The following is a 115,343-nucleotide window of genomic DNA, read 5'->3' as shown; positions in this document are numbered from 1 at the left end:
CCGGACGACAGGAACGGACGCATCTACCATGCGATGCAGGAGGCGTGCGAGGAGTTGGGCGTATATGCGAAGAGCATGAACGCTTATTTCGCCATTGAGACCGGACCAGAGCCGGCAGCGCATTTAAAAAGCTTCCTGGATACGCTCAGCACCAACGGCGTCTCCGTCAACTTTGACCCGGCGAACATGGTCATGGTGACGGGCGATGATCCTGTGGAAGGCGTGAAGCTGCTCAAGGACTACCTCGTGCATACCCACGTTAAAGACGGACGCAGGCTCCGTCCCGTCGATCCGAAAGAGGTGTACGGCTATCTGGGCTACGACGAAATGACACACGAGAAAATCGCCGAGATGGCCTCCTCTGGAGCAGCCTTTGAGGAATTGCCTCTGGGCGCAGGAGCTGTCGATTTCCCGGCTTATTTCGCCGCATTGCAGGAAATCGGCTACAAGGGCTATTTGACGATCGAGCGTGAAGTCGGCGACAACCCGGCGGAAGACATCCGCAAGGCCGTAGAATTCATCCGCGCTTATCGGGACTAATGAGCATACTCAAGGTATCTTAACTCACCTAACCTAGCGAAAAGGAGTCCTCCTTATGAAATTGGGAATCAGCTCTTACAGCTTGTATCAAGCGATGCGCGACGGCAGCATGACCATTGGGGAGGTGATCGAATGGGTCGCCGGCATCGGCGCCAGCCATATCGAAATCGTGCCGGGACTCGGCTTTGATTTTGAGGCCAATCCGGAATTGGAGGAGCAAATCAGGGAGAAAGCGGCGGCTGTGGGCATCGGCATATCCAACTATGCGATTGGCGCCAACTTCCTCACGGAGACCGAGGAACAGTACGAAGCGGAAATCGCCCGCGTCATGAGCGAGGTGGACCGGGTTCATCGGCTCGGCGCGAAGCTGATGCGCCATGACGTGGCATCCCGACCAGATACCTCCATCGCCCGCTTTCAGGAAGACTTGGACAGAATAGCCGCAGCCTGCCAGCGCATTGCCGACCATGCCAAGCAGTATGATATAACAACGAGCGTGGAGAACCACGGCTACTATGTCCAGGCCAGCGATCGGGTGCAGGCGCTCATCCATGCCGTGGACCGCCCGAACTTCAAGACAACGCTGGATGTCGGCAACTTCGTCTGCGTGGACGAAAATCCGGTTGCCGCTGTAAAAAACAACCTGCCCTACGCCTCCATGATTCATATCAAGGACTTCTACATCCGTCCATCCTACCGCAACCCGGGCGAAGGCTGGTTCACCAGCGCCAGCGGCGATTACCTGCGCGGAGCCATTGCCGGACACGGAGACCTCGACCTATACGAGATTCTGCGCCTGATCAAAGCGTCTGGATACGATGGCTACATGTCTATCGAATATGAAGGCATGGAGGATTGCCGGCAAGGTACCAGAATCGCCTTCGACAACGTAACACGCATCTGGAACGAGGTTCACATTTAATGTAATTAACCTCCACATCGCGCCACTTAAACAGCAGCGAGACAACATATCTGTAACCGCATTTAAACTGATTACAGACATGTATCCGCTGCTGTTATAGTGGCTTTTATTCGTAGCCAGATGGGAAATTCCTCCATTGGACTTGGCCGGTGTTTTTTGCTTCAGAGCATAAATGATTAATGACTAAAAGTATGGCAAACCCGGCTGAAGCTCTCGGCAATAATTTCGCAGCCCCGCTTCAGGTTCTCTATGCTGATCGTTAGCGGAGGCATGATCTTGATCACCGTATCATTCCGGCCAGCCCGCTCTAGAATCAGGCCATTTTTAAAGCAATTCGCCGTAATTTCTCTGGCGACCTCCTCGCCCAGATGAGAGACATCGATGCCCCAAATCATGCCGATGCCCCGGAACTTCAGATCCGCATCTAAAGGCGCGATCTTTTTTTGCAAATAATGCTTGATAAAAGCTTCCTTTTCCCGCACCTGCTCGCCCAGCCTCTCCGCCGTCCTGAATTCCAATGCCGCCTTGGCGGTAACGAAGGCAAGCTGATTCCCCCGGAACGTTCCGTTATGCTCCCCTGGACTCCAGATGTCCAGTTCGGGTCTGATTAAGAGCAAGGACATCGGCAGGCCGTATCCGCTGATCGATTTGGATAAAATGACGATGTCCGGCACAATCCCCGCGCGTTCGAATGAGAAGAACGGCCCCGTTCTGCCGCAGCCTACCTGGATATCATCGATGATCAGCAGAATATCGTGCTCATCGCACAGCTGACGCAGGCTTTGCAGCCACTCGATCTCGGCTACATGAATTCCGCCCTCCGCTTGCACGGTCTCCAATATAATCGCGGCCGGCTTGCCGACCCCGGAGTGCGTATCGGACAGAATATGCTCCATATAACGGATCGTATCCAGCCCCTCGAACGACTGCCCATAAGGAATGAAAGTCACGTTATTCAGCGGCATTCCCGCGCTTTCGCGCATCGAATTGCTGCTCGTAATCGACAGGCTTCCCAGGGACATTCCATGAAATCCGCCCATAAAAGCAAAGACGCCTGTTCTGCCCTTGACCTTCCGGGCCAGCTTCAATGCGGCCTCCACCGCATTCGTTCCCGTCGGTCCGCAAAATTGCAGCTTATAGTCCAGAGACTGGGGCTTCAGAATATGCTCGGAGAACGAAACGATGAAGTCTTCCTTCGCCTTCGTATACATATCAAGCCCGTGCATAATCCGGTCCTGGGACACATATTCCATAATTTTCGACTTCATAAACTCATTGTTATGCCCGTAGTTGAGCGCCCCGGCGCCAGCAAAAAAGTCGATGTAGGCTTCTCCGGTGTCGGCATATAACTGGTCGCCCTTCGCTTTATCGAATACAACCGGGAAACTTCTGCAATACGACCTAACATTGGATTCCAGCATTTCGAACGTCTTCATCTTTCATTCATCCTCCTCATCGATTATCGTTTTCTCATCATCCATGTCAGGCTTCATGCACTTCCACCGCTCTCACCGGCTCCGGCTCGGCACCCTGGGTGAAGAACTCTCTTAGCTCGCGGTTGCGATGGGCTATAAAACCAACAACGAATAGACCTGCACCAGAAATTACAGCGATATAAGACCAATCCATCCCCTCCAGAGCTGCACCGTATACCCACATGCCAACAGGCACGGCAATCGTAGTCACCGTATTGACCACCCCAAGAATACTGGCTCTGATCCGCTCGGGAATATAAATTTGCACATAGGAGAGCATAGGAATATTGCCCATCGTATTGAGCGCACCCGTCAGCGCCAAGACAATCATATAGCCGGCCATCAGCGTAATCTTTGCGCTCATATCGAAGATCGGCCATTTCGGAAACATCCACATGGCGATGACGAAGCCTTGCAGCTGAATCAGAATGAAAATTTTGTTGGTAATAAAACGATTCATCTTGGGCACCGAAACAACGATGGCTCCGATAATCACGCCTACCGCTAATGCGGCTTCAATGAACGACAGCTGCTGGGGCGTCATATCCAGCGCTTGATAGACAATAAAGGGCAGGATTAGCGAAACCGCCGGCGCGATGACAAAGTTAACCACGACGAATATCGATAACAAGTACTTGATCGCAGCACGCTGCCTGATGTACTGGTACACCTCCTTCAAGCTTTCCACATAAGGCTTGATCTCCCCCAAATGCTCCTTGCGGGATGAGAACTTCAGCGCCATATTAAGAAATCCGGAAAGGATGAACGCAACCCCTTCAATCAAGAAAATTTTCTCCAGGCCGAACTTACTATAGGCGACAGCCCCGAGCACGGGCCCCAAAATACTGATCAGGGCCCCTATGCTCTGGTTGCTGGAATTCACCGTAGCTACCCGTTCGGGAGCAACGATGTTGGGCACTGACGAATTGATCGTCAGTGTAAAGAACGCCTGGAGCGTGCTCATTACCATCGCATACACGATAAAGAGCAGAATGCTGTCGTGGTAAAATTGAAACAGCAGCATTAACAGTAAAATCGATGTGCCGCTTAGGAAGTCGGTCGTGACCATAATCCGCTTTTTATTGCTGCGGTCCACGAACACCCCGGCGAAAATATTGACGAAAATGCCCGGAATATAAGTAAAACTCAATACAAGGGCGAACATGCTCGCTGAACCGGTGAGATCGAGAATATACAGACTGAGCGCAAAGCGGAAAATGGACGTTCCCAGCTCCGTAATTAAGCGGCTTAAACTGAAGATCGCAATATTTCTTGTGTCTCTCATAGATTTACACCTTTCAGTTGTGCAGAGGCATCCCCCTTGATCTGCTCCCGGGCGGCCTCATCCAGCATGCTCCGGATGGATTCGCAGCTCTCTTTCACTGGAAGCGCCAGCGTAATATGAATATGGTTGCCCTGATGCCAGGTCATATAGAGAATCCGGTTTGGATCGTCGCAATTCACGCCTTCTGCATCCAAGTATTCTAAATCTGCTTCTCCGCTCAGCTCACCCAGATAATTGAAATTGACAGGCATCTTCTCAAAGGCGGCGAGCAAAGCATTTCTCGCTTCCGCAAAATCTGGATCTATCGATTCGTTGTATAGCAGATTCGCAAAATGAATGTTGTAGTCCGAGGCGGCTTGCAGCTTCTTGCTGACCAGTTTGCTCTGCATATCCATATCCTGCTTCCGGTCCAGCAGCAGGGGAATGTAATCGATACATTCGCCAACGATGTCAAAATATGCGGCCTCCCCGTACTGTCTTCCGAAATGGGTCATCCACATCGGAATCTGCTCCACGCCCAGATATGCGCTAAAAAATGCAGCAAAGATGCCCGTCGCCAGCTTCCACTTGCTCTCTGCATCCTTATGCCCTTCCGCTAGCAGCTCTAGATTGATGCTGTGATTGATAACAGTCATCTGCGCGGGCCCGTCCCCGCTTCGCGTTTGCATGACCGCGGCGATCTGCCTTGCTACCGTCTCGAAATTCCGAAGGTCATAGAGCTCGTAAAGTTCCTTGGCCGATATTCCTTCCGGGCCTCGGCTAATTTGCGCTATGAAGTCCGTAAATGTCGCGCCCTGTTTCGGCTTGACTGCCTTCCCTTGGCGGAGAAGCTCATAGGCTTCAATCACTTGGCTGCGGAGGACTTCATTGCTCATATAATCGAAAATGGTGTGGGAGAACGGGAGCAGCAGCAAATATTCCTTCACACTCTGCTTAACCAGCAGCACACGGTACATGAGCGGATCCTTGTCCGAGTATGGCTTAATAAAAAATCTGTTCATGAGCGACTTCAAAATATCCGTCTGCGTACCCTGTTCGAATGGGGAAATATCGATCATGGGCAATTCAAGCTGTTGCGGGCGCTCATGCAGCCGCCAGTATCCTTCCTCATCTCCATCTCTTTGAACCAGCACACTGCGCATCACCTCTTCAGCGGATACAATTTGCTGAAGCGCCTGGCGCAGCAGGTCCGGCTGAATCGCCTGATTCCATTTCACCATCGTTCCCGACACGTCTTTGTGCTTGAAATGGTACATTTGTGAAGGTGAAATTCCGTATTCCTTCACGACCTGTCCGCCCGTAACTCCCTGCGCATAGAGCTCCTGCATGTGGCCGATCTGCTCAAGCATGCCATCGACCCAGACCGCAGCTTCTGTCTGCTGCAATTGCAGCCGTGCATTCAGCTCCTCCCGGCTCATGCTTGGATGCCTTGTATCCTCTTTCAGTTCCCCGGCATCGAGCAAATAATGCGGGTGTAGACGCTCATCCAAATGCTCGGCGATCAACGTTTCCGCTTCCTGCTTCAGCGCTTCATCCAGGCCAAATATATGAACGATGGAATATTCCTCGTCCTCAACGAAGTAGGTCTTCCACTCGCAGGATCGCTGGAGACGGCCGCTAAGCCACTGCTCCGCCTGTCGGACATCCGTAATCCGCTGCTTCTCGTCAGGAGCCAGCCGCTGCGCATAAGCCGACAATTCGGCAGGAGTCTGATGGGCAAAAACCTGGTTAATGCTGATGTTCCAACCGCGCTCGGCCAGCTTCGATACCATTTGCATCGCCTTTAACGAATGGCCCCCAAGTGCAAAGAAATTATCATGGACACTGATCCGCTCCATGCCCAGTATTTCCGACCAGACCTGAACAGCCAGCTCCTCGTGCTCATTTCTTGGAGCGGTGTACTCCACATCGCCTCCCTGGTATTCCGGTTCGGGGAGCGCTTTGCGGTCGACCTTGCCGTTGACGTTCAGCGGCAGCACCTCCATGAATACGAATGCGGACGGAATCATGTAGTCGGGCAGCTGCTGGGCCATATATTCCTTAACGGCTGGAACGGTCAACTCTCCGCCAGCTACTACGTAAGCACAGAGGAACTTGTTCGTTTCTTCATATTCCTTAACGAGAATGACGACTTCCTTGACCGCCGGGTGGTTAAGCAGAACACTTTCGATCTCGCCAATTTCGACTCGAAACCCTCTGATCTTAACCTGATTGTCCATTCTGCCAATAAACTCGATGGAGCCGTCAGGAAGCCATCTTGCCGCATCCCCCGTCCGATATACCCGATCCCCTGGAACAAAAGGATTGGGAATGAATTTCTGCCTGGTCAGCTCTTCATTGTTCATGTATCCGCGGGCAACACCGTCCCCGCCGACCCAGAGCTCGCCAGGCACGCCGACCGGATTCAGGTTTCCGTATTTATCGACGATATATGCCGTTGAATTGCTGATCGGCGGCCCAATCGGCACGCTTTTCTCATATGCCTCTTCGATGATGAAGCAGCAGGAGAACGAGGTGTTCTCCGTAGGACCGTACCCATTCACCACGGTCAACTGCCCGCAATGCTCCCTCACAAGCTGGATATGCTTCGGGGAGAGAATATCTCCGCCGACGATCAAGTAGCTAACCGTACGGAACATATCCGGCTTCTGCTGGGCGAACTGGGTAAATAGCGGCGATGTCAGCCATAGCATCGTGATGCGATGCTGCTGAAGCACGGATTCAACCCGGATCGGATCCAGCAGTGTAAATTTATCGACCAGGTACAGGCGCGCGCCATTCAGCAGTGCTCCCCAAATATCAAACACGCTGACGTCGAATACCGGAGCCGCTGTCTGCAGCACGCGATCCTCTTTTGTGAAGCGCACATAATTCGTATTCCTGACCAGCCGGGCGACGCCGAGATGCTCGACCATAACCCCTTTAGGCAGTCCCGTAGATCCCGAAGTATACATCACATAAGCGAGATGACCGGGGTTCGTCTCATGGGGGAGATTAGGCGCATCAAGATTGTCCAGCTGCTCGTGATCCAATACGACGGCTTCTACGCCATCTATCGCTCTGTCTGCGTAACAACTGCGGGCAAGCAGCACTTTGGCCTCGCTATTCTTAAGGAAGTATTCGACCCGGTCCATCGGATAATCCGGATCAATCGGAAGATAAGCGCCCCCTGCCTTCAGAATCGCCAGCATGCCGATGATCATTTCCAGCGTGCGATCCCCGATAATCGCCACAATCCGGTCAGGGCCAACTCCCTTGTCCCGCAATATTGCGGCAAGCTGGTTCGCCTTGGCATTAAGCTCGCGGTAAGTCAGCTCCGTATCGCCATGGACAACTGCGATGCGGTCTGCCTGCTGTTCCGCCTGCTCCTCGAACAGCTCATGGATCGTTTGGCGCGGATAGTAAGTTGCCGTATCATTGAAATCTGCGATAATTTGCCGCCGCTCCTCCTCCAGCAGCAGACCGATGTCGCACAATTTAATATCCATGTCTGCCGTAACGGCCCGCAAGATTTGAACATAGTGCGCAATCAAGCGCTCAATCGTATCTTTGCGGAATAGCTTGACGGCATATTCGATATCCAAACGGATTTCCGCTCCATCTTCTGCCGCCGTAACCATCAAATCGAATTTGGATGTGCCGTTATCGAACGGGTATGGCTCCATACGCAGGCCATCCAGCTGAATCTCCTCGACCCCGACATTATCCACGGCAAACATCGTGTCAAATAGCGGATTGCGGCTTACGTCCCGCGCGACCTCCAGCTTCTCCAGCAGATCCTCGTACTGGATCAGTTGATTCTCGAACGCCTGCAGTGAATGCTCCTTCACTTCCTCCAGGAAATCCCCGAAGTGTTTATGCCCTTCAGGCTGAGTACGGATTGCAAGGGTGTTAACAAACATCCCTATGATGCCCTCCAGTTCTTTCTGCGCCCTGCCTGCGGTCGGCGTACCGACGATAATATCCTCCTGGTTCGCATATTTGGATAAGAGGATGTTATACGCGGCAAGCAGGAACATATACAAGGTAGTTCCCGTCCGCGCAGCCGCTTCAAGTATGCGAGAGCTTAAATCGCTATCCAGCTTAACCGTCAAGCTATCCCCCTCGAAGCTCTGCATTTGCGGACGCGCATAATCGGTAGGTAGCGTGAGCACCGGCAATTCTCCCGCGAAGCGCTCCAGCCAGTATTGCTCCTGCTGTCGATAGGCTTCCGATTGAAGCATTTTATTTTGCCATACCGCATAATCCTTATATTCCACCCGCGTTGCAGTACTGCTCTGCTCCTGGCCGCTGTACAGCTGGCTTAGCTCCTCAACCAGCAGGCGCACAGACTCTCCGTCCGAGATGATATGATGCATGTCGATCATCAGAATATGCTTGTCCGCACTAAGGCTTGCCAGCCCCACGCGAATTAACGGCGCCTGCTGCAGATGGAAAGGCTGAACAAATTGCCGGATGGCCTCCTTGATTCGAGCAGGCTCATCCATAATAGCCATTTCCCGGATCTGAAATGCGACCTCTGGATGGATGATTTGCACCAGCTCGCCCTCTCTAAGCGCAAATGAGGTTCGGAAGGCTGCATGCCTGCGAATCAAGGCATCGAATGACTGCTGCAGCCTGGAGCGATCCAGACTTCCAGACAGTTGCAAGACAAAAGGCATATTATACGCCGTTCCTGCTCCTTCCAGCTCGTTCAAAATCAGCAGACGCTTTTGCGCTGAGGATACCGGGTAATCCTCCTGATCCGGAATGCGTTCAATTTCCGTGTACCCCTGCCGCTCCAGCGCATCAATCCCCGCGGCCATCTGCTCCAGAATAGGATGGCGGAAGACGCCGCTTAGCGGCAGGTCAACTTGAAAAGCTTCCTTAATGCCGGCGGTCAGCGCCGCCGCCTTCAAAGAATGCCCGCCAAGCTCGAAGAAATGGCTATGCGCCCCAACCTGCTCAACCCCGAGCACCTCAGACCAAATCTCAGCCAGTCTCTGTTCCGTTTTACTGCGGGGCGGAACATGGTTATTCTCTGCAGCGGAATGGAAGTCGGGCTGCGGCAGCGCACGGCGGTTCACTTTGCCGTTCGCGGTTAATGGCAATTCATCCAGGAACATATAATGGACTGGAAGCATGTATTCCGGCAATTCCCGGGCCAGGTGCTCTCTCAGCTCCCGTACCGGCCATTCCCGGGAAGCGGCAATATATGCGCATAACTCCGTTTCATGCCGCAGGTTCTCTATCGCCAGGACAACAGCCTCCTTGATCCCCGCCTGCTTCAGGAGAACATTCTCTACCTCGCCCAGCTCGATGCGGTAACCGCGGATTTTAACCTGTTCGTCCATCCGGCCTAAATACTCGAGGTCGCCTTCTGGCAGCCATCTGGCCAAATCTCCGGTTCGGTACATTCTTTCGCCGGGATAGAAAGGGTCACTCGTAAACTTCTCCGCCGTCAAATCAGGCCGGTTCATATAACCCCGGGCCAAGCTATCCCCGGCAACGCAGAGTTCGCCAGGCACCCCAACCGGGAGCAGCTTGTCATTGGCATCCAGTATATAGACCCGCACATTGTCGATCGGCTTGCCGATCGGAATATTGTCGTACTCTCCCTTGACCTTGAATGCCGACGTCACGATGGTGTTCTCCGTCGGCCCATAGTTATTGACCAGCTCATAAGGCGTCGGACGATATACTCTGAGTTTGTCTCCCCCCGTAATCAGCATGCGCAGCGAGTCGTTGTCGAGCTGGATGAACTGTTCGCAAACCGCCGTCGGCAAGAAGCTGATGGATATACGGCTGTTGTTGTAATATTCCGCTAATAACCGTACATCATATCGAATTTCTTCCGGAATGATGTGCAGCTCGCTGCCTGACAGGAGGGCCGGGAAAATCTCCCACACCGAAGCATCGAAGCCGAATCCGGCATATTTCGTACATTTGTCCGCGGCCGTCAGCTGGTAGTACGTCTGGTACCAGCCGGTCATATTCAGCAAGGAACGATGCTCGATCATAACGCCCTTCGGTTTCCCCGTCGAACCGGAGGTGTAGATGACATAGGCCAGGTCGGATGGCGAGGCCTCCGCAGATGCCAGCGGTGGCGTTGATGTAGATGGCGATGAGGACGTCGTTGGTGTTGCCGACGATGTTGACGAAGGCAGCGGCCCTGCTTCCCTGGACAGAGCAAGCGTATCCTCCAGATCAATCGCTTGAATATGCCTTCCGGTCATATGAACCTTCATATCTGGAGCAAGCATATCTTTCGCTTGCAGCAGCCGGCTCTTAGTCAAGAGCAGGCCAGCATTGCTATCCTCCAAAATATAAGCGATGCGGTCGGCCGGATATTCATGGTCGATCGGCAGATAAGCTCCTCCTGCCTTTAGCACGGCCAGCACGGCAACGATCATTTCGATCGAATGCTCGGCCATAATGGCCGTAACTTCGCCCGGCTTGACGCCAAGCTCCCGCAGCATTTGAGCAAACCTGCCCGCCATCTCGTCCAATTGCCGATAAGTTAACCGCTCCTCCTTAAATACGAGGGCGATCTGCTCCGGCGTCCGCCCGGCCTGTTCCGCAAACAGTTCATATACCGTCCGGTTGTGCGGGTATTCGGTGCGGGAACCATTGAAATCAACCATCATTTGCTGCCGCTCCTCTGGCGACAACAATTCGATATCTGCGAGCTTCATCTCTTTATCTGCGGCAATGACTCGCAGCACCTGGACAAAATGCTTCAGCAGCCGTTCAATCGTAGCAGCCTTAAACAATTTGACAGCATACTCTGCGTCGATGAACATTCCTTGCTCCCGCTCGACCACCGTCAAGGTCAAATCGAACTTGGACATTCGGCCATCCCAAGAGCAGGATTGTACGGCCAGTCCGGTTAAATCAGCCTCCTGAATATCGATGTTCTGCAAAGTGAATACCGTATCGAACAGCGGATTGCGGCTCATATCCCGCCGTAAGCCGAGCTGCTCGATGAGATCTTCGTATTGGTAGTCCTGATGCTCGAAAGCCTGCAAGGCCGTTTGCTTCACCTCATTCAGGAAATCCCCGAATGTCTTCTGCGCTCCCGGCTTCAGGCGCAAAGCCAGCGTATTGACGAACATGCCGACCGTATGAAGCACGTCTGCATGGGTTCTGCCCGCCGTCGGAGAGCCGATCACGATATCCTCCTGAGCCGAATACTTAGACAGCAACACACTGTAAGCAGCAAGCAAAACCATATACAAGGTGGCTCCCGTTTCATTAGCAAGCTGCTTCAGCCGGGACGACAGTTCCTGGTCGATTTCCACGGAGGCAACCGCTCCCTCGAAGCTTTGAATTTGCGGACGCGGGTAATCGGTCAGCATATTCAGTACCGGGGGCTCCTCGGCGAACTGTTCCAGCCAGTAGCGCTCATGCTGCTGCAAGCCCCCGGAGCCGAGCTGCTTATTTTGCCAGACGGCAAAATCTTTATATTGAATGCGCTGAACACCTAAACGCTCCAAGCCTTGACCGTTGTACAGCTCGCTGAATTCCTTCACGATGACGCTGATGGAAGAGCCGTCAGCGACAATATGATGGATATCAATGACGAGCACATATTGCTCCTCCTGGCGTTTGGCGAGAGCGGCCCGCAGCAATGGAGCCTGGCCAAGATCGAACGGCGTGACCAGCTTATCGACGATATCCTCCATATTCTGATCAGGATGAACGTCCAGCTGCTCCATCGTAAAATCAACGCGCTCATGAATTCGCTGAACAGGCTCGCCCTGAAGGAGGGTGAAGGAAGTCCGCAAGGGCTCATGACGCGCAATCAACGCTTGAAACGCCTCTTCCAGCCGCTTCACATCAAGCCTGCCCTCGATTTGCAACACAAACGGCATGTTGTATGCGGTATCCATGCCGGTCATTCCATGCAGAATAAACAGCCGTTTTTGCGCCGAGGACACGGGATAGTATTCAGCCGCCGGGGCAGGCTCGATGGCTAGTGCGGTATCAGAACCCGCTTCCTGATTCCCGCCAATACGGGCCGCCATGTCTGCAAGTACAGGGGTCTGGAACACATCCGCCAGCGGCAGCTGAACCTGAAATTGCTTCTTCACTTCCGAAACCAGCTTCAGGGCCGTCAAGGAGTGGCCGCCCAGCTCAAAGAAATGATCATTCACGCCGACAGCGGGCACGCCTAGCACATCGCTCCATATGTCAGCGAGCTTCTGCTCCGCCTCATTGCGCGGGGCAACATAGATCCCTTCATATGCTGCGCTCTCCTCCGGCAAGGGCAGAGCTTGGCGGTGAACCTTGCCGTTCGCTGTCAGCGGCAGCTGATCCATGAACACCCAATGGGAAGGAATCATGTAATCAGGAAGATAGCCCGCCAAATATTGCCTGATTTCCGCTGCACCCAGTTCGCCCTCACAGACGAGATAAGCACATAGGGCCTTGCTGCCTTCGCCTTTGTCCCATACCGTGACGATCGCTTCCTTCACGGCCTTGTGGAGCTGGATCCGGCTTTCAATCTCCCCGATTTCAATGCGGAATCCCCTGATTTTCACCTGATGATCCAGCCGGCCGATGAACTCGATCGTACCGTCCGGGAGCCAGCTTGCTGCATCTCCCGTGCGGTAAACACGCTCTCCTTCCGCAAACGGACTGGCCATGAATTTCTCCGAGGTCAGCGCCTCGTTATTGATGTAGCCCCGAGCCACACCGTCGCCCCCGACCCATAGCTCGCCCGGCACACCGACGGGGCATAAGTGCCCGTATAAGTCGACGATATAAGCCGTAGAATGAGCTATCGGCCCGCCAATCGGGATGCTCTTCTCCTCCTGCGTAGTAATCGTATAGCAGCAGGAGAAGGTCGTATTCTCGGTCGGTCCATACCCATTGATCAGCGTCGTTCCCTTGCACTGCTCCGCCACCTGTTGAATATGCTTGGGCGAGAGGGCATCTCCGCCGACAATCAGATAGCGAAGCGGCTGGAACAACTCCGGCTGCTGCTGGGCCAGCTGATTAAACAGCGGGGAGGTGAGCCACATCGTCGTTATGCTGTATTCGCGAAGCGCTTGGCCCAGCTTCTCTGGATCTAGTATCGATGTTTTATCGATAATATACAGCTCCAGCCCGTTTAGCAGCGCGCCCCATATTTCAAACGTGCAGGCATCAAACACAGGAGCCCCCGTTTGCAGGATGCGATCCCCCGGCCGAAACGGAATGTAGTTCGTATTCTGGACAAGACGGACCACATTTTGATGCTCGATCATAACCCCTTTGGGCCGCCCCGTTGAACCTGACGTGTACATGACGTAGGCCAAATTTGCAGGCTTCACAGGGCTCTGCCTCACCTGGAGCGGCGGCTCATCAAGCTGCTGGGCCGGAATGGAGGTAAGCTCCCTTTCCGGCTCGTTCTCGTCAAGAATGATCACCTCAGCTTCACTCGCCAGGCGTTCCGCGTAGCACCGCGGAGTAACAACCCATTTCGCCTGGCTGTCGAGAAGCATATATTCAATGCGGTCGGTCGGGTATTCCGGATCGATGGGCAAATAAGCGCCCCCTGCCTTCAAAATCCCCAGCATGCCGATCACCGTGTCCGCGGAACGCTCCCCGACTAGGCCGACGATCTGATCGGGGCCGACTCCTCTGTTTATGAGCCTGGCTGCAAGCTGATTGGCTCTATCGTTCAATGCTTTATACGTCAGATTTTCACCGTGATGAACGATGGCAAGATTTCCGGGAACTCGCTCGACCTGACGCTCGAACAATTGCACGATGGTTTGGTCCCGCGGATACTCGCCTGCCGTGTCGTTAAACCTGTGTAAGATTAACTCTCGTTCCTCGCTCGTAATTACTGAAATATCCCGCAGAAGCACATTCGCATTCTGGCTGACCGTATTCAGCACTTGCTCATAATGCTGGAACAAGCGATCCATCGCCGCCTGTTCATAGCGGGCCGCATTATATTTGAATTTGACCTCAAGGCCTTCATTCGGCATCAAAATAAGATTGAAATCATAATGCGTCTGTTCAAAATCCTCCAGCTCGCTAATAGCGAAAGGCTCTTTCGCCTCTGATTCGTCCAGCGGATCCGCACTCACCGGATAGTTCTGAAAGGCGTAAATATGATCGATTAGATGCTGTTTCTTGGTTGATAGGGACTGAATTTCTGCAAGTGGATAAAAATCGTAGTTTTGCGTTTCTAAGGAGGTGAGTTGCACTTGTTGAATGAGAGAAGAGAAGGCTTGGTCGCCATGGAAGGTAATCCTGATGGGAACGGTGTTGATGAACAGCCCGATCATTTGCTCGACCCCCTCCACCTCCGCCGGCCGGCCGGAGGTGACGGAACCGAAGACTACATCCTCGGTTCCGTTGTAACGGCCTAAAAGCAGCGCCCAAGCGGACTGGAGCACCGTATTCAGCGTCACTTGATGGGCTTTGGCCACCTGCTCCAGCCGCCGAGCCGTCTCTTCACTGATTTTATAGCTGCGATCGATTTGATCGTTCACCTTTTGGCGCATCATGCCTTGGTCGTGATGCCCTTTGCCGTCCTGGCGTCGAATCCCGAAAGAAGGCAGCTTAATCGCCGAATCATAGCCTTGCACATAATCGGCCCAATAGCGGCGGGCCTCCTCGCGATCCTGGCGATCCAGCCACTGGATGTAGCTAGCGAAGGGAGGCGCCTCATCCAACTCCATTTCTGCGCCCTGGCTCAGCGCTTTATATACATCGAACAGTTCCTGTACGATCGTTTTCAAGCACCAGCCATCCATAATGATATGATGATAGCTCCAAATCAGTTTATAACGATGCCCTGCTTGCTGATCTATTTGCTGATCCGTTTGCAGCACAGCCGCCCGCAGCAGCATATCCTTCGCCAGGTCGAAGCCCTTCTTCTGATCGGCCTGGATGAAGCGTTGTATATATTGCTCCTGCTCTGCTTTGTCCATTTGGGATATATCTTCGTAAAGAACGGACATGCTGCGCTTCTTGAATATAATCTGCTTCGGATTTTTCATATTTTCGTGAAGGAAGTTCAGCCTTAGCACATCGTACTTGTCGATCAGAGCGTTAAAACTTCTCTCCAGCAGCCCGACGTCCAGCTGCCCTGTGACGGTGCAGGCAAACTGTTCGAAATAAGCCGTGGACTCCGGATTCAAATAGGAATGAAAGAGCATTCCCTCTTGCATCGGCGTCAGGTTGCATACCCCGGCGATTGACAGCTTTTCGTTCATGACCATCCCTCCTCTAAATCTATTGTTTAACTATTGTAAAAATCCATAATAGCTTCCAGCTCTTCGATCGATAAATCGTCCCCAGCCACATCGGAAGGCGTCAGCTCCTGCGTCTCTTTGTCCACGCAGTGCTTAATAATCTCGGTCAGCTGCGATTTGAAATGATTTCCGAAGACCCGGATATCTGCCTCCGCATATTCCTGCAGGTTATACTCGATAGATATCGTCAGCTGCCCGTCCTCTACAAGTCCGCCAATATTCAGGGCAATTTCCCTCTCGGCCTCCGGACTGACGGTTTGACCGTAAGGAAGATCGGAAACCTGGAACACGCCCGTGTTCACATCATTATCAAATTGTCCTAAGTAGTTGAACTTGATTTCGGGCTCCAGTCGGAATCGGATGCTGTCATTCCCTTGTTCAGCAGCAAGATATTTGAGCAGCCCGTGGCCGATTCCTTTATTCGGAATGCGCCGGATGCTCTCCTTGACTGACTTGATCTGATAGGACAGCTCCGCCGTGCCGGGTACGTCCAGCACCACCGGATATACCGATGTAAACCAGCCGACGGTTCGGCTGACGTTCACATTTTTTAGAATTTCTTCGCGGCCGTGTCCTTCAAGGCAAATCAGCACCTTCTCCTCGCCTGTCCACTCCCTGACGGCCCGTCCCAAAGCGGTGAGAAGTATATCGTTAATTTCCGTGTTGTACGCTCCGTGAACCTTGCCGAGCAATTGCTCTGTCTCAGGCTTGGTCAACTGGAAGGAATGCGTCATATTATCGAGCACCTTCAACGGCCCTACCCGGCGGCCTGATTTAGGCAAGGCCTTGACCTCCGCAGATTCGATTTGCTGCCAGTAGTCCAGCTCCTTCCGCATGGCTTTGCTTGCAGCATGCTCCTTCAGTTGTTTCGCCCATGTCTGGAAGGAATCCGTTTTGGCGGGAAGCTGGATCGGCTTGCCGCTCGCAGCCTGCTCATAAGCCAGTGTTAGATCTTCAAATAAAATGCGCCAGGAAATGCCGTCAATCACCAGATGGTGAATAATGATCGCCAGATGATCACCGTTGCTCGTCTTGAACAGGCCCGCCTTAACTAAAGGCCCCCGTTCCAGGTCGATACTCCCGTGCAGCAGGTCGATCTCGCGGGATATCTCCAGCCTGCCCTCATCCCCATCAGGTACGGTCATAGCAGCTAGATCGAACCAGGCGCGTTCTGCCTGCCCGTCCAGCCCCTCGTTATACTGTATCCATGCTCCATCCTCCCGCTTGAATATCATCCTTAACGCGTCATGATGGCGGGTCAGCTCCGTGAGGACTTGGGATAACAGGTCAATCTGGAACCCGTCCTGTTTATACAGAACGACCGCCTGGTTCCAATGATTGGCCGGTGAGAATCCGCATTCGAAGAACCACTTCTGAATCGGCGTAAGCTCAACCTCTCCCTCTACAGGGCCCTGGTCAATTTCACGCTGGTCCTTCTGGACGTACTTGGACAGCTTGCGGATCTCCGGGTTCTGGAACAAATCCTTCATCTTCAACGTGTATCCGTAGCTGCTTAGTTTGGAGGAAATTTGGATGGCCCGGATGGAGTCCCCGCCAAGCTCAAAGAAATTATGGTCAATCCCGATCCGCTGGACGCCAAGCACCTCTTCCCAAATCGCTGCCAGCACTTGTTCCAGATCATTGCGCGGCGCAGCATAATCTCCCGCCATCGCTGCGCTCCGATCCGGGGCAGGCAGTGCCGCCCGGTCAATTTTCCCGCTGACCAGCAGCGGCATCTGCTCCAGCGTGACGAAATAAGCGGGGATCATATAGTTCGGCAGCGCCTTTTCCAGACGATCCTTAAGCTCGCGGAGGCAGGCCTCTTGCTGATGCGGCGCAAGTACGTCCAGCACCAGATAGGCGCATAAGTATTTACTTCCGCTCTCATCCTCTCTAGCCAGCACAACCGCCTGCTTGATATGCGGGGCCTGCAAAATACGAACCTCGATCTCCTCCAGCTCAATGCGGAAGCCTCTGATTTTCACCTGAAAGTCCTTGCGCCCGAGGAATTCCAGGTTTCCGTCAGGAAGCCAGCGCCCTAAATCCCCGGTTCGATATAGTCGCAGGCTGGCGTCTGGCTTCTGCATGAAGGGATCCTGCATGAAAGCCTGGCCCGTTCGTTCCGGATCATGAATATATCCCCGGCCTACCCCGATGCCGGACACGCAAATCTCTCCATACACACCAACTGGACATAATTCCAGCTGTTCGTCCACTACATAAAGGTTAAAATTCGCCAGCGGTTTGCCGATCGGGACCATCTCCATCCCTTCCGGCAGCTGCCCGGTTACGTATTGGCTAATATCATCAGCAGCCTCCGCGGGCCCATAGGCGTTGACGATTTGAATTCCAGGGTACAGCTCCAGCCACCTTCGGGCCAAATCCGGCTTAATCGTTTCGCCCGTGATTAACAAATGACGGAGCGAAGGCAGCTGTGCCCTAGTCTGTTCCAGGACATCCAGCATCACCGCCAAGTACGATGGAACAACCTCTAGGAGCGTTACCCCGTCCTCGATGACCTTCTCAAGGAACCGCTCCACCTCCAGTACAAGCTCCTGCGAATAAATCGCCGTCGTCCCTCCCAGGGCCAGCGCGCCAAAACATTGCCAAACCGAGATATCAAAACAGATATTAGCGTTCTGAGCGAATACGAGACGTTGATCCAAGCCCAGTTCATCGGCCTCCGCTAGAATGTGATTCAGTAGACCTTTGTGCTCGATCATCACGCCTTTGGGCTTGCCCGTTGATCCGGAGGTAAACAAAATATAAGCCAAACTGTCGGCTGCCGGCGCAATGCCGATATTCTCCGGACTTTCTTCCATGACATCCGCCGCGATTCGGTCAAGACATACAATTACGCCTGCATATCTATCCTCCAGACCGTCCTGCAAATATTCGGAGCGGGTAATGAGCACCCGGGCGGCGGAATCCTCCAATATCCCCGCTTTGCGCTCAACACCGTATTCTATGTCGATCGGGACGTAAGCCCCGCCGGCCTTCCAAATGGCAAGCACACTTTGAATAAAATCGGTCGATCGCTCCAGCATCACCGCCGCTACCGTGTCTGCCGGAATCTCGTCTAATCGTCTTTGCAAGTAACGCCCCAGCCGGTTTGCCCGAGCATTCAGCTCCGCATAGGTTAGCACCTCTCCGGCGCAACGCACTGCCGGCTCCTCCGGCTGCTCCAAGGCGAACTGTTCAAATCGCGATGGCACGGTACGGTCAAAATCGTAATCGGCGGCCTTGCCTTGACCCATCGCCAGAATCTGCTTACGCTCCTCCGCCGCAAGCATACCCAGCTTCATTAGAGGCACATCCGGATCAGCGGTGATATTATGCAGCAGCTCCATATAATGCTGACCAAGCTGCTCTGCGGTAAAGGCCGTAAATAAATCCGTATTGTATTGCAAGTCGAAATGAATCTCCGAAGCATCCGTGTACACGTCCAGCATAAGATCGAATTTGGAAATATCATTCTGCAGCGCGTAAGGAGTCAACAGCATTTCGCCGATATGAATTTCCTGCCGCTCCCGATCCGTCAAGTTGAACATCGTGTCAAAGAGAGGGTTGCGGCTCGTATCCCGCTCTACATTCAGAAGCTCCACTAATCGTTCGAACGGTAAATCCTGATGGTCAATTGCCGATAAGGTATGATCCTTCACCTCATGAACAAACTGGCGGAATGTCTTATGCCGCTTCGGATAGCTGCGAAGCGCGACCGTATTGATGAACATGCCCAGCATTTGCTGCACATCCTGATGCGTCCGTCCGGCTACTGGCGAACCGACGACAATGTCCTCCTGTCCCGAATATTTCGACAGCAGAATATTATAGGCGGCCAGCAGCACCGCATATAATGTGGAGCCCGTGTCATGGGCCAGCGCCCGCAGCGCCTCGGACAGCTCATGCGGAAGCACAAATTGCAGCGTACAGCCGTTAAAGGTCTGCAACGGCGGTCTTCTATAATCCAGAGGCATGTTCAGTACAGGCAGCTCGCCGCGATAATGCTCCAGCCAGTAAGCTTCATGCTCCTTCATTTCTTCGCCGGCCAGCCGTTCGTTCAGCCAGATCGCATAATCCTTATACTGAATCTCTAGCGGCGGCAGCGTGTCACCGCGATACAGCTGCTCCAGCTCACGCAGCATGATGCCGCCAGACAAGCCGTCCGAAATAATATGATGCATATCAATCAGCAGGACATGCTCGTCCTGAGCAAGCTGAAGCAGTTCCATCCGCATTAGCGGTGCCGCTTCTAAATCGAAAGGCTGGATAAACGATGAGATCCGCTGATTTACTTCCTCCGTGTCTGCTCCCCTTAGCTCCACCATTTCCAGCCTGCATTCCGCTTCGGGATGCACGACCTGCACAAGCTCCCCATCCACCACGTGGAAGGACGTTCTAAAACACTCGTGGCGTTCGGTCAGCCGGATTACCACCTGCCGGAATTGAGCGGTGTCCAGTCGTCCTTGAATACGATAAGCAAACGGCATGTTATACGCCGTCGAGCCCGATTCCTCCAGCGTATGCAGCACATACATCCTTCTTTGCGCCGGACTCACCGGGTAGTAGTCTTGCACCGGGGCTGGCGTGATGGCGGACGCGGCGCACGGTCTGGCGCCGAGCTCCTGAATATGCTCGGCCAGCTGCGCTACGGTTGGATATTGGAAAATATCCTTCACCTTCACATCCGCGCCTAGCTCCCCATGGATTCTGGAGACGATGACCGTTGCTTTCAGAGAATGGCCGCCCAAGGCGAAGAAGTCATCCTGAACGCTTACCCGCCTTACGTCCAGAACCTCCGCCCAAATCGACACCAGCGCCTCTTCCACAGCGTTCCGGGCAGGTACAAACGGGGCGTCCAGACGATGATGAACGGGGTCCGGAAGCTGGCTGCGGTTAATCTTCCCGTTGGCATTATGCGGCATTTCCTCGAGCTGCATAAAAACGGAGGGAATCATATATTCCGGCACACAACGGCTTAAATACTCCTTTATTTCGGATATGCCGAGATCGATGTTCGCGGTGAAATAAGCGCATAAATACTTCTCCGCTTCTCCGCTTCCCTTCACGAGCACCGCGGCCTCCCGAACCTGTTCATGCTCGGCCAGCCGATGCTCGATTTCCCCGAGCTCAATGCGGAATCCTCTTATTTTGACCTGATGATCCTTACGGCCGACGAATTCGATGTTGCCGTCCGGAAGCCATCTGCCCAAATCGCCCGTTTTATACAATCTGACGCCCGGCTGCGACGCAAACGGATCCTCCGTGAAGGCCTCCCCGGTCCGCAGAGGATCGTTGAGATATCCTCTCCCGACCGCAATGCCGGCCACGCATATTTCACCGATAATCCCTACGGGACATAAATGCATTTGCCGGTTCACGATATATATCCGGATGTTGGACAGCGGCTTGCCCACCGGAATATACTCCCTGTTCTCCGGTGTCTGCTCCATCACATATTGACATATGTCGTCGGAGGCTTCCGCCGGTCCGTATGCATTCACCATCTTGATCCCGGGACATAGCGCAAACCAGCGTGCAACCAATGCCGGAGTGGCTGCTTCCCCGGTAATCAGCAAATGCTGCAAGTGTTCAAAGCGAAGCGAACGCTCCTCCACCAAATCCAGTAAAACCGCCAAATATGAAGGCACAACCTCGAGCAGTGTCACTTGATCGCGAATCACCTGATTGATGAACTGCCCGGGCGCAAGAATCAGCTCATCTGGGTATATTGCCGTCGTTCCCCCAAGCACCAGAGCGCCGAAGAACTGCCATACCGAAATATCGAAGCAATGATTCGCCGTTTGGGCAAATACGATGTCCTCGGACAAGCCAAGATCGTCGGCTTCAGCCCAAATATGGTTCAGCATCCCCAGATGCTCGATCATGACTCCCTTGGGCTTTCCCGTCGATCCCGAGGTAAACAGCGTATAAGCTAGGTCGGTAATCTCCACCGGGAGATTAAGATCATGGCTGTCCGCTTCCTCCGCCGGAACGACGACTTTGTCCATCTCCACAAATCGGCCCGAGTAATCGACACGCAGCCCGTCTTCCACGTACTCCGATAACGTGACGACAATTCGAGCGTCCGAGTCGGCGATGATCCCAGCCTTTCTATCCTCGGGATAATGGGCATCTACCGGTATGTAAGCTGCTCCCAATTTCCATATAGCCAGTACGCTTTCAACCATGAACGGCGAGCGATCCAGCATCACCGCCGCGAAATCGCCATGTCCAAGTCCCCGTTCCCGGAATACCCGGGCGAGCCGGTTCGCATTGCGGTTTAACTGCTCGTAGGTGATTTGCTCCCCTTGATAGAGAAGCGCAATTTTAGAGGGGTGAAGACGCGCCCGTTCTTCAAACAGCTGATGCGCAGGCTTGTCGAACTGATAATCCTTATCCGTCCGGTTAAACTCGAATAATAGCTTTTGCTTTTCCCCTGCCGTAATCATTTCGATATCCCGGACAAGGATTCGCTCATTGTCTAATACCGCCGCTGTAATTTGCTTCAAATGACCTTCCAGCCTTCGCAAAAACTCCTCGTCGTATATGTTTCCGTTATAGGTAAGCAGTACTTCCAGCTCGTCCTCGGGAAACACCGTAACGTCCAGATCATAATTCGTATGCTCCATCATTTCACTGTCGGTAATAGCAAGCTGCTGTTCCCCATCGCCGTCGGCTGCCGTCTCCAGCGGATAGTTCTCGAATACAACGATATGGTTGATAAGATGCTGTTTCAGCACCGTTCCCGACTGAATATCTGCAAGCGAAACATAGTTATACCGGTTGGCCTCCAGGATCGAATCATGCACCTTGCGCAGCAGCTCCTGGAAGGAGGTATGTTCATCGCTTTTGACCCGCAAAGGAACCGTATTAATGAACAGGCCCACCATGCTCTCGATCCCGGGCAGCTCCGGAGGCCTTCCCGATACGACGGAACCGAATACGACATCCTCGCTATGGTTGTATTGCTGCAGCAAAATTCCCCATAACGCATGGAACACCGTACTGAGCGTAACCTGATTGTCGACTGCCAGCTTGTGCAATCTGCGTGTCGTCTCGGCATCCCATTTAAATGGGTATTTGCGGTGGTCGAACCCCCCCTTCTCTCCAGCCCCCCTGGAGGAAGGGATCGCGGCCTGCAATTCATAACCGTCCAAATAGTCTCTCCAGTACTGTAGAGCCTCGTCCTGATCCTGCTCGCCCAGCCACTGGATATAATCACTATAAGGATACGGTGGGGACAGTTGAATCGGAGCATTGGCAGCGAGAGCCTCATAAATATGGAATAAATCCCGGGCAAGAATGCCGAGGCACCAGCCATCCATAATAATATGATGAAATCTCCAAATGATTTGATGGGTGCGTTCATCGATTCTGAAAATTGCCATCCGAATCAATGGCCCCGTCTCCAGGTCGAATTTCTGCTGCTGATCCCGGGCTTTATACTCTTCGATCCATCGCTGCCGTTCATCGGTGGAATAAGCAGATAAATCCGTATAATCCATGCGCGGCTCGCGTTGGCTGAGTACGATTTGCAGCGGCTGTTCAGTCTCTGTATAGATAAATACCGTCCTTAAAACGTCGTAGCGTTCGACCAATTTTGCAAAGCTCTGTTCCATCGTTCGGTAACACAGCTTCCCTCTGATCGTGAAGGACACATGTTCAAAATACGCTTCAGAATCAGGATCAACCAGCGAATGGAACAAAATTCCCTCTTGCGTTGGCGTCAGCGGGTATATGTTTTCGATTTCATGGCTGCTCAAATTTGATTCACTCCCCCTCTACTTTGGCGACCGAACCTTGCTGCCGATTCGGTCGCTTCCACTGTCGGCCGTACTATAGCTTCTTCTTCAGCCGCTGGGATATCGCATCCAATTGTTTTTGCGACAGCTTGTTGTATTGGTAGTCTGTAGGCGTGATTTCCTTGACTTGCTTGGTGCAGCAATGCCGGATGATCTGGGTCAGGTGCTCTTGATAACGATTGGCCAGCCCTTGTATCGTTTCCGGACGGTACTGGTATTTGTTGTAGTGAATATCCATGGTGAATTGATCTCCGACCACCATTCCATTCAGTTCGAGCTTATGATCTCTCACGATATGCGCCCCCACTTCGGGCCCTGCAGGGATATCGCTTAGCTCAAACAGCTCGGTCTGAGCGCCAGCAGCGCCAAATTGCCCCAAATAGTTGAACACAATTTCCGGCTTAAGCTGGAAATGCAGCGGGAGCTCCATGTCCGGATTGCTGGCCGTTAAATATTTAAGAATTTCGTAGCCGAGCCCTTTGCCTGGAACCCGCCGTAAAGCATCCTTGGTTTGTTTAATGACCTCGTCCAGATCACTCGTTCCTTCCGCGCCAAGCACGAATGGGAAAATCGATGTAAACCACCCCACGGTTCTGGATATATCCAGTCCTTTCACAATGGCTTCCCGCCCATGCCCCTCCAGCTGAATCAGCACAGAGGCAGCGCCTGCCCATTCCTGGAGCGTACAGCTTAAGGCCGCTAGCAGAATATCATTGATTTCCGTGCTGTAAGCATGGTGGACATCCGTTAACAGGCTTCGGGTTAGTTCGGCATCTAGCGCCAGCTTCACCGTGGCATGATCCCCAGCTTGATTGAAGTTGATCTTTTGATCGACAGGCAGTTCAACCGTTGAAGCCTGTTCGACGGTTTCCCAATATTTCGCTTCCTTCAACAGTCCTTTGCTGAAGGCATATTGCGCCAGCCCCTGTGACCACTCCTGGAAGGAATGAGTCTTCTCTGGGAGCATAACCGCTGACTGATTCAGTAATTGTCCATATACGGTTGCGAAATCCTCCAGAAGAAAACGCCAGGATACTCCGTCAACGACCAGATGATGAATAATGATCAGCAAATAATCGCCCAGTGCGGTATGATAGACGGCCAATTGAATCAGCGGCCCCTTCTCAATATCCAGCGCTGCCTGCAGCTTGGCCGATTGCCGCTCGATCTCCGCACGAGGATCGCTGCATGCCGTCACATCGAAGACATTTAATCGATGGAAGGCTTGCCCTTCAATGCCTTGATTGAACTGGACGACTCCGCGATCTCCCAAGCTGAAGCTCATGCGGAGCGCATCGTGATGCTCTGTCATGCGATCAAAGGCCTCTGCCACCAGCTCCGCCTCAAATCCTTCCCGCCTGTACAGCATGACTGAATGATTGTAATGGTGGACGTGCTCCCATTTCTGTTCGAACAGACGACTCTGAATCGGGGTAAGCCCCACTTCCCCTGTCACCGGCTTTTGGCTGATTTTGCGGGCGGAAGTTTGTACATACCTGCTTAGCTCGCGAATCGTCGGATATTTGAACAGATCCCTCATTTCCATCTTCAGGCCCTGCGTCATGAGCCGGGATGATACCTGCAGCGCCTTAATCGAATCTCCGCCGCATTCAAAGAAATGATGATCCGTCCCAATGCCTTTGACACCTAGGATTTCCTCCCACACCTGTACCATCGCTTCCTCGATCTCATTCGCCGGAGCCGAATACGCTTCTGCAGGCTCAATATCGATAAGCGGCTCAGGCAGCGCTTTATAGTCCAGCTTGCCGTTCTCATTCAAAGGCATTTGATCAAGGAATACATAGGCTGCAGGGAGCATATAAGAAGGCAGCCGATGAGCCAAATGACCTCGCATATCGGATGCGGTCAACCCTTGCTGCGTCACAATATACGCGCACAAATATTTCGTATCCTCAGCGCTCTCCTTCACGGTAAGCGCCACTTCCTGCACATCGGAATGCTCCATGAGCTGTGCTTCAATCTCAGCCAACTCCACCCGATAGCCTCTGATCTTGAGCTGATGATCCATTCTGCCGATGAACTCAATATCACCGTTTGGCAATCTTCTGGCCCGGTCTCCTGTCTTATACAGCCTCTGTTCATCATCAAGCGGATGAGGAACGAACTTCTGCGCTGTCAGCTCCGGGTCATTCAAATAGCCGCGCCCCAGGCCGCTGCCTGCAACAGCAAGCTCTCCCGGAACCCCGTCTGGCAGCAAATTGCCATACGCATCGATAATATAAGCCTCGGCGTTAAAGATCGGCCTGCCGATGACCGGCTGCTTGCAGAATGCCTGGAAGTCAGCAAGCTTCATAGGGTGGGCGATACAACCGATGGTCGCTTCCGTAGGACCATAATGATTCACGAACCTGACATCCGGATACCGCTCGTAATATCGCTCGATGTCCTGGACCTTCATTTTTTCTCCGCCAAGCACGATCAGCTTCAATGAACTGAGCAGCGCTCTCGTCTTGAATCGTTCATGGTTGACCATGATATGGAATAAGGACGGCGTTGCCTTGATGAAGGTGATGCCGTTCGCCGCAATATAGTCCAGCACATATTCAGGATCGACATAATCATGGCGGTCGAGCAAATGCAGCTCGCAGCCGCTGACCAGCGCTGGATATAGCGCGGTATAGCACAGGTCAAAGCTGGCCGAGGAGAGCAGCATCGTCCTGTCGCTTCCCTCAATCCGCTGAGATGTCGTAAACCAGTGCACATAGTTCGCAAGATTGCGATGTTCAAGCATGACGCCTTTGGGCCTTCCGGTCGTGCCAGAGGTATAAATAACGTAAGCCAGGTCGTGCCCGCTGACTTGGATATTTAAGTTATGCCCCTGTCCTTCGTACGTTTTAAGATGATCCAGCAAAAATACCTCGGTCACGCTCTCCGTTCCATGCAAGTGGCCGGCATAAGTTAGCAAATACTGAGCGCCGCTGTTGGTTAACATATAATCCACCCGGCCAGCCGGGAATTCGGGATCGATCGGCAGATAAGCTCCTCCTGCCTTTAGCACGGCCATCAGGGCTGCAATGGTCTCCGGCCGGTTCTCCATGACAATTCCAGCAATGCCGCCGCCAGCCGTAAAGCCGCTCTCCAGCATCATCCTCGCCAACCGGTTAGCTCTGGCATTCAGTTCGGAGTAGCTCCATCTTTCACTTCCGAAGACGAGAGCGGTTTGATCCGGCGTGCGCTCCGCCTGAGCTTCGAACCATTCAACAATGGTGCGGAATTCAGGCTGCTCCTCGGCATTTGCAGCACGTTGCGTTTGAACGTGAAGACTATCGCCTTGGATAGGGCTATGACCATTGCCTAGATTTGAACTTCCTCGGCTAATCAACTGCTCCAGCTTCTCCTCAGCGGTTAGAAGAGATAGCTTTGCCAGTTCCAGCTCCGGCTGCTCCACGCCCGTTCGCAGAATATGAACAAGGTGCCGGGCAAAACGCTGCATCGTGTTATCCGTAAACAGCGCTGTGCAGTAAACGAACTCCAGAATGATGTCATCGTTTGTCGCTGCCGCAAGCAGCGAGATATCAAATTTGGTCGAATGCTGCTCGAGCAGATACGGCCTGACCGTCAAGCCCTCCATTTGAAAATCATCCTCGCTGGCATTCTGCATCGTCAGCATGACGTCAAACAGCGGGCTGCGGCTTAAATCCCGCGGAATCGCCAACGCCTCCACCAGGCTCTCAAATGGATACTGCTGGTGCTCGTACGCGTTCAGGCAGATGTCCTTTACTTCCTCCAGGTAGGATCGGAAGCTCTTCTGCCCCTCCGGCTTGCTCCGCATAGCCAGCGTATTGACGAAGATTCCCATCACCTGCTGTACATCAGCATGATCCCGGCCTGCTATCGCAGAGCCAACAATGACATCCTCCTGTCCCGCATATTTCGACAGCAGGATACTGTAGCCCGCCAGCAGAATCATGTACAGCGTCGTTCCTGTCTCCATGGCCAATTGCTGTAATTGGACCGTCAGCTCCCGGCCGATGGCATGCTCCAGCTTTGCTCCCTCATAGCTGTGCTGCTGCGGCCGCGGAAAATCGGTTGGCAGGTCTAGCACCGGCAGCTCTCCCGCAAACTGTTCGAGCCAATATTGCTTATGGCTGTCGTACACCCCCTTCGCCAGCTGACCGTTATGCCAAGCGGCATAATCCTTATACTGAATGCGCAGCTTCGGCAGTTCTGCTCCGCTGTATAACGCATTAAATTCTTCCATGAATACGCCGACAGACGTGCCGTCGGAAATAATGTGATGCATGTCGATCAGCAGTACATGACCGCCCTCATCCCTTTGAGCGAGGCCTGCCCGGAACAAAGGAGCCCTGCTTAAATCAAAGGGGGCGACAAATTGCGCGGCCAACAGCTCCAATTCGGCATTGCTTACCTTCCCGTACTTTTCAAGCTTGAACTCGGCTTCCGGATGGATGACCTGTACCGGCTCCCCCGCTGCCATTTCAAAGGAAGTACGGAAAGCCTCGTGCCGCTGTATCATAGCTTGGAAGGCAGCCTCCAGTTTCTCCATGTCCAGTTCCCCTTGAATTTCAAAGGCAGCTGTCATGTTATACGACGTATTTGGCCCGTTCATCTGATCCAGGATAAACAGACGTCTCTGTGCTGCCGACACGGCATAGCAGCTCTCCGGTTCTATGACGGGAATCTCAGTGAATGACTTATGAGCCGATTCCTGAATAAGCCCCGCTAAGCCCTGAATCGTAGGGTATTGAAACATGCCCCGTACAGGGATGTCCACGCCGAACTCTTTATTTATCCTCGAGATTAAAATCGTCGCCTTTAAGGAATGGCCTCCCCGTTCAAAAAAGTTGTCATAGACGCCAATTTGCTCCAGGCCGAGCTCCTCTTCCCATATATGAACCAGTCGTTCTTCTGCCTCGCTGCTCGGCGGTACATAGGAAGCCATTGTGGAATGACTGGTTTCCGGATTGGGCAAGGCTTTCTTATCAATTTTGCCATTGGGCGTTAGCGGCATTTGCTCTAGCGCAATAAAATAGGATGGCACCATATATTCGGGCAGCGTGTTAAGCAGCTTCTCCCGAATAGCTCCAAGCGCTGGCCCGCTATCCTGCGGCACGAAATAAGCGCATAAATAATAGCTTCCGCCTTCATCCTCCTTGGCTACGACAACAGCTTCCGCCACCGGCAATTGTGAAATCATCGTCTTCTCGATTTCCTCGAGTTCAATCCGATATCCGCGAATTTTGACCTGGAAATCGGTTCTGCCGATATATTCAAGACAGCCGTCCTCTCTCCATTTCGCCAAATCGCCCGTGCGGTACATTTTGTGGCCTGGGACATGCGGATTGTCGACGAATTTCTGTTCCGTCAAATCCTCCCGCTGCCAATAGCCCGCCGCCAAGCCGTCCCCCGCAATGCACAGCTCCCCAGGCACTCCGACCGGGACAAGCATGTCATCCGCATCCACGATATAAACCTGTGTGTTGGCAATGGGCCGGCCGATGTCCACGTTATGGCGGCGCGTCAGATCGCTTACACAGGACCAGACCGTCGTCTCCGTCGGGCCATACATATTGTAGATCCGTAAATGGGCAAAGCCTTGCAGCTGATGCAATAGATGAATCGGCAAGGGCTCCCCGCCGAGCATGATGTCGGTCACTTTTTCCAGAAAGGTCATTTTCGGATCGCCGGACATCAGCATTTTCAAACGGGACGGAGTAATTTGCAGCATTTGTACGTTGTGATCCGTAATAAGCTGGTTCAGAGCTTTAGGGTCAAGCTGTTCGTTTTCGTTCGCAATGACGATCGTTAGTCCCTTCGTTAAAGGCACCCATGTTTCCAGAACAAAAATATCAAAGGAAATCGTCGTCAGGCCCAGTATGCTTTTTCCAGGGGTAAAATCTATGGTTTGAGCCATCGCTTCAATGAAGTTGTGGACGGCTTGATGCGTAATCATGACGCCCTTGGGATTACCGGTAGAGCCGGATGTGTAAATGACATAGGCATGATGAGCGGCTGTATGGCTGCGAAATTCCCGCTCGTCGTTCTCCTCCAGGTAGAGATTCTCATCATGGACGAAAATTGTCGCCGCATCGCAATTGACGTGGTTCGCCAAATTCGCCTCGGTCAGCAAAATTTGCGCACCGCTATCTGTCAGCATATATTCAATGCGCTTCGCCGGATAATCGGGATCAATCGGCAGGTAGGCCGCCCCCGCCTTCAATACCCCTAACAAAGCGATGATCATATCGATCGAACGCGTGACCATCACGCCGGCAATCGTTCCTGGCAATACCCCCTTCTTGCGGAGAGCGGCAGCGAGCCGACTGGATTTCACATCGAGTTCTTTATAGGTATAGGATCTGTTATCCCATATCGCAGCAATGTCCTCCGGGGTGCGCTCGGCCTGACGCTGGAACAGCTCGTCAATCGTCAGCTGCTTGTCATAGCGCAAATCTGTTGCATTGAATTCAACGATCAGCCGCTGCCGCTCCTCTGCGGTTAACAGATCAATCTGGGACAAACGAACATCTGCGTTCTCTGTGATAATATTCAAAATATTTATATAGTGGTCCAGCATCCGCTCGGCTTTGTCCCGCTTAAACAGCTTCGTGCTGTAATCGAGATTGACCGCAATGGATTCCTCGCTCCAGTCTTCTGCACTCAAAGTCAAATCATACGGCGACACTCCGGGATTACGCTCCTCCGGGCTGAAAGTAACGCCAGCTCCGGATGCCGTCTCCATATCCATGTTCTGCAAAATAAACATCGTATCGAACAACGGATTGCGGCTGAGGTCCCGCTGAATATTCAGCCGGTCGACGAGCATCTCAAACGGGTAATCCTGATGGTCGAATGCTGCGATGCTGCTGCGCCGTACTTCCTCCAAATACTCACGGTACGCCTTATCCTTGGCAGGATAACTGCGAATAGCGACTGTATTGATAAACACGCCAATCAGCGGCTCAATATCGGGATGATTGCGTCCCGATACCGGCGTACCGACCACCAGATCGTCCTGCCCGGTATATTTATGAAGCAAAATTTTGTAAGCGGACAGCATAACCATGAATAAGGTCGCATTGGTCTCGCTTGCCAACCGGCGGAGCCGCTTGGTCAACTGCCTGTCCAGGCGGGCAGTCAGCCGTTGTCCTTCCATGCTTAGCTGACCGGGTCGCGGATAATCGGCCGGTAAATTCAGAACAGGCAAATCTCCTTCAAATTGGTGAAGCCAGTATGCTTCCTGCTCGCTTATTGTCAGATCATTCACCATCTGATTCTGCCAGACGGAAAAATCGGTATACTGTATTTTCAACTCGGGCAGCGCATGCCCCTCGTACAACTCCACAAGCTCCCTCATAAACACGGCCATGGAATATCCGTCGGAAATCAGATGATGCATATCGATAAACAGAATGTGCTCAGCTGCGGACAGCTTCACAAGCTCAGCCCGGAATAACGGCGCTTGGGTCAGATCGAACGGCTGCACAAAATGCTGGAACCTCTGTTCCGCTTCCTCTGGACTAGACAGCTCAATGTACGGTACGTTCAATACGGCCGTATCGCCTATGCGCTGCACGATTTCATGCCCATCGATTTCAAATGTCGTTCTGAACACCTGATGTCTGCTGACAATATGTCTAAGAGCCGCGACCAGCCGCTCAGCGTCAAGCATGCCCCGAAGCGTAATTTGTCCAGGGATATTATGGACTAGCGTACCTGAGTCCAGCTGCTCCAGAATATAAATGCGCTTCTGCGCCGCTGAGATTTCGTAAGTATCCCGCGACTCTTGCACCGGAATCGGCTGGAATGATTCTGCCGACCCGCCATCAATAAGTCCGGCTAGCTTGCGGATCGTCGGGTATTGGAACCACTGCCCGATTGGAATTTGGATGCCGAATTCCTTGTAGATTCGCGACAGCATCACCGTCGCTTTCAGCGAATTGCCTCCTAGCGAGGTGAAGTGGTCATGCACGCCGATATTCGCTTCTCCCAGCAGCTCGCGCCAAAGACGAACAAGCCCAGCCTCCGTCTCATTTAAAGGCTCCTGCCCCTGCCGCGTCATGTCCGGTGCCGGGAGCGAGCTCTCGTCGATCGACCCGTCCTCCAGCAGCGTAAACGACTCCAGTACAATAACATGAGTTGGCATCGCATAATCCGGCAGGCGTTCTGCCATCTCAGCTCGAACCAGCGGCTCATCGATCGTCTTGGCTGGCGCAGCAATATAAGCTGCGAGCTCCGGGGCATGATGTCCGGCAACCATCCGGACAACGGCTTGGGCATGCCTTAGGCTCGGCAGCCCCAGCAGCGCTTCCTCCAGCTGCACTAAATTAATGCGGTACCCCCGATTTTCAGCAATGCGAGCTGCCTCCCCGCAAATTTTCAATTCCCCGGAAGGCATGAACATCGCCAGCTGTCCCGTAGGGGTCATGCCGCCTGTCTCGAAGTCCAGTATGTGCAGTTCACCTGTTACGCCAAGAGGGGCTGGCTCCCCGTAACTATCCAGAATACATTTCCCTCCGTGGCTATTTTCGAGCTTTGCCAAGAAACGAGCCTGCTCATCCGTAAGGAGCGAAAGCTGGGATACCTTCATGGAGGAGTCCTGAACGATGGAGAGCAATAAGCGGCGATATCCTTCCGCCCAGAGCTGCATAACCTCCGGGTCAATCAAATCCGTGCTGTAATCAAAATCAAGCCACAGCTCCTGATGGACCTCCGTGATGTTCAGGAATAAATCATAATGCAGATGCTGAACAGGGAACGGAACAAGCTCCGTGTCCAACCCGCTGAAATTCAACTTCCGAACAGGCCGATCCATATTGAACAGAATGTTCATAGTCGGCACAACCGCTCCGGGCATCTGCTCGGCCAGGCTCGCTAGGGAATAGCTCTGGTATCGGTCTAATTGCTGCATCGCCGTTTTCACGGCAGAAAGATAGCCCTCCACCGAGGCGCTGCCATGAATTTCTGTATATACCGGAAGCATGTTCACGCAATTTCCGATGAGATGGGTCTCGCCCATATGGGACTGCCCGGCCGTAGGGATGCCAACGACAATTTGCCGCTGTCCGGCAAGCCGATGCAGGAACAGGCCATACGCAGCGAGCATTGTGATGAACAGGCTGTTCTTGTTCCTTATGCTTAAGGCTCGCAATTCCTTCGTGAGCGCACGATCCAGCTTCAATGTCTGCCTGCCCCCGCTGAACGTCTTTCTCGCCATATGCCCATCCGGCGAAGGCAGCTGCAGGGTCGCGATAGGCTCGGAAAAGCGCTCCGACCAGAATGCCGCCGCCTCATCAGCCTCTGGCTCATGCTGCAGCCGCTCCTGCCATTGCAAATACTGACGAAATGGAACCGGCTGGGGCAGCTCGGGGGCGCGCCTCCCGCAAATCGCCGAGTACACCTCCTCCAGCTCACCTACAAATACTGCGATCGACCAGCCGTCCACGACGATATGATGGAAGGCAAGCGCCAGAATATACGCATCATCGGCCATGTGGAGCACCGTTATTCGAAACAATGGCTGCTCTTCACGCAGATCGAATGCTCTGGAAGCATCCATGGCCAGCCAGGCATCTAGCTTAGCCTTGCTCTCGCCCGGCGTGTGAGAGCGAAGATCCTCCACGGCGACCGGAGCGGGAAGCTCCGGCAAAATCGTTTGAAACTCGCCGCTGGGATCAATAACTGTCCGCAAAGCCTCATGCCGCCGCATCAATAGGCTTACCGCTTGCCGCAATGCCTGTACGTCCAGCGCCCCTTCCATTTTGAGCAGAACGGATTCGTTTAATGATGCGGAAGCCGGGCCGCCAGAGACGGAGGAAATCCACAGCTGCTTCTGCTCATTGGACAAGCTTGCCGTCCTCTTCCCGCCGTTATCGTCCGGCGGCTGCGGCGTGCCCGGCAGGAACCCGCCGCGCTGCAAATCGCCGACGCTCTCTTTGACAATACGAATGATCGTGTCTATGTCCTCCAGGGTATGTGCCGTAGACAGGAAACAATTGCGGCCTTCCCAGACATACAGCCCTTTGTGGTTCAAATGATAGAAGAACAATTCGATGTCGCCAAAGGAGACGAAGCGGAACAGCGAGCCGTAATTGACCATATAAATCGGAATGCTTCTTTCCTTGAAGAAAGAGTTCAGCTCCTGTACCAAATAATCCGTATTGCGATTCAGCTCCTCGTATAGGGCTGGACCTTGCGATTCCAGATAATCAATCGTCTTCAGAGCTACCCGCATCGTCAGCGGATGCGTGCAGAAGGTGCCGCCAACAAACGTCTTTTGCGCGGCCTTCGTCGGATAGGAAGCATCGCCGAAATTCCACTTCCCGCCGTCAATCGGATCCATAAACTGCTCTTTGCCCGCAACGATGCCGATCGGCAGGCCGCCTCCCACCACCTTACCGTAAACGACCAGATCCGCCTGCACGCCGAACCAAGCCTGAGCTCCGCCTAGACCGATGCGAAAACCAGTGATTACTTCATCAAAAATAAGCGCGGTGCCTGATTGAGAGGTAATTTCCCTGAGCTGCTGCAAAAACTTGCGCGGCTGCAAATCCGGCCTGCGGCTCTGCACAGGCTCTACGATCACAGCGGCTAGCTCATGGGCATGCTTGCGGATAATCTCCAAGGATTCTGGCTTATTGTAATTCAGCATTAAGGCGTCGCGAACGTAATTCTCCTGAATGCCAGGCGCCATTGGAAGCGCGGATGCCTCACCAGACTCTGGGTTAGCTACTCCTAATACTCCATCAAAAGTGCCGTGATATGAACCGGAGAAAATCACGACCTTCGAACGCCCCGTAGCCGCCCTCGCTGTACGCAAGGCTACCATAACGGCCTCCGTACCCGAATTATAGAAGGCTACCCTTTCGACCCCCGTGATCCGGCTAATGCGTTCCGCCACTTCACCGGCCAGATCGGACATCGGGCCTAAAGGCGGCAGCGATGATGACGACTGGGCTTTCATTTCCTCTACGATGAAATCGGGATTATGACCCAATAGATTAACGCCGAATCCCATCGTCAAGTCAATATATTCATTGCCGTCCACATCCCACATCTTCGACCCCGAGGATCGCTCTGCCACGATCGGATAAATCGCTTCCTTCCAGTAAGAGCGGAATCCCGAAACGTTGCGATTATTGGCATGTACATAACGAGTTTGCTGGGTATAAGCTTTGGAGCCCTGGGTACGGCTCATGTACTCGGTAAAGAAACGGTCTAAATATGCCTGCTGCTGCGCGGTAAAATGACCGTCTTCTCCGATGATCATCGGCTGATAAGGAATGAACGGCTTCGGCTCGTCCTGGGAAGTCTTATTGACTTTAACCGCTTGGGCCGCCTGGGCGGATTGCACTCCTGGAGCGGGCTGCACGGCAGCTTGCACGCTTGCCGCTGCTTGAACGCCTGCTCCTGCCATAGCATGAACACCCTCGCCAGCATCCTGCGTACCAAACGCCGCTGACATTCCGGCCGCATGGCTTCCATGAGTCTGCCCGTTTCTGAACCCCTGCTCCGGGTATGGCTCCTGCAAACCTTGAACCAGGCTGTTCTGCGCGGCTCGGCCGCTTAGCAAGTCAAGCTGCCGGCCAAGAATATTGGATACGCTTTGCTGCTGAAGGCTCATCAGCTCGATCTGGCGGGCCATAATCCGTTCCATCGCCGAGCTGCCAGCGGGCGGAGATATGAATTCCCCCACCTCAGGGGATCCCATCTCCTCCACCTCTACAGCTGCCGTTGCCGCCGCTTGCTGGTGCTGCTCCTCCGCCCCTTGCAGCGCCGAATGCTGCGGTGGCGCCTCCTCGCGGCTCTTGGCCTCAGCTGCTGCCGTTACAGCCGCCGGCTGGCGAACATCGGCATTTGCAAGAATATATTGAGTCAAGCTATGCACATTCGTAATCGAGTCAAAAAAGCGCTCTATCACAATATCGAGGCCATAGATTTCTTCGATCTCCTTACGGATTCGCACAAGCATGATTGAATCCAGCCCCATCTCTAGGAAGTGGGCATGCTCGTCAATTTCAGCTGCGTCCAAACCCGAAGCCTCGCTTACCATTTTCGTAACCGTATGTTGTACCTCGGCCGACAGATCAGAGGCTTCAACAGCCCTCACCAGCATTTCGCCTGGATTAGACATCGAATTCCCCTCCAGTTCTTGATTATGGATACGTTCAATTTCTATCCAGCAGCGTTTCCGTTCAAAAGGATATAGCGGCAAAGGTACTCTGCGGAGGGATTGCTGCTGGTACAGCTCGTCCCAATTCACATGGGCGCCCTGAACATACAGCTTGCATATGTGCTCCAAACCTTCCTGGTCTGCGAGTCCGGCGGCAGCAGCAGCCTGCACCTTCTCAGCCGCTTCTTCGCTGATCGCGTTCAGTTCGTCCTCCGTGATCTCACCCAGCACGCGCTGCTGACCCGCCTCTGGAACAATTCGGTATACGCCCCTGAATATTCCGCTCTGCATGCCGTCTGCGGCGATATTCTCCAGCTTGCGGGACAATTCTTCCCGCGTTGCGCATACAAAGGCAATGCGATGCTCCAAATGAGCCCGCCCTGCTGCGGCCGTATAGCAAATATCCGCGATGTTCTGATGCGGTGCCATGGCTAAGTGGCTAACATACCTGTGAACCAGCTCCTGAAGCGAGGCTTCATTCTTGGCTGACACCGCAAAAATGTAAGATTGATCATGGTTCCGAGCCGCTGTCTGCGGTAGCGGATCCACATACTCTTCCATGACAACGTGACAATTCGTGCCACTAAAGCCAAAGGAGCTAACGCCGCAGCGTAGCGGCCGCTGAGTATCATCAAAAGCTGCCAGCTCCGTATTGATATAAAATGGGGATTGCTCCAATTTGATGTTGCTGTTCGGCTGACGGAAGTGAACCAGTGGCGGGTTTTGCCGATGCTTCAGCATCAAGGCCGATTTAATCAGGCTGGCAATACCGGACGCTTCAAAGGTATGTCCGATGTTCGCCTTTACCGATCCGAGCGCACAATATTGCTTCTTATCCGTATAGCTGGCGAATGCTTTCTCCAAAGCGGAAAATTCGACAGGATCGCCAAGCTTCGTCCCCGTTCCATGCGCTTCAATAAAAGCAAGCGTATTAGGATCGAGTCCGGCATCCTTCCAGGCAGCTTGGATGACCTCCGTCTGCGAGGCAGGGTTTGGAGCGGTAATACCTACCGTCGTGCCATCCTGATTCATCGCACTACCCTTGATAACTGCGTAGACATGATCTCCGTCCTGAATCGCCTGATTCAGCGGCTTTAACAGCACCGAAGCTACACCTTCGCTGACTCCTGTTCCATCGGAAGCCGCATCAAAGGCGCGGGTATATCCATCCGCGGATTCCATATCGAGCCCAAGTGACAACGGCAGCAGCGATGTTCTAACACCGCCGGCGAGCGCCATTTCGCATTCACCGCTTCGTATCGCTTGGCATGCCATATGGACGGCGACCAAGGAGGAGGAGCAGGCTGTATCGATCGTGACTGCCGGCCCTTTCAAATCGAGAAAGTACGCGATCCGGCTCGCTAGAACGGACGGCAAATTCCCAACGACATAATTCGAAATTCGCTCCGGTTCATGCTTGGAAATCAAACGCTCATAATCATAGCCTACCTTGGAAAACCCGGCATACACCCCTACACTGCGGCCGCGCAGCTTATTCCCCGCGTACCCCGCATCCTCCAGCGTATGCCACGCCTGCTGTGTAAATAGCCGCTGGTTTGGATCCATGAGCTTAGCTTCATTCGGAGTCAGCTTAAAAAAGGCATAGTCAAACTTATCGATCTCCTCCAAATAGCCGCCGACCCGAAAATCAGATTCGCTCTTATTCCAACCGATCACCGACAAATAATCCTTGGCATCCTCCTGTCTATTCGCCTGGTATTCCCCGATATGATCTCGTCCCGCAGCCAAATTGCTCCAATAGTCCTGAAGGGTCGCTGCGCCCGGCAGATACACAGACATTCCGATAATGGCGATGTCTTTCCCGCTAACGGCAATATCTTCCCCGCATTGCGCTGCTTCGCCTTCTTCCTCATCTCTGCTGCGCTGCACATTCACTTCCGCTTTAATAAACCTGGCGAGTTCAACAATCGAGGGATACGCGAATAAGTCGGCAACCTCCAGCTGAATTGAAAACTGCTTCTCGATCCGGTCGGCAATTTGCACTAAATGAAGAGAACTGGCCCCCATATCGAAATAACTGTCCCGAATACTGATTCCGTCCTTCTCCATCACTTCCCGGCAAATCTGCTGAATGTTTCGCTCGATCTCGCTTTGCGTAAACGGCATATTGCCAGGCACAGCTTGAGACGCCGGCTGCGGCTGACCCTGCTTGTTCAGATTCTCCGGATTCCCCGGGTTCTCCGTTCTCTGTTTCTCCTCCAGCTTTTCCGTCTTTTCCGCCATCTCCAGCTTTGCCGCTTCAATGGTGCGGGCTACTTCCCTTAATTCCTGCCTTACCTCGGCGTACTCGCCGTCTCTATATTGCTGGGCCAGCTTGTAACGCTGCACCTTGCCGCTGGTTGTTTTGGGCATCCGCTTAATAGGGACGATGTCGGCGATTTCCCAACCGCCCCGCTGATTTAACAACCGCTTTAGCTCCAGCATGGTCGGGTAGAACTTCTCAATTTTTTTCTTGGATACGACAAATAGAACGATCTCTTCTTTCTTCAGCTCCGCATTGTAGACCCCGCATGCAGCTACCCTGCCGAGCTCTACCCCCTCCACTTCCTCAGCGATCCGCTCCACGTCATGGGGGTATACATTCTGCCCGTTCACGAAAATAATGTCCTTCGCCCGCCCTGTGATGACCAATTGGCCATTTCTCAGAAACCCTAGGTCTCCTGTCCGCACCCAGCCATCATCCGTCAATATATTCCGCGTCGCCTCAGGGTTGTTGTAATACCCCTGGGTTACGTTGTGCCCGTGAATATGTATATGGCCAACGATACCATCGCCTAGTTCCTGATCCGCCTCATCGCAAATCCGGAACTGGCAGTAATCAAGGGGATAGCCAACCACGACGAAGGACAGCCCTCCAGCAAAGTCCTTGTCCACTTCAACGACCTTACTGCCGATCCTTAGCTGCTCGCGATCCACGTAAAGGGTGACAAATTCATCCTCCACCTGAGGAATAGCCACCCCCACAGAAGCTTCAGCCAGCCCATAAACGGTGCACATCGCAGTTCGCTTCAATCCATAAGGCGCGAGCGTATCCAAGAAGGCGTCGCATAACTCGGTCGAAATCGGCTCTGCCCCGTTATAAATGATGCGAATTCGCGATAAATCCCAGCCGCTGGCCTTCTCCGTTTTGAAAAACTGCAGGAAATATTTATAGCCAAAGTTCGGCGACGAAATGACGCTGACGCGATGCTCGCTAGCCTTTTTGATCCACAGGACAGGCTGGCGAATAAATAGGGACGTAGGCATAATATACTGCTCCAGCCCAGCCACCAGCGGAGCCATATGGTTGCAGATCAGCCCCATATCATGGGTCAAAGGCATCCATTGCAAATAGGAGTCCTCTGCGGTGATTTTCGAACCATTGATAATGCCGCTAGTGTTATAAATCAGGTTTCTATGCGTCAGCATGACTCCTTTCGGATCGCCCGTGGAGCCCGAGGAGAACTGAATAAACGCAATATCCTCAGCCTTGGCACTATGTATTTGCGGATGATGCTGCCGCATGAATACCTCGCTATTGTCAGCGAGTGTAACGTTGTTGCGAATCAAGTCATACAAATGGGCTTGCCCGCTCTTTGCTGTATATTTCTCTAAATCTAGCAATATTTTTGATTCCGTTATGAGATAAGGGCGATGCAGCACCTCCCAGATTCGGAACACCTTAATCTTGTGCTCATCATTGTTCCCCGTACTGACGGGTACCGGGATCATCCCCCCAAGGATACAGGCCCAGAAAGCAATGACAAAACGCCGGTTGTCCTCCATTTGAAACACAACTTCCTGCCCCTGACCTACGCCCTGCGCTTGGAGATAACCTAAAAATCCGCAAGCTTCCTCATACATCTCCTTATAGGTCAATCGAACCTCCTGCTCATCTCCCTCAATAAAGGTAATACCTCTGCTTTCGGATTTGCCCCGCTCCTGAATTACGTCGATAAGTGTTGTAAATTGCTTCGTAAACACATTCTTCCCCCCAGAAAAAAAGTATTAGCGATTAATTTACGGCCCCAGACGGTATTTTTCTAATTATTCTCGACTGCTCATCCGGTGATAGCTGCTTGGTAGTTAAGATAAATTGCAGCTGCTCCTTGATCTGGTGTACCGCCTGAGCCATATTCAAGCCGCGGTCGCGTTCAATCTGTTCTATGAGTTGTCTTATTTGCTGGATTGGCAAGATAACGCCTGTCATATGCTGGTCATTATTCTCATTGCGGCTTCGGGCAATTACAGCTGCTGTAAAAGCTTCCCGAATATTGACGATAGTTGCTGCGCGGTTATTATCTGCGTTAAATGCGGAACGTAAGTGCTCTAATTCTAGTGGATTGTCAAAATGGTAGGTTTCTATGTCGGGATAGGTGTCATTCATAAGCTGAGTCAGAACCTGCCGCGGCCCGACTTCCACCGTCCGGTCGACTCCATTGCGGTACATGTACTCCATCGTCTCCAGCCAGCGAACCGGATGGGTCATCTGGCGGTAAAGAAGCTCATTCAGCTCCTGCCGCTGGTAGGGCCGGGCAGTGACGTTAGAAATAATGGGCCATTGCCCATCCAGGGTTTCATACTGATTCAGTTCAGCGATGAGCTGATCGGCTGCGGTTTGCATTAGCGGGCTGTGGAACGGAGCGCTGACATTCAAATACTTCACAACCGCGCCCGGCACGGCTTCCAGCCTCTCAACGACGGTATGGACTGCCTCCTGGTGCCCAGCAATCACATGCTGGCTCCGTGAATTGCAGCATGCAACAACTACCTGTTTCGTGGCCGTAGAAGCCTGACGGCACCACATCTCCAAGGGTTCCCTGGGTACATGAATCACGGCTGCCATGGCTCCTAGGCTGGAGGCAACTGCCGCTTGCATCAGCATTCCCCGCTTCCTGACGATGCGAAGCCCGTCTGAAAACGACAAGAGGCCGCTGCACACTAGGGCCGAATATTCTCCCAGACTATGTCCGGCCAGCAAATAGGGCTCCCAGCCCAGTTCTTCCTTACCGATTTCAAAGGCAGCAACGCTTACGGCCAAAATAGCCGGCTGCGTGTTCATCGTCTGCATGAGTTCCGAAGAACTCCCTTCGAAACACAGCTTGGCAAGATCGAAGCCCAATGTATCATTTGCTTCCTCGAACAGATGTCTTGCCCTGGCGAATTGATCCCGCAATTTTTTCCCCATTCCGACATATTGGGAACCTTGCCCCGGAAACAAAAAGGCCGTTTTTGTCATAAGCAGACCTCAATTCCCTATTGTTTTTTTGACGTTTTTCCAAATTTTGTTAGTAAATTGAATTGTGAGTTAGAGAGTTACTTGCATTTCGAGTAGGATGTTATAGCGATTAATGTGGAGTCGTGGATGTTTCAAAGTGGGTTTAGAAAAAATAGCTCTAAAGATGAGGTTTTTAATGTCATTTAATCTTGTAAATTACATAAATACATAATAGAGTTTGCTTCCCATAAAATAACATTACATATATTCTTTTTCAAAGTCAATCCAAATAATGTAAGAGTTGTGTAAGTTTCATGTTAAAAATGTTGTATTATGTATTTTTTTCAGAAACAGCAAAAAGGCCGCTGGACAGGCCAGCAAGCCGTTTTTTGCAAACATTTATTTTCAAGAATTTTGGACTAGTAAAAAAATTTATTTATTCAACCGTCAGGATTCGCGGCGATGTCGTTTGAACAGATCTGGAGGCGAACCAAGATCCCAGACATGCAGCCACGATACTCAGGGGAATCATCGCGGCAATCCCTCCTCCATTCAAAATTAATGGCACCTCAACTATTCCATAATCGGCCAGAATGAAATTCAGCAGAGGAGGAAGACCTATTAATCCGAGGGGAACTCCCACTAAAGCCCCAATCGCCGACACTACTAGAATTCCAGCAGTTACCGCCATGCGAATTTGCCTGGAGGTCATGCCAATTGATTTGTAAATGCCATAGGTTCGGCTCTCCTTCTTCATGTTGATCCGGCAGATGCTGTAGATAATAACGAACGTAATGACGATGAACAACAGAGCCATAACCGACATGGGCAAAATCAATATAGTAACCGCTTGAGAGAACACCTCATCCACTAGCGTCGCTTGGCTTGCCGTCCAGATCGCACTGCCGTATTTATGATGCAATTCACTTACGAATTGATCAATAGAGACGCCGTCCTGCAGATTGATAAAGGTCGTGTTCATCACAGCGCCATAGTCGGGATTAACCTTTCTAACAACGTCAGCTGTTATGCGTCCCGTGTAGGACATGTTCGCGATTGCCTGATAGATCCCCGTCACAGTAAGCGTATGCTTCTCTCCTTCGATGTAAATGTCGAGCGGATCACCTACATCGACGTTCAAGCTTTTAGCAATATTGACGCCGATTGAAATTTCTTGGCCGTTCATCGGATTGCGCCCTTTGACGTTCTCATAACCAATCTCATCATAGTTTCCCTCAGCCACCGTCAGCAAAATTCCCATCGTATCCTGCTCCATTTCGGCTGCCAATTCTTTGTTGATCGGCAATACGGCATTGGCGTCTCCATAACGGCTAAAGTTCTTGACCCTTTGATCCGATAGCACTTCTTCGTGAAGCTGCTCATAGGTCAATTTGGCCGGATTATCAATCCTTACCGATAGGTCGGCCGAATCATATCCCCATTTCGCAATAGTTCCATGAATGGAGGAAATGCTGTACACGAACAAAAATCCAAAAACGAGCACTGAAGTAGACAACGCCGTGATCAAAATGATCAATGCAGAACCCCGTATATTTTTCGTTACGCCCCTTAGTCCGATGATCATCTCCGTTGGAAGGGAACCCAGCTTCAGCAGCTTCTTCTTCCAAGTGCTTCTTCGGCCCGATTGTTTGGAGCTGTCCTTCTCCGACATGCCATAACGAATCGCCTGTGCAGGCTCAATACCACGAGCTTTGTAGGAGAACAGCAGGGCAGACAGGAATATGACCGCGACCACCGCTACCCCCAACCAGATTGCAATAGCCGAAAATTGAACATTCATATCCGCTGTGCCTGTATTGAGATAGGCCATCGAGCTGCTAACGATATTGTTCGAGAACACATAACTTAACAAAATTCCCGGAATGACCGAGACAAACGCCAGCAGCGTATATTGCGTCACATAAGCCGCAACCACTTTTCGAGAAGATAGGCCAACGGATTTGATAATGCCAATCGTCTTGTAGCTCGACAGAATCGCATCGGAAATTGTAAATCCAAGCGTATATAGAGCAACGGATATCATGACGACTGCCAGGAAGACCATAATAAAGCTGATGACTTGATTGGCAATCATATAGTAGGAGGAAATGCTTTCGAAATCTTTCACTGACTCCAAGTAAGGTGTGCCCAAGAACTTCTCGAAGCTCTCCCAGTAAGCACGGTTTTGGCTATAATCATCAAAACGGAGCCCTGTCATATACATGTCGCCGCCTTGCAGCGAGGCCATATGGGTATTGTAATCCTGGCCATTCATCCATATTCTCCCGCTGGTCGCAAACGGCGAGCAGTAGGAGATGTCCACGACCACCGCAGCGACCTGCAGACGGAAGGTTTCCTTGTCCGTCTTGAATTCGATTGGATCGCCTACCTGTATATCATTGGAATAAGCGAGAGATGTCGGAATCCAGGCTGTCCCAGGCTTGGGAGCCTGTGTCTCCCCCCCTTGTACAAACAAGAGCTTATCGACGGGAAAAGGTCCTCTCGGCGTATCCATCATGAACAAGTCGACATTAGGAATTTCTTCACCGGCATGCGACATACTGGACAGATAGCGGTACCGCATCATCTCCGAGGCCGTAACCCCCTGCTGTCCGGACCACCACTGATGAACCTGATTAGGATCATGAATACCGTTCTCCAGCCGCAGAATTTGATGGGCGCCCTGAACCTTGGCATGCATATTCTCATATACCCGGTTCGTGTTGTTGATGACCAATATCGCCGTGGAGAGAAGCAGGGCAGATAACATGATGATGATCGCCATGAAGCTGTTTTGTACTTTTTTACTTTTTAGATTCGACCAGCATAGCTTCCATATCGCATACATCCGTTACCGCCCCTTTCCCGACATAAACATAAAGATTTGGTTTTCTCTGTCCTTTAATTGATCCGGGGAATACTTGCCGAGTTCCAATATCCCGTCTATGTTTCCATCCTTCACTAGAATCAGGCGATCCGCTCTGCAGGCTGCCTTAATATCATGTGTAACCATAACTATGGATTGAGACTTTTGGTTCATTTCCGTCAAAATATCCAAAATGATTGTGCCTTGCTCCTGACTAAGCGCCCCCGTCGGCTCATCGGCAAAAATAACCTCAGGAGAGTTGATCATCGCCCGGGCAATGGCTGCCCGCTGCTGCTGTCCGCCGGATACCTGGGACGGCAGACGGTCTGCCTGCTCAGCAATGCCCATCATTTGCAGCAGGGTCATGGCCTGTATATTAATTGCATTCTTACTGCGACCAGCCACATATCCGGGAAAAGCGACATTTTCCAATAAGGTGAAATCCGGGATTAAGTTGATCGATTGATAAACGTAACCGATTTTATTGGATCGAAAATCTGTGATCTCCTTCTCCGAATATTGGTCGATTCGCTGACCCTTAAAATATACCTCTCCGGAAGTTATCGTATCCAGACCGCTCAGCATATACAGCAGTGTGGATTTGCCCGAGCCCGAGCTGCCCATAATGACCGTGAAATCCCCCTCATACAACTGAAGATTTACACCTTTGGCCGCATGGAACTGTTCAGTTCCCATAGAATAAGATTTGCACAAATTAACCGCCTCGATGATAACAACCTTCTTGGCATTGGCCGTAATCATAAATATTCCTCCTTGGAAATAACATTTTATATTTTAAATTTCATTTTTTTACATTCGTAGCGCGCAATTGGCCATCGGGTTCATCTGTTGCTGCAAATTAGTTGTTATGATCATGGTGAGTGGTTATTCTGCATATCTAGTAGGTAGACATATACGAGAGGGCTGCTTATTTATGTTCAATAATGAGGTTGCCAGTGTCGGAGACAAGATGCAATAGCGGTCCTCCATCGCCGATATGATCATCTTCGTAGTGGGGTAATGTGACATGGATTTGTCCAGAATCTGTTTCAAGTTTGGTGCGAAGCGCTTCAGGCGCCTTGGCGGTCTGTATCGTAATGTCGCCCGTATCTGTCACAGCCTTGATGTCGTAGTTAATTCGTTCAAGGGCTATCTCGATTGCTCCAGTGTCCGACTTTACGTTCAGGAGACCCTCGGCTGCGTTCACTTCTATATTTCCTGTATCGCTAGCCAGCTCATATTCATTCGCGTGGACCGATTCTATATAAATACTTGCCGTATCCGTGACGACCTGCAGTTGATCCAGCTCAGCCGCAGGTATGCCTACCGTTAACTGAAGCTTGGTATAGAGGTCAAAAAAGCGCATCCTGCTGTCCTGTACGATTTCAATCTGGACTCGTCCCCTTTCCTTATCCATGACTAAATGGTAGTCCTTCAGCCATTTCTTGGTCGTCCTTCCCTCCAATATCGCTTCGATCTCATTTCCTTCAATCGGAATGATCTTCACGGTCCCAGTCTCGGCTCGAATATACAGTTCTTTAACTTGCTCTGTACTAGCGGATCTTTGAATATCAAAATTCTCTACGTTGAATGGGGAATTCCCCATTACATACATCACTACATTACCTATTACCGCAACAGCAATCAGAACAATCGCCAGTCTTAATATATTTCGCATGTTTTTTGTCAAAATAAATCATATCCTCCCTATAGCTTTCAAATTATACAGTAAATACCGGATTACCAGCTTGTAATAAAGACCGGTCACCTTTAACGCTCCAACCATAAGTAATAACCCTGCACCGACTAGGCCAAGCATAAGGAAGAAATCATGGATGAGGATGGAGACCGATTGATGCTGAATAATGAGCAGGATGGGAGATATGACTAAGAAGAGGGAAAATCCATACAATCCGGCAAGCACGAGTAACGAAGCAACGAACGGCAGAAATACAATGATTAGATTGAACAAACCTAGACTTACCATTGCCATGACGGCTTTAGTCACGTTGGGGAGCGAAGGAGATTGTCCCGCCTTCTGGATTTGGGACTGGGCAAGCACCTCGCGGGCGACCAGTTTCGGCTCCCCTAGCTTAAGGATCACTTCTTCTTCGGTTCGTCCGCTGAGCTCAGCTTGCTCAAAGTGCTCCATGTAGTCGGCCAGGATATCCTTTCTTTCGGCAGGAGAAAGCTGCTTTAAATATTGAAGCAGTTCGTTTAGATACGCCTCTTTATTCACCCCAAGCCCTCCTCAATCATCTCTTGTACTCCTACAGCAAATTTGCTCCATTCCGATACCAGCTCATTCATGACTTCCCTTCCTTGTTCCGTAATCTTATAGTACTTTCTTGGAGGGCCCTCCATGGATTCATGAAGATAGGTTGAAAATAAGCCTTCTGCGGCGAGCCTTCTCAGCAGTGGATAAATCGTTCCTTCCGCAATTTCGAATCTGCGTGAAATCTGCTCCACAAGCTCATAACCGTAACGATCCTTCTTAGCCGTCAAGACGAGAACACAAAGCTCCAAGACCCCTTTCTTGAATTGGATATTCATCGCTTCTCACCACCGCTTTACTCAGTACTATTCAATGCACAGTAGTTAAGATATACATATATTAACATTCAGTACTATATATTGCAAGATACCTGTTATTATGTTTTTTCCCATTTTAAGCCCAAATCTAAAAACACCAGGTCTAAAAAAAAGACTGCCCCCTCAGCCCAGCGGCCCTGAAGACAGTCTTATCGCATAAATTTTGCTTCACTTATCGGCGTACGCCCACGGTTACTGCTCTCTGAACTCCTGCAAGCCCTCGTTCAAGGAACGGGTTGCCGAATATACTTGCTGGTACAGCTTGAACAACCGTGCATATTTCTCGACATTCGCCGCATTTGGCTCGTACGTGGCACGGTAGCCGATGAATTTATCCGCGCAGTCCTTCAGGCTGTCAAACCAGCCGCTGCCAACCGCTGCCATCATCGCTGCGCCCATGGCCGGGCCTTGCTCGTTGTTCAATGCGACAACCGGCGTGCCGAAAATATCCGCCTGCATTTGCAGCCATACCGGATTCTTGGCGCCGCCGCCGATCGAGATGATGCGCTCCACGTTAATTCCCGCTTGACGGAACAGCTCCAGCGATTCTGCCAGCGAGAAGGTGATGCCCTCCATCACAGCGCGGGCGAGATGCTCGCGGCGATGCGTGCCGGACAGTCCAATGAAGCTGCCGCGGATGACGCTGTCCGCATGCGGCGTGCGCTCACCAACCAGATACGGCGTGAACAGCAGCCCTTCCGCTCCAGGAGCGATATCGGCTACCGGCTTCAAGAGCTCATCGAAGCTCAGCTCCGGCGCCAGCGAATCCTTGAACCAGCTCATGCTGTAGCCTGCCGCCAGCGTAACGCCCATCGCATAGAACGCTCCCGGATGAGAGTGGTTGAAGAAATGCACCTTACCGCCAAAATCTTTATTTTTATCTTCCTCATACGACAAAATAACACCGGACGTACCGATGCTGCACAGCGCATCGCCCTGACGAACGATCCCGGCTCCAACAGCGCCGCAAGCGTTGTCCGCTCCGCCGCCAAATACCTTCGTGCTCGTGGAAAGCCCTGTCAGTTCAGCGAATTCCGGCAGCAAAGTTCCGGTCCCTTCGGTGCTTCCGACCAGCGGAGGCGCAAAATCGCTGGACAACCCGAATGCCTCCAGAATTTCCTCGCTCCATTTCGCTTCCGGCACGTTCAGCATCAGCGTACCCGCCGCATCGGACAGTTCCATGTGTACGTTCCCCGTCATGCGGTAGCGCAAATAGTCCTTCGGCAGCACAAAACGTGCCGCTTTGGCGAATAGCTCCGGCTCGTTCTCCTGCACCCACAGGACTTTCGGCAGCGTAAAGCCTTCCAATGCTGCGTTTCTGGTAATGTCCAGCAGCTTGTCGCCGAGCTTGGCTTCAATTTCCCGGCATTGCTTCGTCGTGCGGGTATCGTTCCACAGAATGGCATGGCGCAGCACTTCATTCTTGTCGTCCAGGAGCACAAGGCCGTGCATTTGGCCGGAGAACGAGACGCCTTCGATATCCTCGGCAGCGATGCCGCTGCTCTTCATCAGCTCTTTGAGGCAGGTGATCGTGCCTTTTACCCATTCTTCAGGATCTTGCTCACTGTACCCGGGGCGCTCGTGAATAAGCGGATAAGCTGCCGTTGCTTCTCCTTTGATCTCTCCGTCTTGGCCTACCAACAGCGTCTTGACCGAGCTAGTGCCCAGATCGATTCCGATTACGTATTTCATCCGTGACTCTCCCTTCACCAAATAAAACTTGCCGTTCTCATATTCAAAAGGGGACGTCCAGCGTCCCCTTTATGATTGCTCTTATTTCGTAGTGATCTTATTTCGTAGCGAAAATATATTCGTTCAAGCGAGCTTTAACCAATTCCAGGTGGCTGGATTTGTTGCGGATCTCGCTGTTTTGCAGCGCGTAAGCTTCCAGCGTTTTGAAGTTGGCTTTACCGGATACGATGTCAGCTCCGATTCCGCTCTTAAAGCTGGCATAACGCTCTTCCAGCAAGTTGTCGAAGAATTTGTCCTCGATCAGTTTAGCTGCTACTTTAAGTCCTTTAGCGAAGGTGTCCATACCTGCGATGTGAGCGTAGAACAAGTCTTCTGGCTCGAAGGAGCTTCTTCTTACCTTCGCGTCGAAGTTCACGCCGCCAGCGCCAAGGCCGCCGTTCTCAAGGATTTCGTACATAGCCAGCGTAACTGCATACAGATCTGTCGGGAATTCATCCGTATCCCAGCCAAGCAGCAGGTCGCCTTGGTTGGCATCGATGGAACCCAGCATGTTGTTGAGGCGTGCAACGCGCAGCTCATGCTCGAACGTATGTCCAGCCAGTGTCGCGTGGTTCGCTTCCAGGTTCAGCTTGAAGTGGTCTTGCAAGCCGTATTTTTGCAGGAATGCGATTGTTGTAGCCGCATCGAAGTCGTATTGGTGCTTGGAAGGCTCTTTCGGCTTAGGCTCGATCAGGAATTGGCCTGTGTAGCCGATTTCCTTCGCATAATCAAGAGCCATATGGAAGAATCTTGCCAGGTTGTCAAGCTCAAGGCCCATGTCCGTATTGAGCAGAGACTCGTAGCCTTCACGGCCGCCCCAGAATACATAGTTTTCAGAACCAAGCTCAAGACCTGTTTCCAGACCTTTCTTCACTTGTGCAGCTGCATAAGCAAATACATCAGCATTGGAAGTCGTTGCTGCGCCGTGAACAAAACGAGGGTTGGAGAACATGTTCGCTGTGTTCCAGAGCAATTTCACGCCGGTAGCCTTCATGCCTTCTTTGATCTTAGCAACGATAACGTCCAGGTTTTCGTTCGTCTCTTTCAGGTTTGCGCCTTCAGGAGCAATGTCGCGGTCATGGAACGCGAAGTAAGGAGCACCGAGCTTCTCCAGGAATTCGAAGTTTACTTCCACGCGGTCCTTCGCAAGATCAAGACCTGTGCGAGTCTCCCATGGACGAATCATGGTTGCTTGACCGAACGGGTCGCTTCCGTCCATCGTCAGGGTATGCCAGTAAGCCACCGCAAAACGAAGATGCTCTTTCATCGTTTTGCCAAGAACGACTTCGTCCTCGTTATAATGTTTGAATGCCAGCGGATTGTTGGAGCCTGAACCTTCGTACTGGATTTTGTTAATGTTCTTGAAATAACTCATACTTGAAATCCTCCCAGTCTGATTTGGAATTACTTGTGGAAAGTAAGCCTTTACATCATGATGATTATTAGTAGCATGACCCAAATTTAGTCGAGGCATGCTGCTTGATATCTTTATCCTAACACGGCCGACTTAGTTTGTCTAGTAAACTAACTAAGTTATTGATTTAGCATCACCCTTATGTGTATGATGTAGTTATCTTTTATGTAGAATTGAGGGTATCATCATGAAAATTACGGGCGATCAGCAACTGATCAAGAAAATGAACAAAACGCTCGTTCTGGATACGATTCGTCAGCGGCAGCCCTTGTCCCGTGCCGATATCGCCGCTACACTCGGCCTGAATAAAGCCACTGTATCTTCGCTTGTCTCCGAGCTGATCGAGAGCCAGCTGGTCACCGAAATCGGCCCTGGCGAGTCGAGCGGCGGGCGGAAGCCTACGCTGCTGCTGTTCAACCGCGGTGCCGGATATGCCATCGGCATCGATATCCGCGTCAACGATCTGTTTGCCCTGCTCGTAGACCTGGAAGGGAATGTCATTCGGGAACGAACGGTTCCCCTGGAGGATTCGTCGCCTGATCATGCGCTTGACCAAATCCGCAAAATGATTCACTGGCTCAGCAAGAAGGCGCCCGAATCGCCTTACGGCATCGTCGGGATCGGAATCGGTGTGCCGGGACTCGTCGACGAGAAGAGCCGGATCGTCTCCGCCCCGAACCTGGGCTGGAACAATGTCGCTGTGCAGAATCTGCTCATATCCGAATTCGGGGAGAATATTCATATAGACAATGAAGCCAACGCAGGAGCAATCGGCGAGAAGCTGTACGGGGCCGGACGCGATGCCGCCAATTTGATTTATATCAGCATCGGCGTCGGGATCGGCTCCGGCATGATCGTCGGCGGCGAGCTGTACCGCGGCATTTCCAATTTCTCCGGCGAAGTAGGGCACATGACTGTAACCGAGAATGGTCCCCTCTGCCGCTGCGGCAATCGCGGCTGCTGGGAGACGCTCGCTTCGGAGAAGGCGCTGCTCGATCGTGCGGCCCAGCGCTGGAAGGACAGCTCTTCCTCATCCGATGAGGAAGGGCTGGATCGTCTGCTGAACCTTGCCCGGGCCGGCGAACCCGAAGCACTCTCCCTGCTGCAAGAAACGGGAAACCATCTGGGCGTCGGCCTAGCGAACCTCGTGAATATTCTGAATCCTGAGTTGATCGTGATTGGCAACCGCCTGTCGATGGCTGGCGATCTGCTTCAGGAACCGATGCTGCACACGCTGGAGAGCCGCAGCTTGTCCTATCATATGAAGAAGACACAGGTCGCCTTCGCTGAGCTGGGCATTCGCAGCACCGCCCTTGGCGCAGCCTCGATGCCAATCACTTCCTTTCTGGCCGATGCGGATGTCACTTCGGTGAAAACCCAGTCTTAAACCTCATAAAGCCCTGACCAGGACACTCAACCCCGGTCAGGACTTTTTATTGTTTCAATCCAAAGATCGATATTTTCGCAAATACAACAGCAAGCAAGACCCTTTAGTTCTAACGGTTGCCATTGCCGCTAATCCGCTTATTTTTCACATTTTAAGAATCTAACGGTTATATATGTTGTTATTCTAACGCTTTTAATAAGCTGCAACGAATTCGGTACAAATAACGTGGATTACAACCGTTAGGACATCGAAATGCTCGTATTCAGCGAATTAACGGCCGTGGCAACCGTTAGAAATTCGGAAAGGCTTGCAAGCTTTCCGAACCGTCTATGACTCTTAAGAATAATCTGAACGAGCTCGCTTTTTCAGATAAATTCAAGCTTACGGCCAAGATTACGCTGGAAGGTGTAGACAAACCGTATACATTAGAAATGCCGATGCAGCAAAGCGTAGAGAAAGCGACGGCCTTGAAGCCAAATATGACCAAAAAACATGGAAACCTAAGCGTCACCTTAAGCAAGCTTAATCTGACCTCGGATTCTTCCCGCACCCTTTTCAAGCCTTGCTCCGCGCCTTGTATTCTGGTGCGGAGCAAGGCTTTTTTATATTTTTACGACAACATTGGAACTAGGATTGGCCAAACGTATAGGAGCAGCCGGCCTCACCATCCAACGAAATGATGCCAATACCAGGCCCCTCCAATCGGCAGGACCCGGCAACCGCACAGGTCACGACAACTTCCCTAATCAGGCCCTCCGCCCAGGAGAAATCGACGGTGAACCCGCCCCGGGCTCGCAGCCCTTTGACCCTCCCGCAGCTCCACCCTTCAGGCAAAGCGGGGAGCAATCGAATCATGCCGGTATGGCTTTGCAGCAGCATCTCGGCAATGCCCGCCGTCCCGCCGAAATTTCCGTCAATTTGAAACGGCGGATGGTTATCAAAGAGGTTGGGCAGCGTGGAGTGACTGAGCAGTTCCTTCACATTCTCGTAAGCCTTAGCCCCCTCCCGCAGCCTGGCCCAGAAATTGATCATCCACGCCCGACTCCAGCCGGTGTGGCCTCCGCCATTCGCCAGCCTGCGCTCCAGCGTCGTCCGCGCGGCTTCGGCCAGCTCCGGCGTGCGCTCTACACAAAAAGCTTCGCCCGGGAATAACGCGAATAGATGGGATATATGGCGGTGTCCCGGCTCCATCTCCTCATAATCCTCCATCCACTCTTGGATCTGGCCGTATTTGCCGATCTGCGGCTTGGGGAGCCGCTTCAGGGCAGTGGCAAGTTCCTTCCGGAACGCCTCATCCCGTCCGATGATCTCCGCACTGCGGATGCAGGCGCTAAATAGCGCCTCGATAATCTGAAAATCCATGGAAGCCCCAGCACACAGCACGCCTGTCTCCCCATTGGGAAGCTTATAGCTGTTCTCGGGAGAGACGGACGGGCAAGTAATCAAACGGCCCTCCCCGTCCTCGATCAAATAGTCGAGAAGGAACTGTGCCGCTTCCTTCATGGTCTCATACGCCCGATGCAAGAAATAACGATCCTGATTGAACCGGTAATGCTCCCACAAGTGAAGACATAACCAGGCCGCACCCATCGGCCAGTAGGAAGCCGGGAGATACATATCCTGCGGGGCCGTATCCGCCCAAATATCCGTGTTGTGGTGCGCCGTGAAGCCCCGGCAGCCGTACATCACCCTGGCCGTTACCCGGCCAGGCTCCCGCATCCGCTCGATCAAATCGAATAATGGCTCATGGCACTCGTTCAGATGGCAGTTTTCCGCCAGCCAATAATTCATTTGGGCATTGATATTGATCGTGAACTTGCTGTCCCACGGCGGCAAAAAGCTGTCGTTCCATATGCCCTGCAAATTTGCAGGCAAGGAGCCAGGCCGGCTGGAGGAAATGAGCAGATAGCGGCCAAATTGGAAATAAGTTGCTATCAGGCCATGATCCTCTTCTCCTTTCCGGATTAGCGCTAGCCGTTCATCGGTCGGGAGGGTGGTTCTGTCCGGGCTGTCCGGCAGCTCGATGTCAACCCGCCCGTACAGCTCCCGGTAGTCGGCAATGTGGCGGGCCAATTGCTCGCTATAAGAGGACTGGCTTATCGCCGTCACCTGCCGCTTGCCGTAAAGCTCCGGATCCGGATGCCGGAAGGTTGTACCGGCAACGAGCAGCAGCGTAACTGCATCCGCTCCGGTCACCACCAGATGCTCGCCAAGGGTGCGGCTGTCGCCGCCTTCCGGGATCGCCTTCAGTACGGCGCAAAAGGTACTGCCTCCCTTCCCCCCGCATTCCCCGCGCATAACCAGCCCGCTATGCCCCCATTTCTCCGACTTCTCCAAGTACCTCCAGTTCTGCCGGTTGAACCGGGCTCGGAAAGATATGGCTTTCTCCTTGTCGGCAGAAAGCCGGATGACGATCGCCTGGTCCGGATAGCTGGCGAACATCTCGCGGGTGTATCGCACCTGGCCAATCCGATAGCTGACGCGGGATACGCCGTGCTCAAGATCAAGCTCCCGGATGTAATCTTCCGCAGGCTGCTCATGATCAGCGAACGCCAGCAGCAGATCGCCTAGCGGCAAATAATGGCGCTGCGCTTCGGGCAGCCCCGTCAGCGTCATCGCCGCCAGCTCCTCCGCCTCCCGCAGCCGTCCGTCCATAATCAGTTCGCGTAACTGGGGCAAATGGGGCAGCGCGTCTTCATTGTTGCGATCACGCGGACCCCCGTACCATACCGAATCCTCGTTAAGCTGCAGCTTCTCTTCGGCCGTGCCCCCGAAAATCATGGCCCCCAGCCGCCCGTTTCCGATGGGCAGAGCTTCGTTCCATTCCGCAGCCGGTTCTCTATACCACAAACCATGCTTCTGTTCCATCGCAGTCATGCTTCCCCTCCGATCCGTTGGATTGAGATCACGAATATATGAACCTTATTCCAGCGTGAACGAGGCCAAGCTCGCACTCCCCATGCCAGTGTATGTAAAATACAAGGCCTGGATGCCATCGGGAATGACAAGTTCTGTAGAATACGCTTTCCATACGTTTGAAAATTCAACCGGGATCGTTCCGAGAACAGGGCCGTTCCATGCGGTTTTGATTTCAAAGGCACCACGGCAATACCCGCGCACTTGGATGGTCATCTTCCTGATTCCATGGCAGTCAAAATACTTGAATCCAGCCGTAGCCGAATCTGTCATATTGGCGATGTATCCCATCTCCTCATCTCCGTCTTTTCCATCCTGGGTTATTTTCGGAAACCGGCTGTCCATCCATGCCCCGGAAGCGCCAAAACCTCCTGTATACAGCTCTTCGTCCTTACAGAACAGGTTGCATGCCAGATATGCAGGATATTCGCCGCGCCCTGCAAGCGGCCCCCCGTTCGGGCCACAGGAGGTCATCTCCACCTGAGGGATCGTTCCGTCCTCCCGGAATGAAATGGGCTCGATACAGCCCTGTCGGCTAAAAGCGGTACCATTGGTATGCCTGTGATAGAAAATGTACCATTGCCCCTGAATTTCCACAGCACCGCCATGGTTATTGCCTCCGTAATACATCGGTTTGTCAGCCGGTTTATAAGAATCAATATGAAGATCATTATTGCTTACAATGACTCCCTGATATGTAAAGCCCCTTGTCGGAAATGGGCTGGTCGCATAACACAACTCATGCATGACGACCGAAGAATAGATCAGATAATACGTATCGCCTCGCTTCCTGATGGATGGCGCCTCGAAAAACTCATGTCCTTCAAATCCGCTGCCCTTGCTGTACGGTTCACTTGGCGCAACAAACACCGGTTCTTCCACGATGGTGAGCATATCCCGGCCGAGCACCGTGGCCATGGCCCCTTTTCTTGATTTGTCCCCGATTGCACAAAAGCCGGTATACAGATAAGTGAATTCCCCTTCTGTCAGCACGGCAGGATCAAATTGAGGCTCATCGCCCTGTCTTTCTCCTAGACGTGTTCCATCGGAATATCTCACATAGCCATAGAACTCATATTCACCAGCTGGAGAGTCACAGACGGCAACCGAAACAATGGGAACCTTATCAAGGACATAGTACAGATAGTACCGTCCATCAGGTCCCACGGTGACATCCGGTGCATACAGACACATGCTGCCATCCGGGTTAAGCGGATCATCTGTTTTTTTGTAAATCACACCTTCATACCGCCAGTCCGCCAAATCTGCTGCGGGTGCTGACCAGCATACATAGTCGTTTAAACAAAAAGCATGTCCGTTATAGCGGTCATGGGAGCCATAAACATAAACCCTGTCGTTAAAAACATGCGGTTCCCCGTCAGGAACGTATTCCCAGGATGGAAGATATGGATTCAAACCTTGTTTTCTCATCATTAATTTTGTGCACTCCTTATTTTTTGATATAAACTGTCGAAATATTGATATACTCTTTGTATTCACTGATATATTCCCTTTGATTGAGGTGAGAAGCATGACCAAGATTTTCTATGTGGAATATGATGCGGCACACAATAGCCATTTTATTTTTGATATTCCCGAAGGACATGACTGCTGGCTTTTAGTGATCACGCAAACTCCGGCTCAATTTTGGGTTGACGGGGAACTGAAGGAATACCCGGCTCACAGCGCTGTGCTCTATCAGCCGAAGCAGAAAATTTACTACCGGGCCTGTTCCCAGCAATACATCAACAATTGGATTCGTTTCGAATCCGACGAGCCTTATGTGACCGAAACAGCGCTTCCCTTCGGTGTTCCCTTTGCTTTAGATGACCCGGAGTACTGTCACAAGTTATTTCAGCTGCTCGTAAGTGAAAATTCATTCAACAATGATTATAGAGAGTCATCTATCGACTGCTTGCTTCGTACACTGTTCAATAAACTTCTGGAGTCTTACTTCCAGGATGAGATTACTCCGCAGCACTATAACCTGTTAAAGCTCCGGGCCACCATTCACAACGACCCCGGCCAGCATTGGTCGGTTCCAAAGATGGCGGAGATTCTTCGCATCAGCCCGGGTTATCTTCAATGGATTTACAAAAAAAACTTCGGGATTTCCTGCATGGACGATGTCATCAACAGCCGAATTCGCCTTGCTAAAGAATATCTGATCCATGGTACACACACGGTGGCCGAAATTGCTTATCGATGCGGATACCACAATGTAGAGCACTTCTGCCGGCAGTTTAAACGGATAACCGGGTACACGCCAAGAAATTTTCACAAGCACACCCGCAGTCTGACCGGCAAAGCAGAGGTCTCATCCCTTGATTCCCGTCATCGTAATGCCCTGAACAAAATGCCGCTGCCCCACGAAGAACAGAATAAGTACGGGAATCACCGTTATTAAGGAGACGGCCATCAGCATCTGAATTTGCGACGAACCAAAGGAATTCTGGAAGAACTGCAAGCCGATTGCCAAGGTGAAGTTCTGATCGCTGTTCAGGTAAATCAACGGCGACATATAGTCATTCCAATGAAACGTTATTGACATGAGGGCAACCGTAATCAAAGCAGGCTTTATAGCCGGCAGCAGAATTTTATAATAGATCTGGAAGGCGTTTGCGCCATCAATATACGCGGCTTCATCCAAATCCTTCGGAATCGATCTGAAGAATTGCCGCAGCAGAAATATATTAAACGCGCCCCCGCCAAAAAAAGAAGGTACGATAAGCGGCTTCAGTGTATCCAGCCAGCCCATTTTGGTGAACAAGAGGTAAGTAGGAACTAGGGTAACTTGACTGGGCAGCATTAGTGTGGCGAGCACGGCAGTAAACAGCAGGTTGTTGTATCGTGACTTGAACCTGGCAAACCCATAGGCCACGAAGGATGCGGAGAGGACCGTTCCCAACGTGGCGAGTAGGGTTACGGTTAACGTATTAAATGTATAACGCGTGAAGTCCGCATACTTCCACCCCTCGATGAAGTTATCCAGTGTGAATGTCTTTGGAAACAACTTCGGAGGCAAGGTATAAGCCTCGGACGGTATTTTAAAGGCCGTGGAAAGCATCCATAGGAATGGAAAAATGAAGATACCCGCACAAATGATCAAGACCACATAACTCAGACTGTATCGAATTAAATCGCCGGTTCTTTTACTCTTATAGTATGTGTCCACAGTAATACCTCCCAACTTAATTGTCGTAATAGACCCAGTATTTGGAGGTCCGGTTTACAATCTGGGTTATGATCATAATGACAATGAACAATAACCATGCCAAGGTTGATGCATAGCCCATCTCACTATATTTGAACCCATGGTTATAAATGTGCATCATGTAGGTGTATGTGGCGTAACTCGGGCCGCCCTCTGTCAGAATGTAAGGCTGCATGAAGATTTGAAATCCGCCGATAATCCCCATGATCAAGTTGAAATACAGCGTGGGGGTTACCAACGGCAGCGTAATGCGCATGACCTTCACCAAACCATTCGCCCCATCTATTTCAGCACTTTCATATAATTGCTCCGGAATGTCCTGCAGCCCCGCGAGGGTGATGATAATCGAATTACCGATCGTCCAGACCCCCATAATAATGATCGCAGGCATCGCCCACTTGGTGTCGCTCAACCAGCTTGGCCCCGAGATGCCGAACAGGGACAGGAAATAATTAATAAGTCCGTATTGCGCGTTAAAAATCCATCCCCACAATAACGTAACTGCAACGCCGGAAGTGATATACGGGATATAAAAGCTGGTTCTGAAAAATCCTACCCCTCTGATCTTTTGATTGAGCAGTAGTGCGATCAGGAAGGCTAATATCAGACTGACCGGGACGGAAACGAGTACGAAGTACAGCGTATTCAGCAGAGACTTATAGAACAGCGGGTCCTGCCCAAAAGCCCGGATGATATTGGCAAAACCGATGAATTGTCCAGAGCCTGTCATATCCATATTCGTAAAGACCAGTATGACCGAAAAGATCATGGGATACAGGGTGAAAATCAAAAAGCCCAAAAGCCATGGCGAGATAAAGAAGAAAAAATGCCTTTCTTCTCTTTTGGCAATGCTGTTTTTACGCGCCTTCATTATTTCGCCTCCCTGGAGCCTCCCTAGAAGACTCTGAATTGTAAAGCTTGGGAGGATATTTGAGGTAAATACCCTCCCCTAACTCTAGCCGTCATACCCACTTACTTCCTGTTCTGATGGATGGAATCAAAGGCGGATTGAATTTGCGATGCATATTCCTTCGCCGCTTCTTCAGCCGATTTGCCCTGAATCGTCACCTGCTGCCACATTTGCGCATACAGGTCTCCCGCTTTGGATATCGCGCCTCCCCAAGGGAAGGTAATGGCATCCTGCAGCCCTGTCACAAAATCCAGCATGGAGATATCTGTATTTTCAATCTTCATGTTTACAAATGTGCTTTCGGCTGCTTCCTTGGCTGCAGGAAGGTTTACTTTGCTGTACAAATCGCCGACTTCTTTATTCAGAGACACCGTCTTAATATAAGCCCACGCCGCTTCTTTGTTCTTGGAGGCCTGGTTCATCGCGAATCCTGTTTGGAATTTAATGTTCACGGTTTTCCCCGACGGGTCTTTCGGAGGCATCACGATCCCCCATTCAAAGTTGTTTCCGACATTTTTTGCGATCGTTGATGCTTCAAACAAGCCCATCGGGTACATGGCTGCTTTTCCAGCCGCGAACATCTGGTCCATCGGCATGCTCTTGGCAGCGGCATCATCCGGCATCGCCCCGGCCTTAACGAGGTCGCCAAACAATTGGTAACCTTTAATCGTATTCGGGTCATCTAATGTCTGCTTCGTCCAATCTTCGTTATACGGCGCTCCACCGTACACAAACGGTGCCAAGCTCTGCAGAATCCAGTGTGACACGATGCCGTAAACCCGGTTTGCCCCTTCTCCTGAAGATACTTGTTTGGAAATCTCCGCGAATTCATCCCAGGTCCATTCATTTGTCGGATACGGCACACCGGCTTTATCAAAAATTTCCTTGTTATATGCAATCATAAAATCGGAGGCTGTGGTCGGCATTCCTTCCCTTTTTCCATCGGAATCTACATACCCCCCGTCAACCCCTTGCGTGAGCAGAGACTCGAGATCCAGGTTATCCCGCTCGATATAAGGATTCAAATCTTCAAACCATTTAGAGCGAAGCCCCTTCCAGTCAGGAGACATCATGATGACATCGCCCGCATTCCCTGCGGCCAAAGCCGCATCCAGCTTCACGTCAATGTTATCCGCCGGCAGCCAAATTTCATTCACTTTCACCCCTGGATACAGCTTTTTGAAAATTTTGGTGGCTTCCTTCCGGCTCTGAAGCTCTTCCCCGCCACCCCATCCAAATACCGTGATTTCCCCAGAAATCTCCTGACCCTTCTTATCCGGATCGGCCGGCTGGCCATTCGTCTGCGTGTTATTCCCCCCACATGCCACGAGGGTCATGATTACAATCCCGACCAACAACATTGCCAAAAATCTTCTCATATGCATCCCCCTCTTCTATTGCACGCTGATCAAAGTGTCGTGAATCGATGAGTTAACATAATCTCCTGACTAAAGACAAAAACCGGGATCATTATTGATATATTCTTATTTCATGTCGTTCTATGAGAATATGCAGATGTTCGTTTATCACTCAGCAAAGTCCCTAGACAACCCCCCTTTCCATATGACATCTAGGTTGTTAGCGTTTTCATTATATTCTAACCTTAAAACTTTGAACGATTTGATTCAATGACATATTCTAATTTAATATTGATTTATTCTAATATCGTACATCTTCCCTCATTTGCTTATCCAAGTCAAAAAAAGCCCCTACAAGAGCGATTCGCTCAGTAGAGGCATGGGTGTGCAGTCATTAAATTATGTGTTGGGGTTATTCCCCAGAGCCCATTCTATGGCATACACGATATATTCACTCCAAAAATCCCAGGTGTGGGCACCCGCTCTTTCCACGTAAGTAAGCGGAACATTCTCCCGTACTAGGAAATCGCGGAATCGCTGGTTGACATCCAACAAGAAGTCTTCCGTGCCGCAAGCCATATAAATTTGAGGAATAGGCTCGCCCGATTCCTTCAGGCGCATAACAAGCGCTTCGGGATCTTTATCGCTTCCGAGGAGTTGATCCAAATCGCCGAACACCCGTCGGAAATATTTATAATCGGCAATACCGTCCTTGAAATCTGGAGCAGCGTTTGCGATTTTATAAGGAAGAATCGCCGATGACAGCGCAAGGATTCTACTGAAATGGCTTGCGTATTTCAAGCCGTTTCGAATAGCTCCGTAACCCCCCATCGACAAGCCGCCGATATAGGTATCTTCCCGGTCCGTAGAAAGCGGGAGCAGCGTTCGCGTAAACTCTACCAGCTCCTTGCCTACAAACTCCCCGTAAAGCGCGCCCAGATCTTCGTCGTCTACATAAAAGTGGTTTTCCCCGGACGGCATAATCACAGCGATTTTATGTTTGTCCGACAGCTCACGGATTCTCGAATAGCTTAGCCAGTCCCCGTGACTGCCTGAATACCCATGAAGCAGATACAACGTCTTGAGCGGCTTGATTCTATGCTCTTCCTCCGTCTGCCCAGGAATAACCGGGGAATCCAGCGGCAATAGAGCATTAAATGTCACTTCTCTGCGCAGACACTTGGAGAAAAAGTTAACTTGTATCGTCGCCATGGATCTAACTCCTTCCTCGTGAAGTGAACTCAGACAATATACTCAACTGTATGATTCATGTCATCTGCGTACTTGATCACGGAACGGTAGGTTTTCAGATTAATCGTCAGCTCACAGCTTTTCTCGCCCTTTTGCCACTGAAGACGAATTTCATCATCTGGCGAATCCAGCACACGGAACTCCCCGTTAAAGGCATCATACGAATTACGGAAACGAATCAGCTTCAGCAATCGTTGAACAACATCTTTTTCCAAGGCCTGTTCAATTTCCTCCACGGTATAATTGTGCCGGTTGATTTCGCGCCCTTCGCCAGTCTCTTGAACTCGCTCCATATCGTTTTCGCCAGCCAGCAACCCTACATAATATACCTGCGGAATGCCCGGGGCAAAAAATTGAATGGCTCTTGCCGCCATATAGGCGTCATCATCATGATTAAGGACACTATAATAGCTGCAGCGAATTTGATGGACATCAAACCCATCTGCCGCCTTATGCTCATCCGATAGAATCAGGCTTAGATTGGAGCCTCTTTCCAGACAGACGTCCACCAGCTTTCTTGCTTCCGTTGTATCGATAAGATCATCCAGGTCCGGCTTCACAGGAATGCCGTCATGGCAATCTAACATTGTGAACTGCTTATGCGGGCGAATCTTCAGGTATTGGTTAAGCTCCGCGCTCGAACGGTTGATCAAAGCTTCTAGAACCCGATAAGGCAAAATAAAATCGTAAATCCAGCAGCCATGCTCGGCAAGTTTGAATTGGGTGGAGTAATGCGCATGCACTTCCGGCAGCAATTCAATGTCATACGAATCAGCGAGCTCCTTGACCCAGTCGAGGAACTTATAGATTTCCGGCTCAACGAAAAAGCAGCTGGTTCCCAGCTTCTTAATGACATAGCCGACAGCGTCGAGCCTGACAATCTTGACATTTTGTTTCTTGAAATTTTCAAAAAACTCTTCAAACAGCCGCCGCGTCAGTGGGGACTGGATATCCAGGTCGATTTGCTCGGAAGGATCTGTTTTACCAAACGTCGTCCATACCTTTTCTTCTTTGCCATCCTTCCCGATTTGGAAGGTCGAATAGGGTTGCGGGCGGCGCAAAAACATTTGATCAATATCAGCCTGTACCGGTTCGCCATCCTCCCAAACCTTGTCCAGAGTCAGAAAGAGATCGGCATACTGCGAGTCGCGCCCCTTGGCGAGGAAGTCTTGAAAATAGGGCGACTGTCTTGATATATGATTGACCATTAGATCAAGCAAAACATCAAACTTCTCCCCAATCTCCCGGATCTCGTCCCATGTGCCAAAGCTTGGCTCGATTTCCAGATAGGTCAATGGGGCAAAGCCCCGATCCCCAGAGGAGGGAAATGGAGGAAGAATGTGAATGCCACCCTCAAAAATATCTGCAAAGTGCGTGGTTAACATCTGATTCAGTGTTTTTAAATCCCCGCCCATGGAATCCGGATACGTAATAAGTTGTACTTGGTTCTTAATAGCCATTTCTAGACCTCCTACAAACTAAATTGTTCTTTAATAACATCCAGCCTCGGCAAACGCACCACTGCACCCGTATATCTTAACTTGTACGCACTGACTGCAAATCCAAGATGAAGCGCCTCCCTGATGCTGTGGCCCTTGATTAATGCCGCATAAAATCCAGACCAGAACGCATCCCCGGCTCCTGTCGTGTCCACGACCTCGGTAGCTAAAGAGTCAAATGTGAGCGTCTCCCTGCCATTGGATACAATGGCCCCATCCTTACCCAAAGTCATAATGACAAGCTTCGCGCCTAATTCAAGAAATTTCTCCAATTGTTTGACGGGTTCATCTTTCCCAAACAAGCGTTCAGCATCATCCTCCGATGGCTTAATCACATCCACCATAGATATGATGGATTTAACATATTGCGCCCCATCCTCGCCCCGCTGCCAAATCATCGGATGATAATTCGGATCAAAGCCGATGAGCAGACCTTGAGTGCGGGCTTCTTCGATTACCTTTTCAAGCGTGTGCCGCGCCGGGGTTCGGGAGATGGGCCAACAGGAAAAGTGAACGATTTTAGAGTTGGCTATCCTTTGCTCCAGCGAGTCATCGAATATCATTTGATAATCTGCGTCGCGATAAAAAATGGGGACCGGGGTCGTCCTGCTTTTAGTAACCACCACCAGGCTCGTGGAAGCATCCACCCTCTGTATGCCCTTGGTGTCCATTCCTTCTTGCTGCAATCGCCGCAGAAGGAATGTTCCAAAACCATCATTCCCTACCGCGGAGACGATTTCGGAACGAATACCTAACCGATTAACATTGATCGCGATGTTGGAGGGAGCTCCTCCGGAAAACTTCGTATATCCATCGCACTCGAAGCTGCCATCGTCGTATTCATTGGAAATCATATCAATAAGCAGTTCCCCTACCGCTAGTAAATCATTGGATTTATCTCCTAGCGGAATGTTATCGTCTAAATCAAACATGCGTTTCCCTCCGATATTTATAATGAAGTTAAGGGAATAGATTATGTGGCGGCGTTAAATGCCCTCGCCAGTGCCTGAATATACCCATCTTTTGTACGCCTGCTGATCTCCGCGTCCGGAACTGTATATTCGAAGGCATGATAGCCTCCTGGATAGAGTTGAAATTCTACATCAACGCCAGCCTGGGCAAGCCGTGCAACATATTGGATCGTCTCATCGCGAAATGGATCCAGCTGTCCTACGCACGTATAGGTCGGAGGCAAACCTTCGAAACTTTTCGCCCAAAACGGGGCGGCATACGGCGATATTTTCACCTCATCTTTTTCCTCTTCACCAAGATACATTTTCCATGCTTCCAAATTATTGTGTCTATTCCACACCGCGGGATGGGTAATCTCATAACTCGAAGGGGTCTCGTTACGATGGTCTATCATCGGGTATAGCGGCATTTGGAAGCAAATGGCCGGACCTCCTTTATCCCGTGCCATCAGGGTTAATGCTGCCGTCAAGCCTCCACCAGCACTAGCGCCGGCGACCGCGATACGGGTAGTGTCGATGCCCAATTCTTCAGCTGCTTGTACCATCCAGACCAATGCCTTGTAACAATCATTGATCCCCGCCGGAAATGGATGCTCCGGGGCAAGCCGATAATCCGGGCATACAACGACGCAACCGGTCTTCTCTGCAAAGCTGATACAAATGATGTCATCTATATCCGGATGCCCCATGACATATCCTCCGCCATGAAGCCATAGAAGCGCAGGCAATTCCTTGCTGGCTCTGTGAATCGGCTCATATATATTTACAAGCATCTCCTGATGATCCGCACCGGTTATCCAGCGTTTCTTGATGTGGACATGCTCGGATTGTACGGGCTTCCGAGGTTGTTCTCGCATCATTTGCAAATCTTCGGGGAGGCTGAAGACAGGAACACTTTCCAATCCCTTCCGCAACTCTGGAGCTACTCTATTGATAAAATCCATATGACTATTCCTCCTGATTTCTTCCTGTATGAAAACCCGATGAAGTCCAATCAATATGACAACCGATTGACATATTGGGTTCTAAAATTACTCTTCCATACCTGACTTATTTTAAGTCGTTTCTCTCTCAATCAAGGAAACGGGAAACACATTGATCTTAGGCACGACTTCCCCGTTAATTTGCCTAACGATCAAATCAATACTACATTTGCTCATTTCCCTAATCGGCTGCCTGATCGTACTGAGCCGGGGAGAAACTAACGAGGCTATTTTAACATCATCGTATCCAATGATTTTAATTTCGTCTGGAATGCTCCTTTTTAATTGATGGCAGACCTGGAGCACCTCGGCGGCAATAAAGTCACTGCTGGCAAATATACCATCCACTTCCGGATGCTGCTGCAGGAAACGAATGATTTCATTGTCGGGTTCGGAATCCTCCCCCCTATTTACCTCCAATTGCAAATGGACAGGTTTCGTTCCAATAGCGAGAAATTCTTCTTCAAAACCCTTCGCCCTTTCGCTAGCCAACAAAGCTTGGTGATGCGGCCCATCAATCCCTCGATAAAGGTAGGCCGGATTCTGGCAGCCATTGTCCAGAAGTAATCTTGCCGCAAGCTTGCCTCCCATGAAGTTATCAGAGGCTACAATGGGAATGTCATCAGCTATGGTGCGGTCAAATGAAATGATTGGTAAATTCAAATTCAAATAGTGCTGGACATCCAATACTGCGCTTCCCATAATAATGGCATCGACCTGGTTCTTCTTCAGCATATCGATATATTGAAGCTCTTTAGCGACGTCCCGGTTCGAATTGCACAATAACAATTTGTATCCCTGCTGATCGGCATAGTGCTCAAGATGATAGGTCAGCTCGCTAAAAAAAGGATGCGATACAGCAGGAATAATAAGGCCGATCATATTCGATTTTCTTCTAAACAAAGCCCGAGCCATTTCATTAGGTTGATAATTAAGCTCCTCTATGGCCTGATTTACCTTAACTCTTGTCTTCTCGCTAATATAGCCTCTATTATTAAGCACTCGGGAAACCGTCGTGACAGAAACTCCTGCCTTTTTAGCCACATCTTCAATTTTGGGCATGAAATACCACCTTGTTTTTTTACAACCATTATAAATAGTCCATCTCTATTTCAGCAAACATCGCTATTATAATTACTTCAGAGCACCCTCCGTAATTCCTTTAATAATATGCTTCTGCAAGAATAGATACAATATGAGAACTGGAATAATTGTCATAATTAATCCTGCCATCAATGGAGCAAAATCCACAGCATACGACGAGAAGAAATTATAAGTGGAGAGAGGCAGCGTCTTCTGTGACGGCGATAAGAGAACCAGGCTTGGCAGCAAGTAGTCGTTCCAGATCCACAGCACATCGAGCACCATTAGCGTTACGAAAACAGGCTTTAACAGCGGCAAAACAATTTGAAAAAAGGTCCGAAGCCTGGAGCTGCCCTCGATGAATGCTGACTCTTCCAACTCGAAAGGAACCCCTTTGATGAAACCATGGAAAGTAAACACGCCAAATGGAACACCAAAACCTAAATACATGAAAAACAACGTTGTTTTCATATCCAGCAGATCCATATTGCCGTACAGCATCACCAGCGGAATCATGATTACCTGAAAAGGCAGGGCCATTGAGGCCAGCATCGCGAAAAAAATAATGGAGTTCAGCTTCCATTTAAACCGAACGAACAGATACCCTGTCATCGCGGAAAAAAACAGGATCAACAGTACGGCAACCACTGTAATAATCATGGAATTCAAAAAACTGTTCAGAAAATCCATGTTATGATAAGCGCTGACATAGTTTTCAAACCTTAAGCTTTCCGGGAAAGATAACGGATTTTCAACGAACTGCTGCGTCGTTTTGAAAGAGTTCATGATAATCATCAAAAATGGAGTTAAAAAAACGAGCAGCAGCAGATACAATAGTATGTTTTTAACCGTTGAGCCTCTGCGATGTGTATCCATTAAGATTCGACCTCCAATCTCTTAAGCAGGTATGATTGCGTAAGTGCAATAATCGCCACTACGGCAAACAATACAACTGCTTCCGCCTGACCGACTCCATATTGGTTCGACAAAAATGCCTTTTGCACAATATGATAGGTAGCCAGCTCCGTAGAGGCGAACGGACCACCTTTAGTTAACGCAAGGTTAATGTCGTAGGTTAGGAAGGACCGAGATAACGAGATGAAAACACAGATGACAATCGCTGGAATTGTAAGAGGCAACACGACCTTCTGAATCGTCGCTGTCCGGCTGGCCCCGTCGATGGATGCAGCTTCCAGCACATCCGTAGGAACACCAGAGAAGCCAGCAATATAAATAATCATCAAATAACCGATCAATTGCCAAGCTGTCGCTATGACGAGCGCCCAGAACGCCGTGTTTGTGCTTGTTAACCACGAGGTCTGGAACAGGGACCAGCCATATTTTTGCCCCATATAAGGAAGCACCTGCGAAAACAGTGTCTGCCACAAATATCCGAGAACGATACCGCCGATCAGATTCGGGGTAAAAAAACCAGTGCGCAGCCACTGCTCTCCTCTTCCCCCGCTTGTAAGCAAAAGTGCAATAAAGAAGGCGAAGCCGTTAGCAATCAACACCGTAAAAAAAACGTATTTCAGCGTAAACCATAACTGGCCGAGAAATACTTTATCCTGAAACACTTCAATGTAATTGGCAAGCCCAATATATGCGGTGTCAGCCGTTCGAACATCCCAACTGGTAAACGTCAGGTACAATCCAACAAAGAAAGGAATTACAATGACAGCGATAAAGGCGAAGATGGAGGGTCCCCCAAAAACTAGAAACGTGCCCGTATTCCTTAGAAAATTTTTTTTAATCATGTTGCTGCCCCTTTATATGTCCATGTTTAGCCTTTTAGATGAAGGACGGGCCGAAGTAAACCCCAGTCCCGTCCTCCTTTGCAAATAGCCTTCTTATTTACGTGCTTGGTCTGTCCAATAAGCCTGTACTTCCCCTGCAAGCGCGTTGCGGTCAATGATGCCAGACAGATATTTCTGCATCGATGCTCCCGTCATAGACCAGTAATCTTGCGGCAGATAGTTGATTACTCCAATGTTGATCACTTTCCCTTGGTCTACGTATTGCTCAACCGCATTGGAGATCACATTTGTGCTTGTTACTTTTACATCCTTGTAAGGCAGGGCCAATCCCATTTGACTGACAATAGCCTCTTGACCCTCTTGGCTGGTCACCAGCCACTCAAGAAATGCTTTGGCTGCTTCTTGCTGCTCTGCGGAAGAACCTGAATCATCAATCGCGAACAACTTAGGCTGGCTGTACGCTACTTGAGTGTTACCGAAATCTTCAGGGTTGTTGCTGATTGGAACTGGAATTAAGCCGAATTCTTCATCACGGTTCTCCAATGTTCCGATAACCGCCCAAGTCCAGTCTCCCATGAAATAGAAAGCTGCATCCCCTTTGGCGAAGTCAGCGCTATCTTTATTGTAGTCTGCAACAAGCGGGTCATTCTTTCTTGCATTGTATTTCTTTAACAAATCAAAGGTATCGATCAGACCATTGAATTGCGGGTTATCCGCAAGCGTAGCGGAGCCATCCATCAGGCTATCTACGAACTTGCGATTTTCGTCTACGTTATCGGATTGCAACGAATAAGTCAGACCTAGATAATGAGCGCCCAAAGACCAATCTGCCCCATGGACCATAACTGGCGCTTTACCGGCAGCTTCAATTTTCTTGAACAGCTCTTCCAGTGCATCCCGGGTTTGGATCGTAGATGGATCGAATGGTCCTCCGATCACTTCTTCGACGACCCGCTTATTATACAGCAGTCCATAACCTTGAGCTGACCAAGGAATACCAAGGAATTTTCCATCCAGCAGAGCTCCTTCTACAGCTCCTTCTTTCGTCAACTCTTCGTATTTCGCTTTCTCCGGCTCTAAATCCAGGAACTTATCTTTATATTGCAAAATCGTTCCCGCATCCAGGTTGGCAATGGTTGCCGGATTGCCGGACGCCAGCAAAGATTGGAACTTCTGAATTTGGGCGCCGCCGATTGGCGTCGGAATCAATTCGATCGTTACATTTGGATTTAGTTCGTGATATTTCTTGAACAATTCCTCAAACACCGTATTTACTTCCGCTGAGGTGTTAAAAAACGTAAGCTTAACATTTTTAGCGGCTTGAGAACTTTGTCCCCCTTCCTGTTGACTGTTGCCGGTGGATGACGTATTGCCAGTAGAACAAGCCGTTAACATAGAAATCACCAAGACCAAGCATAGCATTGCCGTCCATCTGATACCCTTAAATTTCTTCAAAATCATTTCCCCCTTTTTGCCTGTAGCTTGAATGCGCATTCATTCATGTTCGAATTTATGATAAACGATTGACATACATTGTGTCAACCGGTTGTCATAAATAAAAAACACACAGGTTATTAACCATGACTAAAGAACAGCCCCCATGCTTATGATCACGAGGGCTGTTTTTCTATGCGTTCTCCTATGCTTATATAACACGACTTAAAAAATGCTGCAGGAAGCGATCAGCGTCTACTTTCGTACATACTTCGATTCTCGGTTCACCTTCAACCGATCCTACCGTTTGGCCTGCGGCTTCTCCTTCGGTAACAACGGCAACCCGCATTCGTTCGGATGACACAAAACTCCGATCTATCGCCACACCTACGGCAAGCGGATCATGCAATCCGCAGCCGCCGATGCCGGGAAAGCGCGCCTCATAAGCGCCGATGTAGAACTCCGTCATCTCCGCAAGCCATCCTCCCAGCTCACCGCCGGAACGGCGCCATTTCTGCAAAGGCCCGCTGGACAGCAGCGTCTGCATCGTCACGTCCAGCCCGACCAGCGTCAGCCGTACGCCTGACGCGAAGACGGCCGCAGCCGCCTCCGGATCGGCCACGATATTCGCCTCGCCGTACGGCGTAACGTTGCCGGGGACGGTCACCGCTCCGCCCATGACGACAACTTCGCCAATCAGCGGGATAATATCCGGCGCCTTCTCGATCGCCAGCGCCAGATTGGTCAGCGGCCCTACGGCAATAATCGTCATCTCTTGCGGCCGCTCCTTCACCTGCCGAATGATATAGTCGGCCGCTGCCAGCTCGGCTTTATGGCCTTGGGGCTCTTCCCGGAGCGTATTGCCGAGCCCGTCCTGCCCGTGAATATGCCTGGCGTAGGCTTTTTTCAGACTGCCGCTTACCGGTAGCTCCGCTCCTTCGTATACAGGAATAGACTTGCCCAGCTTCTCCAGCACGTACAGAGAATTTCGCGTAGCCTCCTGAGCGGAAATATTCCCGAAGCAGGTCGTGAGTGCGATGAGCTCCAGTTCAGGAGAGCGAGCTGCGTAAGCGATAGCCAAGGCGTCATCGATGCCTGTATCTACATCCATAATGACCGGTTTCATTTCGTCTTCCTCCTTCACGAAGTTGAAGAAGCTAAATTCAGCACATGTTGTATACTTTATTGCTTCGGATCAGTGACAACGCTTCCTCTTCAGGCAAAGGCCTGCTGATGTAAAAGCCTTGAATGAGATCGTACTTTGACTGCTTCGCATGCTCCAGCTGCTTCACCGTCTCTACGCCCTCGGCCACGACATTCAAGCCCAGCCGCCTGCCGATCAGCACCATGGCCCGGGCAAGTGAACGGTCGTCCCCTTGATCCGATATTTGCGCAATAAACGAACGGCTGACCTTCAGCGTCGTCAGCGGCAGCTGCTGCAAATAGCTGAGTGAAATGTATCCCGTGCCGAAATCGTCCAGCGCGAGATGCACCCCTGCCGCTTGCAGCCTGCCCAGCTTTGCGATCAATATGTCGGGCGCTACCATGCCGACAGACACCGATTCCGTAATTTCGAGCTCCAGATGCTCCGGAGGCAGTCCCGTGTTCCTCAAGATTCGCAGCACCATATCGACGAAATCCTCCTGCATAAGCTGGACGATCGAAATATTCACCGATATCCGCAGCTGCCCATACCCTTCCGCCTGCAGTTGCGCTGCGAACCTACAGGATTCCGCCAGCACCCATTCCCCGATCGGGATGATTAATCTGCTGTCTTCAGCGATCCGGATGAAAGCCAGCGGCGCGAGCAAGCCAAGCGCTGGGCTGTTCCAGCGGATCAAGGCCTCAAAGCCCATAATCCGGCCTGTCCTGAGGCTGATTTTGGGCTGATAATGCAGAATGAACTCCTTATTCTCAATGCCATGGCGAAGCTGCGTCTCCAGTTGGATCCGCTCGTTGAATGTCCGCAAATAAGCCGGATCGAACAGCACATATTTACCTTTACCTGCTTCTTTGGCATTATACATGGCCACATCCGCGTTTCTCAAAATTTCCTCCACCGTGCGGCCATCTTTCGGATAGAAGGAGACCCCCACGCTTACCGACACCTGCAAATCTGTTCCATTGATCCTAAACGGCTCCTTGAAGCCTGCGATAACCCTCTCTGCGGCAGCGATCACACCTGCATCATCCCTAATGCTGCGCATGAATACGACAAACTCATCTCCCCCAAGGCGAAACAGCACGGCCTGTTGGCCGACCATGGCGGACAGCCTCCGGCTGGCTTCAATAAGCAATTGATCTCCGAACTTATGTCCCATCGTATCATTGACGTATTTAAAGTTATCGGTATCCACAAAAAATACCGCCGCCCTCTCTTCCGATGAAGCAAAATAGCCCTCCAGCTCCTTCAGCAGGTACAGCCGGTTCGGCAGGCCGCTCAAGGTGTCGTAATAAGCCAGCTGGTGCAGCTTCTCCTGAGAGAGCTTCAATTCATGGATATCCTCATGCGTTCCGGCCATGCGGTATGCCCGTCCCCGCCTGTCAAACAACGCTTTGCCCCGGCCAAGAAACCAGCGGTATTCTCCGCTTTTTACCCGCAGCCTGTACCGGCACTCAAACAGCTCTGTCTCCCCTTTTGTCGCCGCATCCATCGCCTTCTGCACTGTTTCTTCATCGTCTGGATGTATGAGATTGTCCAGAATATCGCTGGATACATGATCATCTTTCGTATAGCCCAGCAGTTCAAACCAGCGGGCTGAATAGAACCGCTTGTTGCGGAGCAGATCCATTTCCCATATACCGGCATTCGAGGCTTCGATCACAAGCCGGTGCTGCTCTTCATTCCGGCGAAGCATATCCTGGTTTTCAACCAGCTTCTCATAGTTTTCGAGCAGTTCCTTCTGGGTATTCTTCAGCTCCTCGCATGCCGCTTCCAGCTCGCGGCAGCTCTCCTCCAGCTTTAGCTCATACCTTTTTCGTTCCGTAATATCGATCATTGAGCCAGCAAAGCGGACAACCTGACCCTCGCCGTTCCTTCTCGTAATCCCCCTGGCCTGCATCCATAAATAGGCCCCGTCCTTCCTCCTGATCCGGTACTCGCTTTCGTACACGGGTGTATATCCGTTTAAGCAAGCCTGTCGCGCACGCTCCGTGTCCGCCCAGTCATCAGGATGTATGACCTTCTTTAATCCTTGAACGGTCAGCTCAATATCGCTGCGGTCATAACCTAGCAAATCATAGAACCGGTCCGAGACAAAATATACGCCTACGGCCGGGTCGATGTCCCAGATGACGGCACCCGATCCGCGGGTGGCCAGCCGGAATCTTTCCTCGCTGACTCTAAGCTTCTCCTGATTGGCCACCAATTCGTCGAACTGGCGCTGCATTTCTTCCTGGGTGGCCGTCAGTTTCCCGTAAGTCGCCTCCAGCTCTTGGTAACTGCTTTGCAGCTTGTCCTGGGACATCCTATGTTCATGAATATCCATTCCAATCAGCACAATGCAGCCCGATTCTGCCGAGCTCCTTCCTCCGCCGATGGCCGAAGTCCTGAACGAGAATGTCCTTAACCGCTCCCCGCTCTCGAAGCTGATCATCACCTCCTTATCCTGAACGAATTTATTCGCAAGCGCATCATTCAATAGCGCGATGACTTCCTGCCAGCCGCTGCAAAGCTCCGCGATCTCATCATACTTGCGGCCGACAACCTCACTGCCGTTGACCCCAATCAGTCTTTCCGCGTAACTATTAAGCCTTACGATGGTCTTGTCCAGCTTGACCGTCCAAATACACATACGCCCATAGTCAAAAATATCATGGAACAAGGCTCTTTCGGCCAGCATTTTTTTTCTGAACTGAACCGTTAACACGAGTGAACAAAACATGCCGAGCGTGGTTATGCCGAGTAAAAACATCATATGTATTCCTAGCACCCGGGCTCCTCCTTTATGCTGCATAAAATATCTAATTACTACAAGGAGAGGAAATATAGTGGGGAAAATGGAGCTATGGCGATTGCAACTATGTAGAATTTCTCCCTATATTGACTAATATTAACATATGATATATGGAACCTGGTGCTATTTTTACCTATCCTTTTCTCTAGTCCTGTGGACAATATCACAGACTTGCAATTAATATTGCAATATCGTAATATTGCAATATTACGATATTTACGATCTGGAGGTTGCTCATGGACAACAATTTCCAAACTTACGAAGAAGCTGCCGAAATGCTTAAAGCGCTGGCCCACCCGGTTCGCCTCTGCATCGCCCGCGGGCTGCTGAAGCACGGTCCGTGCAATGTGTCATATATGCAGGATTGTCTGGAAATTCCGCAATCCACAGTCTCTCAGCATCTGCAGAAGCTACGGACGAACGGCATCGTGAAGGCGGAACGCCACAGGCATGAAATTCATTACACTATCGAAAATAAACGGGTCAGACAGCTTATCCTTACTTTATTTGGGGAGGAATCATTATGAAAAGAAAAATTATGATCGTCGGCGGCGTAGCAGGCGGCGCCTCGGCAGCTGCCCGGCTTCGCCGGCTGGACGAGGAAGCGCATATTGTGCTGTTCGAACGCGATCCGTATATATCCTTTGCCAATTGCGGGCTGCCTTATTACATCGGCGATACGATCAAAGAGCGCTCGAAGCTGATCGTGCAGACACCGGAGGCGATGCGCCGCCGCTTCAATATTGATGTCCGTACAGGCAGCGAGGTGCTCTCTCTTGATCCGGCTGCCAAGACGGTTAAAGTGCGGAGCGAAGAACACGGGGAATACGTGGAAGCTTACGATGCGGTCATTTTGTCGCCGGGAGCAAAGCCGATTCGGCCAGCGCTGCCAGGGATCGATCATCCGCAAATTTATACCCTGCGCAACATTCCGGATACAGACCGCATCAAGGAGCAGGTGACAGCGGCCAGCAAGCGCTCCGCTGTCGTTATCGGCGGCGGGTTCATCGGCGTCGAGATGGCGGAGAATTTGCGGGAGATCGGACTGGATGTCGCCCTCGTCGAAGCAGGCCCGCAAATTTTGGCACCGTTTGATGCCGAAATGTCGAATATGCTGGCGAAGGAGATGGAGCAGCAGGGCGTCAAGCTGCATCTTGGCGACAGCGTAACAGCCTTCGCCGACGCAGATGGCGAGGTCACAGTGAAGCTGGCCAGCGGCACGGAGCTGCAGGCAGGCCTCGTCATTTTGGCGATCGGCGTAGCACCTGATACCCGCTTCCTGCAGTCCAGCGGTATCGAACTCGGCCCGAAAGGCCATATCCTTGTCAACGAGCATATGCAGACAAATCTGGAGGACGTCTATGCGGTCGGCGACGCGGTGGAGACCATGGACTTCATCAGCGGCTCGAAAACAGCGGTGCCCCTGGCCGGTCCCGCTAACAAGCAGGGCCGAATTGCCGCGGACAACATCTGCGGGCTGGGGACGACATATCATGGAACGCAAGGCACTTCTATTATTAAAGTGTTCAGCCTGACCGGTGCGTCCACCGGCAATAACGAGAAGACGCTGCAGCGTCTCGGAACGCCTTATCATGCGATCTATGTGCATCCAAGCTCGCATGCCACCTATTATCCGGGCGCTTCGCCGCTGACGGTCAAGCTGCTGTTCAGCCCCGAAGGCCGCGTGCTCGGCGCACAGGCTGTCGGCAAAAGCGGTGTAGACAAACGGTTGGACGTTCTTGCCTCAGCTATTCGCTTCAAAGGAAGCGTGGCGGATCTGACCGAGCTCGAGCTGACTTATGCGCCTCCTTATTCGTCCGCGAAGGACCCGGTCAACATGGCCGGCTATGCGGCCGAGAACGTGCTGGCCGGCAAGACGCGCGTATTCCTGCCGAGAGAGCTGGAAGACCGGGATGAGAGCAGCACCTTGCTCGTCGACGTGAGAACGGAAGCCGAGCATGCGCGCGGGCATATTCCGGGCTCCGTCAACATTCCAGTTGATGAGCTGCGCGAACGCCTGGACGAGCTCGATGCGAGCAAGGAAATCTGGGTATACTGCCAAGTCGGCCTTCGCGGCTATACCGCTTCCCGTATCCTGAACCAGCGCGGATTCCGGACCCGGAATCTGACGGGCGGGTATGTGACCTACCAAACATACGCATACAAACCGGGGCAATAACGACTGTCCCCGCAGCTCTAAGCTGTCCTCAACAAAACCAACCCGGCCTTTCCCTCCATCTGCGGAGGCAAGGCCGGGTTGATTGTCCTTTGCCAAGCGAAGCGTTACTTTTGCTTGCCGTCTCTTCTGCCTTTCATCTATAGCTTCTCTTTGTCCTCGGCGTCCAGATACGGCTTGTTCACGTAGTAATACATGAACCCCATGAAGATGACGCCGCCGATCAGGTTGCCGATCGTGACCGGAATCAGGTTGTGCAGCACGCCGGCAAACGAAATTGTAACCGACTGATCCAAGACAAGTGCAATCGCGAAGGTACACATGTTGGCAATGCTGTGCTCATACCCAGAGATGAAGAAGCAGAACACGAACAGCATCATCGCGAACATTTTGGCCCCGTCGCCCTTTAACGACATCGGAATAAAAAAGGCGAGGCAAACGAGCCAGTTACATAGAATAGCCCGGAAGAACAGCTCGGACGTCGGCGTCGTCATTTTGTGCTCAACCACATTAAGCAAAAAGCTGTTTACCGATGAATCCGTGAATAATCCGGTCAAGAAAATCAGAAGCGCAAAGGCCGCAGCTCCCATAATATTGCCTGCATAGCTAAGCACCCACAGCTTGGCCGCCTCCACCCACTTCAACCGTCTCCTCAACGCAGCGAATGAATAATAGAACGTATTCCCCGTGAAGAGGTCCCCTCCGCCATAAGCGATCAGAATAATAGCCGCGCCAAATGTAATCGCAGCCATCGGATAGGTCAGCGGCGACTGCTCCATATAGAAGAAGTTGCCCGTTTTAAAAGCAACAATGACCCCGAACCCGATGAACATGCTGGCGAGCATGGATCTGGCGATGTAATGGAGCGGGTTCTGCTTGTAAATCTTATGCTTCTTGAGCGCCAGCTCCTCCACTTTATATAGCGATTCTGTTTCCATAGCGCCTCCCGAATCATGATATTTACTCATTGTCCATATATCCCGGCCCTTGTCAAGGAAATGACTGGGATGCGCTGATTTTTTGTACGATATCCTTGCTCTCTTATTTACTTTTGGCGGGTAATTGTGCATAATGAGAATAGAGTGTATGATAATGATTATCATTATTGTTGTGTCGGCATCTTAGAATGATATATGATTTACGTTAACATAAGGAGAGTAACGATTATGAATCTATCCGTGCGCAAAGCTTCCCTCCAAGTCGACGACTACTTGGATTTGCTGAATCTGGCCACACGTCTGGGCGACGTGAAATGGCAAAAGGAGATTTTACGCAAGCTGGAGTACATGCGGCATACCATGGCGGAAATGAATCATTAAATATAGAGACCCGAGATACACGGCAAAAAAGGAACTTATTGACATTTTCATCCTGTATCGTGTATATTGGACAGAAATAATCCATAAGAAACAGCTTACGACGGAAGCACCCGTAAGAGCAGGCGCCAGCGCCTATTCTTGCAGGTGCTTTTTTGTCGTTCGCATGACTTGATGGGTAAGGAGATGAAGAAAATTGGTTATTCGTAGCGCCGGAACACGGCGATGGTTGGCTTTGCTGTTCACTGCAACTCTTATCCAGAGCTTTTTCGCCCCCGCGCCTTCTGTCAAGGCAGCTTCCATGGAATTTACCGATTCCGTGAAAACTTCCCTGAATAAAACGGCGGAGGCTGCGGGCGGCAGCACGGAAACGCGCCTGAAGAAGCTGTACAACGACTTAGCGGCTCTCGATAAGCAGCTAACAGCCCAGGAGACCAAGACCAACAGCCTTCGGCTCAGCAATGAGGCCCGGCTTATCCAGACCCGTAAGCAAATCGCTAATATCGACGCGGACAACATCCTCAAGCTGGACAATCAAGCCAAGTCGGCGCGGAGCAAGCTGCAGCCGCTGCTGGATTTGCATAGTTCCCTGAACAAGCAGGCCGCAGCGGTCAAATCGCTGAAGGATAAGAGCCTGCACAAGTCGCTGAAGCAGCAGGCCGACGCAATGAAGCCAGCGATTGACCTTGCCCGGCTCCATATTCGAAACCGGGAAGCAGAGCTAAAGGCCGCTAAGAGCGAGAAGACGAGAAAGACGAAGGAAATACGTTCCGTGCTCTCCCAAATCGACACCGTCAAAATCAAGATAAAAGCGGAGCGAAGCTCGGTCAGCAGCAAAAATAAGAGCATAGCTGCCGAATGGAAAAACTTCAAAACCGCCCTGAAAAATAAAGATGCCGGGAGAGCCTCAGATACACTGACCCGCTTAACCAACCTGTCGAATCAGGTGCTGGCCCATAAACAAAGCATCCACAAGCTGGAAGCTCAAATTTCTGACATTATAGCGAAGGCTGCGGCCAAGATAAACTCAAAGTAAGGAGCGGAGCAGCCGGGCGCCGATCACACAGCATGCTATATTGCCGAGCCCGCCCTGCTCACGCCTGGCAATGCGGCTGATCCTGACACGACAGCAGCTTTGCCCGGTATTCGAACGGCGATATTCCCTCCAGCTCCTTGAACACGCGAGAGAATTGCTTCGCGGTCTCGAAGCCTACAGCCGTGCTGATATCTGCCAGCTTAAGCGTATGGTCGTGCAGCAATTGCTTGGCCTTACGAATTCTTACTTTTTTCAAATACACGACGAAGCTTTCTCCGGTAAACGCTTTGAAAGCCTCGCTGAAATAAGAATAGTTCAAGGACACGTGATTGCTGACGATGGCCATATTCAGGGAGCGATGATAGTTGTCTTCGATATAAGCCACCGCTTCCTTCATATCGCCATGCTCGGAGTGAGCCGAGCGAATGCCCTTGATATACTCGTGCAGGCTGAACAGCAGCTGCTCCAAAGATTTGAAATAATCATGAAAATGGCGGAATCGGCTCATCGTACCGACCTTGCGGTACAGCTTAAGCACCTCCACAGACGCTTCCCCATATACGCGGAACACTTCGTCCAGAACCTGCTCATTGATCCTCTGACTAATGCGCTCGATATAATGAATATCCAGCTCGGCCAGCTGTTCGCTATGGAAAATAGCATGCAGCAAAGGACTGATCTCCTTCTCACGATTCGTTCCCAGAATGTTGCCCAGCTTGCGGATTTCCTCCTCCGGCACGGCATAATTCAGCCGCGGCCCCTGAATGTCCTGATGCCTGATCAACTGGACATGGGGATAAATGAAGGAAAACTGCAATGCCTCCAGCGCTTGGCCATAGCATTTCGGGATATCCTCCAGATGCTCCCCTACCTCGCTTAACCCGAATAGCAGGCCGCTGAGTCCCTTGCCTTCCGCTATTTGCGCCAGCTCGGCGATTTTCTCGCCGGAGCTGCCAATCAGCACGACCCGGCCCTCCCGGTCGTGGAAAGCCGCATTCACTGTGAGGCCCTCTACGAACTGCAGCAGTTCCTCGGCCAGCGCCATCAATTCGCCGCGCTTCATTTCGCGCCCATCCTCGTATTTATAGGCTGCAACGGCAACATTAAAGGGAACCGTATAATTCGCAAAATCAATTTCCCGCTCCAGCTCCTGCCGCTCCTGATCGGCAAGCCCGGTCTGCAGCAGCAGCTCCTGCAAACGGCTGGATTGCAGCTTCCGGCGGTATGACTCTGCTCCAGCGATCGTCTCGGCTAGCCGGGAACGCCGTTCAATGTCCTCCTCGCATTTGCGCAGCGCGACAAACAGCTCATCCCGCCGGATCGGCTTCAGCAAGTATTCCTGCGCCTGATATTTGATGGCGGCCCGCGCATATTCGAAATCCTCGTAGCCGCTTAGAATGATAATGTTGGGCTTAGGGCGCTTCTCCCCTAGCAATCCGGTGTCCGTCTCGCTCAGCTTCTCAATCAAGGCGATTCCATCCATAACCGGCATACGGATATCCGTAATAACAATATCCGCCCCTTCACTGAGGTACAGCGCAAAGGCTTCTTCCCCCTGGGTGGCCATCATGATAGCGTATGAGCCCGGGAATTCGCGCTCAATCATCATTTTTAATCCTAACCGGATATTTTTCTCGTCATCTACGATCAACAGCTTTCTCAATGTCCATCCCCCTCCCTGTTAGCAGCACCTTCGGGATTCTCATCACGACCTTGGCATATTGTCCCTGTACGCTGAAGACCTCCAGACCATAAGGTTTCCCGTAGTAGAGCAATATCCGTTCATGGACGTTTCTGAGACCGATCCCTTCCGTCTTCTCCTCGCTCCGCTCGAAGCCTACCCTTTCCCTTTCCTGTAATCCGACGGCCACAATGCTGGCGTTAATCTGGCTGACAAGAAGTTCATCCATGCCGACTCCGTTATCAGCCACTGTGATGACAACTCCGCTATCCTCCCAATCCCTCACCGTAATCTTAATTTCCCGCTTCTGGCTTCCCCCGTCCGGCCAAGAGTATTTAACGCTATTCTCTACGAGCGGCTGCAGCGACATCTTCAGCACTTCAAGCTCCATAAAATACGGCGGTATGTCCAACGACAATACTACAGGCTCGTCAAAACGGATATTCATAATTTCGATGTAGTTCTCAATATGACGAATTTCGTCCTTCAGTTTGACATATTCCCCCGTCCATTTGAAGTTGTAGCGCATCATCCCGCCCAGAGAAGTCAGCACATCGGAAATCGTCCGCTGATTCTCGATCTCAGCCAGCATCTTGATATTCTCCAGCGTGTTGTACAGAAAATGCGAATCGATCTGGCTGTACAGCGTCCGCAGCTCCGCCTCCTTCGTAATCGCCTGTTTCCGCACACCCTGAGCGATCAGCTCGTTAATCGTTTGCAGCAATTTATTGAAGTGATGCGCCAGCTCCCCGACCTCTCCGCTCTCTTCAAGCCGTGGAGCTGTCGTATTGAGCTCACCCCTGCGCACCTTTTTCATCGCATCCGTCAGTCTTCTTAAGCCTTTTAATATCATCGAATTCAAAAAATATGTAATGATGGAGAGCACGAGAATGAGAATAATGTTGGCGGCGATAATTTGCTTCTTCAATTGCGCGATGTGATTGATCGGCTCTTCCATGGATATCACGTTGATCAAGTGAGCCCCAATCCGTTCTACCGGAGAAGCCGTAATCAAATATGACCGGTCATCCACATTGAACCTGCTGGTCTCCTCGCCGCTTTGCTGCAGCCCGGCAAACTGCCGCTGCACTTCCTTCACGAACGCTTCACTGTCGCTGGATATGCTCCGCCGCTGATCCATGAACAGCTTTCCGCTATCGTCCATGATCATCATCTGGTAATCAACGTCGCCAATGCCTGCAAACGTCTTCGGAGAAAACTCCTTCAGCAGCATTTCGATGCTGATGATGCCGACATGCCTGCCCCCTTCATTGATTTCGCGCAGCAGGGAAATTTTCGGCTGATCGACGTTCGGCTCGGACGTATATCGCTTCATAATGTCCCGGTCGCCGTCCTGGAACACCCACATTTCCGCCCCGCCCAGCGCGCTTGCTTCAGCAAACCAGGCCTCCTTCTCAATCCGTTTCTCCTGGAACACAATCGGCCATATTTCCTGAATCAGGGGGTTGTTGCCGAACAGCCGCCAATGGAGAATACTGGGATTATTAAATTGAATCCGGCTGAAATCGGCAAAAGTTCCCCGCGAAAGCTCCAACAGTTCGATCGTTCCCGGCTCCTCGCTCAGGGTTAAATAATCGATCAATTCCTGATCCAGTCTCGTAATCTGCGCTGCGGAGTCCATCACCTCAATCTGCTTCTGGATATGGAATTTCTCCAGCTCCAGCATAAATTGACTCTGCTTCACCGCATCCCGGGTATACGTCTTGCTGATTTCATTGAAGAAATAATTGGAGATAATGATGCTCGGTATCAAAATAATGACGATATATGCGGTGACCAGACGGCTCTGCATCGATCTGCGCTTAAGCCAGAATAGAACCGGCTGCAAAGCCGACATCATACGCTGCTTCATCCTCTGCACTTCCTGTTCTGCGCGGAAATACGCTATATAAAATCACTGTCGCATTCACCAAACTGTCGGTACACTGAAATGCTTACATCAAGACGACATTCACCAAACTGTCGGTACACTAAATGGAATTCTTGTAACTAAATTCACCCTAAGCGAAGATTTCAGGGGATTAGATGGATTTCACGCACCTAAAATCAAGAATCCAGCCCATGATTGGCCATTCCTCTGTTTCTAACGACATGAAATCCATTTAAAACTACCTTCCCTTCTCTATTGCAAAAACTAACTACTACAAATCCATTTATATAAATGGAATTTTATCAAAAAGCTATAATCCTTGAAAATACGGCCAAAGGGGCCCCCATTCGGCCAAGACCGAAATGGGGTACCCCGTAGCAAAACAAGCTATTCACCTATTGAATAAATTCGGCAAGCTTCTTCACATTCTCTTCGAACTTCTGCTGCTTGTATGCCTGAACCTTAGCAAAGCCAAGCTCGTCGCGCTTCTTCAAGTAAGCCTCCCAGATTTGATCGAACTCGTCATCCGATTTGGCCAACAGCAGTTTAGGCAATACCCTGCCCCATTCCTGCAAAATTTTCGTATTCATAATGCCTTCGTCGGAATTGCCGACCGGATCGATCTGATCGTATTGCGAGAGGCTCACCGTCTTACCGCGAGTCCAGTCTTCCATTTGCTTGAACGGTTCAACCGCCGGCGGCGCCCAGGCCGGAGTCATGTTCGTATCCATCAGCATCCAGAACGTATGGGAAGCGCCATACTTCTTATCGAACGCGCTGCGGTCGCTGTTCAGCAATTCCTCGACTTCCGGCAGGAACTGATCCTTGCCATCGATCGTATCCCAGGTTACGCCTTGCTTCCCGAGGAAGGTATCCCGCTGGCCTTCTTCCGAAATCATGTAATCAAGGAAACGGATGGCCCGGGCTTTGTCCTTCACGTTCTTGGAAATTAAAGTGACCGTCCAGCCGGAAATCGATGGCCCCGCCAGCGTTGGCTGATCCAGGTTGGAGTTCGCCGGACCGTCTACCGCAATATATACGGAATTCGGATCCTCAGCATACAATGCGTTTTGCTGGGCCGCTAAATCTGACCGCGAGTACAGCATTGCAAAGTAACGGCCTTGAGCGATTTTCTCCTCCATTTGCGGACGCTTATCGATGAAGACATCCTTAGCCAGCAATCCCATTTCATTGGCTTTGCGTATCGTCTTCAGCCATTTTACGAAATCAGGATCGGTGAATCTGTCGTTCAGCTTGCCATCCTTCTCATGAGGCACCGCCAGGAAATTCTGAATGTAATGCTCGAAAGACGCGTTACCCTTCTCGTGGAAATCGTACATGCCCAGCGGAATCAGCGGCTGCCCGTTAATGCTCGGGAACATTTTCTTGGCATCATCAAGCGCCTTTAGAAATCCTTCCGGCGTCCGCATATCCGGGCTGCCCAGCGCTTCATACATATCCTTGCGCACCAGGAATGTCTGCGTCGAAGTCAGATTATCTCCGAACTTCTTATAGTCCTCAGGCGAGGAGGATGAGTTCGGGTATCCATAAATATTGCCGTCCTCCTGCGTATACCACGAAACCTTCGCCGGGTCCGTTACCTTATAGAAATAAGGATCATATTGATCGGCCAGCTCATTGAGCGGCAGCACCAGGCCGCCCTCGATCATCTGCTTGACAGCGTCTTCATACCAGCCCAGCGTAATAAAGTCCGGAAGGTTGCCGGAAGCGATCATCGTATTCATTTTCTCCGCCTCATTACCAGCCGGAACGATGAAGTTTATGTTAACCCCCGTCTTCTCCGTCACGTATTGACTCGTAATATCTACGCCCCATTTGTTCGGGAACCAGGAAAAGTTAATATACCAATCAAATGTAATCGGCGACGTATCTACTTTCCAGCCCGGATCATTTTCCGTCAATTTCACTTCCTCGGCCGGCTGCTCACCATTCGGCTGCTCAGCGCCGTTCCCGTTCTTGCTTCCGCCTCCGCTGGAGCATGCTGTCGACAAAACTAGCAGCAGCGCGCAGAGAAGCATTGCAAAACTCTTTGTCTTAGGCTTCGCCATCATGCAAGATTACCCCTTTTCTTCATTGAAATAAGTATAATATGACTCTCGCTAACGGATCACTATAATTTAGCAAGAGGGACTACCACTTGGAAGCGGAAGGCTTCTGACATCCGTATGCTGCCTCCCTCGTTCGGCCCTACCCTTTGATCGAACCAATCATCATCCCCTTAACAAAATAGCGCTGCAGGAATGGATAGACAAAAACGATCGGCATCGTGGTGACGACCATCGTCGCCAGCTTAAGGGATTGCGATGTTACGGTTTTGCCAATGCCGCCCGGGATTTGAGCCACCATCTGATTTGAGCTCGACTGGGCCACGACCCGGTATAAATAGGTCTGAATCGGCTGCAAATCCATGTTGTTCATGTAAATCACTCCGGTGAAGTAATCATTCCATTGATACACGCCGTGGAACAGCGAGATTGTAGCGATGACCGGCATCGACACCGGAATGATAATTCGGACAAAAATCGACCAATCGTTGGCCCCGTCGATTTCCGCCGCTTCCTCCAGCCCATCCGGAATTTCCCGGAAGAAGGTCATGAAGATGATGAGATCAAAGAAACTGAACATAACCGGAATAATATATACGAGAAAATTGTCCAGCAGGTGTAAATCCTTCATCAGCAAGTAGGTAGGTATCAATCCCCCGCCAAAAAACAGCGTTACCGTACCGATAAAAATATAAATCTTGCCCCCGATCAGCTCCCGCCTGGAGAAGGCATAAGCGACCATCGCCGTAAAAAATACGTGGAGGACCGTCCCCAGCAGCGTCTTGGCAACCGTAACGCCCATCGCCGTCATAATGCCGGAATTCCGGAAGACGCCCATATAATTTTCAAAGCTGAATATCCGGGGCCACCAATAAATTCCGCCGCGCATGCCGTCCACGCCCTCGTTCAGCGAGTTTACGACGACATACCAGATCGGGTATAAAGTTACGAAGCATATCAACAGCATTCCAATATTATTCAACAGGTCGAAGAGGGCTTCTCCCTTGGTCTTTCGATTGAGACTCAGCATGTCCGCTCGGCTCCTTCTCTAGAAGAGTGATGTATTATTCAGCTTCTTGGTTACGCTGTTCGCGATCAGCAGCAGGATCAGGGCTATCACCGATTTGAACAGACCAACCGCAGTGGAGTAGGAAAAGCGTCCGGACAGCATCCCTGTCTGGTACACATAAATATCGATGACATTGCTGGCACTCTCGTTGAGAGCGTTGCGCAGCACCAGAATTTGATCGAAATTGGAATTCAGGACACCGCTGACAGCCAGAATGAACAGGATCGAAATCGTTCCCTTGATCGATGGCAGCGTGACGTACCACATTTTCTGAAATCTTCCCGCCCCGTCAATCGTAGCGGCTTCATACAAATCGGGCGATACGCTGGAGATAGCTGCCAGATAAATAATCGCTGACCAGCCCAGCTCCTTCCAGATATCGGACGTAATGATGATTCCCCAGAAATAGTCCGGCTCGGCAAGATAGGAAATCGGTTCTTTAATCAGGTTGAGCGCCAACAATATATTGTTGATGATTCCCACGTCCGCCAGCCAAGTCGTCAATATCCCGCCGAGAACGACCCAGGACAGGAAGTGCGGCAAGTAAGATATCGTCTGGATCGCCTTCTTATAGCGAAGCGAGCGTATTTCATTCAGAAATAAGGCGAAGATGATCGGCAGCGGAAAACCGATGATCAGCTTGATCAGGCTGATACCCAGCGTGTTCTTCATGACGTTCACGAAATTATCGTCCTCGAAGAAGGCTTTAAAATGCTCAAACCCTACCCAGGGCGCCTCGGCAATGGTTCTGATAATCCTGTAATCCTTAAAAGCGATAATGATTCCGTACATCGGTACGTAGTTGAATAGAATGATCCAGGCGATGCCCAGCAGAGCCATCACTTGAATATGCCTTTGCCTGTGCAGCTTCCTCAGCCAGTGGCGGCGAGGCGGCTCGGGGCGCATATTCTCCATCTTTGACAATGCGGCTGACTCGGCACTCTGCTCTAGTTCCATAGTTTGACCTCCAAGCTGTTCGTTTCGTTCCTATGCGTATCCATGAAAGCATTTTCATCCATTTGAGTTTATTGTACGATCTATCCCCTTAGGCCGTAAGGCTTCAGATTTCGTTTGAGGGGCCCCAAATTTCGGCCGCAAAAAAGCAAAATCCCCCTTACAGCAGCTGGCGAATGATCGCCAGGCCCCGCAAAGAGGGATTTGAGTTCTATCTACTCATTACTTTCGATGACATAAGTGATGATGGAGTGCGGCTCAAGCCGTGCCTCCAGCACCTCAGATCCCAGACCAAGCGTAAAGCTCCGCAGCTCCTCGCTTTCATTCATGACAACAACAGCAAGCGTCCCATCCGGATTGGCAAACGCCGTGGAGAGCACGCCTGCTGTCCGCGACTCCAAGCCGATGCGTTCCGCTCCCGGAGCGATGAATTTGCTGAAATGACCGATGTAATAATAGGAGCTGTTATAATGGAGCGTATTTGTAACCGTGTCGGCAATGATCGGTGCATCGCACAGATTGTTCACATGGTTCGGTCCGCCCGTCTCATCCAGCACGATATTCCAGTCAAGATAGCCTTCCGTCCAGTTATTCAAATCCCCAATCATGTTCCTGCCATAGCGTTCACCGGTGAACCATTCCCCCAGTTTCACGCCGCCCTCCTGGCAGCCTTCCGTGAAGAGGAGGCCTTTGTCCGGGAACAAATCATGCACTTTGCCGACATTGTCGAAGTCTTCACTCACATACCAGTGAAAGCCCGTTCCCCAGACGTACTTCGCCGCCTCTGGATCGGACAGCACCACACTTGCGCGCTCCACCATAATATCCCGGTTGTGATCCCAAATGAGAATGTTCACGTCCTGCATACCGGCAGCATGCATCGCCGGACCCAAATGATCCTTAATGAAATCCCGCTCCTCCTCGGCGCTATAAATGCAGGAATCCCAGGTCTGAACCGCCGCCGGCTCGTTCTGGACCGTGATTCCCCAGATCGGCACGCCCTCCGCGCGGTACGCTTCGATAAATTTCGTATAGTAACGCGCCCATGCCTCGCGGTATTCCGGCTTAAGCGCTCCTCCATGATTCATATCCCCGTTCGTCTTCATCCAGGCTGGCGGACTCCATGGCGAGGCCAGCATCATAATATCCCCGCCTCGGGTGCGGGCCGCATCCTTAACCAGAGGAAGAACCCATTTACGATCCCTGGCAATGTCAAACGTCTTCAGCTCGGTATCGTAATCCTCCACGTAAGTGTAGTTCTCCAGAGCGAAGTCACAGCTATGGATATGCACACGGCCGATCGTGTAACCGATCCCCTCCTGCGGATCATAATAGCTGCGGATGACCTCCTCCCGTTTATCCGGGCTCATGCGGGACAGCGTATAAGCGGCTGCCTCCGTAAATGCCCCGCCAAATCCGAGGATCCGCTGGTAACGCAAGCCCGGCTGAAGCTCCAAATCGGCACTCTGTCCCTCAGCCCTTAGCTGAAATGACACCTTGCCCTGCTCCTTGAGGCGTTCATTCGTTTGCTTGGATGTCACAATGCATTTTGCTTGTCTGGCCATGTCCTACCCACTCCTTGTTTAGTATCATGGAGAAAAGCGCCTACTCCAGGGATAGGGGGCCCTTTCGTATGCGCTTTCACCCTTTAAGCTTAAAAACTTGCTTAAATCTTAAAATGAAGCGAATTATCCCGTCAAACCAATACAAAATTTAGTGACCTTACACGAAATTTCGGTCCGTCCGGGAGCTGTAACATGGCCCTGCCCCTTTTAAATGTCCAAAGGGATTGAAAAAATTCGACAAAAAGCACCGTTTTCCCTGATTTTCATATATGCTATCCATTGATTTCCTGCACCTTCCGCAATATGATATTTTTAAGGCATAATCCAATATGCTTATTCCATAAGTCCTACATAATTCGCGGTCAACTTGAGGGGGCTAATATATTGAGTCATTCCGGTATCGAATCACTGATCGATTCGGCCACACTGCTGAGATCTATTGATAAGATGGGGATCGGCCTAGCCATCACCGATCCTAATTTAAAGGACAACCCGCTCGTCTACGTCAATCAGGGCTTTGAAATGATTACCGGATACACTCGCGAAGAAGTGCTCATGCGAAATAGCCGGTTTCTGCAAGGCGAAGAGACGGATGAAGCCCATTTAGAGGTTATCCGGCAGGCGATCAAGGAAGGCCGGACCGATACTGTGACGATTAAAAACTACAGAAAAGACGGAAGCACGTTCTGGAACCAGTTCATTATTTGCCCTGTCATTAACTCGGAGGGCGAGCCAACCTATTTCATCGGCCTGCAATTCGATGTTACCAAGGAAATGGAAGAACGGGACGCCTCCGAGCAAAGAATCAAAATGCTCTCTTATTTCGATCCTCTCACCGGACTGCTGAACAATAACGGCTTCCGGGAAGCGATGAAGAAAGAATTCCAGGCGCCGGAAATGAATGTCCGCACCGCCGCCGTCATTCGCTTGAACCTGAACCGGTTCCGTTACATCAATGAAAGCTACGGCGAAGGCACTGGCAACGAGCTGCTCAAGGAAGTAGCGCGGAGACTCAAGAGTACCTTGGCTGAGGGAACGCCGATTTGCCGCAGCTTTGCAGATGATTTTATCGTCCTGCTCTCCGGCATCGACGATCCATTGCAGGTTCATGAGACCGCAATTGAGTTGAACGACGTCCTAAGACGGCCGTATATTCTCTCCGATGACGAAATCACGCTAGGATTCGGGATGGGAATCAGCCTCTACCCCGATGACGGCTGCGAGTCGGCCGTTCTGCTCAAGCATGCCGAGCTCGCGATGAAGGAAGCCAAAATTGAGGTACTCAACGGACCGCACTATTTCGATTACTACCTGCTGGATAAACTGCTGGAGCGGGTCAATATCGAGAAAAAGCTGCCGCGGGCCCTCACCGAAGGAGAATTCGAGCTCCATTATCAGCCAAAAATCGACGCAGCTACTAGAGCGCTTACCGGACTAGAGGCCTTGATCCGCTGGAATGATCCCGAGCTGGGGCGCATTTCACCTGCCTCGTTTATTCCGATCGCCGAAGATACCGGCTTTATCGTGCAATTGGGAGAATGGGTGCTGTGGGAGGCTTGCCGCACGAATAAAAAATGGCAGGATGCCGGATACCCGAAACTTCCGATCTCGGTGAACGTCTCTGCGGTCCAGTTCCGGCACCCCCAATTTGTACATATGGTCAAGCATGTACTGGAGCAGACTGGACTAGACCCGAAATATTTGGAACTGGAGCTGACGGAATCGCTCATCAATAATCCGATGATGATTAAAGAAAAGCTCGATTCTCTCAAGGAAAAAGGCATTAGCCTGTCGCTAGACGACTTTGGTACGGGCTATTCCTCCATTTACTATTTGAAGACATTGCCTTTACAGGTGCTCAAGATCGATCGGACATTCATCCAGGAAACCCCCTCCTCCCAGCGGGACAGCTCGCTGCTCCGTTCGATCATCGAGCTGGGCAAATCTTTAGGTATGACCGTGCTGGCGGAAGGCGTTGAGACCGAGGAGCAGTTCAAATTCCTGCAGGAAATCGGCTGCGATCAAATTCAAGGCTTTTATTACAGCCGGCCGCTGGATGAACAGGCTGCCGAACAGCTGCTAAGAACGGCAACCTGCAAGGAAGACCTGGTGCTTCATGAATCAACATGCAAATAAACGCCTGAAAGGCTTAGACGGCTTATTGCGAAATCGTACGAGCGATTTTAGCAATAAGCCTTTTTTGCGTCGTTTGCCCGCGCCGCCGCTTACCATACTTTCAGCAAACATTCAGTTTGGATTAAGCTTTGTTTCATTTACGCTCTGTAAACTATTCTTGAAGTTGTCTAATTTTAGGATCTACATAACTTTAAAGAAAGTTGGAATGGCGTGATGAAGAAAAAATGGCTATGGCCCGGCCTTGGAGCAGCTGCCATCCTGATCATTGCATCCGTGCTTTACATCATATTGGCGAAAGACAAGCAGGCCCAGCAACCCGTTATGGAACAGAGCACAGCCCGGGTTGCCAAAGGAGATATTCTCGTCAGCGTCTCGGGAGCCGGCAGCATTATTTCCACGGAAGAAGAGACGGTACGTACAAAAGACGAAGGCGTCGTTGCCGAAGTGAAGGTCAAGGAGGGCGATGTCGTCCAAAAGGGACAGACGCTGCTAACCTTTGAGGACAATGATCTCAGCGGCAGCATTGCCGCCAAGGAGTCCTCCCTGGAAAACGAGCAGCTGAATCTGGAGGAATTGCAGGACAAGTACAAACGTGAAGTATACGACGGAGGAACCGAAGAGTCGCTCGCCTCTATCAAGTTGTCCATCACCAAACAGGAGAAAAACATCCAGACGATTAAGGATGAGATCGCCTCGCTAAAAGAAGATATGATCGCCCCAGACCCGTTAACTGCACCGATCGACGGAACGATAACGGCGGTCCATATTTCTTCCGGCGAGCGGGCAAAGGAAGGGAATGAACTCTTCACCCTTATTGATTATCAAGCGCTAAGCGCGACCGTCAGCATCGATGAGCTGGATATCCCCAAGGTGCAAACAGACATGCGGGCCGAGGTCAAGCTGGATGCTATCCCTAACCAGACCTTTGCGGGCGTCGTTACCGGCATTGCCAACGAAGGAAAAGCGTCCGGCGGGGTGTCGCTGTTTGATGTAACCGTGAAGCTGGACAAGTCCGAAGGCATCCGCGCAGGGATGTCGGCGGAGGTCACAATTATTCTGGAAGAGAAAACGGATGTGCTGACCTTGCCTATCGAGGCTGTGCAGAAGGTCGGAGAGGACGATATGGTCATCCTTCCTTCCGCTGTCAAGACGGCTTCCAGCCTAGAAGCGCCGGCTAGTACGGGGCGGAGCAAGCCGAATCCGAATGTATCGTCACCTGAACCAGAGCAGCAGGAACAGCAAGGACCACAAGGACAGCAGGGGCAGCAGAGGCAGCAAGCGCAGCAAGGAAGCAGCGGGAACCCGGCAGGAGGACTGATGCAGAAGGTCGAGGTCGGAGTTCATGACGAGACACGCATCGAAATTGTGAACGGGCTGCAGGAAGGCGATGAGGTCGTCATTCCAACGGTCCGAAGATCCGCTTCCTCCAACAATCAAGCTGGACAGCAAATGATGCCTGGCGGCAGCATGCCGGGTGCAGGCTTCGGCGGAATGGGCGGAGGTACGGGCGGCGTCATACCTGGCGGCGGCGCGTCCGGCGGCGGAGGAGCTATGCGCAGAAGCGGAGGCGGCTTCCAATGACATTGACCGCACAATTGCCGCAACCGTTAATCGAAGTTAAGGACCTCGGCCACGGCTATATCATGGCGGGAGAAATGATGCCGGTGCTGCAAAATATTTCTTTTACCATCCATCATGGCGAATTCGTCGCTATCATCGGCCCCTCCGGCTCAGGTAAATCCACCCTGATGAATATGCTGGGCTGCCTTGATATCGCAAACGAGGGTCGCTACCTGCTGGATGGCCAGGATGTCCGCGAACTGTCCGACAACAAACTGGCGCAAATCCGCAATGAGAAGATCGGCTTCATCTTTCAGCAGTATAATCTGCTGCCCAAGCTGTCGGCCTTCGAGAATGTAGAGCTGCCGCTTATTTACCGCAACGTCCCCTACAAGGAACGGCGCAGGGCTGCCGAGGAGTCGCTGCGGCTCGTCGGACTCGAGGACCGCATGCATAACCGACCTTCGGCATTATCGGGCGGCCAGCAGCAGCGAGTAGCGATCGCCCGGGCCATTGCAGGCAAGCCGCCAATGCTGCTGGCCGATGAGCCGACAGGAGCGCTCGACAGCAAGACAGGCGCCGAGGTGATGGCCAAGATGCAGGAGCTCAACCGGCTGGGCCATACGATTATCATCATTACTCACGACCTGAGCATTGCCGAGCAGGCCAAACGCCTCATCCGGATCATGGACGGCAAAATCGTCGAAGATCGGGGGAATGAGCCTTGAATATTTACCAGTCCATCAAAATGGCCTTTAAAAGCGTAGCAGGCAACAAAACTCGTTCTTTCCTGACGATGCTGGGCATCATTATCGGCGTATCCTCCGTAATTACGCTGGTTTCGGTCGGCCAGGGCACGGCGTCCTCCATCACCAAGCAGCTTCAAGGGCTCGGCACCGACCTGCTTACCGTTAATATTATGGGCCGGGGGGCGACCACTTCATTAAGCTATGAAGAGGTTATGGAATTGAAGGAGATCAGCGGGGTGAAAGCCGTCTCCCCGGTCATTTCCGGGAATGCAACGGTGAAGAAAGGAACCGTAAACGATACGTATGCGGTGGAAGGCATTACGCCAGCCTACGAAGAGGTGAAGAATTTCCACGTCCAATCCGGACGCTACATTCTGGATATCGATAATGAATACCGGATGAAGGTAGCTGTGATCGGCTCCGAGGTGGCCAGCGATTTTTTCGGAATCAATAATCCGGTGGGCCAGACGCTGCAGTTAAACGGGGTAAGCTTCAAAATCGTTGGCCTGCTGGAGACGATCGGCACTAGCGCAACGGGCTCCAATGACGATAAAATCCTCATTCCGATTTCGACGGCCGAACGGTTCCTGCAAAGCCGGGGGATTCGTTCCTACACCGTCCAGGCGGATTCAACCGAGCTCGTCTCTAGCACACAGGAGCGGCTGAAGGCCTGGCTGGACGAGAAGTTCATGTATGCCGACAATGCGTACAGCGTCTTCAGCGCCCAGGAGATGATGGACACGCTGAATTCGACCACGCAGATGCTCTCGCTGGCCTTGGGAGGAATCGCAGGTATTTCCCTGCTCGTCGGGGGAATCGGCATTATGAATATCATGCTTGTATCGGTCAGTGAACGAACGCGGGAAATCGGCGTGCGCAAAGCGATAGGCGCCAAGAAGCGAGACATTCTGCTCCAATTTCTGATCGAATCTACCGCGCTGAGCGGCTTCGGGGGCCTGATTGGCGTCGCGCTAGGTTATGGAGCCAGCGCCCTAATCTCCAGCATGTCGACCTTGAGTACCGAGGTATCCATGTCGATTGTGGCCGTCTCCTTCAGCTTCTCGCTGTTCATCGGCATCGTATTCGGCGTGATTCCGGCCAACAAAGCGGCCAAGCTGCGGCCCATTTACGCTTTACGCACCGACTAAGCTGCATTTCGGTCCAGCTCACAAGAAGATTATTGTAATAGATTATTTTAACCATCCATCAAAAAACTGGCGATACCCTTCCTTCATCACCGTGCTCGAAAATTTGCCAAAAGCATATTCCCGGTTATCCAGGGAATGGGAGTGCGGCGAATCCAGCGCCATATTGACCAGCTCGAACCAGTTGTGCTCATTCCCGGCGAAGGCATGCCGCGAGCTGATATGGTCATAGCAGGGATGCTCCGGCTTCACGACGATTTTGCCCATGGCCAGCGCTTCCGTCAGCGGCATCGCAAACGTATCGAATTTAGAGCAGCTCCAGTATACTTTGGCTGAATTCATCAGCTGAAAAATCTCGGCCTGCGACAAAGCAAACTGCAGCTTGACGTTGCCCGGAATATTATACTTTTTCATGCTCTCCCGGTAACGCTCGCCGCCGAATACCATGTACACTTCCCGGTCCGGATTGCGCCGGGCATATTCCAGTACCAGATCCGGCCGGCGGTTTTCCTCATCCCGGCCGATCCACAGCACGCGGTTATGCACGATCGCACCCGGATCGAAATAACGATTCGCCAGCTCCTCGCTGAAGCCGATCGGAATCACATCGACATCGGTAACGCCAAACACGCTGTCCAGCTGCTTTTTCAGGAACTCGGTCTGCACGATAGCCTTGTCCACGATGCTGTAGAAAGGCTTCATCATTTCGTACCCTGTTAAGGCCGGATCCGGGAAGCTGTGCGGAAACAGAACGCTGTTCTTGATGAACATCTTCAAATAAGTGAATCCCGATACCGTAAAGATGACATGCTCGATCCCCTGGGCATAAATTTGGTCAAGTACGATGTCGTAGTTGACCAAATCTCCTTTCTCATGTTCGTAGCCGGGAATCCAGTCATGGCCGCTGACATGGCGCTCCGGCGAAATAAAGATGATTTCCACTCCAAGCTCAGCCGCCAAAGCCTGGAGGCGCTCGGCAAATACGCGCGGCCCCTGGGCTTCGGCAAACTGGATTTTACGCATAACTAGTCCGACCTTTTTCACTGGCATGCTGTCCTTTCTGTGTAATTTTGCTCCAGCAATCGTACAAGCTGGCCTTTACCTCGCTCCGTTGAGCCAGAAGCTCGGCATTGGACCAGACGCCTCCATCCTGCCGCAGATCATTCGCAATCAGCATCAGCATCCATAGCGAGAATACCGCCGCTAACAGGCTGTACGTTTCCATGAATGTCTCCTCGTCCTCCCACGGTTTGCCGTAATAAGCAGATTGCTTCAGGTAGTACCGCAATATCCGCTCGCGGTAAGCCAGCGTCATCTGCTTGGGATACCGGGGGTGCGACATATCGATCAGATAATATAAATCCCAGAAGGGAACGTTCAGATGGGCGTGCTCCCAGTCCAGGATGTACAGTTCACCGCTCTCCGTAACTGTGTAATTGCCAAGGTGCAGATCCCCGTGCGACAGTACCTTCGCTTCCTCCGCCCACAGACCGGCTCCCGCTTGATTCATATTGCACAGAATATCATCAACACACCTGCGAGGCAGTCCCGCTGCTTCCAAGGCAAGCTCCGCTTCGTCCTTTCGCTCGGACAGGTCAGCAGCCATCTGCCGCAGCCCCGGCTTCTGCCCCGTATCCGGGACATCGCCCCAATGCTCGGGCGGATAAGAATGCCACCAGGCCATCTGTTTAGCCACAAGCAGGGCATGCCTAACGTCGAAGCGATGGCTGATCGTCCCTAGATCCTCGAAGATGCCCCAGCCCGCCTCGCCCCGGCCAGGCGCAGAACACGCAATCAGCTGCGGATATATAGGCGGGAAGGAGGATAGGACATGCTCGTACACCCAGGCCTCGCGATCCCCGTTCCCTTCATGGGTTACCGGCTTGAAAACGTAGCTTCGTTCGGGAGAGGGATAGAAGCGTTCTACGAACTTGCCGTTCATGCCCTGGTACAGCTGTTCCCTTTTCCACACATAGCGGTCATTAAGCTCGCCGCTCTCGGATACATATATAAGAACATCGTTCGGCTCCTGCATATTGTTCATGTTACCTTTCGGGTACAAGTTTATTATTGTAAGGGTACTAACCTTAGGTTTGATTGTCAAACGACAGGTTTCGATGAAAAAAACAGGGGTTTGCAATCCGTCTCAAGAAGCGATTATGGCAATCATCGGTTATAATATATAGGATATGGATACTAGGACCGCAGAATAATGATGTGCCAAGGAGGATCACCATGTTTGACCGCTTCCCCGCCCTATCCACCGAGCGTCTTCAATTGCGAGAAGTGACGCTGGAGGATATGGAGGCGGCTGCAGAGCTGTATGGAAATTCCGTAATGATGAAGACTCGCCAGGGGCCTGAGAAGCATCTGGACATTCAGGCGAGCAAGGATTCCCGCAGAACGGCGGTTCCGGAACGGGAGACCGCTGCACACCGCATACAGGAATGGTTTATGACTCCCTATCAGGAGCAGCGGGGAATTCGCTTCGGCATTTATTTAAAACACAGCAACCGGCTGATCGGATCCTGCGGTTTTTACCGCTGGAACAAAGCTCATTACAAGGCAGAGCTCGTATTCGATCTTCATTCCGAGTACCGCAAGCGAGGCTTGCTCAAAGAGGCGTTAAACGCACTTATTGCCTTTGGCTTCGATTCTATGAAGCTGAACCGGATCGAAGCACGGATCGAGGGAGGCAACCAGCCCGCCCAACGCACACTGCTCTCGCTAGGCTTCCGCCACGAGGGCATCGAGCGCGAGTCCGAATTCGAAGACGGCAAATTCATCGATATCGCCTGCTTTAGCTTGTTAAAAGGCGATGGCCCGCCGCCCGTGCATCTTGTGAAGTGACGAGCTGTCCAAATCAGCGCATACGCAAAGAACCTGAGGCATTGCCTCAGGTTCTTTCTTGGTTTGTTGCGTTCAGCCATGGTGAGCTTATGCCGTAACGCGCTAATACTTTCGATAGCTGCGTCAATACTTTCAGAACTCCTGCCTGTTATTATTGCCGCCGCTCCCGCTTTCGCAGTCCATTCTACTGCTTAAGGATTGGCAATGGTCAGGGCTGCGGAGTTGGACGGATCGGACAACCGGTTCACGGTAGCGTTCGTTCCGTCAGCAATGGACAGTACATAGGCTTGGTAAGCCGTGCCTGCTGTAATCGCATTGCCGGAGGCGTCCACATCGGCCTCCGTAAATGTCACAATCGGCGTTCCGCCTTTGCCGATGGTTCTATACAAGCGGGACTCCAATCCGCTCGCCCGAGACTCGTTCATACCCTCGCCTGCCGGAACAAGCAGGACCGCATACGAGGAAATGCCGTTCTCGTTCGCAGGCTTGGTGAAGCTGACGATAAGGCTTGCGGAGTTACCGTCCGCCGAAACGCTGACACCCGTTGCCGAAGGAGCAGCAGGATCAACGGCCGTCAGGCGGATGTCACCGGATGGACCGGCCAGAGCGTTCAAGGAAGCCGTGCCGCTCTTGGATACGGACAGAACGTATACCCGGTAGGCTTCGCCCGTCTTCAGCCCGTTGCCGTTCACGTCGCGCGTGGAAGCCGTCATAGCCTGGGAGACATCTCTGCCTGCCGAGACCACTGTATAGTTAGGCGATCTAACTGCGTTAGCCTCTTCCTTGCCGAAATATTGGCTTGCCGGCACAACCAGGATGCGATGCTCAGCGATATTGTTCTCTGCGGTTGATCTTGTGAAGTTGACGACAATATCCCGTCCGTCGCCATGATTCCCATTGACCGCCGCCGACAAGTTCCCGACCGGCGTTACTGCACTGTTGCCGCTAAGCGTAATTGCCGCTGAAGCAGCGGATAATGCGCTTGAGCTTGCGGAGCCGTCATAGCCTACAGAGAGCACGAACACGCGATAGCTTACGCCGTTGCGAATGGCCGCTCCATCCACATCCCGCGCGTTATAAGGAAGCGTAAAGCTCAAGTAGGATCCGGCTTTGTCGACGCGGGTATAGTTTGCTGCGGGAACCCCGAGCGCTTTAGAAGCATTAAAGCTGCCTGCATTGGCGGCTTTGACCACATAGACGCGGTAATGGCTAATATTCGATTCATCGGAAGCGCGGGTGAACGATACCTGCAGATCCCGGCCATCGTTATTGTCATTCACGTCTTGTACATCCAGGCCGCTTATGGCGCCAATATTATAGTTGTTGCTCAGCGTGATCGCGGAGGATGGCCCAGTCAGCGCGTTGTTGCCCGCATAGCTGCCGCTACCTACCGATAGCACGAACACCCGGTAGTTGACCCCGTTGCGGATGGCCGCACCGTCAACATCTCTTGCGCCAGAGGACAGAGCCTGCGTTACATAGCTGTTGCCGCCTTTGTTAATTTGCGTATAGTTCTCTCTGGATACGGCGTTCGCTTTCGCCAGATCGAACTTGCCCGCATTAGAAGCCTTGACAACAAGGACGCGGTAATGGCTCAGATTGGATTCATCCGAAGCACGGTTGAACGATACCAGCAGGTCGCGGCCGTCATTGTAGTCGCTGACATCGCTGACGTTCAGATTCGAAACCTTGCCTACACTGTAATTGTTAAGCAGCGTAATAGCATAGGACGGGCTGGACAGCGCATTGTTGCCTGCATAAGCGCCGCTGCCTACCGCCATCACGAACACCCGGTAGTTGACCCCGTTGCGGATGGTCGCTCCGTCTACGTCCCTTGCTCCTGAAGGCAAGTTACGATTAAAGTTATAGCCGTCTTTGTTCCATTCGGTATAATTCGAGCTGGACACATTGTTGGCCTTCGTCAGATTAAAAGAACCGTAATCGCTGGCTTTCACGACGAACACGCGGTAGCCGCTAATTTTGGATTCATCGGCCAGCTTCGTGAAGCTGATGCGCAGGTCGCGGCCATCCCCATAATCGCTTTCATCAAGCACCTGCGTAATCACTGGTGCCGCTACCGATCCCGTGCTCAGCGTGATCGAAGACGATGCGGCAGACAGCTTATGTGCTGCGCTGCCCGTATTGCTGCTGATCGACTGTACGAATACGGTATAAGGCACACCGTTCCTGATATAGTCCCCGGCAGAATCTCTTACGCTTGAGCTTAACGCTGTCGACAGCGTGCTGTTCGATGTTTTGTTGACAACGGTGTAATATTGGCTGGACAGCCCGTTCGCCGTGGCAAGATCGAACTTGCTTGCATCCTTCGTCTTGACGACAAAGATACGGTAGCTGGAAATATCGCTATCCTTGGAAGGTCTCGTAAAGGTTACATAAAGATCTCTTCCGTCTCCATAGTCACTGACGTCGGTGACCCTTACATTCGACACCGCCGCCACCGAATTTTTGGTGCCCAGCGTAATGGAAGACGATGGGTAGGACAGGGCGCTAGCCAAGTTGCCCTTGCCGACAGAAACTACGTACACTACGTAGGATTGTCCTGCCTTGATCAAATCCCCTTCAACGTCACGGGATTGCGAGGTTAACGTAATTGTCGGATCGATGCTTCCGACTGCTACGCTTGTATAGTTGGCAGAAGGCACCTTCAGGGCCGAGGCCAGATTAAATCCGGACGTTTTGTTCGCCTTAACGACCATGACCCGGTAGTGGTCGATGGAGGACTGATTCGAAGCCCGCGAGAAGCTGATCTGCATATCGCGGCCATCCCCGTTGTCGGCGATATCTCTGGCCGATACGTATGTGACAGGATCGGCTGACACCGGATTGCTGTTCGTTGTAATATACACGGTCTTGCTGGAAGCATCCCACACGACATCCTCGCCTAGAGCTTCGCTGACGAAGCGGACCGGAACCAGCGTTCTTCCCTGGAGAATCTGCGCAGGTACGTCAAGGCTCAACGTTTGGTTGTTGACCGTGGCTGTTCTGGCATTGATCTTTAGTACGACGGTCGTGCCATCTTTCCAGGCGGACACGGTCTTCGTCTTATTATTCCAGTCTACCTCTGCATCCAGCGCCTCAAAAATAGCGCGCAGGGGCAGCATGGCCCGGCTTCCAACCAGAACCGGCGCTTGATCCGTCGGCAGTTTGACCCCGTTAATATAAATGCTGATGGCTTGTGCTGCTTGAGCTGGTGTCTGTAATACTAATGGAAAAATTAAGAGTGCTGATAGTATAGTAGCCCAAATTTTCCTCACATGCTTAACCTCCTATGTCTTGGTATATATTTCTTACCCATGTTGGCATTGCCTTGACTATTTGACGTGTCTGGACGAGCAAAAGTTTCTTAGGAACTCTAATTTTTTCTTATAAATGCATAATTCGCCTGTCGGGATAAGGCATTTGCCTTCTGCCTAAATAGGCGCCTGCAGCCGAAAAATTAAAAAAACACCTGCCGGGACACCAGTCCCGAAAGGCATTTTTCAAATCAAGCAGAAATAAAGATATTATCACCGGCGTTTCGGCAGCAGCTTAACATATTCGTCCGACAGCTTCATTAGCGAGATCACGTACTCATAATCCTGGCGATACCGGGTGAAATCCGCAACCGGCTCCAGCGTTTTGATCGATACGGCTTGTCCGTCCTCGAAGCCTTGTCCGGGAGTAAACATAATTTCATCGTTGAAAAAAGAGCCCGTCGGCAAATAGTAACGTACGCCAAACACATTGCGGTCAATGTTCAGCAAATCCTGGCCTAAAGCGGTAAAACCTTCCTCGTCCAGGGAGACCCCCAGCAAATTGGCAACGGTCGGCAGCATGTCGACCTGCCCCCCCGCCCGCTCCTCCACAATGCCGAGCTCCTTGCCGGGCACATGGATGATCAGAGGAATGTTGAACCGGCTGACCGTATCATCATAAGGAATGCCCAGGTTTGCCGCGATCTCCTCCTTGCTCGTCTCATGAGGCTGAAGGCCGAAATGGTCGCCGTAGAACACGAGCATCGTGCTGTCCCATAAATCAGCTTCCTTCAACTGCCCCATCAGTTGGCCGATGGCGTAATCTGTATAATGAACGGCATTGATGTAGTTCCCCAAATTCGTCCCCTTAAGCTTGTCCGGCAGCTCGATTTGCTGGAACGATTCCGGCACGATAAATGGCGAATGGCTCGAGGTCGTTACGAACTGGGCATAGAACGGCTTATTCCTTGCATGAAGATCCGCCAGCTTCTCCACGCCGACCCGGTACATTTCCTCATCCGATGCCCCGTAGTCGTTGAAGTGATCGTTATTGAAGGCAGGCTTGTCGTAATATTGGTTAAAATGAAGCGCTGGGTACAGCTTGTTTCGATCCCAGAACGTGACCTTGTTGATATGGAACGTATTGGCCAAATACCCCCGCTCCTGCAGCAGTCTAGGCAGGCTTGGCAGCTCGCGGTTGCCATAGCCGGTAGACATCGCCACCGCTGCAGTCGGATAGATGGAGGTATTGAACATAAATTCGGCATCCGACGTATTTCCCTGTCCGATCTGCTGATATACATGCGGAAAATAAATGCCCTCTTCGGCCAGTTTATTTAATACCGGCGTAATCTCAGCCCCGTTATCCAGCTTTAAGTGGATCGGGAAATTTTGAAAAGATTCCATCTGGATCACGATCAGGTTCATCCCTTGAGCGATCCCAAAATAATCTGGAGCTGCAGCGGCATCCGCCTTGGTTCGGTAAGGGTAGCTGCTCTGCAGCTTGGCGATGTTGGCCCGCGTCTGTTCGATGTTTCCCTCTGCGATCATCCGGTCCTCTGCCCGATTATTGACCGCAGCAACAACCTGATAGTTCAGGAGTCCAATCTTCTCTGCCCGGACGAGCTCATTGTCGATCTGCTTGCCCTCGAGCACATAGTATACAGAAGAGACTGCGCTCATTAGCAGCAGCCCGGACACGGCTGAATTCCATACCCATTTCCGGCTCTTTTGCTGCTTAGTGAAGAACGTGTGCACCACGCCTCTTCGGCGACGGTTGACCGTTCGGACGATCTGCCAGCCTGCGGCAAGCACAAAGTCCGCAAAGAACAGAAACTGTTCTGGCCGCAGCAGCGCGCCAACGCTGGCCCGCACTTGGGGAACCTGGTTTAACCCGCTTAAGACGGCGTACGTCGGCACCGTTCCGAAATGGGCAAAATAGAGAGCCGATGAGAAGAACAGGAATGAAAATACCGCATTGAGGCTCCAAAATACAACTCCTTTACTTTTGGTCGGCGTCACCAATTCTACAAGGCATAACACCCCCAGTACGGACAACAATTCCCCCGGCAGGCCGCCCCAGGCGATATTGCCGAACAAGAACGTCCGCAGCAGCAGCAGCTTGAGAACGAGCAGCGTCCCGTTCACGACCAGCTTCGATTTGTACCATGCGTTGATTCGATCCATATTCCATCCTTTCCTTTGCCCGGTATATCTAATAAAACTACTTCCCTATACTTATCTAAACAGTGCATTGAACATTATAACATCCATGAAAGGGGTCTTGGTAATTTATGGACCCCAAGAAGCAGTCGTTCATTCCTGCTTCTCCATCAACTGACGCAGCTTGTACTCCGTAGAAGTGTCCGGAGCAGGCGTGTAAATACTGCAGCGCAAATCCACGTTTCCATGCACCTGCAGCGATGTGAGCTGAAAATGCATTTTGCCCCCTTTGGCATGCCTGAACTCCAGAATAACCTCCGGGGCGGAGCTGACCTCGCTTTGCTCCCACAGCTGATTAAAGTCCGGGTGAGCCGCCTTCATCTCGCTCAGGAAGCGTTCATACCATTGATCCTCCACGTACTGGCCATAATAGGCGCGAAAAATCGCCAGGAATCCCCGCACAAACTGCTCCCAATTACCGGCCAGCCTGCGGAATTCCTGCCTTGTGAACAGCAGGGAGATCATGTTCCTCTGCTCCACCGGTACCTGTTCAAAGTCAAGGAACACATGCGAGGCCGCCTCATTCCAGCCGACGATCTGGCATCTTCGGTCCGAAATAATGGTAGGACAGTATTTTAGCTCATACAAAATCTTCTGCAAAGAGGGACTTATTTCCGGCTGCCCTTCCTGCGGCAGCTGGCCTGCTGAAACCGGGCCCCCTCCGGTATCCATCGCCAGCGCATATAAGTAATTGCGTTCATCCCGGGTCAACTGCAGAGCGGCCGCAATGTTATCCAGCACGGAAGCGGAAACCTTAATATCTCTTCCCTGCTCCAGCCAGGTATACCAGGTCGTGCTGACGCCGGCAAGCTGGGCAACCTCCTCCCTGCGCAAACCGGGCGTTCTACGTCGCGTCCCTGCCGGAAGCCCGACCATCTGAGGAACGATTTTGGCCCGGTGCGTCTTCAAAAATGCGGACAGCTCCTGCAGCCTTGTCTCCTGCTTCATCCCCTGCTCCTCCTTAGCCAAACACTTAAAGTGGTACTGATTATACTATAATAATCAACAACTTGTAATAGGATAATACATGTGACACAATAGCTCCCATAACAGCTCTAAAGGAGGTTCACATGGAAAGAGTTGCAATAACGGGACTGGGCGTCATTTCGCCGCTCGGCAATCAGGTGGAGTTGTTCTGGAATCGCCTGATTCATGGGGAATCAGGCATTTCTCATATTGATACTTTTGATACGTCCAGGCATAAGACGAAAATCGCCGGGCTGGTGCGAGGCTTCGATGCCGAAGCGTTGTTTGGCCGCAAGGAAGCACGGCGGATGGACCGCTTCTGCCAATTTGCACTGGCTGCCGCCGATCAGGCCATTGCCGATGCTGGACTCGATTTGGAGCAAATCGACAGAGAACGCATGGGGGTATATGTCGGCTCCGGCACAGGAGGGATCGACACCCTGCTCGAACAGAGCAGGCTGCTGCAGGAACGGGGGCCCGAGCGGATTAGCCCGGTGCTTGTTCCGATGATGATCTCAAATATGGCCGCGGCGATGATCAGCATTAAATACGGCGCCGCCGGACCTACGCTGTCTCCGGTCACCGCCTGCTCGATTGGAAATACGTCAATCGGGGAAGCGTACCGCCTCATCGCTTCAGGCGGTGCTGACCTCGTCATTGCCGGAGGGACGGAGGCGGCAATCACGGACATTTCCGTCGCCAGCTTCGGCAACGCCACCGCGCTCTCAACGCGCAATGGCGAGCCGGCCAGGGCGAGCAGGCCGTTTGATGAAGACCGGGACGGCTTCGTTATGGCGGAAGGCGCCGGCATCCTCATCCTGGAGTCGTTCAGCCATGCCAAGCAGAGGAAAGCCCGGATCTACGCCGAAGTGATCGGCTACGGAGCAACCTCCGATGCCTACCATATCGTCGCAACCCACCCGGAGGGCGTCGGCGCTTATCGGGCGATGAAGCTTGCGCTCAAGGAAGCGGATATCGCGCCTCAGGATGTGGATGTAATTAGCGCCCATGCTACGAGCACCGAGGTTGGCGACTGGTCGGAAACAAAGGCGATCAAGAAGCTGTTCGGGGAGCATGCCGGCCGTATTCCAGTAACAGCCAATAAATCGATGACCGGCCATATGCTTGGTGCGGCTAGCGCCGTCGAAGCCGTGGCCCTCGTCAAATCGCTGGAGCAGGGCATCATTCCGCCTACGATCAATCTGGACCATCCCGACCCGGTTTGCGATCTAGACTATGTGCCTCACGTGGCGCGACAGGCCAAGCTGCGCATTGGAATATCCAATTCCTTCGGATTTGGCGGCCATAACGCGGTCATCGTCTTGAAAGGCTATGAGCAATAGCCTGCAGCCCGATATCGATCGATCGTTTGGCAATAAATAAGCCCCGCCAGCACAATGGCTAGCGGGGCTTATAGTATTTATAGTATATATCGTTATTCTACCAAATCGGCTGCATTCGCATTGGATGCCACTTGTTCGGGGTTTTTACAGCCGGGAATGACCGCGCTTACGACCGGGTTCTTGAGGCACCAGGCCAATGCCCATTGCGCCATGTCTACACCGGCCGGAACTTCCTCCCGTTGAATCCGCTCAACCTCCTCCAGCTTGCGGCGAACGTCCTCGGCATCCTTACGATGCCGCACATCTGTTGCATCGAATTGGGCGCCAGGCTTATACTTGCCGCTCAAGAAGCCGCTGGCCAGCGGAACGCGAGCCAGCACCCCGAGATCCTGACGTTCACAGGATGGAAAGACGCGCTTCTCCGGCACTCGGTCCAGACGGTTATACACAACCTGGATTACCTTGGAATTCACCTGGCTTGAGGCATCGGTCTGGTGCAGATTGTCATTGCTCCCGATCGAGGTACCCAGGTGACGTATTTTGCCGGCTTGAACCTGCTTGTCCAGCATCGTCCACAGTTGATCGTTATCGAATACAGCATCCGGCCCCGAGTGGAACTGGTATAAATCGATATAATCCGTTTTCAGCGCTTTAAGCGAAGCATCCAACTGCTTCAGCACATCCTCGGCGTCAAATACATCTGTGCGGGTAAACCGCTCATGGAAGTGATGGCCGAACTTCGTCGCGATAACCCAGTCCTCCCGCTTGCGCCGGCTGATATAATCGCCGATGAACGCCTCCGAGAGATGGTCGCCATAGCATTCTGCTGTATCGATAAGATTGATGCCGCATTCCTGGCCTTTATCGAGGATGGCATCGACCTCATCCTGATGGAACTGCATTCCCCACTCACCGCCAAACTGCCATGTTCCGATGCCGATGACGGATACGTTCAATTCCGTTTTGCCTAGTCTCCGATATTTCAACCTGATCCCTCCTTAAAATAACCGGCGGCTGATCCGCATTGCCTGTCAATGGGCCAGTCCACCCTTCTTTCGTCCACATTGTACACTTGCCAGCGCTGCAAAACAAATCCAACAAACAATTGCCGGATAAATTAAACAATATGCCGCTGGAGCCGGAAACCAGAGCGACCGCACCCTGGCTATATGCCAAAGTGCGGTCGCTTTGCTTGTACGTATGTCATATAAAAGCGCCGCATTAAGCAGCCAGCGCTATGTTAGCCCGTACAGACTGTCTAGACTGTCCTATGTATGAACCTAGGCCTTGATCGTTCTGCCGTCGCTGTCTTTGAAGCTGCCTACAGCGATAAGAATAAAGTCGATTAATGTCCAAATTCCGAGCCCGCCCAAAGTAAGCAGCATGATGATTCCTGTTCCCACCTTGCCTACATAGAAACGATGAACTCCTAGAGAGCCCAGAAAGAATGCCAGCAGTAGTGCAGCTACAAATGATTTGTCACTTTTTTCCACGGTTTTTCCCCCTACAACAATAGTTTTTCCTAACTTATTATCGGTATAACATACGCCTCTATTTAGGTCTAGAAAAATATTTTATATTATGAAGTTTATTTGTATTTTTGTTAATAAATGTTTTATTTTGTCGATGAAGACCGGGCTTCTACGCCCGTTCCTGAAGCCGCCGGATATATTCAAAATCCGGATGCACGACCAAATCCGACAGATAGGCAGAGGTCGAGCTTCCAGACTTTCTCCTCCCATTTAGTGCATTGATGATGGCGTCAGCCGATTTAATGCCCAGCCCATGGCCGAAGTACAGATGATCATCCAATAATATAGCGTTCTCTCCCTGCCATTCCGGAGTTTCCGGATTGAAATCCGGGTTCTCGAAATAGACGACGTCTCCGGCTGCTGCCTGCGGAGTACGGGTCAACTGAAGGTCGCTGTCATACTGCCAATCATAGAGCACCAGTTGATTAAAATGACGATTGAAGGCTTTATCGCCAATCGTATCCAACACCCCTTTATAGAGGATGACCACCATGGCCGTCGCGCACTCCATGGCATACCTCCCGCCATTATTGAAGATGTCTCTGATTGCGTCCGATGGCAGCACTTCCTCCCTAAGCCGAAGGCCTCCATTAGGCATGCGGGTCCAAAAGCTCTCATTGGCCCTTGAATTTTTGAAGGTTGCGAATTGGGCTCCTCCCGCGTGAAAATCCCTGGCGGCCTGAACGATCGCTCCTCTCATCGCCAGTTCGAAATCCAGCGCCTCTGGCGAGCGGTACGTATAAACGGCCTGAGTCTGTCTCTTCTGGGCAATAATGCTCCGATATAATTCTGACGATGCAAGCTGGTCGAGCCGGCCAGCCCTCATATTGAACGTAATAATCACGGCCCCACCTCCTAGGCGATTTACCCGCATTGTATGCGGGGCAGGGTATTTTGGTGCATATCTATCGGCAGCTCGCAAATCCTGGAAACTTTTGCTTCGGAAAAGCGTCTAATTTTATAGACCAAAGGCAGGAGCCATTTTTTATACTAAAAAGAAGGATTCACCGTGCAAATTGACGAATTTTGTATACTGGTGCCTGATCTTCTTTCAGATAATTGGAGCATTTAGCGAATTTTGATATAACCGGATGCGCTGATGTTGTGCTATCATGAACAAGCAGTAATAGGAGAGACAGTATACAAATTTTGGATGGTGGAATCAGAACATTATGATTTATACGGACTGGATATACTGGCTGTTCGTGCTCGTGGCTGTCGTCACGTATCACATTATGCCGCATCGAATCAGACCCTGGGTGCTGTTCGCCGCAGGCGTCACCTTTTATTATTACTACGCAGGCTCCTACCTGTTCCTGCTGCTGGCGGAGGTCATCATTGCGATCCTCATCGTCAAGGCCGCAGCCAAATGGAGTAAACGCTGGATTTACCCCGCTGCGATCATCGGGGTCATTCTCGTGCTCGGCTACTTCAAATATACGAATATGCTGCTGGATACGCTGAACGACCTGTTCGCATTCATGCAGCAGCCCTTTTTTCCGAAGGCCGAACAAATCGTTCTCCCCTTAGGAATATCATATTTCACGTTTGAGCTCATTCACTACCTGGTGGAACGCAAACGCGGAAATTTGCCGGATCACAGACCGGAAGGATTGCTGTCGTTTATCTTCTTTTTCCCGACGATGGTAGCCGGGCCAATCAAGCAATTCCAGGTGTTCTATCCGCAGATTAAAGCGAAGTTCCATATCGACCATATCCTGATCGGGATCACTCGAATCGGGTTCGGTATGTTCAAGAAGCTGGTACTGGCCGGAACGATTGATTTGCTCGCCCAGCCGGTATACTCTAAAGCCGGAATTGCCGGCGCGGATACCGGAACACTATGGATTTCGCTGATCGCCTATACGTTTGTCATTTATTTTGACTTCTCGGGTTATTCAGACATTGCGATCGGTACGGCACGGCTGTTCGGTATCGTCATTCCGGAGAACTTCCGGTTTCCATACCTGGCCCGCAGCATCGCCGAGTTCTGGAACCGGTGGCATATCTCGCTCGGCTCCTGGCTCACGCGTTATGTGTATTTCCCGCTCGGGGGCAGCCGCGTGCCTGCGCCAAGAGTCTATCTGAACCTGATGGCCACGATGACCGTGTCGGGGCTCTGGCACGGGGCCGCCTGGAATTTCGTCGTCTGGGGAATGTTCCACGGCGTTATGCTGTGCATCCATCGCTTCCATGTGAAGCAAATCAAGCCCAAAATAAAGCCCGTTCCGAAGTGGCTGAAGCCGGGAACAACGGTAATCGCCATTCTGATCACCTTCTTTGGCGTAACGATCAGCCGGGTATTCTTCATACTGCCGATCGTCGACGGATGGGATCTCATGCTTCGCTTGCTGGGCTTACGCTAAAATAGCTTAAATGAAAGTGAGGATTACCCATGTCTAATTTATTTATGAACAAGACGGTTACCGTCATGATGGTCTCGCTTGCAATCGCGGGCTTGATCGGTATTAGCGACGGGGCAAGCCCGATTGTCGACCATATGAAGGAAGACGTCGTGACTCACGCGAAGAAGGAACTGCGCGTGCCGGCTTACGACTCCATCGTCTATACCCCGCTATGGATCGAATATTTGAATGAGCAGCCGGATAACGGGAAGCAGACGGTCGGCATTTTCGGCCCTTCTACCGTTTACGGTACGACTGTCATGAAGGGAGCCAATACCTCCGCCGGGGTGATGCAGGTTCATCTCAAGGACAAACAGGTGCTCAACTTTGGCCTGACGGGCGGCAGATTTACAGAGACCTATGCCGTGCTGGCTTCAATTATCGACAAGATCGATTATGTCGTCTATGAAATTAACTATGGGATAGCCGTCGTCTCAGATAACGAGTCTAATGTAACGGTATATCCGTCTCTCATTACGAAATTGGATCAGAACATTCCGCGGAGCTGGCTGAACGATTTTCCCGATAAGAACCGCCAGTCGCTTCCAAGCGATATCCATAACTGGGCCACGTCCCATTTCCTGAGCAACTGGACGCTGTACCATGATCGCGACGTAATTAGCTACAAGCTGTTCAAGACGCGCACCCCGATGGAGAAAATCCGCCGGGAAATCAAGAGCGAGCTGGACAAGAAGAACGGTGTAACACCAAGCTATGCTCCGATGTACACGGCATTCGATAAAATGCAGGACAAACACAAAGAGGAAATCGAAGAGCACTTCAAAAAACTATACACATGGAACAAACCGTTCAATAAGGATGACAGCTTCGGCTTGTTCATGATTGAGAAGACGCTGGATCTGCTGCAGGAGCATAACAAGAAGGCCGTTTTCTATTCAGCTCCGCTGGATAAAGAGCATCTCACCAAGAAGAAGCTGCTGAATTGGGATGATTACAATAAAGTGATGGGAGCCTATCAGGAGCTGATTGAGTCTAGAGGTTATTCCTACATCGAATTCAACAAAGGGAAGGATAATACGATTCCGCATAAATTTTATCGCGATCCGTCCCATATGCTGGATGAAGGCAACAAAATGTTCGGCGAAATTCTCTATAAGAAGTTGACGCAATATGGAATTACAAACTCGTAGCGCCAAGCTCGCCAAAACCAAAGCCAACCGCCTCAGCCATCGGATCGGCCGAGCACTGATGATGCTGGGAACAGCGGTCGGCGGGGCCATTGTCATCATAGCTATCGTGATAGGCGTCTTATTCTTCTCCGGCGAGACGCAGGAATTCATCTATATGAACTTCTAATATGAACTTAGGCGTAAATCATCTTGTTCGCGTTTTAACATGTAAGTCTGCGTTACCATAGCGACTATGGGCTTCCTCGCTCGTTATTGAGCAAGGGAGCCCTTTTATTTGTTTGGGTTTTGTCTGGCCCGCTGAACCGCAGCTTTATCGCATTATTGCAAATGTTGCAGATAGATCATGTGATGTTATCAGGTAGCGTAGTTGATAGAAGTAATGTAGGTAGCGAAATGTTGCAGGTAGTACAAGTAATGTAGGCAGCAGCAGCTTGGCTATATGGGAAGCGCCAGGTATGGTGATGGCCATGATTGGCGGATGCGACTAGTAGGGCTAGTACGGGTAGTACGGCTAGTACGGCTTGGTGGTGATATTGGCTGGTAGGAATGATCTCATTAGGATGGTCTAATTGCAATGATGGCGATGATGGCTGGTACGACTAGATTAGCGAGGTATCTAGATCTAGATGCATTTCATACAGTTAGTTGACCGAGTTTTACCGAGTTGGCGGCAACTAACTGTAGAACCTACACTTAGTTTGAGATAAATATGACGATTCAACCCAATTCAGCCAAACTAACTGCATGATCTGCATTTAGCACGATTACTTTTTGATAAAGGAAGCTAACTAGTTGTATAAAATGCATTTAGTACCTGAATTCATGCTCAAACCCGGTGACCAGACTAACATTTCTAAATAAAACTAACATATTCCATGCACAAGCATGCCTATGAACAAGCATGACCCCGTACAATTACGACCACGCACAAGCATGATTACAATTTCGTACAAGCATGACCAAATACGGCCAATACCCATGTACGGCTAATTAAGTCCCCTGTCCAACCCATCAATCCCTTGCCTCGTTAATTCATAGTACAAAATGCGTTGTCCTGTCCCGCGATAGGCCGGCTTTAGCCAACCCTTCTGACATAGTCGCTTCAAATGGCCGAGCGCGGTGCGATGGTTGATCGAGAAATGTTCCGCGATATCAATAGGACGAATTGGTCGGGCTAGAAAGATGGCGTAGCGAATGATCTCTTGATCCGCGAAAAAAATCCGTTCCACCTGCTTATTCGACGTTTCGAATCGGCTCAGCACCATACGCAGCAAGTAAATGCAGACAGCCGGCTGATACGCCACATCATCGTAAGCGAATGAAATGACTTGAAATCCCATACCGGCCAAAAACGCTTCCCGCTTGAGTTCGTTGCAATACTTTTTGCGATCCATGTTGGTGACATGCTCGCCAAATCCCTTAATTTCGATCAGCAACCGGCTTAACATCGGATCAAAGACATAATCGGCAAAATACGACCTCCCGCGCCAATCGAGCACTTCGTATTCAGGATGAAGGCCATCAAAACCTCCTTTTAATGGCCACCATACATTCTCTGCAAAAAGAATCTCTCCATGTCCATGCCCTCTTTCCAGCCTGCTTTTTCGCTCACCGGTTCGACGGCCCAAATGGCTCTGAATAAATGCTGTGTGGGCTTCCTGAAAACTCATCATCACAGACAGCTCCTCCTACTCCACCGAATTTTAAAATAAAAAAACGCCCCCAAACCACCTAAAAGTGATTGAGGACGTTCTTCGCCAATTGTTCAAATAATACCAGGGTTTTCCAATTACCGTCAATAGTTAGAGGTGAATATACAAGCTCTGCACAGGCTCTTTCACAAGGGCTACAAGGGCTGCAAGGGTTGCACAGTGCTTACGAAGGGTTAACGCAAGGTCCATGATGGGTTTTACGAAAGATTTATGCAGGCTCTACGCAAGGGCTGCAGGCTCTGTACAACCTCTATCAATCCCTATGTAGATTTCATCCCATCCTGTCCCTTTCCATACTACCTGCACACCCTGGCAGGCCGCTATTGAAACCTCGGCAGCCACTCCCCATGGGCTTCGATCAAATCGTCACACATCGCCACGATGTCGTCGATCGAGAGCTCCGCAGCTGTGTGCGGATCAAGCAGTGCCGCATGATAGATATGCTCCTTCTTTCCGGTAACCGCCGCTTCGATCGTCAGCAGCTGCGTATTAATATTCGTCCGGTTCAATGCGGCAAGCTGTGGCGGCAGCGCTCCGACATAGGTCGGTGTAATGCCCGAAGCATCGACCAGGCACGGCACCTCGACGCAGGCTTCCTGCGGCAGGTTGGTAATCAGGCCTGTGTTCATGACGTTGCCCCCAATTTTGTATGGACGATTCGTCTCCATCGCCTCCAGAATATACGAAGCGTATTCCAGACTGCGGGTATGCTCGATGCTTTCGCTGGCAAACAACCTTTCCCGCTGCTCCTTCCAGCCTTCGATTTGAGCTATGCAGCGCCGCGGATACTCATCTAGCGGAATATTGAAGCGCTCGATCAGCTCGGGATAATTACGTTTTATAAAATACGGATGATATTCAGCATTATGCTCCGAAGATTCCGTGACATAATAGCCGAAGCGCAGCATCAGCTCAAAGCGCACCATATCATGGTGGCTCTCCTTCTGCTTCTCGGCGGCAAGCCTGCGGATTTCCGGGTACAGATCCTTGCCGTCCCGCTTCACTTCCAGCAGCCAGGCCATATGATTGATCCCCGCTATCTTCGTCTCCAGGCCTTCCTCGCTCAAGCCAAGCGCTCCGAACAGCTCCGGAATGCATTTCTGGACGCTATGGCACAAGCCGACAGTCTTGATTCCGCCCACGGTATTCATGACATTCGTTAGTACCGCCATCGGGTTCGTATAATTTAAGAACCAAGCATCCGGACATACCTCCTGCATATCCCTAGCGAAGTCGAGCATCACCGGAATTGTACGTAAGTTGCGGAATATGCCGCCAATCCCCAGCGTATCGGCAATCGTCTGCCGCAGTCCATATTTTTTAGGGAGTTCAAAATCGGTAATCGTGCAAGGGTCATAACCCCCCACCTGAATCGCGTTAATGACATATTTCGCACCCCGAAGCGCTTCCTTCCGATTGCTGTAAGCCTTTACAACACAGGTACTGCCAAGCGATTGCTTCATGCTGTTGAGCAGGTTCTCCGAATCCTTTAGCCGCTCCATATCGATATCAAATAAAGCGAGTTCAAAGCCCTGCAGAGATTCGGTCAGCATGACGTCTCCAAGAACGTTTTTGACAAATACCGTACTTCCTGCGCCTAAAAATGTAATTTTAGCCACTGCTTCATCGCCTCCATCATTCGTTAAATGTAACTTAACTATATGCGCAAAGCTGTAGACTGAACATGGCTCATTCCCACTTAAACATGTCATAATCCCATTTACTAATCTGATTTCTTCGGTTGTATCCAATGTCATACCTGTTATAATGCATGTAACCTGCAATAACAAACAATCGGCTATTCACCGTCATGCGGCGCAATACAGGGTGCTGAATGCGGCAAGTCGGTACGGGAAGAGGGAAAACAGCAAAATGAGCCGTATCAACATCGTTCACTTTAACGAAACTTTTCAGAGCCAAATGGATCTCAGCCTGCTATTCTTTGGCATGGAGGAATGCCTGTCCGGCCATGCCTGGGGCCCCGGGCTGCGCGACTGCTACATTATCCACTACGTCCTTGAAGGTGCGGGACGGTTTCATATCGGCGGCCAGACCTACGAACTGCAATCTGGTGATGGCTTCCTTATTCCTCCCGATACCCTGGTCCACTATGAAGCTGACACGGCCAGCCCATGGACGTATTCCTGGATCGGCTTCAGAGGGCTCCATGTCAAATCCTTGCTGCAGCGGGCCGGCCTCTCCCTGGTCAGCCCCATTTTTCAAACAAACAGCCGCCTGTTCAAAACCTTCTACAACGATCTCGCAGCTGCCCGCTTGGAACGCGGCGGGGACGTTCTGATTCAGAGTATCGTTTACCGCATGATGGCCGAACTGATTTCCTGTTCACCGGATGCGGCGCTGGAGCCTAAGGCCTCCCACTCCAAAGAAGTCTATGTGAACAAAGCCATTGAATGGATCGAGCGGAGCTACAGCCAAAAAATTACCGTCATGGACATCGCCCGTTCCGTCGGGCTTGACCGGACTTATTTATCCGGGCTGTTCAAGGCGCAGTTCGGCGTCTCTTTACAAACCTTTTTGCTGGAATATCGGATGAATCGAGCCATCGAGCTGCTCCGCAACCCCGAGCTTACCATCAGCGATGTATCGCGCTCTGTCGGCTATACCGACCCGTTTCTGTTTTCGAAAATGTTCAAAAAAGTGACTGGCCACTCGCCCAGGTCCTCCAGAAAGCGAGGGGAGAACTATAAAAAATAACTGCCCCAACAGGTCGTATATTTTGACCTTGGGGCAATCCTGGCTGCAGCATAATTTATGTATCGCCGCTCGTTTCCTTAAAGGTAGCTATGGTTGCGCGAAGCTTAGACCGGTCCTCCTCGTAATACCGTTTTTCCGTAATGGCGATGACTTCATGAAAATGCTCCGGTGTAGCTACAAACGTCGCAATATAAATGTAATCATCTCCGTCGACCCTCTCCCGGTAGGTCAATTCGTAAGCCCCATCGCCGTTTATTCGGATCATCCGGTCGTGGATAACGGTCGTCGTTGCATCCAGCCTTTCCTCCTTCATGGCTAAGTAAAAATCCTCTAGCGTAACAGCAGCATCAAATTCCTCTTTTGGATATGTAAATACAACAATACCTTTGCTGCCCCAGTAATTGGATATTGCCAGGTTCGCGTCAATCTCTTTGATTGTCGAAGAATCACGCTTTAACCCTAATCCATCCGTCAGTTGAAACTGACCATCTTCACTTCTATGTACAACGCTTGCCGGCTTAGACTCCGGATAACCGGTTACGGTCAAGGCAATCACGTTCGGTATTACTGCCAGGCAAATAATGACGGAGAATATCGCCGTAAGCGTAATTTTGGCCCTGCGGCTCGGCTCCTTGAACTTTAAATCCGACACTTTTAACACATATGTATTGGCGGCCATATCCCCTAGACGCTGCTTCTTCTTCGTGGCCAGAGCGCAAATTCCCGCAGGTATGGCCCCAAATAACGCAGGATTCGTCTCGACCAGGCGGAGCAGCGTCCGAATCAAGGACTTAAGCAATCCCGGCGGCCTTCCATCCTCTCTAACAGCCTGAATGCGGACAATGAATTTTCCCACTGTGAAACCGGTAAAGCCTTCAAGCAAAAGATGATACAGCAGCAGGAAACCAATAAAGACCGGGGCCAAATACGGATTGTTAAAAGAGAGCATCGTAAAGAGAATCCCCACAAAAGTGACCAGGTCTATCATCGTAGCGGCCCAACGTCTAAAGACGATGTCAGTTCCATAGCTGCGGGCAATTGCTTCTACCCGCGAATATTGCGGCTCCGGTGGAACTGGCGGACCGTTGTAATTTCCCCATGGAGGAGGCCCAGAAACTGGAGCATTATAATTCGGGTCTAAGCTGGGGCCCGGATTAGGTGTTTGGTTTTGATCCAACGAAAAAATCACTCCTTACCAATTTATAGGTCATTCCTTTGGGAATGCCAAACAGTAAGGAGTATATGTTATTTTTTTACTGCTGTAAATATTAATTCCTGAATCAGACATAAAAGCCCTAATTATGAAACCGCCCCCGGAATCGGCTTGGCGATTCTCCGGTCCAGCGCTTGAACTGGCGGCTGAAATGGGCGATATTCTTGTAGCCCAGCCTATGCGAAACGTCCTCGATCGTTAGCTCGGGATCCATTAGCAGCAGCTTGGACTTCTTGAGCATCAAGTTGGACAAGTACTGCCGCGGGGACACGCCAAATACCGATGTAAACATCCGGTTCACCGAAGAGGGGCTGTAACCTACTGCCGCAGCGATCGACTCAATCGTCTCCATGTCGCGGCCATTGCGGGTGCCTTCCGCTGTTTCATCCACGGCTTGCTCCAGTAAAGCAGCAACCTCGGAAGCGGTCTGGGACATCCGCGATGGCGAAGCATCGCCGTCCCGCCTGCCAAGCGTGCCGCTAATTCCCGCAAACAGCTCGAACAACGCAGACAATGCTTCCATGCGGGATTCTACGCGGACCACAGCCTCCTCCGACGTCAGAGCGATCAGCTTGTCCAGCGCAGGGCGGATCGCTGATGCCAGTTCGCTTCCCGCAGCATGATAGCAGGCTTCGTTGCGGTACAACAGCTCCCGGAAGGCTCGTTCATCCACGTCAAAATGCACGCAATAATACGTCATTTCCTCCTCGCCGAGCACCCGGCTTTCATGCACATCATCCGGTCCGAGCAGGAGCAGATCACCCGGCTGCTGCACATAGACCGTTCGATTGACCTTCATTTCCTGCGTACCGGACAGAACCAGATTGACCTCGAACAGGGGATGTTTATGGGAAGGATACTTCCAATCCCGGTCGACCGTGCGCCAGTGTGCGGCAAATACGCGGAAGGTGGATTCCATATCGGGCAGCATCATTTCTCTTCTCATGCGATCGGTTTTGATCTCCATAGCACCAGACTCCTTTATAATCATTCCTCACAGCCGCCAAAGTTGATTGATTTGGGTAAAAAACCACATACAATGGATATGGGAAGCTTCATATAGGATTGTTACAATATAGTTATTGTAACATAGATAGAGTGCCCATAAGCCCTTTGTGGAAATGGGTAATTTATCTGTGTGAACCTCAATTATTCGACTCCCATCTTTTCCAAATAACCTATAAAGGAGCATAAGGCATGGCTATCATTCAAAACCCGATTTTGACGGGCTTCAACCCGGACCCGAGCATTTGTCGTGTTGGAGAAGACTACTATATTGCCGTATCCACCTTCGAGTGGTTCCCAGGCGTGGGCATTTACCACTCGAAGGATTTGAAGAACTGGCGGCTGGTAACGAGACCTCTGAACCGCTTAAGCCAGCTCAACATGATGGGCAATCCGGATTCCGGCGGAATCTGGGCGCCTCAGCTGTCCTACGCGGACGGTCAATTCTGGCTCATTTACACGGACGTAAAAGTGACCGAAGGCCAATGGAAAGACTGCCACAACTATCTCGTGACCTGCGATACGATCGACGGCGAATGGTCCGAGCCGATTTATTTGAACAGCTCCGGCTTTGATCCATCGTTGTTCCATGATGAGGACGGCAAGAAATATCTCGTCAACATGCTGTGGGATCAGCGCGTCGGCCATCACAACTTCTATGGCATCGTACTTCAAGAGTACAACGCCAGTGAGAAGAAGCTGGTTGGCAAGCGGGAAGTTATTTTCAAAGGAACCGATATTAAGCTGACGGAAGCGCCACACTTGTACAAAATCAACGGCTACTACTATTTGCTGACGGCCGAAGGCGGCACCAAATACGATCACTGTGCAACGCTTGCACGATCCAAAAATCTGCGCGGCCCTTACGAGGTACATCCGGATAACCCGCTGATCTCGTCATTTGCCGTACCGCGCAACCCGCTGCAAAAGGCAGGACATGCCTCGATCGTGCAGACGCATACCGACGAATGGTTCCTCGTTCATCTGACGGGAAGACCGTTGTCCCGGGAAGGGCAGCCATTGCTCGACCCTCGCGGCTACTGCCCGCTGGGCAGAGAGACGGCTATTCAGCGCTTGGAATGGAAGAACGACTGGCCTTACGTCGTGGGCGGCAATCAGCCTTCCCTGCAAATCGAAGGGCCTAACATTCCGGAAGTGAAGTGGGAGCCTGATTTCCCGGAGAAGGACGATTTCGATAGCGACAAGCTGAATCTCCACTTCCAGAGCCTGCGGATTCCGCTCGGCGAGAAGATCGTTTCGCTTACTGACAAACCAGGCCATCTGCGTCTGTACGGCAAGGAATCGCTGACGTCCAAATTTACGCAGGCGTTCATTGCTAGACGCTGGCAGCATTTCAACTTCACGGCGGAAACCAAGGTTGCGTTCAATCCGACGACATTCCAGCAGTCCGCGGGACTAGTCAATTACTACAACACCCAGAACTGGACTTCCTGTCAAATCTCCTGGAATGAAGACAAGGGCAGAATCCTGGAAATCGTGGCCTGCGACAACTTTACGTTCTCTGCACCGCTGCAGGGCAATGAAATCGCGATTCCCGAGGACGTCCAGTACGTGTACCTGCGCGTAGACGTTGAGACCGATGTGTACCGTTACTCCTATTCTTTCGATGGAGCCAACTGGACCGTCATTCCGGTCAACTTCTACTCCTACAAGC

The 115,343-nt window shown here is 51.4% G+C and carries 66 protein-coding genes (2 of these 66 cut by a window edge); 19 read left to right on the top strand and 47 right to left on the bottom strand.

The window, feature by feature from the left end; all coding sequences use genetic code 11:
* Both QNH46_RS02455 and QNH46_RS02450 read left to right on the top strand, forming a co-directional pair.
* Positions 1-540 carry the 3' portion of a sugar phosphate isomerase/epimerase family protein gene (locus QNH46_RS02455; protein WP_283926768.1) on the top strand. Its footprint begins 339 nt before the window's first position, so the window shows 540 of its 879 coding nt (coding positions 340-879); its start codon lies off the left edge, out of view; the stop codon is at positions 538-540.
* Between the two features lie 55 nt (positions 541-595).
* Positions 596-1,462: a sugar phosphate isomerase/epimerase family protein gene (locus QNH46_RS02450; RefSeq protein WP_283926767.1), complete on the top strand. Its 867-nt coding sequence runs from the start codon at positions 596-598 to the stop codon at positions 1,460-1,462.
* A 176-nt stretch (positions 1,463-1,638) separates the two neighbouring features.
* On the opposite strand, the gene ectB is transcribed toward QNH46_RS02450, so the two are convergent.
* The 13 genes from ectB to xylA form a co-directional block, all read right to left on the bottom strand.
* The gene (gene ectB, locus QNH46_RS02445) at positions 1,639-2,898 is read right to left on the bottom strand and encodes a diaminobutyrate--2-oxoglutarate transaminase (RefSeq protein WP_283926766.1); all 1,260 of its coding nucleotides are present in this window, start codon (positions 2,896-2,898) and stop codon (positions 1,639-1,641) included.
* Positions 2,899-2,944: 46 nt separating this feature from the next.
* The gene (locus QNH46_RS02440) at positions 2,945-4,222 is read right to left on the bottom strand and encodes an MFS transporter (RefSeq protein WP_283926765.1); all 1,278 of its coding nucleotides are present in this window, start codon (positions 4,220-4,222) and stop codon (positions 2,945-2,947) included.
* Complete coding sequence (locus QNH46_RS02435; RefSeq protein WP_283926764.1) at positions 4,219-15,417, bottom strand: non-ribosomal peptide synthetase; 11,199 nt, start codon at positions 15,415-15,417, stop codon at positions 4,219-4,221. Before QNH46_RS02435 ends, QNH46_RS02440 begins: the two co-directional genes overlap by 4 nt.
* Before the next feature lie 26 nt (positions 15,418-15,443).
* Positions 15,444-23,222 (bottom strand): non-ribosomal peptide synthetase, encoded by a 7,779-nt coding sequence (locus QNH46_RS02430; protein WP_283926763.1) that lies wholly within the window; start codon positions 23,220-23,222, stop codon positions 15,444-15,446.
* 73 nt (positions 23,223-23,295) lie between these two features.
* Entirely contained in the window at positions 23,296-39,399 is a 16,104-nt protein-coding gene (locus QNH46_RS02425; protein ID WP_283926762.1) for a non-ribosomal peptide synthetase, read from the bottom strand.
* A 31-nt stretch (positions 39,400-39,430) separates the two neighbouring features.
* Complete coding sequence (fabD, locus tag QNH46_RS02420) at positions 39,431-40,654, bottom strand: ACP S-malonyltransferase (RefSeq protein ID WP_283926761.1); 1,224 nt, start codon at positions 40,652-40,654, stop codon at positions 39,431-39,433.
* Positions 40,655-41,069: 415 nt separating this feature from the next.
* A complete protein-coding gene (locus QNH46_RS02415) occupies positions 41,070-43,481 on the bottom strand; it encodes an ABC transporter permease (protein WP_283926760.1) in 2,412 nt (803 codons plus the stop codon).
* Positions 43,482-43,484: 3 nt separating this feature from the next.
* Positions 43,485-44,261, bottom strand: coding sequence for an ABC transporter ATP-binding protein (locus QNH46_RS02410; RefSeq protein WP_283926759.1), 777 nt, complete (start codon positions 44,259-44,261; stop codon positions 43,485-43,487).
* A 166-nt stretch (positions 44,262-44,427) separates the two neighbouring features.
* Positions 44,428-45,189: a DUF4097 family beta strand repeat-containing protein gene (locus tag QNH46_RS02405; RefSeq protein WP_283926758.1), complete on the bottom strand. Its 762-nt coding sequence runs from the start codon at positions 45,187-45,189 to the stop codon at positions 44,428-44,430.
* Positions 45,190-45,195: 6 nt separating this feature from the next.
* Positions 45,196-45,738, bottom strand: coding sequence for an HAAS signaling domain-containing protein (locus QNH46_RS02400; RefSeq protein WP_283926757.1), 543 nt, complete (start codon positions 45,736-45,738; stop codon positions 45,196-45,198).
* Complete coding sequence (locus tag QNH46_RS02395; RefSeq protein WP_283926756.1) at positions 45,735-46,052, bottom strand: PadR family transcriptional regulator; 318 nt, start codon at positions 46,050-46,052, stop codon at positions 45,735-45,737. The genes QNH46_RS02400 and QNH46_RS02395 overlap by 4 nt, the downstream gene beginning before the upstream one ends.
* Positions 46,053-46,283: 231 nt before the next feature.
* The gene (gene xylB / locus QNH46_RS02390; protein ID WP_283926755.1) at positions 46,284-47,783 is read right to left on the bottom strand and encodes a xylulokinase; all 1,500 of its coding nucleotides are present in this window, start codon (positions 47,781-47,783) and stop codon (positions 46,284-46,286) included.
* 97 nt (positions 47,784-47,880) lie between these two features.
* Complete coding sequence (xylA, locus tag QNH46_RS02385; protein WP_283926754.1) at positions 47,881-49,197, bottom strand: xylose isomerase; 1,317 nt, start codon at positions 49,195-49,197, stop codon at positions 47,881-47,883.
* A 226-nt stretch (positions 49,198-49,423) separates the two neighbouring features.
* Here xylA and QNH46_RS02380 point away from each other — a divergent pair, with 226 nt between their 5' ends.
* The gene (locus QNH46_RS02380; protein WP_283926753.1) at positions 49,424-50,623 is read left to right on the top strand and encodes an ROK family transcriptional regulator; all 1,200 of its coding nucleotides are present in this window, start codon (positions 49,424-49,426) and stop codon (positions 50,621-50,623) included.
* A gap of 627 nt (positions 50,624-51,250) precedes the next feature.
* Here QNH46_RS02380 and QNH46_RS02375 read toward each other — a convergent pair.
* Positions 51,251-53,500, bottom strand: a complete 2,250-nt coding sequence (locus QNH46_RS02375; RefSeq protein ID WP_430691873.1) for a glycoside hydrolase family 95 protein — start codon at positions 53,498-53,500, stop codon at positions 51,251-51,253.
* A 45-nt stretch (positions 53,501-53,545) separates the two neighbouring features.
* Positions 53,546-54,970 (bottom strand): family 43 glycosylhydrolase, encoded by a 1,425-nt coding sequence (locus QNH46_RS02370; RefSeq protein ID WP_283928325.1) that lies wholly within the window; start codon positions 54,968-54,970, stop codon positions 53,546-53,548.
* Positions 54,971-55,070: 100 nt separating this feature from the next.
* On the opposite strand from QNH46_RS02370, the gene QNH46_RS02365 reads away from it, so the two are divergent.
* On the top strand, positions 55,071-55,946 hold the full coding sequence (locus tag QNH46_RS02365) for a helix-turn-helix transcriptional regulator (protein WP_283926752.1): 876 nt from the start codon (positions 55,071-55,073) through the stop codon (positions 55,944-55,946).
* Here the strand turns inward: QNH46_RS02365 and QNH46_RS02360 are convergent.
* The 13 genes from QNH46_RS02360 to QNH46_RS02300 all read right to left on the bottom strand — a co-directional run bounded on the left by QNH46_RS02360 (position 55,857) and on the right by QNH46_RS02300 (position 71,931).
* Positions 55,857-56,714, bottom strand: a complete 858-nt coding sequence (locus QNH46_RS02360; RefSeq protein ID WP_283926751.1) for a carbohydrate ABC transporter permease — start codon at positions 56,712-56,714, stop codon at positions 55,857-55,859. The two genes, QNH46_RS02365 and QNH46_RS02360, sit on opposite strands and share 90 nt — an antisense overlap.
* Positions 56,715-56,730: 16 nt before the next feature.
* Positions 56,731-57,624, bottom strand: coding sequence for a carbohydrate ABC transporter permease (locus QNH46_RS02355; protein WP_283926750.1), 894 nt, complete (start codon positions 57,622-57,624; stop codon positions 56,731-56,733).
* Positions 57,625-57,725: 101 nt separating this feature from the next.
* Positions 57,726-59,042 (bottom strand): ABC transporter substrate-binding protein, encoded by a 1,317-nt coding sequence (locus tag QNH46_RS02350; RefSeq protein WP_283926749.1) that lies wholly within the window; start codon positions 59,040-59,042, stop codon positions 57,726-57,728.
* Between the two features lie 378 nt (positions 59,043-59,420).
* Positions 59,421-60,233: an alpha/beta hydrolase gene (locus QNH46_RS02345; RefSeq protein ID WP_283926748.1), complete on the bottom strand. Its 813-nt coding sequence runs from the start codon at positions 60,231-60,233 to the stop codon at positions 59,421-59,423.
* Positions 60,234-60,262: 29 nt separating this feature from the next.
* Positions 60,263-61,732, bottom strand: coding sequence for a sucrose phosphorylase (gtfA, locus tag QNH46_RS02340; protein WP_283926747.1), 1,470 nt, complete (start codon positions 61,730-61,732; stop codon positions 60,263-60,265).
* A gap of 11 nt (positions 61,733-61,743) precedes the next feature.
* On the bottom strand, positions 61,744-62,703 hold the full coding sequence (locus QNH46_RS02335; RefSeq protein WP_283926746.1) for a carbohydrate kinase family protein: 960 nt from the start codon (positions 62,701-62,703) through the stop codon (positions 61,744-61,746).
* Between the two features lie 41 nt (positions 62,704-62,744).
* The gene (locus QNH46_RS02330; RefSeq protein ID WP_283926745.1) at positions 62,745-63,686 is read right to left on the bottom strand and encodes an alpha/beta hydrolase; all 942 of its coding nucleotides are present in this window, start codon (positions 63,684-63,686) and stop codon (positions 62,745-62,747) included.
* A gap of 111 nt (positions 63,687-63,797) precedes the next feature.
* Complete coding sequence (locus QNH46_RS02325; protein ID WP_283926744.1) at positions 63,798-64,787, bottom strand: LacI family DNA-binding transcriptional regulator; 990 nt, start codon at positions 64,785-64,787, stop codon at positions 63,798-63,800.
* A gap of 72 nt (positions 64,788-64,859) precedes the next feature.
* A complete protein-coding gene (locus QNH46_RS02320) occupies positions 64,860-65,684 on the bottom strand; it encodes a carbohydrate ABC transporter permease (RefSeq protein ID WP_283926743.1) in 825 nt (274 codons plus the stop codon).
* Positions 65,684-66,565 carry a carbohydrate ABC transporter permease gene (locus tag QNH46_RS02315; RefSeq protein WP_283926742.1) on the bottom strand — a complete coding sequence of 294 codons (882 nt, stop codon included), beginning with the start codon at positions 66,563-66,565 and terminating at the stop codon, positions 65,684-65,686. Before QNH46_RS02315 ends, QNH46_RS02320 begins: the two co-directional genes overlap by 1 nt.
* Positions 66,566-66,658: 93 nt before the next feature.
* Positions 66,659-68,020, bottom strand: a complete 1,362-nt coding sequence (locus QNH46_RS02310; protein ID WP_283926741.1) for an ABC transporter substrate-binding protein — start codon at positions 68,018-68,020, stop codon at positions 66,659-66,661.
* A 190-nt stretch (positions 68,021-68,210) separates the two neighbouring features.
* Positions 68,211-69,125 (bottom strand): nucleoside hydrolase, encoded by a 915-nt coding sequence (locus tag QNH46_RS02305; RefSeq protein ID WP_283926740.1) that lies wholly within the window; start codon positions 69,123-69,125, stop codon positions 68,211-68,213.
* Between the two features lie 37 nt (positions 69,126-69,162).
* Positions 69,163-71,931, bottom strand: a complete 2,769-nt coding sequence (locus QNH46_RS02300; RefSeq protein WP_283926739.1) for a sensor domain-containing protein — start codon at positions 71,929-71,931, stop codon at positions 69,163-69,165.
* A 260-nt stretch (positions 71,932-72,191) separates the two neighbouring features.
* Between QNH46_RS02300 and QNH46_RS02295 the strand changes: the two genes are divergently transcribed.
* Positions 72,192-72,482, top strand: coding sequence for an ArsR/SmtB family transcription factor (locus QNH46_RS02295; RefSeq protein WP_283926738.1), 291 nt, complete (start codon positions 72,192-72,194; stop codon positions 72,480-72,482).
* Positions 72,479-74,134 (top strand): FAD-dependent oxidoreductase, encoded by a 1,656-nt coding sequence (locus tag QNH46_RS02290; RefSeq protein ID WP_283926737.1) that lies wholly within the window; start codon positions 72,479-72,481, stop codon positions 74,132-74,134. Before QNH46_RS02295 ends, QNH46_RS02290 begins: the two co-directional genes overlap by 4 nt.
* Positions 74,135-74,271: 137 nt before the next feature.
* Here the strand turns inward: QNH46_RS02290 and QNH46_RS02285 are convergent, their stop codons facing one another.
* Positions 74,272-75,069, bottom strand: a complete 798-nt coding sequence (locus QNH46_RS02285; protein WP_283928324.1) for a formate/nitrite transporter family protein — start codon at positions 75,067-75,069, stop codon at positions 74,272-74,274.
* 228 nt (positions 75,070-75,297) lie between these two features.
* On the opposite strand from QNH46_RS02285, the gene QNH46_RS02280 reads away from it, so the two are divergent.
* Positions 75,298-75,450, top strand: coding sequence for a hypothetical protein (locus QNH46_RS02280; protein WP_283926736.1), 153 nt, complete (start codon positions 75,298-75,300; stop codon positions 75,448-75,450).
* 193 nt (positions 75,451-75,643) lie between these two features.
* The gene (locus QNH46_RS02275) at positions 75,644-76,483 is read left to right on the top strand and encodes a hypothetical protein (protein WP_283926735.1); all 840 of its coding nucleotides are present in this window, start codon (positions 75,644-75,646) and stop codon (positions 76,481-76,483) included.
* A 58-nt stretch (positions 76,484-76,541) separates the two neighbouring features.
* On the opposite strand, the gene QNH46_RS02270 is transcribed toward QNH46_RS02275, so the two are convergent.
* The 6 genes from QNH46_RS02270 to QNH46_RS02245 all read right to left on the bottom strand — a co-directional run bounded on the left by QNH46_RS02270 (position 76,542) and on the right by QNH46_RS02245 (position 85,709).
* On the bottom strand, positions 76,542-78,146 hold the full coding sequence (locus QNH46_RS02270) for a response regulator (RefSeq protein ID WP_283926734.1): 1,605 nt from the start codon (positions 78,144-78,146) through the stop codon (positions 76,542-76,544).
* Positions 78,121-80,037: a cache domain-containing sensor histidine kinase gene (locus tag QNH46_RS02265; RefSeq protein WP_283926733.1), complete on the bottom strand. Its 1,917-nt coding sequence runs from the start codon at positions 80,035-80,037 to the stop codon at positions 78,121-78,123. The genes QNH46_RS02270 and QNH46_RS02265 overlap by 26 nt, the downstream gene beginning before the upstream one ends.
* A 413-nt stretch (positions 80,038-80,450) precedes the next feature.
* On the bottom strand, positions 80,451-82,124 hold the full coding sequence (locus tag QNH46_RS02260) for an extracellular solute-binding protein (RefSeq protein WP_283928323.1): 1,674 nt from the start codon (positions 82,122-82,124) through the stop codon (positions 80,451-80,453).
* A 139-nt stretch (positions 82,125-82,263) separates the two neighbouring features.
* Positions 82,264-83,151, bottom strand: a complete 888-nt coding sequence (locus tag QNH46_RS02255; RefSeq protein WP_283926732.1) for a carbohydrate ABC transporter permease — start codon at positions 83,149-83,151, stop codon at positions 82,264-82,266.
* An 18-nt stretch (positions 83,152-83,169) separates the two neighbouring features.
* Positions 83,170-84,105 carry an ABC transporter permease gene (locus QNH46_RS02250; RefSeq protein ID WP_283928322.1) on the bottom strand — a complete coding sequence of 312 codons (936 nt, stop codon included), beginning with the start codon at positions 84,103-84,105 and terminating at the stop codon, positions 83,170-83,172.
* A gap of 254 nt (positions 84,106-84,359) precedes the next feature.
* Positions 84,360-85,709 carry a glycoside hydrolase family 30 protein gene (locus tag QNH46_RS02245; RefSeq protein WP_283926731.1) on the bottom strand — a complete coding sequence of 450 codons (1,350 nt, stop codon included), beginning with the start codon at positions 85,707-85,709 and terminating at the stop codon, positions 84,360-84,362.
* Between the two features lie 384 nt (positions 85,710-86,093).
* On the opposite strand from QNH46_RS02245, the gene QNH46_RS02240 reads away from it, so the two are divergent.
* From QNH46_RS02240 to QNH46_RS02225, 4 genes are all read left to right on the top strand, one after another.
* Positions 86,094-87,845, top strand: coding sequence for a putative bifunctional diguanylate cyclase/phosphodiesterase (locus tag QNH46_RS02240; protein WP_283926730.1), 1,752 nt, complete (start codon positions 86,094-86,096; stop codon positions 87,843-87,845).
* Positions 87,846-88,058: 213 nt separating this feature from the next.
* On the top strand, positions 88,059-89,426 hold the full coding sequence (locus tag QNH46_RS02235; RefSeq protein WP_283926729.1) for an efflux RND transporter periplasmic adaptor subunit: 1,368 nt from the start codon (positions 88,059-88,061) through the stop codon (positions 89,424-89,426).
* A gap of 14 nt (positions 89,427-89,440) precedes the next feature.
* Complete coding sequence (locus QNH46_RS02230) at positions 89,441-90,133, top strand: ABC transporter ATP-binding protein (RefSeq protein WP_244996422.1); 693 nt, start codon at positions 89,441-89,443, stop codon at positions 90,131-90,133.
* Positions 90,130-91,302 carry an ABC transporter permease gene (locus QNH46_RS02225; RefSeq protein WP_283926728.1) on the top strand — a complete coding sequence of 391 codons (1,173 nt, stop codon included), beginning with the start codon at positions 90,130-90,132 and terminating at the stop codon, positions 91,300-91,302. Before QNH46_RS02230 ends, QNH46_RS02225 begins: the two co-directional genes overlap by 4 nt.
* A 42-nt stretch (positions 91,303-91,344) precedes the next feature.
* Here QNH46_RS02225 and QNH46_RS02220 read toward each other — a convergent pair whose 3' ends face one another.
* Positions 91,345-92,343, bottom strand: coding sequence for a glycosyltransferase (locus tag QNH46_RS02220; protein ID WP_213591083.1), 999 nt, complete (start codon positions 92,341-92,343; stop codon positions 91,345-91,347).
* Positions 92,315-93,343 (bottom strand): phosphotransferase, encoded by a 1,029-nt coding sequence (locus QNH46_RS02215; RefSeq protein ID WP_283926727.1) that lies wholly within the window; start codon positions 93,341-93,343, stop codon positions 92,315-92,317. Before QNH46_RS02215 ends, QNH46_RS02220 begins: the two co-directional genes overlap by 29 nt.
* Before the next feature lie 191 nt (positions 93,344-93,534).
* Here QNH46_RS02215 and QNH46_RS02210 point away from each other — a divergent pair, with 191 nt between their 5' ends.
* The gene (locus QNH46_RS02210) at positions 93,535-94,149 is read left to right on the top strand and encodes a GNAT family N-acetyltransferase (protein WP_213590828.1); all 615 of its coding nucleotides are present in this window, start codon (positions 93,535-93,537) and stop codon (positions 94,147-94,149) included.
* A 191-nt stretch (positions 94,150-94,340) separates the two neighbouring features.
* Here the strand turns inward: QNH46_RS02210 and QNH46_RS02205 are convergent, their stop codons facing one another.
* The 3 genes from QNH46_RS02205 to QNH46_RS02195 form a co-directional block, all read right to left on the bottom strand.
* The gene (locus QNH46_RS02205; protein ID WP_283926726.1) at positions 94,341-97,424 is read right to left on the bottom strand and encodes a copper amine oxidase N-terminal domain-containing protein; all 3,084 of its coding nucleotides are present in this window, start codon (positions 97,422-97,424) and stop codon (positions 94,341-94,343) included.
* A gap of 252 nt (positions 97,425-97,676) precedes the next feature.
* A complete protein-coding gene (locus tag QNH46_RS02200) occupies positions 97,677-99,590 on the bottom strand; it encodes an LTA synthase family protein (protein ID WP_283926725.1) in 1,914 nt (637 codons plus the stop codon).
* A gap of 129 nt (positions 99,591-99,719) precedes the next feature.
* On the bottom strand, positions 99,720-100,574 hold the full coding sequence (locus tag QNH46_RS02195; protein ID WP_283926724.1) for a helix-turn-helix transcriptional regulator: 855 nt from the start codon (positions 100,572-100,574) through the stop codon (positions 99,720-99,722).
* A gap of 122 nt (positions 100,575-100,696) precedes the next feature.
* Here QNH46_RS02195 and fabF point away from each other — a divergent pair, with 122 nt between their 5' ends.
* The gene (fabF, locus tag QNH46_RS02190; RefSeq protein ID WP_213590824.1) at positions 100,697-101,935 is read left to right on the top strand and encodes a beta-ketoacyl-ACP synthase II; all 1,239 of its coding nucleotides are present in this window, start codon (positions 100,697-100,699) and stop codon (positions 101,933-101,935) included.
* A gap of 92 nt (positions 101,936-102,027) precedes the next feature.
* Here the strand turns inward: fabF and QNH46_RS02185 are convergent, their stop codons facing one another.
* From QNH46_RS02185 to QNH46_RS02175, 3 genes are all read right to left on the bottom strand, one after another.
* Positions 102,028-102,921 carry an aldo/keto reductase gene (locus tag QNH46_RS02185; RefSeq protein WP_213590823.1) on the bottom strand — a complete coding sequence of 298 codons (894 nt, stop codon included), beginning with the start codon at positions 102,919-102,921 and terminating at the stop codon, positions 102,028-102,030.
* 294 nt (positions 102,922-103,215) lie between these two features.
* Positions 103,216-103,428 (bottom strand): TM2 domain-containing protein, encoded by a 213-nt coding sequence (locus tag QNH46_RS02180; protein WP_244996403.1) that lies wholly within the window; start codon positions 103,426-103,428, stop codon positions 103,216-103,218.
* 148 nt (positions 103,429-103,576) lie between these two features.
* Positions 103,577-104,311, bottom strand: coding sequence for a protein-glutamine gamma-glutamyltransferase (locus QNH46_RS02175; protein WP_213590822.1), 735 nt, complete (start codon positions 104,309-104,311; stop codon positions 103,577-103,579).
* 328 nt (positions 104,312-104,639) lie between these two features.
* On the opposite strand from QNH46_RS02175, the gene QNH46_RS02170 reads away from it, so the two are divergent.
* The 3 genes from QNH46_RS02170 to QNH46_RS02160 are packed head-to-tail and all read left to right on the top strand — an operon-like array spanning position 104,640 to position 107,189.
* Positions 104,640-105,833 carry an MBOAT family O-acyltransferase gene (locus tag QNH46_RS02170; RefSeq protein ID WP_213590821.1) on the top strand — a complete coding sequence of 398 codons (1,194 nt, stop codon included), beginning with the start codon at positions 104,640-104,642 and terminating at the stop codon, positions 105,831-105,833.
* A gap of 29 nt (positions 105,834-105,862) precedes the next feature.
* The gene (locus QNH46_RS02165) at positions 105,863-107,023 is read left to right on the top strand and encodes a hypothetical protein (protein WP_283926723.1); all 1,161 of its coding nucleotides are present in this window, start codon (positions 105,863-105,865) and stop codon (positions 107,021-107,023) included.
* Positions 107,004-107,189 (top strand): hypothetical protein, encoded by a 186-nt coding sequence (locus QNH46_RS02160; protein ID WP_155611616.1) that lies wholly within the window; start codon positions 107,004-107,006, stop codon positions 107,187-107,189. The genes QNH46_RS02165 and QNH46_RS02160 overlap by 20 nt, the downstream gene beginning before the upstream one ends.
* A gap of 820 nt (positions 107,190-108,009) precedes the next feature.
* On the opposite strand, the gene QNH46_RS02155 is transcribed toward QNH46_RS02160, so the two are convergent.
* Positions 108,010-108,696: a helix-turn-helix domain-containing protein gene (locus QNH46_RS02155; RefSeq protein WP_283928321.1), complete on the bottom strand. Its 687-nt coding sequence runs from the start codon at positions 108,694-108,696 to the stop codon at positions 108,010-108,012.
* A 359-nt stretch (positions 108,697-109,055) separates the two neighbouring features.
* Entirely contained in the window at positions 109,056-110,354 is a 1,299-nt protein-coding gene (gene melA / locus QNH46_RS02150) for an alpha-glucosidase/alpha-galactosidase (protein WP_283926722.1), read from the bottom strand.
* A 253-nt stretch (positions 110,355-110,607) separates the two neighbouring features.
* Between melA and QNH46_RS02145 the strand changes: the two genes are divergently transcribed.
* Positions 110,608-111,450, top strand: a complete 843-nt coding sequence (locus tag QNH46_RS02145) for an AraC family transcriptional regulator (protein ID WP_283926721.1) — start codon at positions 110,608-110,610, stop codon at positions 111,448-111,450.
* Positions 111,451-111,505: 55 nt separating this feature from the next.
* Here QNH46_RS02145 and QNH46_RS02140 read toward each other — a convergent pair whose 3' ends face one another.
* Entirely contained in the window at positions 111,506-112,627 is a 1,122-nt protein-coding gene (locus QNH46_RS02140) for an RDD family protein (protein WP_283926720.1), read from the bottom strand.
* Positions 112,628-112,745: 118 nt separating this feature from the next.
* Positions 112,746-113,630 (bottom strand): AraC family transcriptional regulator, encoded by an 885-nt coding sequence (locus QNH46_RS02135; protein WP_283926719.1) that lies wholly within the window; start codon positions 113,628-113,630, stop codon positions 112,746-112,748.
* A gap of 230 nt (positions 113,631-113,860) precedes the next feature.
* Here QNH46_RS02135 and QNH46_RS02130 point away from each other — a divergent pair, with 230 nt between their 5' ends.
* Positions 113,861-115,343, top strand: the 5' portion of a protein-coding gene (locus tag QNH46_RS02130) for a glycoside hydrolase family 43 protein (RefSeq protein WP_283926718.1). Its footprint extends 125 nt past the window's final position; 1,483 of the gene's 1,608 nt are visible here — the first part of the coding sequence; the start codon lies at positions 113,861-113,863; its stop codon lies off the right edge, out of view.

The organism is Paenibacillus woosongensis (genome assembly GCF_030122845.1).
Classification (GTDB): Bacteria; Bacillota; Bacilli; order Paenibacillales; family Paenibacillaceae; genus Fontibacillus; species Fontibacillus woosongensis_A.
This window is presented reverse-complemented; position numbering and strand designations above follow the sequence as displayed.

Coding starts and splice junctions, on each gene's coding strand:
- QNH46_RS02410 (WP_283926759.1), bottom strand. CDS start 44,261: ATGATTACGGCCAATGCCAAGAAGGTTGTTATCATCGAGGCGGTTAAT.
- QNH46_RS02350 (WP_283926749.1), bottom strand. CDS start 59,042: ATGAGAAGATTTTTGGCAATGTTGTTGGTCGGGATTGTAATCATGACC.
- QNH46_RS02295 (WP_283926738.1), top strand. CDS start 72,192: ATGGACAACAATTTCCAAACTTACGAAGAAGCTGCCGAAATGCTTAAA.
- QNH46_RS02235 (WP_283926729.1), top strand. CDS start 88,059: ATGAAGAAAAAATGGCTATGGCCCGGCCTTGGAGCAGCTGCCATCCTG.
- QNH46_RS02380 (WP_283926753.1), top strand. CDS start 49,424: ATGAAAATTACGGGCGATCAGCAACTGATCAAGAAAATGAACAAAACG.
- xylA (WP_283926754.1), bottom strand. CDS start 49,197: ATGAGTTATTTCAAGAACATTAACAAAATCCAGTACGAAGGTTCAGGC.
- fabF (WP_213590824.1), top strand. CDS start 100,697: ATGGAAAGAGTTGCAATAACGGGACTGGGCGTCATTTCGCCGCTCGGC.
- QNH46_RS02365 (WP_283926752.1), top strand. CDS start 55,071: ATGACCAAGATTTTCTATGTGGAATATGATGCGGCACACAATAGCCAT.
- QNH46_RS02375 (WP_430691873.1), bottom strand. CDS start 53,500: ATGACTGCGATGGAACAGAAGCATGGTTTGTGGTATAGAGAACCGGCT.
- QNH46_RS02345 (WP_283926748.1), bottom strand. CDS start 60,233: ATGGCGACGATACAAGTTAACTTTTTCTCCAAGTGTCTGCGCAGAGAA.
- QNH46_RS02210 (WP_213590828.1), top strand. CDS start 93,535: ATGTTTGACCGCTTCCCCGCCCTATCCACCGAGCGTCTTCAATTGCGA.
- QNH46_RS02160 (WP_155611616.1), top strand. CDS start 107,004: ATGGAATTACAAACTCGTAGCGCCAAGCTCGCCAAAACCAAAGCCAAC.
- QNH46_RS02305 (WP_283926740.1), bottom strand. CDS start 69,125: ATGAAACCGGTCATTATGGATGTAGATACAGGCATCGATGACGCCTTG.
- QNH46_RS02290 (WP_283926737.1), top strand. CDS start 72,479: ATGAAAAGAAAAATTATGATCGTCGGCGGCGTAGCAGGCGGCGCCTCG.
- QNH46_RS02145 (WP_283926721.1), top strand. CDS start 110,608: ATGAGCCGTATCAACATCGTTCACTTTAACGAAACTTTTCAGAGCCAA.
- QNH46_RS02215 (WP_283926727.1), bottom strand. CDS start 93,343: ATGAACAATATGCAGGAGCCGAACGATGTTCTTATATATGTATCCGAG.
- ectB (WP_283926766.1), bottom strand. CDS start 2,898: ATGAAGACGTTCGAAATGCTGGAATCCAATGTTAGGTCGTATTGCAGA.
- QNH46_RS02440 (WP_283926765.1), bottom strand. CDS start 4,222: ATGAGAGACACAAGAAATATTGCGATCTTCAGTTTAAGCCGCTTAATT.
- QNH46_RS02170 (WP_213590821.1), top strand. CDS start 104,640: ATGATTTATACGGACTGGATATACTGGCTGTTCGTGCTCGTGGCTGTC.
- QNH46_RS02355 (WP_283926750.1), bottom strand. CDS start 57,624: ATGAAGGCGCGTAAAAACAGCATTGCCAAAAGAGAAGAAAGGCATTTT.
- QNH46_RS02415 (WP_283926760.1), bottom strand. CDS start 43,481: ATGTATGCGATATGGAAGCTATGCTGGTCGAATCTAAAAAGTAAAAAA.
- QNH46_RS02265 (WP_283926733.1), bottom strand. CDS start 80,037: ATGAAGCAGCGTATGATGTCGGCTTTGCAGCCGGTTCTATTCTGGCTT.
- QNH46_RS02315 (WP_283926742.1), bottom strand. CDS start 66,565: ATGATTAAAAAAAATTTTCTAAGGAATACGGGCACGTTTCTAGTTTTT.
- QNH46_RS02285 (WP_283928324.1), bottom strand. CDS start 75,069: ATGGAAACAGAATCGCTATATAAAGTGGAGGAGCTGGCGCTCAAGAAG.
- QNH46_RS02370 (WP_283928325.1), bottom strand. CDS start 54,970: ATGAGAAAACAAGGTTTGAATCCATATCTTCCATCCTGGGAATACGTT.
- xylB (WP_283926755.1), bottom strand. CDS start 47,783: ATGAAATACGTAATCGGAATCGATCTGGGCACTAGCTCGGTCAAGACG.
- QNH46_RS02435 (WP_283926764.1), bottom strand. CDS start 15,417: ATGAACGAAAAGCTGTCAATCGCCGGGGTATGCAACCTGACGCCGATG.
- QNH46_RS02325 (WP_283926744.1), bottom strand. CDS start 64,787: ATGCCCAAAATTGAAGATGTGGCTAAAAAGGCAGGAGTTTCTGTCACG.
- QNH46_RS02255 (WP_283926732.1), bottom strand. CDS start 83,151: ATGCTGAGTCTCAATCGAAAGACCAAGGGAGAAGCCCTCTTCGACCTG.
- QNH46_RS02250 (WP_283928322.1), bottom strand. CDS start 84,105: ATGGAGAATATGCGCCCCGAGCCGCCTCGCCGCCACTGGCTGAGGAAG.
- QNH46_RS02245 (WP_283926731.1), bottom strand. CDS start 85,709: ATGGCCAGACAAGCAAAATGCATTGTGACATCCAAGCAAACGAATGAA.
- QNH46_RS02330 (WP_283926745.1), bottom strand. CDS start 63,686: ATGGATTTTATCAATAGAGTAGCTCCAGAGTTGCGGAAGGGATTGGAA.
- QNH46_RS02320 (WP_283926743.1), bottom strand. CDS start 65,684: ATGGATACACATCGCAGAGGCTCAACGGTTAAAAACATACTATTGTAT.
- QNH46_RS02155 (WP_283928321.1), bottom strand. CDS start 108,696: ATGATGAGTTTTCAGGAAGCCCACACAGCATTTATTCAGAGCCATTTG.
- QNH46_RS02200 (WP_283926725.1), bottom strand. CDS start 99,590: ATGGATCGAATCAACGCATGGTACAAATCGAAGCTGGTCGTGAACGGG.
- QNH46_RS02395 (WP_283926756.1), bottom strand. CDS start 46,052: ATGAATATCCAATTCAAGAAAGGGGTCTTGGAGCTTTGTGTTCTCGTC.
- QNH46_RS02450 (WP_283926767.1), top strand. CDS start 596: ATGAAATTGGGAATCAGCTCTTACAGCTTGTATCAAGCGATGCGCGAC.
- QNH46_RS02165 (WP_283926723.1), top strand. CDS start 105,863: ATGTCTAATTTATTTATGAACAAGACGGTTACCGTCATGATGGTCTCG.
- QNH46_RS02135 (WP_283926719.1), bottom strand. CDS start 113,630: ATGGAGATCAAAACCGATCGCATGAGAAGAGAAATGATGCTGCCCGAT.
- QNH46_RS02195 (WP_283926724.1), bottom strand. CDS start 100,574: ATGAAGCAGGAGACAAGGCTGCAGGAGCTGTCCGCATTTTTGAAGACG.
- QNH46_RS02335 (WP_283926746.1), bottom strand. CDS start 62,703: ATGTTTGATTTAGACGATAACATTCCGCTAGGAGATAAATCCAATGAT.
- gtfA (WP_283926747.1), bottom strand. CDS start 61,732: ATGGCTATTAAGAACCAAGTACAACTTATTACGTATCCGGATTCCATG.
- fabD (WP_283926761.1), bottom strand. CDS start 40,654: ATGACAAAAACGGCCTTTTTGTTTCCGGGGCAAGGTTCCCAATATGTC.
- QNH46_RS02280 (WP_283926736.1), top strand. CDS start 75,298: ATGAATCTATCCGTGCGCAAAGCTTCCCTCCAAGTCGACGACTACTTG.
- QNH46_RS02260 (WP_283928323.1), bottom strand. CDS start 82,124: ATGGCGAAGCCTAAGACAAAGAGTTTTGCAATGCTTCTCTGCGCGCTG.